Source organism: Amycolatopsis benzoatilytica AK 16/65 (genome assembly GCF_000383915.1).
GTDB classification, from domain to species: Bacteria; Actinomycetota; Actinomycetes; order Mycobacteriales; family Pseudonocardiaceae; genus Amycolatopsis; species Amycolatopsis benzoatilytica.
On record NZ_KB912942.1, the window covers coordinates 4,275,435 to 4,388,125 of the forward strand.

The 112,691-nt window shown below is 70.4% G+C and carries 104 protein-coding genes and 1 tRNA gene (2 of these 105 cut by a window edge); 59 read left to right on the forward strand and 46 right to left on the reverse strand.

Features of this window, described 5'->3' with window-relative positions; all coding sequences use genetic code 11:
- Positions 1-448, reverse strand: partial view of a pyrroloquinoline quinone biosynthesis protein PqqB gene (pqqB, locus tag AMYBE_RS0119635; protein WP_020661100.1) — the 5' portion only. It extends 455 nt beyond the left edge of the window; 448 of the gene's 903 nt are visible here — the first part of the coding sequence; it begins with the start codon at positions 446-448; its stop codon lies off the left edge, out of view.
- A 536-nt stretch (positions 449-984) separates the two neighbouring features.
- On the opposite strand from pqqB, the gene hxlA reads away from it, so the two are divergent.
- The 4 genes from hxlA to AMYBE_RS0119660 are packed head-to-tail and all read left to right on the forward strand — an operon-like array spanning position 985 to position 3,836.
- Positions 985-1,611, forward strand: a complete 627-nt coding sequence (gene hxlA / locus AMYBE_RS0119645; RefSeq protein WP_020661081.1) for a 3-hexulose-6-phosphate synthase — start codon at positions 985-987, stop codon at positions 1,609-1,611.
- Between the two features lie 36 nt (positions 1,612-1,647).
- Positions 1,648-1,917 carry a hypothetical protein gene (locus AMYBE_RS0119650; protein ID WP_020661102.1) on the forward strand — a complete coding sequence of 90 codons (270 nt, stop codon included), beginning with the start codon at positions 1,648-1,650 and terminating at the stop codon, positions 1,915-1,917.
- Between the two features lie 41 nt (positions 1,918-1,958).
- Entirely contained in the window at positions 1,959-2,573 is a 615-nt protein-coding gene (locus tag AMYBE_RS0119655) for a GPR1/FUN34/YaaH family transporter (RefSeq protein WP_020661103.1), read from the forward strand.
- Positions 2,574-2,633: 60 nt separating this feature from the next.
- Entirely contained in the window at positions 2,634-3,836 is a 1,203-nt protein-coding gene (locus tag AMYBE_RS0119660; protein ID WP_020661104.1) for an NAD(P)/FAD-dependent oxidoreductase, read from the forward strand.
- Positions 3,837-3,891: 55 nt separating this feature from the next.
- On the opposite strand, the gene AMYBE_RS0119665 is transcribed toward AMYBE_RS0119660, so the two are convergent.
- Together AMYBE_RS0119665 and AMYBE_RS0119670 are read right to left on the reverse strand one after the other, a co-directional pair.
- Positions 3,892-4,524: an MBL fold metallo-hydrolase gene (locus AMYBE_RS0119665; protein WP_154676576.1), complete on the reverse strand. Its 633-nt coding sequence runs from the start codon at positions 4,522-4,524 to the stop codon at positions 3,892-3,894.
- Positions 4,518-5,603: an S-(hydroxymethyl)mycothiol dehydrogenase gene (locus AMYBE_RS0119670; protein WP_020661106.1), complete on the reverse strand. Its 1,086-nt coding sequence runs from the start codon at positions 5,601-5,603 to the stop codon at positions 4,518-4,520. The genes AMYBE_RS0119665 and AMYBE_RS0119670 overlap by 7 nt, the downstream gene beginning before the upstream one ends.
- Positions 5,604-5,752: 149 nt before the next feature.
- On the opposite strand from AMYBE_RS0119670, the gene AMYBE_RS0119675 reads away from it, so the two are divergent.
- Positions 5,753-7,009, forward strand: a complete 1,257-nt coding sequence (locus AMYBE_RS0119675) for a LuxR C-terminal-related transcriptional regulator (protein WP_020661107.1) — start codon at positions 5,753-5,755, stop codon at positions 7,007-7,009.
- A gap of 445 nt (positions 7,010-7,454) precedes the next feature.
- Here AMYBE_RS0119675 and AMYBE_RS0119680 read toward each other — a convergent pair whose 3' ends face one another.
- Entirely contained in the window at positions 7,455-8,045 is a 591-nt protein-coding gene (locus AMYBE_RS0119680; RefSeq protein ID WP_020661108.1) for a TetR/AcrR family transcriptional regulator, read from the reverse strand.
- Positions 8,046-8,175: 130 nt separating this feature from the next.
- Between AMYBE_RS0119680 and AMYBE_RS0119685 the strand changes: the two genes are divergently transcribed.
- Positions 8,176-9,021, forward strand: a complete 846-nt coding sequence (locus AMYBE_RS0119685; RefSeq protein ID WP_020661109.1) for an SDR family NAD(P)-dependent oxidoreductase — start codon at positions 8,176-8,178, stop codon at positions 9,019-9,021.
- Positions 9,022-9,305: 284 nt separating this feature from the next.
- Here the strand turns inward: AMYBE_RS0119685 and AMYBE_RS0119690 are convergent, their stop codons facing one another.
- Positions 9,306-9,890, reverse strand: a complete 585-nt coding sequence (locus tag AMYBE_RS0119690; protein WP_154676250.1) for a TetR/AcrR family transcriptional regulator — start codon at positions 9,888-9,890, stop codon at positions 9,306-9,308.
- Between the two features lie 48 nt (positions 9,891-9,938).
- On the opposite strand from AMYBE_RS0119690, the gene AMYBE_RS0119695 reads away from it, so the two are divergent.
- Positions 9,939-10,916, forward strand: coding sequence for a zinc-binding dehydrogenase (locus AMYBE_RS0119695; protein WP_020661111.1), 978 nt, complete (start codon positions 9,939-9,941; stop codon positions 10,914-10,916).
- A 268-nt stretch (positions 10,917-11,184) separates the two neighbouring features.
- On the opposite strand, the gene AMYBE_RS0119700 is transcribed toward AMYBE_RS0119695, so the two are convergent.
- Together AMYBE_RS0119700 and AMYBE_RS0119705 are read right to left on the reverse strand one after the other, a co-directional pair.
- Entirely contained in the window at positions 11,185-12,777 is a 1,593-nt protein-coding gene (locus tag AMYBE_RS0119700; protein ID WP_154676251.1) for a hypothetical protein, read from the reverse strand.
- Between the two features lie 129 nt (positions 12,778-12,906).
- Positions 12,907-13,653 (reverse strand): DUF1345 domain-containing protein, encoded by a 747-nt coding sequence (locus AMYBE_RS0119705; protein WP_245573220.1) that lies wholly within the window; start codon positions 13,651-13,653, stop codon positions 12,907-12,909.
- Positions 13,654-14,047: 394 nt separating this feature from the next.
- Here AMYBE_RS0119705 and AMYBE_RS0119710 point away from each other — a divergent pair, with 394 nt between their 5' ends.
- Positions 14,048-14,872 carry a MarR family winged helix-turn-helix transcriptional regulator gene (locus AMYBE_RS0119710; protein WP_020661113.1) on the forward strand — a complete coding sequence of 275 codons (825 nt, stop codon included), beginning with the start codon at positions 14,048-14,050 and terminating at the stop codon, positions 14,870-14,872.
- Positions 14,873-15,025: 153 nt separating this feature from the next.
- Here the strand turns inward: AMYBE_RS0119710 and AMYBE_RS0119715 are convergent, their stop codons facing one another.
- The 3 genes from AMYBE_RS0119715 to AMYBE_RS0119725 form a co-directional block, all read right to left on the reverse strand.
- A complete protein-coding gene (locus AMYBE_RS0119715) occupies positions 15,026-16,057 on the reverse strand; it encodes a M48 family metallopeptidase (RefSeq protein WP_020661114.1) in 1,032 nt (343 codons plus the stop codon).
- A 159-nt stretch (positions 16,058-16,216) separates the two neighbouring features.
- Positions 16,217-16,606 carry a hypothetical protein gene (locus tag AMYBE_RS0119720; RefSeq protein WP_020661115.1) on the reverse strand — a complete coding sequence of 130 codons (390 nt, stop codon included), beginning with the start codon at positions 16,604-16,606 and terminating at the stop codon, positions 16,217-16,219.
- 144 nt (positions 16,607-16,750) lie between these two features.
- The gene (locus tag AMYBE_RS0119725) at positions 16,751-18,463 is read right to left on the reverse strand and encodes a DUF1003 domain-containing protein (RefSeq protein ID WP_027927821.1); all 1,713 of its coding nucleotides are present in this window, start codon (positions 18,461-18,463) and stop codon (positions 16,751-16,753) included.
- 263 nt (positions 18,464-18,726) lie between these two features.
- On the opposite strand from AMYBE_RS0119725, the gene AMYBE_RS0119730 reads away from it, so the two are divergent.
- The 11 genes from AMYBE_RS0119730 to AMYBE_RS41990 all read left to right on the forward strand — a co-directional run bounded on the left by AMYBE_RS0119730 (position 18,727) and on the right by AMYBE_RS41990 (position 28,877).
- On the forward strand, positions 18,727-19,215 hold the full coding sequence (locus tag AMYBE_RS0119730; RefSeq protein ID WP_020661116.1) for a DinB family protein: 489 nt from the start codon (positions 18,727-18,729) through the stop codon (positions 19,213-19,215).
- 219 nt (positions 19,216-19,434) lie between these two features.
- On the forward strand, positions 19,435-19,635 hold the full coding sequence (locus tag AMYBE_RS45815; RefSeq protein WP_020661117.1) for a hypothetical protein: 201 nt from the start codon (positions 19,435-19,437) through the stop codon (positions 19,633-19,635).
- A gap of 119 nt (positions 19,636-19,754) precedes the next feature.
- Complete coding sequence (locus tag AMYBE_RS0119740) at positions 19,755-20,348, forward strand: helix-turn-helix domain-containing protein (protein WP_034288879.1); 594 nt, start codon at positions 19,755-19,757, stop codon at positions 20,346-20,348.
- Between the two features lie 134 nt (positions 20,349-20,482).
- Positions 20,483-21,781 carry an MFS transporter gene (locus AMYBE_RS0119745; RefSeq protein ID WP_020661119.1) on the forward strand — a complete coding sequence of 433 codons (1,299 nt, stop codon included), beginning with the start codon at positions 20,483-20,485 and terminating at the stop codon, positions 21,779-21,781.
- 9 nt (positions 21,782-21,790) lie between these two features.
- Positions 21,791-23,137, forward strand: coding sequence for an FAD-dependent oxidoreductase (locus AMYBE_RS0119750; RefSeq protein ID WP_020661120.1), 1,347 nt, complete (start codon positions 21,791-21,793; stop codon positions 23,135-23,137).
- The gene (locus AMYBE_RS0119755) at positions 23,134-24,321 is read left to right on the forward strand and encodes a CaiB/BaiF CoA transferase family protein (RefSeq protein ID WP_020661121.1); all 1,188 of its coding nucleotides are present in this window, start codon (positions 23,134-23,136) and stop codon (positions 24,319-24,321) included. Before AMYBE_RS0119750 ends, AMYBE_RS0119755 begins: the two co-directional genes overlap by 4 nt.
- Positions 24,318-25,103 carry an enoyl-CoA hydratase-related protein gene (locus AMYBE_RS0119760; protein WP_020661122.1) on the forward strand — a complete coding sequence of 262 codons (786 nt, stop codon included), beginning with the start codon at positions 24,318-24,320 and terminating at the stop codon, positions 25,101-25,103. The genes AMYBE_RS0119755 and AMYBE_RS0119760 overlap by 4 nt, the downstream gene beginning before the upstream one ends.
- Before the next feature lie 5 nt (positions 25,104-25,108).
- Positions 25,109-25,999, forward strand: coding sequence for a dihydrodipicolinate synthase family protein (locus AMYBE_RS0119765; protein ID WP_034288882.1), 891 nt, complete (start codon positions 25,109-25,111; stop codon positions 25,997-25,999).
- Positions 25,999-26,772 carry an SDR family oxidoreductase gene (locus tag AMYBE_RS0119770; protein ID WP_020661124.1) on the forward strand — a complete coding sequence of 258 codons (774 nt, stop codon included), beginning with the start codon at positions 25,999-26,001 and terminating at the stop codon, positions 26,770-26,772. Before AMYBE_RS0119765 ends, AMYBE_RS0119770 begins: the two co-directional genes overlap by 1 nt.
- Positions 26,773-26,791: 19 nt before the next feature.
- Positions 26,792-28,225 carry an aldehyde dehydrogenase family protein gene (locus AMYBE_RS0119775; protein ID WP_020661125.1) on the forward strand — a complete coding sequence of 478 codons (1,434 nt, stop codon included), beginning with the start codon at positions 26,792-26,794 and terminating at the stop codon, positions 28,223-28,225.
- Positions 28,226-28,409: 184 nt separating this feature from the next.
- Positions 28,410-28,877 (forward strand): MarR family winged helix-turn-helix transcriptional regulator, encoded by a 468-nt coding sequence (locus tag AMYBE_RS41990; protein ID WP_020661126.1) that lies wholly within the window; start codon positions 28,410-28,412, stop codon positions 28,875-28,877.
- Between the two features lie 49 nt (positions 28,878-28,926).
- Here the strand turns inward: AMYBE_RS41990 and AMYBE_RS0119785 are convergent, their stop codons facing one another.
- Complete coding sequence (locus tag AMYBE_RS0119785) at positions 28,927-29,367, reverse strand: nuclear transport factor 2 family protein (RefSeq protein WP_020661127.1); 441 nt, start codon at positions 29,365-29,367, stop codon at positions 28,927-28,929.
- Between the two features lies 1 nt (position 29,368).
- Positions 29,369-30,244, reverse strand: coding sequence for a TIGR03619 family F420-dependent LLM class oxidoreductase (locus AMYBE_RS0119790; protein ID WP_020661128.1), 876 nt, complete (start codon positions 30,242-30,244; stop codon positions 29,369-29,371).
- A gap of 129 nt (positions 30,245-30,373) precedes the next feature.
- Here AMYBE_RS0119790 and AMYBE_RS0119795 point away from each other — a divergent pair, with 129 nt between their 5' ends.
- The gene (locus tag AMYBE_RS0119795; RefSeq protein ID WP_020661129.1) at positions 30,374-31,126 is read left to right on the forward strand and encodes a hypothetical protein; all 753 of its coding nucleotides are present in this window, start codon (positions 30,374-30,376) and stop codon (positions 31,124-31,126) included.
- A gap of 193 nt (positions 31,127-31,319) precedes the next feature.
- On the opposite strand, the gene AMYBE_RS0119800 is transcribed toward AMYBE_RS0119795, so the two are convergent.
- Complete coding sequence (locus AMYBE_RS0119800; protein WP_020661130.1) at positions 31,320-32,129, reverse strand: Fpg/Nei family DNA glycosylase; 810 nt, start codon at positions 32,127-32,129, stop codon at positions 31,320-31,322.
- Positions 32,129-32,602 carry a ribose-5-phosphate isomerase gene (locus AMYBE_RS0119805; protein ID WP_020661131.1) on the reverse strand — a complete coding sequence of 158 codons (474 nt, stop codon included), beginning with the start codon at positions 32,600-32,602 and terminating at the stop codon, positions 32,129-32,131. Before AMYBE_RS0119805 ends, AMYBE_RS0119800 begins: the two co-directional genes overlap by 1 nt.
- 45 nt (positions 32,603-32,647) lie before the next feature.
- Here AMYBE_RS0119805 and AMYBE_RS41995 point away from each other — a divergent pair, with 45 nt between their 5' ends.
- Together AMYBE_RS41995 and AMYBE_RS0119815 are read left to right on the forward strand one after the other, a co-directional pair.
- Positions 32,648-33,481: a 2-phosphosulfolactate phosphatase gene (locus AMYBE_RS41995; RefSeq protein WP_084470083.1), complete on the forward strand. Its 834-nt coding sequence runs from the start codon at positions 32,648-32,650 to the stop codon at positions 33,479-33,481.
- The gene (locus tag AMYBE_RS0119815; protein WP_020661133.1) at positions 33,382-34,173 is read left to right on the forward strand and encodes an MBL fold metallo-hydrolase; all 792 of its coding nucleotides are present in this window, start codon (positions 33,382-33,384) and stop codon (positions 34,171-34,173) included. Before AMYBE_RS41995 ends, AMYBE_RS0119815 begins: the two co-directional genes overlap by 100 nt.
- 40 nt (positions 34,174-34,213) lie before the next feature.
- Here the strand turns inward: AMYBE_RS0119815 and AMYBE_RS0119820 are convergent, their stop codons facing one another.
- Positions 34,214-34,834, reverse strand: a complete 621-nt coding sequence (locus AMYBE_RS0119820) for a mycothiol-dependent nitroreductase Rv2466c family protein (protein ID WP_020661134.1) — start codon at positions 34,832-34,834, stop codon at positions 34,214-34,216.
- A 177-nt stretch (positions 34,835-35,011) separates the two neighbouring features.
- Between AMYBE_RS0119820 and pepN the strand changes: the two genes are divergently transcribed.
- Complete coding sequence (gene pepN, locus AMYBE_RS0119825) at positions 35,012-37,582, forward strand: aminopeptidase N (protein WP_027927822.1); 2,571 nt, start codon at positions 35,012-35,014, stop codon at positions 37,580-37,582.
- 129 nt (positions 37,583-37,711) lie between these two features.
- Here the strand turns inward: pepN and AMYBE_RS0119830 are convergent, their stop codons facing one another.
- Together AMYBE_RS0119830 and ctaJ are read right to left on the reverse strand one after the other, a co-directional pair.
- On the reverse strand, positions 37,712-38,203 hold the full coding sequence (locus tag AMYBE_RS0119830; RefSeq protein WP_020661136.1) for a DUF5130 family protein: 492 nt from the start codon (positions 38,201-38,203) through the stop codon (positions 37,712-37,714).
- Entirely contained in the window at positions 38,190-38,444 is a 255-nt protein-coding gene (gene ctaJ, locus AMYBE_RS0119835; protein WP_020661137.1) for an aa3-type cytochrome oxidase subunit CtaJ, read from the reverse strand. The genes AMYBE_RS0119830 and ctaJ overlap by 14 nt, the downstream gene beginning before the upstream one ends.
- 284 nt (positions 38,445-38,728) lie before the next feature.
- Between ctaJ and AMYBE_RS0119840 the strand changes: the two genes are divergently transcribed.
- Positions 38,729-39,172 (forward strand): hypothetical protein, encoded by a 444-nt coding sequence (locus tag AMYBE_RS0119840; RefSeq protein ID WP_020661138.1) that lies wholly within the window; start codon positions 38,729-38,731, stop codon positions 39,170-39,172.
- 175 nt (positions 39,173-39,347) lie between these two features.
- On the opposite strand, the gene AMYBE_RS46790 is transcribed toward AMYBE_RS0119840, so the two are convergent.
- Positions 39,348-39,800: an HNH endonuclease gene (locus AMYBE_RS46790; RefSeq protein WP_020661139.1), complete on the reverse strand. Its 453-nt coding sequence runs from the start codon at positions 39,798-39,800 to the stop codon at positions 39,348-39,350.
- 411 nt (positions 39,801-40,211) lie between these two features.
- Between AMYBE_RS46790 and AMYBE_RS0119850 the strand changes: the two genes are divergently transcribed.
- Genes AMYBE_RS0119850 through AMYBE_RS0119860 form a run of 3 tightly spaced genes read left to right on the forward strand, consistent with a single transcriptional unit; the run spans position 40,212 to position 43,212 of the window.
- A complete protein-coding gene (locus AMYBE_RS0119850; protein WP_020661140.1) occupies positions 40,212-41,201 on the forward strand; it encodes a mechanosensitive ion channel family protein in 990 nt (329 codons plus the stop codon).
- Between the two features lie 32 nt (positions 41,202-41,233).
- The gene (locus AMYBE_RS0119855; RefSeq protein WP_020661141.1) at positions 41,234-41,623 is read left to right on the forward strand and encodes a globin; all 390 of its coding nucleotides are present in this window, start codon (positions 41,234-41,236) and stop codon (positions 41,621-41,623) included.
- Complete coding sequence (locus AMYBE_RS0119860; protein WP_051124746.1) at positions 41,623-43,212, forward strand: glycoside hydrolase family 13 protein; 1,590 nt, start codon at positions 41,623-41,625, stop codon at positions 43,210-43,212. Before AMYBE_RS0119855 ends, AMYBE_RS0119860 begins: the two co-directional genes overlap by 1 nt.
- A 7-nt stretch (positions 43,213-43,219) precedes the next feature.
- Here AMYBE_RS0119860 and AMYBE_RS0119865 read toward each other — a convergent pair whose 3' ends face one another.
- Positions 43,220-43,408, reverse strand: coding sequence for a hypothetical protein (locus tag AMYBE_RS0119865; protein ID WP_020661143.1), 189 nt, complete (start codon positions 43,406-43,408; stop codon positions 43,220-43,222).
- A 387-nt stretch (positions 43,409-43,795) separates the two neighbouring features.
- Between AMYBE_RS0119865 and AMYBE_RS0119870 the strand changes: the two genes are divergently transcribed.
- Positions 43,796-43,999, forward strand: coding sequence for a cold-shock protein (locus AMYBE_RS0119870; RefSeq protein ID WP_020661144.1), 204 nt, complete (start codon positions 43,796-43,798; stop codon positions 43,997-43,999).
- A gap of 394 nt (positions 44,000-44,393) precedes the next feature.
- Positions 44,394-45,290, forward strand: coding sequence for an acyl-CoA desaturase (locus tag AMYBE_RS0119875; protein WP_020661145.1), 897 nt, complete (start codon positions 44,394-44,396; stop codon positions 45,288-45,290).
- A gap of 65 nt (positions 45,291-45,355) precedes the next feature.
- Here AMYBE_RS0119875 and AMYBE_RS42000 read toward each other — a convergent pair whose 3' ends face one another.
- From AMYBE_RS42000 to AMYBE_RS0119915, 8 genes are all read right to left on the reverse strand, one after another.
- Positions 45,356-45,712 (reverse strand): DUF6292 family protein, encoded by a 357-nt coding sequence (locus tag AMYBE_RS42000; protein WP_020661146.1) that lies wholly within the window; start codon positions 45,710-45,712, stop codon positions 45,356-45,358.
- Between the two features lie 255 nt (positions 45,713-45,967).
- Positions 45,968-46,216, reverse strand: a complete 249-nt coding sequence (locus tag AMYBE_RS0119885; protein WP_020661147.1) for a hypothetical protein — start codon at positions 46,214-46,216, stop codon at positions 45,968-45,970.
- 45 nt (positions 46,217-46,261) lie between these two features.
- On the reverse strand, positions 46,262-46,897 hold the full coding sequence (locus tag AMYBE_RS0119890; RefSeq protein ID WP_020661148.1) for a DUF8010 domain-containing protein: 636 nt from the start codon (positions 46,895-46,897) through the stop codon (positions 46,262-46,264).
- Positions 46,890-47,312: an acyl-CoA thioesterase gene (locus AMYBE_RS0119895; RefSeq protein ID WP_020661149.1), complete on the reverse strand. Its 423-nt coding sequence runs from the start codon at positions 47,310-47,312 to the stop codon at positions 46,890-46,892. Before AMYBE_RS0119895 ends, AMYBE_RS0119890 begins: the two co-directional genes overlap by 8 nt.
- Entirely contained in the window at positions 47,309-52,276 is a 4,968-nt protein-coding gene (locus AMYBE_RS0119900) for an NAD-glutamate dehydrogenase (protein WP_020661150.1), read from the reverse strand. The genes AMYBE_RS0119895 and AMYBE_RS0119900 overlap by 4 nt, the downstream gene beginning before the upstream one ends.
- An 891-nt stretch (positions 52,277-53,167) precedes the next feature.
- A complete protein-coding gene (locus tag AMYBE_RS0119905) occupies positions 53,168-55,810 on the reverse strand; it encodes a hypothetical protein (protein ID WP_020661151.1) in 2,643 nt (880 codons plus the stop codon).
- Between the two features lie 19 nt (positions 55,811-55,829).
- Positions 55,830-57,506 (reverse strand): energy-dependent translational throttle protein EttA, encoded by a 1,677-nt coding sequence (ettA, locus tag AMYBE_RS0119910; protein WP_020661152.1) that lies wholly within the window; start codon positions 57,504-57,506, stop codon positions 55,830-55,832.
- Positions 57,507-57,608: 102 nt separating this feature from the next.
- Complete coding sequence (locus AMYBE_RS0119915; protein WP_027927826.1) at positions 57,609-59,618, reverse strand: bifunctional copper resistance protein CopD/cytochrome c oxidase assembly protein; 2,010 nt, start codon at positions 59,616-59,618, stop codon at positions 57,609-57,611.
- Between the two features lie 132 nt (positions 59,619-59,750).
- Here AMYBE_RS0119915 and AMYBE_RS0119920 point away from each other — a divergent pair, with 132 nt between their 5' ends.
- The 4 genes from AMYBE_RS0119920 (at position 59,751) to AMYBE_RS0119935 (ending at position 63,375) form a co-directional block, all read left to right on the forward strand.
- On the forward strand, positions 59,751-60,797 hold the full coding sequence (locus tag AMYBE_RS0119920) for a LacI family DNA-binding transcriptional regulator (protein WP_020661154.1): 1,047 nt from the start codon (positions 59,751-59,753) through the stop codon (positions 60,795-60,797).
- A gap of 268 nt (positions 60,798-61,065) precedes the next feature.
- Positions 61,066-61,524, forward strand: a complete 459-nt coding sequence (locus AMYBE_RS46230; protein WP_020661155.1) for a peptidase inhibitor family I36 protein — start codon at positions 61,066-61,068, stop codon at positions 61,522-61,524.
- A gap of 726 nt (positions 61,525-62,250) precedes the next feature.
- A tRNA-Arg gene (locus AMYBE_RS0119930) sits at positions 62,251-62,324 on the forward strand.
- 76 nt (positions 62,325-62,400) lie between these two features.
- Positions 62,401-63,375 (forward strand): tyrosine-type recombinase/integrase, encoded by a 975-nt coding sequence (locus AMYBE_RS0119935; protein ID WP_020661156.1) that lies wholly within the window; start codon positions 62,401-62,403, stop codon positions 63,373-63,375.
- 457 nt (positions 63,376-63,832) lie between these two features.
- Here the strand turns inward: AMYBE_RS0119935 and AMYBE_RS0119940 are convergent, their stop codons facing one another.
- From AMYBE_RS0119940 to AMYBE_RS0119960, 5 genes are all read right to left on the reverse strand, one after another.
- Positions 63,833-64,171, reverse strand: coding sequence for a hypothetical protein (locus tag AMYBE_RS0119940; RefSeq protein ID WP_020661157.1), 339 nt, complete (start codon positions 64,169-64,171; stop codon positions 63,833-63,835).
- On the reverse strand, positions 64,168-65,385 hold the full coding sequence (locus AMYBE_RS0119945; RefSeq protein WP_020661158.1) for a WXG100 family type VII secretion target: 1,218 nt from the start codon (positions 65,383-65,385) through the stop codon (positions 64,168-64,170). The genes AMYBE_RS0119940 and AMYBE_RS0119945 overlap by 4 nt, the downstream gene beginning before the upstream one ends.
- Entirely contained in the window at positions 65,385-65,723 is a 339-nt protein-coding gene (locus tag AMYBE_RS0119950; protein WP_020661159.1) for a hypothetical protein, read from the reverse strand. The genes AMYBE_RS0119945 and AMYBE_RS0119950 overlap by 1 nt, the downstream gene beginning before the upstream one ends.
- Before the next feature lie 48 nt (positions 65,724-65,771).
- Complete coding sequence (locus AMYBE_RS43425; RefSeq protein WP_154676254.1) at positions 65,772-66,170, reverse strand: SseB family protein; 399 nt, start codon at positions 66,168-66,170, stop codon at positions 65,772-65,774.
- 275 nt (positions 66,171-66,445) lie between these two features.
- On the reverse strand, positions 66,446-67,612 hold the full coding sequence (locus AMYBE_RS0119960) for a serine hydrolase domain-containing protein (RefSeq protein ID WP_020661161.1): 1,167 nt from the start codon (positions 67,610-67,612) through the stop codon (positions 66,446-66,448).
- A gap of 458 nt (positions 67,613-68,070) precedes the next feature.
- Here AMYBE_RS0119960 and AMYBE_RS0119965 point away from each other — a divergent pair, with 458 nt between their 5' ends.
- Both AMYBE_RS0119965 and AMYBE_RS42010 read left to right on the forward strand, forming a co-directional pair.
- Positions 68,071-69,057, forward strand: coding sequence for a serine hydrolase domain-containing protein (locus AMYBE_RS0119965; RefSeq protein ID WP_020661162.1), 987 nt, complete (start codon positions 68,071-68,073; stop codon positions 69,055-69,057).
- Positions 69,054-70,556, forward strand: coding sequence for an alpha/beta hydrolase (locus tag AMYBE_RS42010; RefSeq protein ID WP_034287131.1), 1,503 nt, complete (start codon positions 69,054-69,056; stop codon positions 70,554-70,556). The genes AMYBE_RS0119965 and AMYBE_RS42010 overlap by 4 nt, the downstream gene beginning before the upstream one ends.
- A gap of 1,059 nt (positions 70,557-71,615) precedes the next feature.
- Here AMYBE_RS42010 and AMYBE_RS0119975 read toward each other — a convergent pair.
- On the reverse strand, positions 71,616-72,293 hold the full coding sequence (locus AMYBE_RS0119975) for a TetR/AcrR family transcriptional regulator (RefSeq protein ID WP_020661164.1): 678 nt from the start codon (positions 72,291-72,293) through the stop codon (positions 71,616-71,618).
- A 111-nt stretch (positions 72,294-72,404) separates the two neighbouring features.
- Here AMYBE_RS0119975 and AMYBE_RS0119980 point away from each other — a divergent pair, with 111 nt between their 5' ends.
- Both AMYBE_RS0119980 and AMYBE_RS42015 read left to right on the forward strand, forming a co-directional pair.
- The gene (locus AMYBE_RS0119980) at positions 72,405-74,687 is read left to right on the forward strand and encodes a S9 family peptidase (protein ID WP_020661165.1); all 2,283 of its coding nucleotides are present in this window, start codon (positions 72,405-72,407) and stop codon (positions 74,685-74,687) included.
- Positions 74,688-74,707: 20 nt separating this feature from the next.
- A complete protein-coding gene (locus AMYBE_RS42015; protein ID WP_020661166.1) occupies positions 74,708-76,057 on the forward strand; it encodes a serine hydrolase in 1,350 nt (449 codons plus the stop codon).
- A 395-nt stretch (positions 76,058-76,452) separates the two neighbouring features.
- Here AMYBE_RS42015 and AMYBE_RS0119990 read toward each other — a convergent pair whose 3' ends face one another.
- From AMYBE_RS0119990 to AMYBE_RS0120015, 6 genes are read right to left on the reverse strand one after another with little or no spacing between them, the layout of a single operon-like run.
- Positions 76,453-77,205: an SDR family NAD(P)-dependent oxidoreductase gene (locus AMYBE_RS0119990; RefSeq protein WP_020661167.1), complete on the reverse strand. Its 753-nt coding sequence runs from the start codon at positions 77,203-77,205 to the stop codon at positions 76,453-76,455.
- On the reverse strand, positions 77,202-78,122 hold the full coding sequence (gene kce, locus AMYBE_RS0119995; protein WP_020661168.1) for a 3,5-dioxohexanoate:acetyl-CoA acetone transferase: 921 nt from the start codon (positions 78,120-78,122) through the stop codon (positions 77,202-77,204). The genes AMYBE_RS0119990 and kce overlap by 4 nt, the downstream gene beginning before the upstream one ends.
- The gene (locus AMYBE_RS0120000; RefSeq protein ID WP_051124748.1) at positions 78,122-78,961 is read right to left on the reverse strand and encodes an LLM class flavin-dependent oxidoreductase; all 840 of its coding nucleotides are present in this window, start codon (positions 78,959-78,961) and stop codon (positions 78,122-78,124) included. Before AMYBE_RS0120000 ends, kce begins: the two co-directional genes overlap by 1 nt.
- Positions 78,958-79,734, reverse strand: coding sequence for an HpcH/HpaI aldolase family protein (locus tag AMYBE_RS0120005; protein ID WP_020661169.1), 777 nt, complete (start codon positions 79,732-79,734; stop codon positions 78,958-78,960). The genes AMYBE_RS0120000 and AMYBE_RS0120005 overlap by 4 nt, the downstream gene beginning before the upstream one ends.
- Positions 79,731-80,597, reverse strand: coding sequence for a cupin domain-containing protein (locus AMYBE_RS0120010; protein WP_020661170.1), 867 nt, complete (start codon positions 80,595-80,597; stop codon positions 79,731-79,733). The genes AMYBE_RS0120005 and AMYBE_RS0120010 overlap by 4 nt, the downstream gene beginning before the upstream one ends.
- Before the next feature lie 26 nt (positions 80,598-80,623).
- On the reverse strand, positions 80,624-81,514 hold the full coding sequence (locus AMYBE_RS0120015; protein WP_020661171.1) for a DUF6282 family protein: 891 nt from the start codon (positions 81,512-81,514) through the stop codon (positions 80,624-80,626).
- A 115-nt stretch (positions 81,515-81,629) separates the two neighbouring features.
- Between AMYBE_RS0120015 and AMYBE_RS0120020 the strand changes: the two genes are divergently transcribed.
- Both AMYBE_RS0120020 and AMYBE_RS0120025 read left to right on the forward strand, forming a co-directional pair.
- The gene (locus tag AMYBE_RS0120020; protein ID WP_245573222.1) at positions 81,630-83,036 is read left to right on the forward strand and encodes an MFS transporter; all 1,407 of its coding nucleotides are present in this window, start codon (positions 81,630-81,632) and stop codon (positions 83,034-83,036) included.
- A complete protein-coding gene (locus tag AMYBE_RS0120025; protein WP_020661173.1) occupies positions 83,037-84,056 on the forward strand; it encodes a hypothetical protein in 1,020 nt (339 codons plus the stop codon). It abuts the gene before it with no gap.
- Here AMYBE_RS0120025 and AMYBE_RS0120030 read toward each other — a convergent pair.
- Positions 84,023-84,850 carry an IclR family transcriptional regulator gene (locus AMYBE_RS0120030; RefSeq protein WP_020661174.1) on the reverse strand — a complete coding sequence of 276 codons (828 nt, stop codon included), beginning with the start codon at positions 84,848-84,850 and terminating at the stop codon, positions 84,023-84,025. The genes AMYBE_RS0120025 and AMYBE_RS0120030 overlap by 34 nt on opposite strands.
- Positions 84,851-85,581: 731 nt before the next feature.
- Here AMYBE_RS0120030 and AMYBE_RS0120035 point away from each other — a divergent pair.
- The 14 genes from AMYBE_RS0120035 to AMYBE_RS0120105 all read left to right on the forward strand — a co-directional run bounded on the left by AMYBE_RS0120035 (position 85,582) and on the right by AMYBE_RS0120105 (position 98,608).
- Positions 85,582-85,875: an MSMEG_0570 family nitrogen starvation response protein gene (locus tag AMYBE_RS0120035; RefSeq protein WP_084470085.1), complete on the forward strand. Its 294-nt coding sequence runs from the start codon at positions 85,582-85,584 to the stop codon at positions 85,873-85,875.
- Positions 85,872-87,182 (forward strand): MSMEG_0569 family flavin-dependent oxidoreductase, encoded by a 1,311-nt coding sequence (locus AMYBE_RS0120040; RefSeq protein WP_020661176.1) that lies wholly within the window; start codon positions 85,872-85,874, stop codon positions 87,180-87,182. The genes AMYBE_RS0120035 and AMYBE_RS0120040 overlap by 4 nt, the downstream gene beginning before the upstream one ends.
- The gene (locus tag AMYBE_RS0120045) at positions 87,182-88,000 is read left to right on the forward strand and encodes an amidohydrolase family protein (RefSeq protein WP_020661177.1); all 819 of its coding nucleotides are present in this window, start codon (positions 87,182-87,184) and stop codon (positions 87,998-88,000) included. The genes AMYBE_RS0120040 and AMYBE_RS0120045 overlap by 1 nt, the downstream gene beginning before the upstream one ends.
- 37 nt (positions 88,001-88,037) lie before the next feature.
- Positions 88,038-88,550 (forward strand): MSMEG_0572/Sll0783 family nitrogen starvation response protein, encoded by a 513-nt coding sequence (locus AMYBE_RS0120050; RefSeq protein ID WP_020661178.1) that lies wholly within the window; start codon positions 88,038-88,040, stop codon positions 88,548-88,550.
- Positions 88,551-88,581: 31 nt separating this feature from the next.
- Positions 88,582-89,643: an MSMEG_0568 family radical SAM protein gene (locus AMYBE_RS0120055; RefSeq protein WP_245573223.1), complete on the forward strand. Its 1,062-nt coding sequence runs from the start codon at positions 88,582-88,584 to the stop codon at positions 89,641-89,643.
- 4 nt (positions 89,644-89,647) lie between these two features.
- Positions 89,648-91,015, forward strand: a complete 1,368-nt coding sequence (locus AMYBE_RS0120060) for an MSMEG_0567/sll0787 family protein (protein WP_034288908.1) — start codon at positions 89,648-89,650, stop codon at positions 91,013-91,015.
- Positions 91,012-91,872 carry a carbon-nitrogen hydrolase family protein gene (locus AMYBE_RS0120065; RefSeq protein WP_020661181.1) on the forward strand — a complete coding sequence of 287 codons (861 nt, stop codon included), beginning with the start codon at positions 91,012-91,014 and terminating at the stop codon, positions 91,870-91,872. Before AMYBE_RS0120060 ends, AMYBE_RS0120065 begins: the two co-directional genes overlap by 4 nt.
- A 4-nt stretch (positions 91,873-91,876) precedes the next feature.
- Positions 91,877-92,710, forward strand: a complete 834-nt coding sequence (locus AMYBE_RS0120070) for a carbon-nitrogen hydrolase family protein (RefSeq protein ID WP_020661182.1) — start codon at positions 91,877-91,879, stop codon at positions 92,708-92,710.
- Entirely contained in the window at positions 92,707-93,771 is a 1,065-nt protein-coding gene (locus AMYBE_RS0120075; protein WP_020661183.1) for an MSMEG_0565 family glycosyltransferase, read from the forward strand. Before AMYBE_RS0120070 ends, AMYBE_RS0120075 begins: the two co-directional genes overlap by 4 nt.
- A gap of 610 nt (positions 93,772-94,381) precedes the next feature.
- Complete coding sequence (locus tag AMYBE_RS0120085) at positions 94,382-95,566, forward strand: zinc-dependent alcohol dehydrogenase (protein WP_020661185.1); 1,185 nt, start codon at positions 94,382-94,384, stop codon at positions 95,564-95,566.
- A gap of 13 nt (positions 95,567-95,579) precedes the next feature.
- Positions 95,580-95,834 (forward strand): DUF4383 domain-containing protein, encoded by a 255-nt coding sequence (locus AMYBE_RS42020; RefSeq protein ID WP_020661186.1) that lies wholly within the window; start codon positions 95,580-95,582, stop codon positions 95,832-95,834.
- A 261-nt stretch (positions 95,835-96,095) separates the two neighbouring features.
- Complete coding sequence (locus AMYBE_RS0120095; RefSeq protein ID WP_020661187.1) at positions 96,096-96,590, forward strand: nitroreductase/quinone reductase family protein; 495 nt, start codon at positions 96,096-96,098, stop codon at positions 96,588-96,590.
- 88 nt (positions 96,591-96,678) lie between these two features.
- Entirely contained in the window at positions 96,679-97,128 is a 450-nt protein-coding gene (locus AMYBE_RS0120100) for an SRPBCC family protein (RefSeq protein ID WP_169515255.1), read from the forward strand.
- A 232-nt stretch (positions 97,129-97,360) separates the two neighbouring features.
- On the forward strand, positions 97,361-98,608 hold the full coding sequence (locus tag AMYBE_RS0120105; protein WP_020661189.1) for a flavin-dependent oxidoreductase: 1,248 nt from the start codon (positions 97,361-97,363) through the stop codon (positions 98,606-98,608).
- A 4-nt stretch (positions 98,609-98,612) separates the two neighbouring features.
- On the opposite strand, the gene AMYBE_RS0120110 is transcribed toward AMYBE_RS0120105, so the two are convergent.
- From AMYBE_RS0120110 to AMYBE_RS0120120, 3 genes are all read right to left on the reverse strand, one after another.
- Positions 98,613-99,089, reverse strand: coding sequence for a cupin domain-containing protein (locus AMYBE_RS0120110; RefSeq protein WP_020661190.1), 477 nt, complete (start codon positions 99,087-99,089; stop codon positions 98,613-98,615).
- Between the two features lie 87 nt (positions 99,090-99,176).
- Positions 99,177-100,106, reverse strand: coding sequence for a DUF3048 domain-containing protein (locus tag AMYBE_RS0120115; protein WP_245573224.1), 930 nt, complete (start codon positions 100,104-100,106; stop codon positions 99,177-99,179).
- Positions 100,107-100,322: 216 nt separating this feature from the next.
- Positions 100,323-101,303 carry a GlxA family transcriptional regulator gene (locus tag AMYBE_RS0120120; RefSeq protein ID WP_020661192.1) on the reverse strand — a complete coding sequence of 327 codons (981 nt, stop codon included), beginning with the start codon at positions 101,301-101,303 and terminating at the stop codon, positions 100,323-100,325.
- Between AMYBE_RS0120120 and AMYBE_RS0120125 the strand changes: the two genes are divergently transcribed.
- The 3 genes from AMYBE_RS0120125 to AMYBE_RS0120135 all read left to right on the forward strand — a co-directional run bounded on the left by AMYBE_RS0120125 (position 101,302) and on the right by AMYBE_RS0120135 (position 104,764).
- Entirely contained in the window at positions 101,302-102,210 is a 909-nt protein-coding gene (locus AMYBE_RS0120125; RefSeq protein WP_245573225.1) for a dienelactone hydrolase family protein, read from the forward strand. The genes AMYBE_RS0120120 and AMYBE_RS0120125 overlap by 2 nt on opposite strands.
- Before the next feature lie 88 nt (positions 102,211-102,298).
- On the forward strand, positions 102,299-103,906 hold the full coding sequence (locus AMYBE_RS42025; RefSeq protein WP_020661194.1) for a PAS domain-containing protein: 1,608 nt from the start codon (positions 102,299-102,301) through the stop codon (positions 103,904-103,906).
- Positions 103,907-104,290: 384 nt separating this feature from the next.
- The gene (locus AMYBE_RS0120135; RefSeq protein ID WP_020661195.1) at positions 104,291-104,764 is read left to right on the forward strand and encodes a hemerythrin domain-containing protein; all 474 of its coding nucleotides are present in this window, start codon (positions 104,291-104,293) and stop codon (positions 104,762-104,764) included.
- 25 nt (positions 104,765-104,789) lie between these two features.
- Here the strand turns inward: AMYBE_RS0120135 and AMYBE_RS0120140 are convergent, their stop codons facing one another.
- Positions 104,790-105,248 (reverse strand): DUF6098 family protein, encoded by a 459-nt coding sequence (locus AMYBE_RS0120140; RefSeq protein WP_020661196.1) that lies wholly within the window; start codon positions 105,246-105,248, stop codon positions 104,790-104,792.
- 70 nt (positions 105,249-105,318) lie between these two features.
- The gene (locus AMYBE_RS0120145; RefSeq protein WP_020661197.1) at positions 105,319-106,785 is read right to left on the reverse strand and encodes an aminotransferase class I/II-fold pyridoxal phosphate-dependent enzyme; all 1,467 of its coding nucleotides are present in this window, start codon (positions 106,783-106,785) and stop codon (positions 105,319-105,321) included.
- Positions 106,786-106,910: 125 nt separating this feature from the next.
- Between AMYBE_RS0120145 and AMYBE_RS42030 the strand changes: the two genes are divergently transcribed.
- The 3 genes from AMYBE_RS42030 to AMYBE_RS0120160 all read left to right on the forward strand — a co-directional run bounded on the left by AMYBE_RS42030 (position 106,911) and on the right by AMYBE_RS0120160 (position 112,275).
- Entirely contained in the window at positions 106,911-107,198 is a 288-nt protein-coding gene (locus tag AMYBE_RS42030) for a hypothetical protein (RefSeq protein WP_020661198.1), read from the forward strand.
- A 12-nt stretch (positions 107,199-107,210) separates the two neighbouring features.
- The gene (locus AMYBE_RS0120155) at positions 107,211-107,486 is read left to right on the forward strand and encodes a hypothetical protein (protein ID WP_020661199.1); all 276 of its coding nucleotides are present in this window, start codon (positions 107,211-107,213) and stop codon (positions 107,484-107,486) included.
- 214 nt (positions 107,487-107,700) lie between these two features.
- Positions 107,701-112,275, forward strand: a complete 4,575-nt coding sequence (locus AMYBE_RS0120160; RefSeq protein WP_084470086.1) for a cation-translocating P-type ATPase — start codon at positions 107,701-107,703, stop codon at positions 112,273-112,275.
- Between the two features lie 7 nt (positions 112,276-112,282).
- Here AMYBE_RS0120160 and AMYBE_RS0120165 read toward each other — a convergent pair whose 3' ends face one another.
- Positions 112,283-112,691, reverse strand: the 3' portion of a protein-coding gene (locus AMYBE_RS0120165; protein WP_020661201.1) for a dihydrofolate reductase family protein. The gene runs 197 nt beyond the window's last position; 409 of the gene's 606 nt are visible here — the last part of the coding sequence; its start codon lies beyond the right edge, outside the window; the stop codon is at positions 112,283-112,285.

Here is a 112,691-nt window from a genome sequence, read left to right on the forward strand (position 1 = left end):
GCACCCGGTCGTCCAGCTCGACCGGCTTGCCGACCTGGACTTCGGACCAGGAAAGGTCCGCGTAGTCGCTCAGCAGCTCCCGCACCGGGAACCAGAGGTGCAGCGCCTCCAGCACGGGATACGTCCCATACACCGTCAGCGACGATTCCTCGCGCAGCATCAGCAGGCCGATCGTGTGATCGAACTCCGCGTCGGTCAGCACGACTCCGGCGACCGGCGTCTGCCGGATTCCCGGGCCGGGATGCAGCACGGGATGTGCCGCGATCTGGTGGTGGACGTCCGGAGTCGCGTTGAACAGGAACCACTGGTCTCCGTCGCCGGACACCGCGATCCCCGCGTGCGCCGTCCCGGACTCCGGCTTCGCGCGGGCCTTGACGCACCCGGCGCAGGCGCAATTCCACTGCGGATAACCGCCGCCCGCCGCGGCTCCGAGGCAATGAATCAACATCCGTCAACGCCGGCCGCGGAGTACGGGAGGCACTTCGGCCACCGTGGAATCCGGCATTTTGCGCCTCATAACGTCCTCCCGCACTGTCGACCGGTGACAACGGCCGGACGAACAGGCGCCGTTGCCCGCCGAGGTTCAGCCGGCGCGATTATCCGGTATCGTCGCGGCTGAACTCGGCTATTCTTCGGAAAGCTTCTTCGCTCGTATCGGGGCGTGGCAACCGCTCGGGCACGACCGGAGCCGAATCACGGACGAACGGCGGCCGCGCCGCGACGAGCGGGAAACCGTGCACACCGGTGCCGGCGAGAGCCGGGAAGTGCGTGTGACCAGCGAATCCTCCACGCTCGCCGCACCCGCTGGCCGAGGTCTGTCCCGCCGCGGAGGCACCGAGCACCGCGCCGGGACGGCCCACGGTTATTGATTGTTCCTATCGGGGGATTGTTTTTTCTCATGCGGCGTGGTGTTGCCGGGTTCCGGCGGCCGGGCGATGGTTGGTGACCTGTCTCGTTTTCCCTTTCTACGGTGAGGAGTTTGTCGTGCGGTTGCAGGTTGCGTTGGATGTGCTGGATTTGGGTTCGGCGTTGGCGTTGGCGCGTCAGGTGGCGGGGGAGGTGGATATTTTGGAGCTGGGGACGCCGTTGGTGAAGTCGGCGGGGATTTCGGCGGTGACGGCGGTGAAGGCGGCGCATCCGGACAAGCTGGTGTTCGTGGATTTGAAGACGGCGGACGCGGGGGAGCTGGAGGCGACGCTGGCGTTCGAGGCGGGGGCGGATCTGGTGACGGTGATGGGGGCGGCGGACGACGACACGGTGCGGGGGGCGGTGGCGGCGGGGCGCAAGTACGGCAAGGAGGTGGTCGCGGACATGATCGCGGTGACCGAGGGCCGGGTGGCGCGGATTCGGGAGGTGGCGAAGCTGGGGGTGTCGTTCGTGGAGATCCATGCGGGTCTGGACGAGCAGGCGCGTCCGGGTTATTCGATCGACACGCTGCTGGCGGACGGGCGCGAGGCCGGGGTGGCGTTCTCGATCGCGGGCGGGGTGAAGGCGGCGACGATCGGGCTGGTCAAGGACGCGGGTGCGGCGGTGGCGGTGGTCGGGGGCGGGATCTACAACGCCGCCGATCCGGCAGCCGCCGCGCGTGAGCTGCGCCAGCTCGCCGCCTGACCCACCCGCCCGATCAACGAAGAGAAGGGAGTCGGCGTGGAAGTCCAGAACTCAGCCGCGAGCAGCAGCTACGGCTCGTTGATGCTCCAGGCCGCCGGAGTGCTGCGGCTGCGCTACGTGAAATGCCGGCTGGACACCAGCTTGTCTCCGGACGCGGCGGCCGAGCTGGCCTCCGTCTTCGAGGGGATCGCCCAGGGGGAGCCCGCGTTCGACCAGATCGATCCGAAGGAAGCGATCGCACTGGCCAACCGGCTCATCGACGACGACCATCCGGAGCTTTCCCACCTGTGGCCCAAGGCCCGGTAACCCCGTCCACGGATCATTCGCAACTCAACGAGGAGTACACGATGACGACTGCCGAAGCCACCGAAGCGCCCGCGCGCACCATTCCCGAGGGCGATCCCGCTCTGATCGGCGTGCCGACCTTCATCGTCGGCGCCACCGCGCTCGGCCTGGTGCTGACCGGTTATGTGCCGGCCAGCGCCGTAGGGGCCTCGATCGCGATCATCCTGCCCGCCACCGGACTCGGCCAGCTCGTCGCCGCGGTATGGGCCGCGGCGCTGGGCCAGAGCGCCGTCGCCTCCGTGTTCGGCATCTTCGCCGGGTTCTGGCTCAGCTACGCGGTACTGGTACTCGGCCTGACCCACAACTGGCTCGGCATCTCCGCCGACGCCGCGGTGTCCACCCAGGGGCTGTTCCTGACCGCCTGGCTGGTCATGATCGTCCTGCTGACCCTGGCCAGCCTGCGGCTGCCCGCCGCGTTCACCCTGCTCTTCGCGCTGATCGACCTCGCGCTCGCGCTCGTGCTGTTCGGCACCGTGAACGGCTCCGCGGGCCTGACCACCGTGGGCGGCTACGTCGTGTTCGCGTTCACCGCGGTCGGCGTGTACCTCTTCCTCGGTGCGATGTCCGCCGCGACCGGCGGGCGCCCGCTGCCGCTGGGCCGACCAGTACTGAGCTGACCGGGACGGGGCGGCCCTCCGGCCGCCCCGTCTTCGCGTGTACCGCAAAGGAGTTGATCTGTGACCTCGCCGACCTTCGTCATCATCGGGGCTGGACTGGCCGGGGCAAAAGGGGCGGAAGCGTTACGGGACAAGGGATTCGACGGGCGAATTGTCCTGGTCGGAGACGAGGAGCACCTGCCCTACGAACGGCCGCCGCTGTCGAAGGACTACCTGGCCGGCAACATCGCCCGCGACAGCCTGTATGTCCACGACGCGACCTGGTATGCCGAGCAGAACATCGAGCTGCGCACAGGAGTCCGCGCGACCGGCCTCGATCGGGCGGCGCACCAGGTGAAACTCTCCGACGGGACCAGCCTCGGCTACGCGAAGCTGCTTCTGGCCACCGGTGCCAGCCCACGCAGGCTGCCCGGCGCCAACGGGGTCCACTACCTGCGCCGCGTTGAAGATTCCGATTGGCTCAAGGGCCTGTTCACGACCGCCAGCAGCCTGGTCGTGATCGGTGCCGGCTGGATCGGGCTGGAGACCGCGGCCGCCGCCCGCCACGCCGGGCTCGACGTGACCGTGGTCGAGGCGCTCCCCCAGCCGCTGCTGCCCGCGCTCGGCCGCGAAGTCGCCGCTGTCTTCGCCGACCTGCACCTGCAGCACGGCGTCGATCTGCACCTCGGCGTCCAGGTCGACCAGGTCGAGCGAGGCAAGCGCGTGAAGCTCGCCGACGGCACTGTGCTCGAGGCCGACGCGGTCGTCGCCGGGATCGGCGCTCAGCCCAACACCGGCCTCGCGTGGGGGTGCGGGTTGCGAGCCGACAACGGGCTGCTGGTCGACGCGAGCCTGCGCACCAGCGACCCGGACATCTTCGCCGCCGGGGACGTGGCCAACGCCTACCACCCGCTACTGGGCCGCCACCTGCGAGTGGAGCACTGGGCGAACGCGCTCAACCAGCCCGAGGTCGCCGCCGCCGGCATGCTCGGCAAGAACGATGTCTACGACGAGCTGCCGTACTTCTACACCGACCAGTACGACCTGGGCATGGAGTTTCTCGGCACGGTCGAGGGCTACGACCGCGTCGTGTTCCGCGGCGACGTGCCCGGCCGCGAGTTCATCGCCTTCTGGCTCAAGGACAATCGCGTCCTCGCCGGGATGAACGTCAACGTCTGGGAAGTCACTGAGCCGGTCAAGGCGCTCATCCACTCCCGCCGCCCGATCGATCCGGCTCGCCTCGCCGACCCGGAGGTGCCGCTCGACCGCATCGCGACTCACTGAGAGCGCGCGAGCCGGGCACCGTCCGCTTCGGACAGTGCCCGGCCTGCTGCTGTCCTCAGTGCCCGCGGGCGATCCATTCCGACAGGTGCGGCGCCTCGTCGCCGATCGTCGTGGCATCGCCGTGTCCGGTGTGGACTTTCGTGTCGCCGGGCAGGGCGAGCAGCCGGTCCCGGATCGAGGAGATGATCGTCGGGAAGTCCGAAAAGGACCGTCCGGTCGCGCCGGGACCGCCGGAGAACAGCGTGTCGCCGGAGAACAGGGCACCGGCTTCGGGCAGGTGCAAGCAGATCGAGCCGGGCGAATGGCCCGGGGTGTGCACGACCCGCAGCTCCGTGCCCGCGACCGCGATCCGCTCGCCGTCCTGCATGGACCAGAACTTCTGCTCGGGGTGGGTGAGCTCCCACAGCGCCTGGTCGCCGGGGTGCAGCAGCACCGGGGCGTGCAGGCTCGCGCCGAGCGCGGGCGCGACCGTGACGTGGTCGTTGTGCCCGTGCGTGCAGACGACCGCCACCACGTTGCGACCGTTGACGGCCTCGGTGATCGGCTTCTCGTCGTGGGCGGCGTCCACGATCACGACTTCTTCGTCATCGCCGATCAGCCAGATGTTGTTGTCCACCTCCCAGCTGCCGCCGTCGAGTGCGAAAACACCCGAGGTGACGACACGCTCGATGCGCAGGCTGCTCACCAGACCACCACCGACCGCAGCACGTCGCCGGCGTGCATCGCGTGAAACGCCTTCTCCACGTCGGCGAGACCGATGCGTTCGGAGACGAACTTCTCGAGCGGCAGCCGGCCCTGCTGGTGCAGGTCGATCAGCATCGGGAAGTCCCGCTCCGGCAGGCAGTCGCCGTACCAGGACGATTTCAGCGCCCCGCCGCGGGAGAAGAAGTCGATCAGCGGCATCTCCAGGCGCAGGTCCGGCGTGGGCACGCCGACCAGGACGACCGTGCCGGCGAGGTCGCGGGCGTAAAACGCTTGCTTCCACGTCTCCGGACGGCCGACCGCGTCGATGACGACGTCCGCGCCGAATCCGCCGGTCAGTTCCCGCACCGCCGCGACCGAGTCGGTCTCCGACGCGTTGACGGTGTGCGTGGCGCCGAGGTCACGCGCCCATTCGAGCTTCCGCTCGTCCCGGTCCACCGCGATGATCGTGGTCGCTCCCGCGAGCCGGGCGCCCGCGATCGCCGCGTCCCCGACTCCCCCGCAGCCGATCACCGCGACCGAGTCGCCGCGGCCGACCGCGCCGGTGTTCACCGCGGCGCCGAGGCCCGCCATCACCCCGCAGCCCAGCAGACCCGCCACCGCCGGGTCCACCGACGGGTCGACCTTGGTGCACTGTCCCGCGTGCACGAGCGTCTTGTCCGCGAACGCGCCGATGCCCAGCGCCGGGGTCAGCTCGGTGCCGTCGGCGAGCGTCATCCGCTGGGTCGCGTTGAACGTGTCGAAGCAATACTGCGGGCGCCCGCGCTTGCAGGCCCGGCACTGGCCGCAGACCGCGCGCCAGTTCAGGATGACGAAATCGCCCGGCCGCACGGAGTCGACCCCGGCGCCGACGCTTTCCACCGTGCCCGCCGCCTCGTGCCCGAGCAGGAACGGGAACTGGTCGTTGATTCCGCCCTCGCGGTAGGTCAGGTCGGTATGGCAGACCCCGCAGGCCGCCACGGCGACGACGACCTCGCCCGGCCCCGGATCGGGGATCACGATGTCCGTCAGCTCCACCGGACTTCCCTGCGAACGGGCGATCACCCCGCGTACCTGCTGTGGCATTGTTTCTTCCTTCGTGCCGAGCGACAAGCCATGCGCCAGAGCGCATACCGCTCCCGACGCTAGTGCCGCGCCGATCGGCCGCGACCCGGTCGTCCGGCGAGGAATTCCTGGTCTTCCGGCTAGGCGCCCGCCGAGCTATCCTGAGCCGGATGCCTGCCGACTCCCGCGCCGCCGTCGACCTGCCCGGACTGCGCGACGTCGTCGACGGCCCGCTGCACGACATCGCCGGCCGGTTCTCCCGTTTTCTCGCCGAGACCTGGCCGCACCGAGCCCTCGTCATCTTCACCCGGGAGTGCACCGGCCGGCCTCGCAAAGTCGCCGGCGATGCGGAGGCGACGGGCAAGATCACCATCGCCGAGCTCGAAGAGCTGAAGGCAGCCGTGCCGCCCGGCTCCGCGACGACCACGACCGCGCAGCTCGGCGGCGTGGCCCGGCCGGTGTGGTCCGTGCGCGACCCCATCGGCACCCTGCTGGTACTGATCCCCCGGACGGCGCGGAAGCAGGTCCCGCGTCCGGTGCTGCTAGCCGAACTGTTCGGCATCGTCGCGACGTCCATCCGGCAGCAAGTCACGCAAGCGAGCCCGGACTACCTCACCGAGTCCCGGGCGGCGTCGAGCGAACGCGCTCGCACGATCGTCGAAATGGCCGCAACGCAGGAAAGGACTCTGGTCACTGTCCTGACTGCGTTGCGCTCGACCAAACTGGACGCCGAGGGCGCCCGAGCCGCCGCCACCGATGCCGCGTCTGCGGCGCTGGTTGCACTGCGGTCAGCCCACAAGACCGATCTGGCGCTGTCCGAAGAGCTAGTGCACACCGCCTTCGCCCGGCTGCGCCGAGAGGTACGGCAGGTTCTGCGCCACCACGACGCCGAGCTTGAGTTCGTGGAGCCGCAGACCGACGCGCGTCCGTTGTGCGGAGAACTCGCGCCCGCCGCGCGAGCCATGACCTGCACAGCGGTCCTGGCGTTCACTGCTCAGCCGACGTTGACCCGGCTGCGCGTCGCGTGGTCCTGCGACGATTCTTCGCTGCGGCTGGACATCCGCGACCACGAGTCCGGACGTCTCGACGTCGACGCGCTGCACCTGCAACTCGACGGACGCGCGAAGGCACTCGGCGGCACCGTCGAGGTCGACGCGGTATCGGGCTGGGGAAGCCGGGTCTCGATCGTCCTCCCCCGCTCCGCCGCTCGGGACAGCACGGACACCACCGACCTCTCGCAACTCAACCGCCGCGAACTGGAAGTACTGCGCCACCTCGCACAAGGACTGCGCAACAAGGCGATCGCCGAGCGGCTCGACATCACGGAGAGCACCGTGAAGTTCCACGTCGCGAATGTGTTGAAGAAGCTGAAGATCGGCTCTCGAGGAGAGGCTGCGGTCCTGGCGTTGAACGCCGGGATCGCGTGACTGCGTCGTCGTTTGCCGCAAGACCGTCAGCTTCGCGGGACAGATCTACGCCCCCGCCGGTCGCTTGGTCAACGCAGCCAGCGCCGCGCCGGAGACGCCGACCGAAGAAACCGTGTTCAGGACCGCGACCCGATCGCACGCGTGGCTCGCGCCTCGCCGGAGCGAAAGCCGGGAGTCAGCTCGCCCGGTGGCCGGGCACTCACGGCTGCGGCTTCGGCGGCGGCGACCTCTTCGGCGTCGTCAAGCCGCGGGGCCAGATTGGCGCGCGCCTTCCCTCCCGGACGAGCGACTCCTGCTGCTCGGTCGCAGTGATGATCAAGCGCTCATTGACGCCTGGCCATCAATCGACACTTCAGCTGCAGCAAAATTTGCGTCACTTCGAACCGGCCCGGTCGACGCACCGGACTGCCTGATCGCTTCCGCGTCGGGATTCAGTTGTTCCGGGTCACGAGCTTGACACTGGTCCGGCTGTTCCGTGGCGGAGGCCGTCGAGGAGCAGGTCGAGCAGGCGGCCGGCCCGTTCGCGCTGGTCGGGGGCGCTGGTGACCAGCGCGATGCCGGCGAGGCTGAAGCCGACGTCGAGGGGGTCCACGTCCGGGCGCAGGAGACCGGCTTCGGCACCGGCGCGCAGCAGGGCATCGAGCGCGGCGCCGAGCTTGTCGAGGGTCTCGGCAAAGGGGTCCGCACCGGAGGCGACCGCGGCGCGCAGGGCGTCTGCCATGCCGTGCTTAGTGGCTAGGTAGTCGATGAACCGGTCCATCCACTGGCGCAGTGCCCGGTCGGGCGGGTTGCCGGCCAGCAGCTCGACCGCGCTGTCGCAGACCCGGGCCAGCTCGTTGCGGTAGGCCGCCTCGACCAGCGCCTCACGGGTCGGGAAGTGGCGGTAGAGCGTGGCCGAGCCGACGCCCGCGGCCTTGGCAATCGCGTCGATCGCAACGTCCGCGCCCTTCTCGGAGAAGGCGCGCACGGCCGCTTCGAGGATGCGCTCCCGATTGCGGCGGGCATCGGCACGCAACACGCTCGGCTGGGTGGTCAAGGCCGCTCCCTTCGTCGGGAACCAGTCTAGCTGGACAAACGGGGAACTCCCCGATTATCGTGGACGAGAAACGGGGAACCCCCCGGTTACGGGTGTGCCCCGTTGCGCTTCACAGCCAGGAAGGCCCTCAATGACCCCCAACAAGACGGTTGTGATCACCGGCACGTCCTCCGGCCTCGGACTGGCCACCGCTGTCGGTGCCGCGCGGGCGGGCTGGACGACCGTCGCGACCATGCGCGACACCGGCAAGGCCGACGCGCTGCTCAAGTCCGCCGCCGAGGCTGGCGTGGCCGACCGCATCCAGGTCATGCGGCTGGACGTGGTCGACCCCGCGAGCATCGCCGCCTGCCTGGACGAGGTGATCGCTGAGCACGGCCGCCTCGACGCGCTGGTCAACAACGCAGGCGCCGCCCAGGTCGGCACCATCGAACAGAGCAGCCTCGACGAGGTGCGTGCCGCGATGGAGGTCAACTTCTTCGGCGTGGTGGCCACGACCCGTGCCGCCCTGCCGCACCTGCGCGCCTCCCAGGGAAAGGTGGTCACCGTCAGCAGCGTCGGCGGCGTGGTCGGCCAGCCCTTCAACGAGGCGTACTGCGCGGCCAAGTTCGCCGTCGAGGGCTTCATGCAGTCGCTCGCCCCGGTCGCCGCCACCGCCGGTGTCGACATCACCGTGGTCGAACCGGGCGCGGTCGCCAGCGAATTCGTCGCGAACCTCGGCTTGGACGTGCCCGCCCTGCTCGCCGCCGCCGGCCCCTACGCCTCGGCCCTCCAGGCCTACCTCGCCCGCACGCAGCAGTCGTTCGGCAACGCCCAGACCCCGGCCGAAGCCGCCGCTCCGATCATCGACGCCCTCACCAGCGACCACCCGCCCTTCCGCATCCAGACCTCGCAATGGGCCCGCGACTTCGTCGCCACCACACTCGCCGACCTCGACGGCTCCGCCGTCCAAAACCTCACCGGAGGCTGGGTTCGCTGAACCACCCCGCTCACCGGCCGTAAGTTCCGGGCCGGGCAGCGCCGCACAGCGCCGCGGAAGCGGGAAACTGAGCCGTCGCACCCCGGAATACCCAGAGTCCAGCGAGGTGCATGCGAAGCGATCGTCAGCGCCGCGCGTACGCCCATCCACCCCATTGGCCCGCTTTTCAACCCGTGCCCGGTTCCATTCGCGAAAGCAGTTTTCGCGCGACGAAAACTGAACCATCGCCCGACGGTCAGGAGAAATCAAGCGGTGTATCCGGTGATCTTCCCCGAGACCAACCGCTACCGGTGCCCGGTGTCCGGCCGCATTCCCTTGAGCGCGATCTCGGCGAAGCGGCGCGACGCGGCGACGGCCGCCTCGGCGGACCGGCTTTGGATGCCGTTATTGGCCATCAGGACGAGAATCACGTCGTCCAGCACGACGCTCGGATGCACTTCCCCGGCCGCCTGGGCGCGGCGGACCAGCTCGGCGATCGATTCCAAGGCCCGCGCACGGTCGGCAGCGAAATCCAGCGCGTGCGGGTAGGCCGATACGAACGCTGCGGCGAAACCGCGGTTTCGGGCGTGCAGTTCGCAGAGCCGCTCGACGACCGAGGTGAAGCCGTGCCCGGGGTCCGGGTCGGCTAGACCCTCGTCGACGACGGCATAGCAGGCGCGCATCTGCTCGGCGAAAGCCTCGACAACCAGCATTTCCTTCGTGGGGAACCGGCGGTAGAGCGTCGCCGGGCCGACTCCCGCCCTGCGGGCGATCTCCCGCATCGGCACATCGAGGCCGTTGGCTCCGAACAGCGCGCGAGCCGCCTCGAGAATGCGCTCGCGGTTGTCCAGGGCATCCGAACGCAGCAAGTGAGGCAATTGATCGGGCACGATCTCACATTACCCAAGCGGACGGTGGCGTCCGTTACCGTCGATCGAGTGAAAGCAATCGCGGTACAGAATTTCGGCGGTCCCGAAGGACTCGCGATCCTCGACCTCCCCGTTCCGGCGCCAGCCGCCGGGCAGGTCCTGATCGGCACCGAGGCGATCGGCGTCGGCGGAGTCGACACCCTCATTCGGAGCGGCGCGCTGGCCGAGTACGGATTCGCGGAAGGGCACATCCCCGGCGGCGAGGTCGCGGGCATCGTGACGGCAGCCGGCGCGGGCGTCGACCCGTCTTGGGTCGGACGGCGCGTGTGGGGGTTCACCGGCGTCGGCGGCGGCTACGCGGAGCACGCCGTCGTGCCGGAAGCGACGCTCGTCGCCCTTCCGGAGACCCTCTCGGCGATCGACGCCGTCACCCTCGGCAGTTCGGGCGTAGTTGCCCACTTCGGTCTCCGCCACGCCCATTTCGCTCCTGGCGAGTCGGTTCTGATCCGCGGAGCGGCCGGCGGCATCGGCATCATGACGGTCCAGCTCGCCGCACGGGCCGGTGCCGGGGCGATCGCAGTCACGACGTCGTCGGCCGAACGGGGCGATCGGTTGCGCGAGCTCGGCGCGACTCGCGTGCTGGACCGCGCCGGCGAAGGTGCCGAGGACACCTACGATGTCATCATCGACGTCGTCGGCGGAGCGGGCCTGCCCGGGTTTTTCGCCAAGCTGAATCCGAACGGGCGCATGGTGGCCGTCGGTGCGATCGCCGGCGACCCGCCTGCGGATTTCGGCATGAAACTGGTCAAGGCTTTCCAGAAGTCGATGTCGTTCGCGACCTTCAGTGCGAACACAGTGCCCCAGCCGGACCGGCGCGCGATGACCGCGGACCTGTTCGCCGCCGCGACCCGCGGTGAGCTGACGTCCGTCGTGCACACGGTCCTGCCGCTGGACGAGGCCGTGGCGGCGCACCGCGCGATGCAGGCTGGCGAGGTGTTCGGCCGGATCGTGCTCACCCCCGCCGAACACCTCGGCCGAAGCTTGTGACAGATCTGGTTGCGACGTGGCCGCGCCGTACGGTGAGCTCGAACCGGCGCTCCGGGGAACTGTTCTCCGGCTCCGGTTCCTCCAGCATTGATCTGTCGCGGCCGGAACGGACCGAAGCACCGAACCCCATTCGAACGCGATCCCGGCAGCGGACTCGAAATGGCCGCGAACGGGAGTCGATCGTGGAGGAACGCGAGTCACGCGGCGGGCTATCCGGATGCGGGCGGGCGGCCCGGCTGCGCACGGCTCGTTCCGGTCGCCGGTTCCGTCATGGCGTGGTCGCCTCCCAGGCTCCCTTCAGCAGCGCCTTGGTGACGGGTTCGCAGGAATCCTGCGGGTACGTAGGCCCTTTGGCGAAGGCCATGATCACGACATTGCCGTCCCGCACGTACAGCGCGCAGTTCTCGCCACCGGGTTCCCCCTGCGGGAGAAGCCAGTGGCCTTCCTCGGCGTATCCAAGGTTCGGTTCTCGCTTGCTCCTGCCGTCCAGGTAGTACTCCTCGAAGCTGCGTTTCGCTTGCTCGGTGCCGGTTCCCTCGCCCTGGCCGGTGCGGAACAGTTTCCAGTAGACGTCGATGCTGCCGCCGGATCTGTCTTCCCAAAGGCAACGGGTCTGCGGCTCCGACGGGGACTCGGTTCCCGTCGCGAGCGTCGCGCCCGGCGGCAGCGACATCTTCGCGGCGACATTCGTGCAGGAAGGCAGGCCGTGGGTGTACTTGTCGGGCACCGCGCTGAGATTCGCGGTCGACGGTTCCCCAGAAGGCCACGCGAAGTACCCGACGGCCACCGCCGCGACCAGCGTGACGCCGGCCCCGAGCGCCGCAAAGGGGATCCAGCGTTTCGGCCGGGAGGGCGGCGCAGTCCAGGCGCCGCCGGGCGGGAACGGGCCGGCCACCGCCATGCCGCCTGGAGACGGAGGCCCGACATGTGATGCGGGCCAAGCGCCTGGGGCAGGCAAAGGCTGCGCCGCGGCGGAATAGCCGGGCAGCAGCTGATATGCGGCGGGCAGCGGCTGATGTCCGGTGGGCAGCGCCGGCATCCGAGGCTGAGTAGGCGGGTCTGCCCACTCTGCCGGGGCCGGAACACCGGGCACCGACACCCCACCCGACGACGCCACCACCGGACTCGCAACACCAGACACCGACGACCCGGCCGGCGGCGCGAAAGCATCCGGCCGGAGGGGAACGACCTGCACGTCCGGGGAGTATTGCCGGACCATCGCGGTCAGCCGGGCGACGTCGAGCTTGACCCTGGGCACCAGCACCCAGATCGGCGCGAGCGTGCTCGCATCTCCCTGCGGCACAACGTTTCCGCCGAGGTGGATCCGATCCTGGCGCAGCCGCGCGCTGACCTGGACCGCGTGGCCCTGGTCGTCGACCACCAACTCGGCGAGGTCGCCCCAACCGAGCGCCGAGCCGCCGACGTTCACCCCGGACTGGTCGACCTGGAGCGCCGTGGTGCGCCGCTGCTGCCAGACCATCAGCGCCGGCCAGGCAGCGAGCACGGCCACGGCGACACGGCTGTGCAGAAGAAACCCGACCAGATAGGTCAGCACGAGGAGACCGATCAGCCCGCCCCACACGGTCAGCGCCGCCAGCGGGTCGAACGGCTTGGCCACCCGGTACCGGACCTGGCGGACAGCGGTGTTGCGCAGCATGGTGCCCCCGGCGGTCAGCCCCGCACCGATCAGGAGCGCGATCGCCACGACGGGCAGCGGAACGTCGTTGGCGGAGCGGTGGGACGCCCCGAGCGCGCCCATGACGCCGCCGACGCCGACGAGGAGCGCGAGGCCGCCGATCCCGAACATAATGTTGCCGGCCCTGAGCAGTCCTTGGCTGGGGCCCGGCTGTGGCTGGTGCACTCGTCTCCTTCTCCGTACGGCCGTCGCGAACGGCTTACGAAGCGAGGACGGTAGCGGGCGGTGATGAAATCCCCATGACACCAAGCACGCAGGACCACAGCGCCTCGCCAGGCGACGGGTCGGCCCGGGCTACTTGAAAAGCCCGATGGCGCGGGCGATGACGAGCGTCACAGTGATCAACGACACGACGGACTGGATCATCATGACGAACTTGGCCCGGGGCGTGAACGGCAGCACATCGGTCGGGCTGAAGGCGGTGGCGTTCGTATAGGACAGGTAGAGGTAGTCCATGAACACCGGTTCCCAGTCCGCGGCAGCCTCGTCGGGACTTTGCCGCTGAGGAAAGGAAAAGTCCGGGAACGGCTGCCCGCCGGAAAGCCGGGAGAGCGGGCTGCCGCGATCGAATTGCCAGTACCACAGGCCGAAAACGATGACGTTGGTGCCCCAGATCGCCGCGCCGGAGGTCAGCAGCGGCAACGCGTCGTCCTGTTTGCCCTCGATGATCTGCTGGACCAGCCGGACCGCCGACCAGGCGTTGGTGGCGGTGATGATCGCGGTGAACACGACGAGCGCGTGCCGCGCCCACCGCGCCCGTCGGCGCTTGCCGAGCGGATTGGTCGCCACCAAAGCGATCAGGAGCACCAATTCCAGGACAGGCACCGCGCGGTGCCCGGGCGTGAATCGCGCCGGCAGTGCCAGCTGCAGCCCGATCGCGACGACCACCGCGAGGATCACCGGCCAGCGCGACCGGCCGCCGAGAACGCTGTGGGACACCTGGCCGAGCTGGTTGGTCCGGGCCAGCAATCGTTCTACCTGGTCCAGCCGCGCCGCCAAAGCGGCACGCGGGGATTCGTCGGGTCCGTCGTTCGATGTCACGGTTTTCGCGCCTTTGTCAGTAACGGGACTAGCCAGCCGTGAAGACATTGCCACGAAACATCGTCAACGCTCAACCAGTGCACCGAATGTCCATTCTGAGCGAACGCTGAGAATGTGTTGAGAAAGCACTGAGCAAACCTCGGAAACCCGAATTCGGCATTTCGCGATCCGGACAGAATTTCGCTTCGCGGTTCCGGCGGAAGCGACGCTCGCCCGGGTGCCGAGGCGGCGCTCGACGCGCCGCAGCCGAGCCTCCGGCCAGCGCGAACACCAGCCGCGTACGCTTCCGCCCAGAAAAATCCGCCGGGCTTGTCGAATCCAGGTCCCGCTGTTCGTAGCCAGAGTGAGCGGCCGCCCGCGAGGGAGCGGTCCCGACCAGAGGAGATGCTCGCCGATGTCGCACTCGCCGGCCAAGACCCACCGCATGTTCGAGCTCATCGAGCCGATCGCCACCGTCACTTACTCCGAGGTGCCGAACGAGGCGTTCCTGGCCGTGGGCATGCGCAACTACTGGGACGGATACTTCGCGGGCCGCGCCGCGCCGCTCGGGCTGGCATCGGCCGAAGTGGTGCACGCGGTCTTCTACAACTTCGCCGACGGTGAGGTGGCGCGGCACATTCCGTGGGTATGGGGGAAGATCACCCCGCAGGAAGCGATCGCCCTACGCCAGCGCGGCAGCGCCGCCGCGTTGCGGCAGATGATCGGGGACCTCGCCGGCTCCCCAGGCCTGAGGCGGGCCGCCGACCTCGCTACTCGGGCCGCCGTCAGCGCGCCGACCGAAGGCCGAGCCCTGTACGCGGGGCTGCGGGCACTCGACATTCCCGAGGAGCCCGTCGCCAAGCTCTGGCACGCGGCGACGCTGCTGCGAGAGCACCGCGGGGACGGTCACAACGCCGTCCTGGTCGCACACGGCATCGGCGGCACCGAAGCGCACGTGCTCATGGCCCTCGCGCTCGGCATGCGAGCGGAGGAATTCGGCCGGATTCACCACCTGCCCAAGGCGCGGCTGGCCGCCGTCGTCGACGGGCTGCGGGATCGTGGGCTGGTCGACGCTGTCGGCAAGTTCACCGATGCCGGCCGGGAAATCAAGGAGCGGATCGAAGCCCGGACGGACGAATTGGCGGCGCCGGCGTATGACGTGCTCGCCCCGGAGGAACTCGACGAGCTGATCGCGGGACTTGAGCCGATCGCCGCCGCGATACCGGTCGACGATCACTGAGCGGGGCGCTTCACGCCACCGCCGCCGACCTTGCTGCCCGGGACCGGGCGGTGGTGCGCGTCGAGTCCGACCGGGTGTCCGGCGAGGAGCCGGATCTGGACCCGGTCGGCGAGTTTGACCCGGCCGAGATGAGCGTCGAGCTGCCCCGGACGGTCAGGAGTTGTCGCCGTTGCCGCCGAACTTGCTCCAGACCTTGCTCGCTGTGTCGGCGACCGACTCGCCGACTTCGCTGAAGACCTTGGTCAGCGGGTCGGTGGAAGCCGTCCAGGAGTCCTTGTAGGACTTCGCCGCCGACTTCAGGTCGTCCTTCCAGTCCGTGGTCGGCGCGTCCTGCTCGCGGCGCGGGTAATCGCCCGCCAGGATCGCGCGGTATTCCTCGGACGCGGCCCACCGCTGCAGCTGCGTCGCGCGGACCACGGCGAACGGATGGGTCTCGGTCTCGACGTACTTCAGCTTCAGGATGCTGTCCCGGATGTCGTCGACCGACTCGTATTCCGCGCCCTGCTTGAGGAACGACGGGATGTCGATGCGGGACGGGTCCAGCCCGCCGGCGATCTGGATCTGCGCGCGCAGCGCCGCGGCCGGGTCCTGGCTGGAGAGCAGGCCGGCGCGGTCGCACGACAGCTCCGCCTTGCGGTACCACTCGCTCAGCGCCGCGATGATCGCCCGGATGCCGAGTGCGCTGACCGGCGTCCAGGACATCGACATCTGCAGATTGATCAGGCGCACCATGATCGTGCGGTAGACCGCGTGCCCGGACAGCACGTGTCCCATCTCGTGCCCGATCACGAATCGCAGCGATTCGTGGCTCATCTGGTCGACGAGAGCGGTGCTGATCCGGATGAACGGCTCGTCCATGCCGAGCGCGGACGCCTGCAGGTTCGGGTCCTGGTAGACGAACAGGTTCGGCACCGCGGGCAGGTCGAGCGTCTCCGCGCACTCGTGGCGCAGCCGGTCGAGTTCCGGGTACTGGCGCGGGCCGACGCGGATCGACGACGCCAGCGCCATCAGCCGTTCGCCGCGCTCGTTGTAGAAGCCGGAGATCGCCTTGATCACCTGGGCGAATCCCGGCACCGCGCGCAGCGTGGCGAGCGCGCCGCGGTCCACCGGATGCTCGTAGGCGCGAGGGCTGATCCCCGGGAACCGGACGGCATCCCGGCGCGCAGGCTCGATTTCCTCAGTCATGACTCCCCCTGTGGTCGCTCAACGCACCCTACTCGAAACCGATCATCGGCGGCGGCGCGGCGCGAACCGCCCATCGCAGTCCGGACCGGCCCGGACCAGCGGAAAACGCGTCACCGGACCGGGCTGGACGCGGTGAATTCACGACCCGTGCCGTGGGGTTCACGCCTTGCGGCGCAAGGACTCCACCAGGTGCCGCTCCCGGTCGTGGACGAGATAGACGTCGACCCGGGCGATGCCGCCGGCCGGTCCGGGCTGGGCCCAGCCGAACTTCCGGTAGTCGTCCGAGACGGTCCGCGTCTGCGCGTCGTACAGCTCGCCGTTCGGCCCGCGGAACTGGAAGAGGACCGCAGTGCTCCCAGGCGCGGGTTCGTCCATGACGAACCCGCTGACCCCGACGGCGCGGTTGTACCAGGTGATAGTGCCGCCGGTGTGCCCGTGCGCGAACTTCCCCTGGAAGTCCGACTTCGGATACTCGGCCGCGGCCGCGACCCCGGTGGCGGCGACCGCGGCGGCCGCGGACAGGACGAAACTGACGGCAACGCGTTTCATGGCTTTCCCCCCGTAACTGGTCGATTCCGGGCGAATCGTAGCCGGTCGGGGCGATCTTCGAGGCGTTTTCGGCGCATCCCGGGAGCATCGGCCCGGTACTGGCGGCACGAACAACGGCTGAGCCCGGGAGTCCGGGGCGGACCGTCAGCCGTCGTGCCGGGCCGCCGCCCGGACCGCGTCCATCGCCGCGACTTCCTTCGGCGTCCGCCGCTGAGCGCCGACCCCGAGGAATCCGCCTTCCTGGTTCACTTCGGCGACGACGGTGGCGATTTCGACCAGGAACTCCCGGAAATCCGGCAGCTCGGCCGGCGCGGTCCGGGCCACGATCGCGGTCGCCTCCCGGATCGTCTTCTCCGCGAACGGCAGGTAGCCGGCGTACTTGACGCCCGGCCGCAGCCCGGTGTCGAACGCCGACGTCGCGGCCGCTTCCCGGATGAACCGCCGGGGATGCGCGACGCTCGCCTCCCGCAAGGTCTTGATCAGCGCGAACATCTCGTCCGAGTCGAGCCCGCCCACCGCGAGCCCGACGAGGACGCCCGAGGCCATCATCGCCCGCTGCAGGACCTCCCACTCGGCGGCGGTGAAGTCGTCCTCCCCCGCTCCGTCGCGCGCCCGCCCGTCTCGGATCACCTGCATGCCGACGCTCGCCACCAGGCCCGGAATGCTGCGCGCGACGTGCAGCTTCCGCGCCTGCGCCGGTTCCGGCAGCGCTTCCCAGCCGACCAGGTCCGGATGCTCGGCGCCCGGCTGCTCGGCCCGCCACCGGTCGTGCTCCCGCTGGGCCAGCAGCAGCACCTCGGAATCGTCGAACGCCACGGTGAGCGTGGGATCGAAGGCCGGCACCATCACGCAGCCGACCGCCGCCAGGGTCTCGCCGAGCTGCCGCGCCTGCGCGCGGGCGCCGGTCTTGTGCTCCTCCGGCGACTGATCCCACCGGCGGCGGCCGCGGACCCAGTTGCCTGCCTGCCGGACGACACCGTTGCCAGCCTGGCCCTCGGCATCGTGCAGAGCCCGCGCGAGGTCCTCGATGAGCTCGCCGCGGGTGTAGCGGCTGAGGTCCTCGATCAGCCGGTCCTGCGCGACGAGGCGCGCCTTCATCCGGCGGCACTCGTGCAGGATCGCCTCGCCGTTGAGGTAGGTCTGCTCGGACCGCCGGTCGCCGGCCTGGCCCAGCACCCCCTGCCCGACCATGATGACGATCATGAAGATGAGCTGGACCAGCGTGGACAGGAAGGTCATGAACGCGAACGGGTAGGGGTCCAGCGTCTGCACGCCGAGCGCGGCCAGGCCGATCCACGCCACCTGGGTGCCAGCCGCCAGGTAGAACGCCCACATGCTGCCGAGCCGCTCGGTCAGCCACGCCGCGATCCGGCCGTTGACGCTCACCGCGTGGTCGAGCGCCTGCGGCGGGCGCTGCACCCGGTGCTGCTCGATCCACGGGTGCTGGCTCGTCTCCAGCAGGCTGACGCCGCGGCTGAGCGCCCGGTCGTGCTCGTCGAGGTGCCGCTGCAGGTCCGCGATCTGCTCGAAGACCGCCTCGGCGTTCTCGTAGGTCTGCACCGACCGTTTGTCCGCCGCGCCGCCCAGCACCCGCTGGCCGACCAGGATCACCAGGCACAGCACCAGCTGCACCACGTTGTCCAGGAACAGCAGGAACGCGAACGGGTACGGGTCGGCCGCGCGCAGCGGGCCCCAGGTCGCCAGCGCCATCCACCCGGCGACGATCACCAGGACCGCGTACAGCGCGGGCATCGACCCGATCGCGCGGGTCAGCGCCGCCGCGAACGCGCCGTTGAAGCCGATCTGCTCGTCCTCGGTCGTGGCCGGCCGCCGGGGCAGCCGGGGCAACCGGGGCATTCGGCGGCGGTTCACCCGTTCCGTCCGGAATCGGGCGCCGCACCGGGTTTCCGCCGCGTCCGCCTCCGCACAGTGGATCCGCTCCTCGGCACGCTCGAGCCCCTTCCGCCGCCAGCCGGTCTCCGGGGCCAGTATCCCGGCGGACGGAGCGGGGCAGCCGGGCAGCCCGGCGAGCGACCATCCATTGAGGACTCCGCGGCACCGCTTCGCGGCGAAGAAGAACCCCGCGGATCCGCCCGGCCGCCGTGCGGCAAGCTGGCCGCATGTCCACGGAATCCGTGATCGGCAGCCCCCTGCGGGACCAGATCGAAACGTTCGCCGACGAGCACCGCGAAGCGCTTCAGCGGTGTCTCGACGGGCTCACCGAAGAGCAGGCCCGCCGGTCGCTCGTGCCGTCCCGGACCACCCTGCTCGGGCTGGTCAAACACGCCACGTTCGTGGAGAAGGTCTGGTTCGACGAGGCGGTGACCGGCCGCTCCCGCGCCGAACTGGGGCTGCCGGACGACGCGGGCGACTCGTTCCTCCTCGCCGACGAGGACACCGTCGAGTCCGTTCAGCGTGCGCACCGGGAGGCGTGCGAGGCGTCCCGGCGGGCCGCCGCGGCGCTGGACCTCGACGACCTGCTCACCGGCAACCGGCGCGGGCCATTGCCGCTGCGGTGGGTCTACCTGCACCTGCTGCGCGAACTGGCCCAGCACTGCGGGCACGCGGACATCCTCCGTGAGCAGATCCTCGCCCACGACGCGAAATAGCGGCACAGCCGCCAGCGAGGCAGCTGCTTGCGCGCACCTCGGTCGGCAACAGCTCGGTCGGGCAGAGCCATTCCACAATGGACGATCTACCCGGTGAGACCGCGAAGACCAGCGGTGGAGATCGCGAAGAGCGGGACGACAGCGCGCGGATCGTCGCGGTGGCCGAGGCGCATCCGCTGGCGGGCCAGGAAACCGTCGCGGTCGCCGGGTTGCCGTTTCTTGCCTTACCGGCCCACCTGGGTGCCCCGGCTGGACGACCACATCGCACCGCTGTGCCTGCGCGCCGGGTTCCGGGTGCGCGTGATCCAGGAAGCCGTCCAGTTCCCGACGATGCTCGGCCTCGCGCTCTCCGATCCGGGCGCGTTCTCCGCCGCTTCGGCGATCTCGCGCGCCGTCTGTTCCTCAGCGTCGCACCGCTGAGCTTCGGATGATCACCGACGGCCGCAGATTTCAGGAAAATGAAGACGACCCTTGACTCACTGAAAACCAACACTATGCTGAACAACACCAGCGATTCAGTGAAGATCGGGAGCGAGGCCATGACGGCAGCGAGCGAGGCGGACGGCACCCCCGGCGCTTCCATGCTGCACGTCATCGGCGGAAAAATCCGGGCTCTGCGCAAGGAACGCGGGCTCACCGTCGAACGGCTCGGCGAGGTGTCGGGCGTGTCCACCGGAATCGTGAGCCAGGTCGAACGCGGCAAGGCGAATCCGTCCTTCTCCACGCTGGTGCAGATCGCACACGGGCTGGGCATCTCCATCGCCCAGCTGATCGAGGAGGACGGGCATCGCGCCCCGGTCGTGCGCAAGCACGAGCGGCGCCGGATCGACGGGCACGGGCTCGCCGACGGGGGCAGCTACGAACTGCTCACTCCCGACCTCAACGGAGCGCTCGAGGCCACCTGGGTGGAAACCCCGCCCGGCTACGACAGCAGCGAAACCCCCTACCGGCACAACGGCGAGGAATTCGGTCTCATCCTCTCCGGAGCCAAAGACGTGTACCTCGACGGCGTCCGGCACCACCTGGAAGCCGGCGATTCGATCCGGTACGCGTCGACCATCCCGCATTGGTACGTGAACTCCGGCGACGAAACGTGCGTCGCCGTCTGGGTGATCACCCCGCCTACCTGGTGACCACCGCACTCTGAGCACGCGACGGGCCGTCCTGCCCGCCGCGCGGTCGTCCGGCCTGTCCGCCCGGCGGCTTCCCTTGTCCTGCCCTCGGGGCAGACCCTCTGCGCAGACCGCTTTCCCCTAAGGCGGAAACCATGGCCTCCACCTCCACCGAACCCCACCGGCAAACCCGTTCCCTCGCCGCCCGGCGCCCGCTGGTCGCACTGGGCCTCGGCGGCACCCTCGAGTGGTACGACTGGCAGATCTTCGGCCTGCTCTCGGCCTTCGTCGGACCGCAGTTCTTCCCCAACCACGATCCGGTCGCGGCGACGCTCAGCGCGCTCGCGGTGTTCGCCGTCGGTTTCCTGTTCCGTCCGCTCGGCGGCGTGGTGCTCGGCCTCGTCGCCGACCGCTTCGGCCGCCGCCGGGTGATGCTCGGCTCGGTCGCCGCGATGGCGCTCGCGACGCTCGTGATCGCCGCCGTCCCCGGCTACGCCAGCCTCGGCGTGTGGTCGGGAGTGATCCTCCTGCTCTGCCGCGTCGTGCAAGGAATCTCCACCGGCGTCGAAGGTCCGCTCGCGACCGCGTACGCCGTCGAACTCACCGCGAAAGGACGGGAAGGCCGGGCCGCCGGGATCATGAGCCTCTTCGTGAACCTCGGCATCCTCGGCGCCTCGCTGATCAGTTTTCTCACCAGCGCCGTGGTCGGCAGCGCCGCGATGCAGTCGTGGGGCTGGCGGGTGCCGATGGCTTTCGGCGCCGTGCTGGGGATCGTGATCGTCTACATGCGACGCCAGCTGCCGGAAAGCCTGCACCCGTCCGCCGCCGGGCAACGGCCGGCGGAGAGCAGCCGCGAGGTGTGGCGCGGGATCGGCAAGCACTGGCTGGCGCTGCTCGCGATGATCTTCGTCGTCGGCGCGGCGCAAGCCTACAACTACGCCTGGAACGTCGGCCTGCCGACGCTCGCCCGCAGTACCTACAAGGAAAACGCGACCTCCGTTTTCGCCATCACCACGCTGCTCGGAGTAGTCCTGGTGGTCGGCTCGCTCCTGACCGGCGCGCTGGCCGACCGCAGGAAACTGTCCCGTACCTTCGTCGCGACCCGGCTGCTCGCCGTCCCGGCGGTGTTCCTGATGCTGCTGTACGCGGGGCCCGGACTCGGCGGTTTCAGCGCGGTGCTGCTCGGCGGCGGCCTGGTGCTGGTGCTGAACATGACGCTCTACAACGTCGTCAGCACGTCGCTGCTGCCCGCTCCGTGCCGGGCGACCGGCGTCGGGCTCGGGTACGGCATCGGGGTCGCGCTGTTCGGCGGGACGGCGTCGTACCTGCTCGTGTGGCTCGGCCGCTACGGCTCGGCCTGGATGTTCCCCGCCTACACCGCCGCGCTGTGCCTGATCAGCGTGGCCCTTTATCTCGCGGCCCGGCGCCGCACCGGAATCTACGCAGGCGAGTGAGGAGTGCTGATGGACCTCGCAGTGTCCCTATCGAATCTCGACGCACCCGTTGTGCGGCGCAGCGACGTAGTGGTGGTCGGCGGCGGACCGGCCGGCGTCAGCGCCGCGGTGTCCGCGGCCCGCGCCGGGGCCTCGGTGACCCTGCTCGAGCGCTACGCGGCGCTGGGCGGGCTGGCGTCCGGCGGCATGGTGCTGGTGCTGGACGACATGTGCAACGGCAGCGAGGTGTCGGTCCGAGGCATCGTCGCCGAGTACGTCGACCGGTTGCAGCGGATCGGGCTCGCGGTGTACCCGCCCGAGCCGGACCGGATCTCGTCCCCGGAGATGTGGCGGCGGTGGGGACGGTGGGGCGCGTTCGACTTCCACTCGCACGCCAGCCCCAAGCCGATCTGCTACGCCGTCGCCTTCGATCCGGACGGCTGGAAGCGGGTGTCGAACGACCTGGTCCGCGAGGCGGGCGTGCATCTGCGGCTGCACAGCTGGTTCTCCCGTCCGGTGGTCGAGGACGGCCGGATGCGCGGCGTCGTATGCGAAACGAAATCCGGGCCGCAGGCGGTGCTCGGCGACATCGTGATCGACACGACCGGCGACATCGACGTCGCGTCCCGGGCCGGCGCGTCCTACGCCCACGACAGTTATCTGGTCACGCTCGTATTCCGGCTCGGCGGGGTGGACACCGAGGCAGCGCAGCAGTTCGAACAGGACAACCCCCGCGCCGCCAGGGCGATCAACCGCAAGGTGAAGCGGATGCTCGGCGGCGCGTGGGAACTGTGGTGGCTCAAGACCCCGGTGCCCGGGGTGGTGTGGTGCAACTGCCCGCACCTGACCGGCTACGACGGCGCGGACCCGGAATCGCTCACCGCGGCCGAATTCGACGCCCGGGAAAGGATCTCCGCGGCGATCGAGTACGTGCGCGCCGAGCTGCCCGGGTTCGGCGGCTGCTACCTGCTCGACGTGGCCGAACAGATCGGAGTGCGCCAGACCCGGTTGCTGCGCGGCGAATACGTGGTGACGAAGGACGACATCACGCAGCGGCGGCACTTCGCCGATTCGGTCGCCCGCGGCCGCGACTACTACACCCCCTACCGGGCGCTGCTCCCCCGCGACGTCGACCAGCTGCTGGTCGCCGGGCGGCACTATTCGGCCACGCCGGAGGCGCAGCGGATCTCGCGCGAGATCCCGCCGTGCATGGCGATGGGCCAAGCCGCCGGCGTCGCCGCCGGAATCGCCGCCGACCGCGGGCAGACCGTGCGCGAGGTCGATCCCGCGCTGATCCAGGCCGGGATGCGCGCCCAGGGCGCCGATCCGGGCGACGTGCCCGCCCCGAACGCCACCGTGGAACTGGAGGTCGCATGAACGCCGCGCTGCCGCTCGACGGGATCACCGTCGTCGATTTCACCCAGGTCTACCTGGGGCCGAGCTGCACGCAGCTGCTCGGCGACTACGGCGCCGACGTCGTCAAGATCGAGCGTCCCGGCGCGGGCGACCTGTCGCGGTCGTCCATTCCGGACCCGGACGGGCCGGACAACCCGATTTTCCTGTCCATCAACCGGAACAAGCGCAGCGTGTCGATCGACACCCGCACCGAGGAGGGCAGGCGGATCGTCGGCGACCTGATCGCCGGGGCGGACGTGGTGGTGAGCAACTTCCGCTCCGGAGTGATGGAACGGATCGGATTCGGCTACGAGGCATGCCGCCGCCGCAACCCGGGGCTGATCTGGGCGTCCGGCACCGGGTTCGGCGAAGAGGGCCCGTACCGGCACAAGGGCGGGCAGGATGTGATCGCGCAGGCGTACTCCGGCGTGATGTGGCGGCGCGCGTCCGAGGACGTGCCGCTCTCGGTGTACCCGACCACGTTGTGCGACTACACCACCGGGATGCACTTGCTGCAGGGCGTGCTGCTGGCGCTGGTGAGCCGGGCTCGCACCGGCGAGGGGCAGAAGGTCGAGGTGACGATGTACGACTCGATGCTCCACATGCAGATGCAGGAAGCCTGCATGCAGCTCAACCGCGGCCGCGAGGTGAACTGGGCGGCGATGCCGCTGTCCGGCGTGTTCCCGACGGCCGACGGAGCGGTGTGCATGGTCGGCGCGTTCAAGGAGAATCCGTTGCGCGACATCAGCACCGCGCTCGAACTTCCCGAGGACCTGTCGGCTCGGCCGGAGTACTCGACGCTGGAGCTGCAGTTCGAGCACAAACCGGAACTGCAGCGGATCTTCCGCGAGCGGTTCGCCGGGAATACCACCGAATACTGGGTGAAACGGCTGGAGGAACAGGACATCCTGTGCGCCCCGGTGCGCAGCCTCGCCGAGGCGCTCGAGGACGAACAGACCGCGGTGAACCGGATGGTGCTGGAAATGGAGCATCCGACCGCGGGCAGGGTGCGAGCGCTGGCCGCGCCGATCCGGCTGTCCGAGACTCCCGCGCAAGTCCGGCGGGTGCCGCCGCGGCTGGGCGAGCACAACGAGGAAGTGCTGGCCGAGCACGGCTACGACGCCGAACGCATCGCCGCGCTCAAGGCCGCGGGGGTGCTTCGGTGAGCGAAGAGGTGCGGTTCGAGGTCGACAAGCACGTCGCCCGAGTGACGATCGACCGGCCCCAGGTGCTCAACGCCGTCGCACCGGAGACGCAGCGGCGGTTGTGCGAGATCTGGGAAGCGATCGAGCGTGACCCGCAGGTGCGCGTCGTCGTCCTGACCGGAGCCGGGGAACGCGCGTTCTGCGTCGGCGCCGACATGTCGGCGAACGCGATCGAGAAGACCGGGCTGCAGTTCTGGGCGGACGAACCGGAAACCGGGTTCGGCGGCCTGTGCCTGCGCACGACGCTCGACGTGCCGGTGATCGCACGGGTCAACGGCTACGCGCTCGGCGGCGGGATGGAAATGGTGCTGGGCTGCGACATCGTGATCGCGGCCGAGCACGCGCAGTTCGGGCTGACCGAGCCGCGGGTCGGGCGGCTCCCGCTCGGCGGCGGGATCGCGCAGCTGGTGCGCCGGCTCCCGCACACCCAGGCGATGGGGCTGCTGCTGACCGGCCGCCGGGCCGGTGCCGCCGAACTGCACGGGATGGGGCTGGTCAACGAGGTGGCTCCGGCCGGCGAACTGGACTCGGTGGTGGACCGGTGGGTCGCGGACGTCTTGGCGTGCGCGCCGACGTCGCTGCGCGCGATCAAGCAGATCGTGCAGCGGACCGGACAGCTGAGCGCCCGGGAAGCCTGGGCGGCACGGCTTCCGGCGCTGATGTCCGCGCTCGACAGCGAGGACAGTGCCGAGGGCGTCCGGGCGTTCCAGGAGAAGCGACCGCCCGTGTGGCCGGGGCGGTGACGCCGATGCTGGCACCCGGAGTGTGGGGCGTCGTAGCGACCCCGTTCACCGGTTCCGCCCTGGACGTCGACGAACCGAGCTTGGCGCGGCTCGTGGAGCACTACGCCTCGCTCGGGGTCGCCGGGCTGACCGTGCTCGGCGTGTTCGGAGAAGCGGCTCGACTCGACACCGCCGATCGGCGCGCGGTTTTGGAGACCGTGCTCGACAGCGTCGATCTCCCGGTGGTCGTCGGCGCGACCGGGCTCTCCACGGCGCCGGTGATCGAGGAGGTCGCGCTCGCCGCGGAACTCGCCGGGTCGCGGCTGGCCGGGGCGATGGTGCAGGTCAATTCCGGCGATCCGCACGTGCTGTCCCGGCATCTCGCCGACGTGCACGAGGCGACCGGGGCCGGGCTCGTCGTGCAGGACTACCCGCTCGTCTCCGGGGTCCGGATCGCGCCCGCCGCGCTGGCCGCCGCGCTGGCCGCGACGCCCGGCGTGGTCGCGGTGAAAGCCGAAGCCCCGCCGACGACCACCGCGATCGCGACCCTCACCGAAAGTCTCGACGTCCCAGTGTTCGGTGGGCTCGGCGGGCTCGGGCTGTTGGACGAACTCGCCGCGGGCGCGGCCGGCGCCATGACCGGGTTCTCGTTTCCCGAGGGACTGCTCGCGTGCGTCGAAGCATGGCAGGCGGGCGGGTATGCCGCGGCCAGGGAAGCGTTCCTGCCGTACCTGCCGCTGGTGAACTTCGAGCAGCAAGCGACCGTGGCGCTGGCCGTCCGCAAAGAGTGCCTTCGCCGGCGCGGCCTCATCCTGGACGCGGGCGTGCGCCCGCCCGCGGCGTCGTTGCCCGAAGCGCTGCGCGAGCAGCTGCACCGGCACGTCACCGCGGTCTCGACGATGACGGAGGTTGCGTAATGGATCTGGGACTGGCCGGCCGTACCGCGGTGGTCTGCGCGTCGACCGGCGGGCTCGGCGAGGCGGTTGCTCGTGCCCTGGCTGCCGAGGGCGTCCGGGTCGCGGTCAGCGGGCGGCGCGGCGAACGAGCCCGCGCCGTCGCGGCGGAGCTGCCCGGCGCGATCGCGGTCGAGGTCGACCTGACCGCCGAGGAAGGGCCGCAACAGCTCGTCGACGCGGCCCTCGCCGAATTCGGCTCGGTCGACGTGCTGGTGCTCAACGGGCCGGGACCGAAGCCAGGCACCGCGGCCGACACCACGGTCGCCGACGCGGACCTCGCCCTCGCGTCGCTGGTCCGGCCGCACGTGCGCCTGGTGTCGGCGCTGCTGCCGGGCATGCGCGAGCGGGGCTGGGGCCGGATCCTCGCGGTCGGTTCGAGCGGGATCGAAGCGCCGATCCCGAACCTCGCCCTGTCCAACCTGGGCCGGGCCGCGCTGGCCGGGTACCTGAAGACCCTCGCGAGCGAGGTCGCCGCCGACGGCGTAACCGTCAACTTGCTGCTGCCCGGGCGGATCGCGACCGATCGGGTCGCGGCGCTCGACCGGGCCAACGCCGAACGGAGCGGCCGGAGCTCCGAAAGCGTCCGCCAAGCCGCGCTCGCGACCATCCCGGCGGGCCGCTACGGCGACCCGGCGGAGTTCGGCTCGACGGCTGCGTTCCTGTGCGGCGCGCCTGCGTCCTACCTCACCGGCACCGCGATCCGCTGTGACGGCGGCCTGGTGCCGACCCTGTGACTGTCCGCGAAGGAGCCTCATGACCACCACGGTGCAGCACCTCGTCGGCGGCGAGTGGACCGGCGACCCGGTCCGGGAACGGCACAATCCGGCACGCCCCGGCGAAGTCGCCGTCCGCGCGCCCGCCGGCGACAAGTCCACTGTGGACGCCGCACTGTCCGCGGCGGAGCACGCGCGGCGTGCCTGGGCGGCCACTCCGGCCCCGGCTCGCGGCGCGATTCTCCTCGACGCCGCCGACCTGCTGCGTTCGCGGCACGAGACGGTCGCCGCCGACCTGGTGCGGGAGGAGGGAAAGACGCTGGCCGAGGCACGCGGCGAGGTGCGCCGGGCCATCGACGTCCTGCGGTACTTCGGTTCGCACGGCTGGCAGCGCACCGGTGGCGTGTTCCCCAGCGGTACGCCGGGCACCAGCGTGTTCACCCGGCCCGAGCCGCTCGGCGTGGTCGGGCTGATCACGCCGTGGAACTTCCCGATCGCCATCCCGGCGTGGAAGCTCGCCCCGGCGCTGGTCAGCGGCAACACCGTGGTGCTCAAGCCAGCCGAGCTGACCCCCGCGTCGGCCACCCACTTGGCGGCCGCGCTGGTGGAGTCCGGGCTGCCGGCCGGAGTGCTGAACGTCGTGCACGGCAAGGGTTCCGTGCTCGGCGCCGCGCTCGCCGCCGACGAACGAGTCCGTGCGGTGTCCTTCACCGGGTCGACCGAGGTCGGGTTGCGGCTGCACCGGACGCTGTCCGCCCGGCGGGCGCGCGTCCAGCTCGAAATGGGCGGGAAGAACGCGTACCTGGTACTCGACGACGCCGATCCGGCTGTCGCGGCCCGGACGGTCGCGGCGGGCGCGTTCGGGCTCACCGGCCAGGCGTGCACGGCGACTTCGCGGGTCTACTGCACCCCGGGCATCCGCGACGAATTCGTCGCGGCGCTGGTCAAGGAAGCAGAACGGTTCTCTCCCGGCGACGGGCTCGAAGACGACGCCGTGATGGGGCCGGTGGTCAGCTCGGACCAGCTGTCCGCGGACCTGGCCGCGATCGGCCGGGCACGGGAACAAGGCGCCACGATCGCCACCGGCGGCACAGCCGACGGCCCGTTCCTGCCCGCGACGGTGCTCACCGACGTGGACCACGAGCACGACGTCGCGCGCCACGAGGTGTTCGGACCGGTCGTCGCGGTCATCCCGGCCGACGGCTACGACGAGGGATTGGCACTGGTCAACGACTCCAGCTACGGCCTCACCGCCGGCCTGTGCACGCGGGATCTGGCCCTGGCGCACCACTTCGCCGAGCACGCCGAAGCCGGCGTGGTGAAGGTCAACCGCCCGACCACCGGACTCGACCTGAACGTTCCGTTCGGCGGTGTCAAGGACTCTTCGTCGAACACGTTCCGCGAACAGGGCCCGGCCGCAGCCGACTTCTACACCTGGTCCAAAACCATCTATTTAGGACACGATCGCGGTTAGCACCCGGCCTGCGCCCGCTTTGGCGAGCTTCGCATCCGCCGCCGCGCCTTCGCTGCGGCCCGCTCGGTCCGTGAAGGGGTCCTTGAGGGAATCAGATTCCCTCAAGGGGCCCTTCACGGACCAGCCGCCGCTGCTAGAAGTGTTCGGACCAGCGGCAGCGGTCGCCGGGCTACCATGCATCCCGATGGACAAGGACGCCCTGGCCGAGCTTTTCGCCTCCGCCGCGCTCGGCGCGCCGGAGAACGCGGTCGGCTTCGTGATGTGGCGAGTCGTGCACCGCTACGTCCGCGAGATCGACCAGGCGCTCGCCCCGCTGGACCTGACCCACCTGCAGTTCCAGACGCTCGCGCTGGCCGGCTGGCTGAACCGCACCGGCGGCCCGGTCACCCAGTCCGGACTGGCCGCGGCGGGCGACGTCCACCCGATACAGGTGTCGCAGCTGCTCAAAACGCTCGAAGGCAAGGGTTTCGTGGCGCGCGCCCGCCGCACCGAAGGCGACCGGGCCAACCGCGTCGAGGTCACCAACGCCGGCGCGGCTGTCTTGCGCGCCGCGATGCCGCTCGCCGTCGAGGTGCAGCACCGGATCTTCGGCGACGAAGGACTGCCCGGCAGCACCCTGCTGAACACGTTGCTGCGTCTGGACAACGCCTGAACGCGTTGCCTTTCCAACCCCGGCCGCCCGCGCCGGTGCGAGCTGACCGCTAAACCTGCCGGGCCGTCGCCATCGCCCGTTCGGTTTCCCAGAACGCCCGCATCGACACGATCAGCCCCGCGTCGTTCACCCGGTAGACGAACACTCCGTCGGTGTCGACGCGGTACCCGCCGGGCAGGAACGTGGTGATGGTGCCTACGTTCGCCACCTCGGAACCGGCCGCGTGCGAGTCCCGGATCACGAACTCGAACTTCTCGACGTTCCCGATCGTCTTGTCCCAGAACGCGGAGATGCCGTCCGGGCCGTGGTGCCCGGCACCGGTCTCGTCGAACATCGACGGCCCGACCGGGTCCTCGACCACCGCGTCCGGCGCGAACAGCGCGAGCCAGCCGTCCTTGTCGCCGGCGGTCACCGCCGTCATCGACCTGTACGCGGCCTGGCGCGCCGGGGGCTGCTCCTCCGCCGGATCCCAGCTGACCTCGACTCCCATGTCACTCCTCGATTTTCGCGATGACCTCGTCGCCGAACTTGCGGATCGCGTCGATCTTCGGGCCGAGCTCCGCCCCGAACCCGAGCCCTTCGAACACCCACGGCATGGTGATCGCGTCCGTGACGCCCGCCTCGGCCTGCTCGCGGAACCCGTCAAGCCCGAACCGGTCGACGCACACCGCCTGGTATTCGAACGGATCGCCGGCCCGGCCCTGCTCGGCGAGCAGCGTCTTGAGCCTGCCGATGGTTTCGCGGAGCTGGTCCAGCGTCATCATCGCCGACGACCAGCCGTCCGCCACCCGCGCCGCCCGGCGCAGCGCGACCTCGGTGTGGCCGCCGATGTAGAACGGCACGCGCGACGGCGGCGTCGGGCTCATCCGCAGCTTGTCGAAGTCGAAGAATTCGCCGTGGTACTCGACCATGCCGCCGTCGAGGATCAGCCGCAGCACCTCGATCGCCTCGTCGAAGCGTTTGCCGCGCCGCTCATACGGCGCGCCGCACCACTCGAATTCCTCCGGCGACCAGCCGATCCCGAGCCCGAGCCCGAACCGCCCGCCGGTGAGCGCGGCGACCGAATTGACCTGGCGGGCGAGCAGGACGGGGTTGCGCGAGCCGAGTTTCAGCACCGAGGTGTAGAACCGGATCCGCTCGGTCACCGCGCCCATCGACGCGGTCGCGACCAGCGGGTCCACCCAGGGCGTCTCCTCGTCCCAGAAGCGGCTGCCGTCCGGGGTGTAGGGATAGTCGGCGGACACTTTTTCCGAGTAGAAGAGCGAGTCCGGCAGCACGACCGAGGAGAATCCGGCCTCCTCGGCGGCCTGGGCGAGCCCGGCCAGCTGGCCGAGCGGGTTCATCGCGATCGACAGGGAGAACCTCATGCGCCGGACTATAACGTGTTCTAGTTTTGTCGGCCACCGGCCGATCGGGGAACTCTTGGCAGGGCGCCCGCGTTGTCCGTTTCAGAGACGGCAGCACGCCGTCGCCCCAGATCGACAGACGGAGTATCCATGGGCACCGCGATCCTGCTGATCGTGCTGGTCGTCGTGATCGTCGGAGGCGGGCTGTTCCTGGTGCGGTCGCAGGCCGCCGCCAAACAGCGCCAGCTCGACGACGCCAAAGCCGACGCGCGCCGCCTGGTCGAGCGCCTCGGCGGCCAGGTCCTGAACATCACCGGCAACGACACTGCGTCGCAACAGGCGATGGCGGACGCGAGCGAGCGCTACAACGCCGCCGGTTCGCAGCTGGAGCAGGCCAAGACGGTCGAGCAGGCGCGGCTGGTGAAGGAAACCGCTGTCGAGGGCCTGTACTACGTGCGCGCCGCGCGTGTCGCGATGGGCATGGACCCCGGCCCGGCGCTGCCGGACGACGCCGAGCGCGAACGCGCCGGAAAGGTCACCGAACACCGGGAGGTGGACGTCGAGGGCCAGCGCTACGCCGCTTCGCCCGACCCGGGCCAGGAAACGCCGTACTACTACCCCGGTGGTCGCGTCGCGGGCCGTCCGGTGCCGCAGGGCTGGTACAGCGAGCCGTGGTGGAAGCCGGCGCTCGTGGCCGGTGCGTGGGGCCTCGGGTCGATGGTCCTGTTCAGCGCGATGTTCTCCGGCATGGGCGGCATCGCCAGCGCGTCGGCGTGGGAATCCGGGTACGACGCGGGCCAGGCGGACGCCCTGGACGCGGGCGGAATGGACGGCTCGGGCGATTCCGCCGACGCCGGCGGGTTCGATGGCGGCGGCTTCGATGGCGGCGGCTTCGACTTCTGACCGGACACGAGCACGGGCCCGCAGCATCCGCCGCGGGCCCGTGCTCGTGTCCGGCGGTGCGGTGCGGCACCCCGGCTGGCCAAGCGCCTGCCCGGCCGGATGAGTCCGTGAAGGGAACCATCACGGACTCAGAGTCCCTCAAGGTTCCCTTCACCGACCGCCGGAGGCGCGCTCCGCTCCGGCGGGCTCGGCGTCACGCCGGCTGGCACCCCGGACACCAGTACAGGTTCCGCGACACCAGCTCCCGGTGCGCCACCGGCGTCCCGCAGATCAAACACGGCATCCCGGCCCGCCGGTAGACGTAAACCTCGCCCCCGTGCCGGTCCTCTCGCGGCGCCCGCCCCATCGCCTCGGGCAGGTGCTCCGGCGCGACCGTGTCGATCCGGCCGGCCCGCACGCCGTCGCGCATCAGCCGGACCAGGTCCGCCCAGATGTCATCCCATACCGCGCGGTCCAGGTCCCGGCCCGGCACCATCGGCGAAATCCCGTGCCGGAAAAGCACTTCCGCCCGGTAGACGTTCCCTACCCCGGCCAGCACCGTCTGGTCCATCAGCAACGCCGCGATCGTGGTCCGCGACCGCGAGATCCGCTCCCACGCCCGTTCCGGCTTCGCGTCCCGGCGCAGCGGATCCGGGCCCAGCCTGGCCTTGATCGCGTCCACCTCGGCCGGGTCGAGCAGCTCGCACCGGGTCGGGCCGCGGAGGTCGGTCCAGTGCGTCTTGCCGGACAGGCGCATCCGGACCTGGCCCACCGGCTCGGATTCGGGCAGCGGCGCTTCCGCGAAGGTGCCGTACAGGCCCAAGTGGACGTGCACCGTCCCCAATGGACCGTAGTCGTGGAACAGGTGCTTGCCGTACGCTTCCGCGGACTTCAGCACCTGCCCGTCGAGTTTGCCCGCCTCGGCGGCGAACCGGCCTTGCGGACTGCTGACCGCGACCGGTCCGCCGGCATATCGGCGCTGGTGGAGACGGGCCAGCCGATGGAGCGTGTGCCCCTCGGGCATCAGGCCCCCGGCAGGGCCGGCGGGACGCCGGTGCTCTCGAAGTCGAGCAGCTGCTGGACGCGCCGCACGTGCCGCTCGGCCGGATCCGGCTCGGCGGCCAGGAACGCGTCGACGATCTCCGCCGCCTGCGCCTCGGTGTGCATCCGGGCGCCGACACCGAGCACCTGGGCGTGGTTGTGCTGGCGGGTCAGCTCCGCGGTCTCGACGCTCCAGCCGAGCCCGGCGCGGATGCCCGGCACCTTGTTCGCGGCGATCTGCTCGCCGTTGCCCGAACCGCCGATCACGATGCCGAGGCTGCCTTCGTCGGCGGCCACCCGGCGCGCGGTCTCGACGCAGAACGCCGGGTAGTCGTCGGCCGCGTCGTAGACGAACGGCCCGATGTCGGTCACCTCGTGGCCCTGTTCGCCGAGGTGGCGCACAAGGTGGTTCTTCAGCTCGAAACCGGCATGGTCGGATCCCAAGTAGACACGCACAGCGGGAGTGTGCCACTCCGCCGCGGACGCGGCATTCTCTGGGGGGTGGACGTCGGAACGCAAAGCGGGACGGACGTAAGGCTCGAATGGGGCGGCGAAGGAGTCTCGGTCCTCGGCCGGGAGTGCGCCGTGCTGATCGTCGTCGACGTGCTTTCTTTCAGCACCACAACGGATCTCGTCATCGGGCGCGGCGGCCGGGTGCGGCCGCTGCGCTGGCGGGACGAACGCGGCGCGGCCGAAGCCCGCGCCGCCGGAGCCGCGCTCGCCGGTGAAGGCGCCTGGACGCTTCGGCCGTCTTCTGTGACGGAGATCCCGTCCGGCACCCTGCTCGCGCTCCCCTCCCCCAACGGCGCGACGCTCTGCGCGGCCGCGGCCGAAACGAATGCGCAGGTACTGGTCGGTTGCCTGCGGAATGCAGCCGCGACCGCGGCGAAAGCACTGGAAATCGCCGCCGGACGGCCGATCGGCCTCATTCCGGCGGGAGAACGCTGGGGCGTCGACCTGATCACCGACGGCCCGACCTTCGGCCCGCTACGGCCGTGCGCAGAGGATCAGCTCGGCGCGGGCGCGATCGTCAGCGCGCTCCGCGGCGTGCGGTCGGCCGAGGCGGAACTGGCCGCCGCCGCCTACGCGGCCACCGACGTCCCGTCCGCACTCCACGCCTGCACCTCTGGGCGCGAGCTGGCCGCGGCCGGGCACCGGAACGACGTGATCTTGGCTGCCCAGCAGGACGTCAGCGATACCGTGGCCAGGCTGGCGGACGGGATCCTGGAGGCGGCATGCGCTGGACCGAAGTGGCCGACGGCGTTTTCGCGCGCCGCTACGAGGAACTCGACCTCACCACCGGCCTGGTGCTCGGCCAAGAGCGCTGCCTGGTGATCGACACGCGCGGCGACGTCGACCAGGGCGCCGAGCTCGCCGGTGCGGTGCGGGAGCTCACCGGCCTGCCGTGGTCGGTCGTCTACACGCACGCGCACTTCGACCACGCCTTCGGCACCATGCCGTTCCTGCCCTGCGACGTCTGGGCGCAGGCCGGCTGCCTGCCGGAGATGCTGCGCAACGGCGAGGCGGACAAGCGGAAATGGGCCGTCCACTACCGGAATGCCGGCAAACCGGAGATCGCCGACGCGCTGGAACGCACCGGTCTCATGCCACCGGACCGGCTGGTGACCGACCGCGCCGAGCTCGACCTCGGCGGCCGGACCGTCGCGTTCGTGCATCCCGGTCCGGCGCACACCGACCACGACCTGCTCGTGCACGTGCCCGACGCGGCCGTGGTCTTCGCCGGTGACGTCGTGGAGCACGGCCCGGACGGATTCACCGCCTACTCGTTCACCGCCGAAACCGCGCTGGACGCCTGGGCGCTGGCGATGGACGCGCTGCTCGCGCTCGAACCGCGCATCATCGTGCCCGGCCACGGCGACCCGGTGGACCAGGCGTTCGTCCGCAAGCACCGCGACGGTCTGCTGCGCCTGCACCAACTCAAGACAGCGAAGACCGCGCTGGCGGAGGCACTGGACGCGGCACCGTATCCAGCGGAGGTCACCAAAGCGGCGCTGGGCTTCTCGTGATGTTCAGGCCGAGGGGAACCGGCCTGAACATCACGATGCGTCAGTCGAAGTTCAGGTCGCCGGTCCGGGTGCGCTTCAGCTCGAAGAAGTCCGGGTAGCTGGCCATCGCGACCGCGCCGTCGAACAGCTTGAGCGCGTCCTCGCCGCGCGGGATCGAGCTGAGCACCGGGCCGAAGAAGGCGACTCCGTTGACGTGGATCGTCGGCGTGCCGACATCCTCGCCGACCGGGTCCATGCCCTCGTGGTGGCTCTTGTTCAGTGCGTCGTCGTACTCGGTGGACGAGCCCGCCTCGGCCAGCTCGGCCGGCGCGCCGATCGCAGCGAGCGCCTCCTTGATCACCAGGTCGCGGTCCTTGTTGCCCTGCTTGTGGTAGCGGGTGCCGAACTCGGTGTAGTAGTTCCGGACCGCTTCCTGGCCCAGCGCCTGCTCGAGCGCGATCGCCACCCGCACCGGCGCCCAGCCGGAGTCGAGCAGTTCCTTGTACCGCTCGGGCAGGTCCTCGCGGCCCTGGTTCAGCACGGACAGGCTCATCACCCGGAAGTTCAGGTCCAGCTCGCGGTGCTGCTCGACCTCGAGGATCCACCGCGACGCGATCCACGCGAACGGGCAGATCGGGTCGAAGTAGAAGTCCACCTTCGTGGGCTGGGACGCGTCAGTCATCTGCCGGTGCTCCTAGGCGAAGTTCTCCTCCCCGGCGCGCGCCGGGGGACGGGGCCGTCCCCCGCACAGCGGGCAACGTCGCGGACCCGTCGCATTGTTCCCTGGTCGCCGCATGCGGGCGAACCATGATTGGATGCTGGACAACGTCCCAACCGGAACCGAAGACCAGAGGTGCCCGTGCCCGCCCCCAACCTGACGCGTGAAGAAGCCAAGCAGCGCTCCGGCCTGCTGGACGTGTCGTCCTACGACATCGAGCTGGACCTCACCGACGGCAACGGCCGTCCGAGCGAGAAGACCTTCCGCTCCGCCACCACGGTGCGGTTCACCAGCAACCGTCCCGGCGAAGCGTCGTGGATCGACTTGGTCGCCGAAGGCGTCCGCTCCGCCGTGCTGAACGGCGTCGAGCTCGACGTCAGCGGCTATGCCGAGGACAAGGGCATCGCGCTGCCCGGACTGGCCGCGGAGAACGAGCTGGTCGTCACCGCGGACTGCCGCTACATGAACACCGGTGAGGGACTGCACCGCTTCGTCGACCCGGTCGACGACAGCGTGTACCTCTACACCCAGTTCGAGACCGCCGACGCGAAGCGGATGTTCGCCTGCTTCGACCAGCCGGACCTGAAGTCGGTCTACCGCTTGGCCGTGCACGCGCCGCGCGACTGGAAGGTCATTTCCAACGCGATCGCCGACACCGCCGAGGACACCGAGGACGGCGCGCGCCACACCCGGTTCCTCGAGTCCGAGCGCCTCTCCACCTACTTGGTCGCGCTGATCGCCGGCCCGTACGCGGAGTGGCGCGACGAGTTCCGCGACGAGCACCGCACCATCCCGCTCGGCATCTACTGCCGCGCCTCGCTCGCCGAGCACATGGACGCCGAGCGGCTGTTCACCGAGACCAAGCAGGGCTTCGGCTTCTACCACGAGAAGTTCGGCACCCCGTACCCGTTCTCCAAGTACGACCAGCTGTTCGTGCCGGAGTTCAACGCGGGCGCGATGGAGAACGCCGGCGCGGTCACCTTCCTGGAGGACTACGTCTTCCGGAGCCGGGTCACCCGCTACGCCTACGAGCGGCGCGCCGAGACGGTGCTGCACGAGATGGCGCACATGTGGTTCGGCGACCTGGTCACCATGCGCTGGTGGGACGACCTGTGGCTGAACGAGTCGTTCGCGACGTTCGCCAGCGTGCTCGCCCAAGCGGAGGCGACCGAGTACAAGAACGCCTGGACCAGCTTCGCGAACATCGAGAAGTCCTGGGCCTACCGCCAGGACCAGCTGCCCTCGACGCACCCGATCGCGGCCGACATCGTCGACCTGCACGCGGTCGAGGTGAACTTCGACGGCATCACCTACGCGAAGGGCGCGAGCGTCCTGAAGCAGCTGGTGTCCTATGTGGGCATCGAGCACTTCCTGAGCGGCCTGCGGGTGTACTTCGGCAAGCACGCCTGGGGCAACGCGACGCTGGCGGATCTGCTGGCCGCGCTGGAGGAAGCGTCCGGCCGCGACCTGTCGTGGTGGAGCGCGCAGTGGCTGGAGACCACCGGCCTGAACTCGCTGAGCCCGCGCTACGAGGTCGCCAAGGACGGCACCTTCGCCTCCTTCGCGGTCGTGCAGAGCGGCGCGAAGCCAGGCGCCGGCGAATTGCGCACGCACCGCGTGGCGATCGGCGTGTACGACGAGGACGCGGACGGCAAGATCGCCCGCATCCGCCGCGTCGAGCTGGACGTGGACGGCGAGCGCACCGAGGTGCCGGACCTGGTCGGCCAGCCGGCCGGCAAGCTGGTGCTGGTCAACGACGACGACCTGACCTACTGCAAGATGCGGCTGGACCCGGCGTCGCTGACCACGCTGGTCGACCGGATCGGCGACATCACCGATCCGCTGCCGCGCACGCTGTGCTGGTCGGCCGCGTGGGAGATGACCCGCGAGGCCGAGCTGAAGGCCCGTGACTTCGTCACCCTGGTCTCCCGCGGCGTCCACGCGGAAAGCGAGGTCGGCGTGGTGCAGCGGCTGCTGCTGCAGGCCCAGACCGCGCTGAACTCCTACGCCGACCAGAAGTGGGCAGTCGCCGAAGGCTGGCCGGCGCTGAGCGGCCGGCTGCTGGAGCTGGCTCAGGCCGCCGAACCGGGTTCGGACCACCAGTTGGCGTTCGTGAACTCGCTGGCCGGCGGTGTCCTGGACGACGAGCAGCTGACCGTGCTCGCCGGCTGGCTGGACGGCTCGGCGCCGCTCGAGGGCCTCACGGTGGACACCGACCTGCGCTGGGCTCTGCTGCGCGCCCTGGTCGCGCACGGCAAGGCGGGCACGGCGGAGATCGACGCGGAACTGTCCCGCGACGACACCGCCGCCGGCCGCCGCCACGCGGAGCGTTCGCGAGCCCTGCAGCCGACCGCCGAGGCCAAGGCCGAAACCTGGCAGCGCGCGATCTACGACGACGAGATTCCGAACGCCGTCAGCGACGCGCTCATCTCGGGCTTCTCCCACCCTGGGCAGAAGCACCTGCTTGGCGACTACGTGAACCGCTACTTCGAGGTCATCGACGAGGTGTGGGCCCGCCGGTCGAGCGAGCGGGCCCAGCCGACCGCCATCGGCCTGTACCCCTCGTGGGCGGTCGAACCGGCGACCGTGATGGCCTCGGACGAATGGCTGGAGCGAGACGACCACCCCGCCGCCCTGCGCCGGCTGGTGTCCGAAGGCCGCGCCGGCATCGTCCGCGCGCTGGCTGCTCGCGACTTCGACAGCCAAGCCTGACCCGCACGCCAGTCCGTGAAGGGCCCCTTGAGGGACTTAGATTCCCTGAAGGGGCCCTTCACGGCTTCTTACCGGAACTAAAAGGGGCCGGTGCGCATCCAGCGCACCGGCCCCAAAAAACCGCGATTCTCAATGCCGAGGCGAAGCCCCGGCCTGGTCGCTCAACATCCGCAACGCGTTGACCAGCCCGCCGGTGAGATCGCCTTCCTTGAAGGAGGCGACCATGCTGGCGACCGCCAGGTTCGCGCCGCGGTCCGGCAGCCGCGAATGCGCCCGCTCCCCGGTCACGATCTCGATCGCCCGCTGCGCCGGCGAAACCGCCAGCAGCACCGCGTTGGACGGGTCGTCGGTGGAAGCGTGCAGCTTCTCCGCGCCGGCACGAGTGTCCTCGCCCAGGTCTCCGAGGTAGATGCTGAAGCCCAGCCCGGTCTCCCGGGACGCGAACGTCAGCGCCTCGTCCAACCGGGCCAGCTGCTGCACGGTGAACGGCATGGCAGGAACCGACGGCTCGTACATCTTCGCCGCCGAAACCCGCCCGCTGTTGGTCACGACCGTGCCGAAAGGCAGGTCCGCGACCGCGACCGCGCCGGCGTCCGAATGGGTCAGCTCACCACTTGCCACGAGCGCCTCCTGCGGCCGTCGAAGCGCCCTCGGGCGCCGCATTCACCTCGGCGACCGGCCCGTGGCCGGCGCCGACGCCGTCCGGGTTGGCGGTCCACCACATCGCGGGGTACTCCCACGGCTGTCCAGGCCGGTACCGCGGCGTCCCCGAGAACTTCTTCCGCAGGGTGATCGCACCGACCACCAAGTAGATGGCCAGGGGGATGACCGCGTAGACCAGGATCGTGTCGACAACGTTCACGCCGGTGAGCGTATCGGATGCGTTCCGCGGACACCGCACGACACCACGGCCACGGCGACCGCTCGTCGCGGCGGAGGCGCCGTCCGCCGCTTGGCCCGTCGCCGCTGGCACGTTGGGGCGAAGGGCACCGGGCCGAAAGATGGCAACTCGCCGTACAGGCGGCCGCAACGGCCGATGTCGGCTTGTCCAGGCTCTGAAATCCTCGTAGCTTTTTCACCTGTACGGGCCTTGCGCCTCGTTCTCCCGCCCCAGCACGTTACGCACCGGTCCCAGGAGGACACCTCATGCAGAGCGTCCAGACCCCCGCTCAGGCGAACGCCGAGACCATTCCGTCACTCAGCGAGACCGAATTCGTGCCCGGAACGCGGGTCACGTCCGGCACCAGGGTTACGCGCGGCACACGAGTGACCCGCGGAACCCGGGTCACGGCAGGCACTCGCGTCACGATGGGTACCCGGGTCACCCGCGGCACCCGCGTCACCATGGGCACTCGCGTCACCCGCGGCACCCGCGTCACGATGGGAACCCGCGTCACCCGCGGAACTCGCGTCACCATGGGCACCCGCGTCACCCGCGGAACTCGCGTCACCCGCGGAACTCGCGTCACCATGGGCACCCGCGTCACCATGGGCACCCGCGTCACCTGCGGCACCCGCGTCACCATGGGCACCCGCGTCACCATGGGAACCCGCGTCACCTGCCAGGCCGACTACAGCCTCGCCGCCTGACCGCACCGCGCCCGGCCCGGCCATCCGCGGGCCCCGTGGATGCTCCGCACACCGCTCAGGCTCTCCAGACACCGCTCAGGACTCGACGAGCAGCGACAACGTCGCGCAGCTCCCCCGGCTCGCCCCGGCCGCCGCTCAGGCAGCCGGGGCGCCGACGTTCAGCGGCCTCCGGCCGCTAAGCTGCCGATCCGAGGTACGGCCGCCACAACGGGTCCGCTTCCTTCGAATGCGCCAGCAGCCGCCAGTGCGGGCCGTGCGGCGCCCGCGGCACCACCCGCAGCCGCCAGCCGATCTCCGACAGGAGCCGGTCGGCCTTGCGATGGTTGCATTTGGCGCAGCAGGCGACGCAGTTGGTCCACGCGTGCGGACCGCCCTTGCTGCGCGGGACCACGTGGTCGATGGTCTCGGCCCGTCCGCCGCAGTACGCGCAGCGGTAACGGTCCCGGTGCATCAGCCCGGCCCGCGTCAGCGGCACCTGGGCTCGGTAAGGCACCCGCACGTACGTGCTGAGCCGGATCACCGAGGGGACGGGCAGCGAAACCTTCGCGGCGTGCAGTTCCACGCCGCCCGGATCGCCGTGGACGACCTCCGCCTTGCCGCACATCACGAGCACTACCGCGCGCCGCATGGGCACCGCGGTCAGCGGCTCGAAAGTGGCGTTGAGCAGGAGGACCCGGCGGCGGCCCCACGCCGGGGAGACCGGATCGCGGGCTCTACGCTGTCCGGGCGGACGGGATGCTCCCCCTGGACGGGTCCCCGGCCCGGACGGGACGGAGCCGCCGGATGCGGACCCTCCCGGGCAGGCGCGCAGGATCGCCTCCGGCGGCAGCTCGGCCATGGCTTGGACGGTGCCGCCGAGGGGGATGGGTTGTCGGTCTGGCACTCGACCACCTCCACCGGTGCAGGCATAGTCGACCACACATCAGGGCCCCGGCGCACGTGTGTTCTGTGACGTGTCACATACCCGCGACCCGGCGGCCACCCGCCGGCCTCCTGCGCGCCGCCGGGACAGCACGAAACGAAGGGACTTGCTCAGCCAGTGAATGCCGTGCTCAGCGCACCGCCCGCCTGCATCTCCGAGACCGGGACATGGTGCGCCCAGGTGTATTCGGTCACGCACAACGAGTGGCTCGCCGCGTCGGCGGGCTGGCTCGTGACGAAGCCGCTGCGGATCGTCCTGATCCTCGTCATCGCGTTCTTCGTGCGGTATCTCACTCGCCGGATGATCGACCGGGTCACGACGCTGCCGACCTCCTCCAACGGGGAAAGGGGCAAACTGCCCGCGCTGCTGCGGCCGCTGCGCGAGCGCGCGCCGGACATGCTCGGCTCCGCGGTCACCGAACGCCGCCGGCAACGGGCCAAGACGATCGGCTCGGTGCTGAAGTCGATGGCGACGTTCCTGATCTACGGCCTGGCGTTCATCCTCGTGCTGGGCGAGCTGGGCATCGACCTGGCCCCGATCATCGCGTCCGCCGGGATCGTCGGCGTCGCGCTCGGGTTCGGCGCACAGAACCTGGTCAAGGACTTCCTTTCCGGGATGTTCATGATGATCGAGGACCAGTACGGCGTCGGCGACGTGGTGGACATCGGACCGGCCACCGGCACCGTCGAGGCGGTCGGCCTGCGCATCACCACGCTGCGCGACCTGAAGGGCACTGTCTGGTATGTCCGCAACGGCGAGGTGCTGCGGGTCGGCAACTCCAGCCAGGGCTTCGCGGTCGCCGTGGTGGACGTCCCGCTCGGCTATTCGGCCGACGTCGACCGGGCGACCGGAGTGCTCTCCAGCGCCGCCACCCGCGCGGTGGAGAGCGAGGCGCTGTCCGCGAACGTGCTGGAGCCGCCGGAGATGCTCGGTGTCGAACAGGTGACGCCTGAGGGAATCGTGTTGCGGCTGACGGTGAAGGTGCGACCTGGCAAGCAGTGGGCGGTGCAGCGCAAGCTGCGCGGCGAACTGCTCGGCGCGCTCGAAGAGGCCGGTTTCGAGCCGCCGCTCGGCCGGTTCCTGTCCGGCCAGCACGCGGACAAATAGCCAGGGAAGGGCAAGATGGAAGGGTGTCGACTGTGAGCGAGCCGGAACCGGCGAACCTGTACGAGGCGGTGGGCGGCGAACCGACGTTCCGCCGCATCATCAAGCGGTTCTACGAGGAAGTGGCCCGCGACGAGGTGCTGCGCCCGCTGTACCCGGAGGAGGACCTCGGCCCGGCGGAGGAGCGGTTCCGGCTGTTCCTCATCCAGTACTGGGGCGGCCCGCACACCTACTCCGACCGGCGCGGGCACCCGCGGCTGCGGATGCGGCACGCACCGTTCAAGATCGGCCCGATCGAACGGGACGCCTGGCTGCGCTGCATCCGGATCGCGATCGACGAGGAGAACCTGCCAGAGCCGTACCTGGGACAGCTGTGGGCCTACCTGGAAATGGCGGCGAACAGCATGATGAACAGCTTCGTCTGATGAGAAGACGGGTCGCCGGACGGCGGCCGGACCGGCGGCCGGCGCCGTCATGGTGGTCGGCCGCGGTGTTCTACGAGGTCTACGTCCGTTCGTTCGCCGATTCCGGCGAAGACGGGATCGGCGACCTCGAAGGCATCCGCAGCAAGCTCGGCTATCTGGAGCTGCTGGGCGTCGACGCACTGTGGCTGACGCCGTTCTACCCCTCGCCGATGGCCGACCACGGCTATGACGTCACCGACCCGCGCGGCGTCGACCCGATGTTCGGCACCCTCGGCGATTTCGACGTGCTGCTCACCGAGGCGCACCGGCGCGGCATCCGGGTCACCGTGGACGTGGTGCCGAACCACACCAGCAACCGGCACGCCTGGTTCAAGTCCGCGCTGGCGGCCGGGCCGGGGAGTCCGGAACGAGAGCGCTACCACTTCCGCGACGGGCGCGGTCCGGGCGGCGCGGAGCCGCCGAACAACTGGGTCAGCGTGTTCGGCGGCCCGGCCTGGACCCGGGTCCCGGACGGCCAGTGGTACCTGCACCTGTTCGCGCCGCAGCAGCCGGACCTGAACTTCGCGAACGCGGACGTGCGCGCCGACCTGGAGCGCACGCTGCGGTTCTGGCTCGACCGCGGCGTGGACGGTTTCCGCGTCGACGTCGCGCACGGCATGGCGAAGCCGGCCGGGCTGCCGGACATGGACCTGTCCGCGCCGCCGGCCGGCCTCGGCGAACCGGGCGACCCGCGTTTCGACGAAGACAGCGTGCACGACGTCCACCAGCTGATCCGCAAGGTGCTGGACGAATACCCGGACGCGATGGCGGTCGGCGAGGTCTGGGTGCAGGACGAGCAGCGGCTGGCGCGCTACCTGCGCCCGGACGAACTGCATCTGGCGTTCAACTTCCGCCTGGTGCTCACCGATTTCGACGCGGACGCGATGCGCACGTCGATCGAGCGGTCGCTTGCGGTGCCGCGCGCGGCGGGCGCTCCGGCGACCTGGACGCTGTCCAACCACGACGTGTGGCGTACGGCGAGCCGCTACGGCGGGGGCGCGGCCGGGACTCGCCGGGCGCGCGCGATGGCGCTGGTGGAGCTGGCCCTGCCCGGCGCGGTGTACCTGTACCAGGGCGAGGAGCTGGGCCTGCCGAACGCGGACGTGCCGCCCGCGGCGATGGCCGACCCGCGCGCCCGCACCCTGGGTCCGGAGTTCAGCCGCGACGGGGAGCGCGTGCCGCTGCCGTGGGAGGGGACGCTGCCGCCATACGGGTTTTCCCGCACCGCGCGGACCTGGCTGCCGATGCCCGCCGGATGGGCTTCGCTGACGGTCGAACGGCAGATCGAGGACCCGGAATCGACGTTCTCGCTGTACCGCCGCGCGGTCGAGTTGCGCAAGACGCACGCGGCGTTCCAGGCCGGCGACGACTTGGAGTGGTACGGCGCACCAGCGGGTTGTTTCGCCTTCCGGCGAGGCCGCGGCGGGGTGATCTGCGCGCTCAACACGTCGGCGAGTTCGATCCCCCTGCCGCCTGGTGAAGTCCTCCTGACCAGCAGCCCGCTGGAAGGCGGACGGCTGGCCCCGGATTCGGCGGCATGGCTCGTCTGACCCGAGGTCAGACGCTGGTTCCGGCCTCCAGCCCGAGCATCGCGAGCAGGCCGCGCAAGTCGTCCACGTCGTGCGCGTGCACGGCGACTGTCCGGGCGGCGTGCGCCTGTTGGGTGCGCAAGCCCTCCTCGGCGGACACCCGGGCACGGGCGAACTCGCTGGTTTCGGCGGATAGCGGGCGTCGTTCCGAGCGCATATCGCTCCTCGTCGAGATGGAAGGGGCCGACGGCGGGGCCAGACGAACGGCACCGCCGAAGACGACGCCGGCAGCGGGCCGGCGTGCGGTGAGCTTCTCGACTGCGTCCACGCTACTTCCCGCGTCAACTGCCCGTTCACCCGCCCCGAACGGGCGATCAGGGGGTCCACAATGGACTTTTCACCGGCTCGGCCTGGTGCGATCGTCGCCGGCGTGCTTTACTGACGATGGTCGTGTTTTGTGTTCGTGCTGCGGGTGTGCCCGCGGCCACGCTCGCAAGATGTAGCGGGCGTGGTGGCTTTTCCGCCAGCGGAAGGACGCTCCGTCGGTTGCTGACCCGAGATGCCGAGGTGGCATTTCGTTGCTCGCTCGATGGAGATCGTTTTTATGACGCAAGGCACCGTGAAGTGGTTCAACGCCGAAAAGGGCTTCGGATTCATCAGCCCGGACGACGGCAGCGCCGACGTCTTCGCGCACTACTCTGAGATCCAGGGCAACGGCTTCCGCAGCCTGGAAGAGAACGCTCGCGTGGAGTTCGAGATCGGCCAGGGCCAGAAGGGCCCGCAGGCCACTGGTATCCGCACGATCTGAGGATCTTGCCGCAAACCTGAGCAATATCCGGGAGAATCCGGCTGCATGCCCGATTCTCCTTTTCCGGAGAACACTTCCCGGAATCCGGGTGCCCCTGCCGCGGGACCGCGTCCCGCGGCAGGGTGCCCCGGCCCTTCCTCCGCCCTTCGCGAATTCCCTTGCCGAGCCCCGTTTTCCGGGCCCAGGGAACCAGGGCGCGAGACGATCCGTTGACCAGAGCAGGTCGCGACCGGACTCCCCCGCCGGTCGCACGCACGGCACTCTCCACCCGGGCCCTCCCCCGCCCTGGCCGCTGCCCTGCCCGGCCTCGGTCCCGCACCGCGCGGCGACCGGACCAGCTCGACAGGAGCATTCCGTCATCGACACCGCCACCCGCACCCGTACCCCCGAACCCATGCTGGCCGGCCGCAAGACCGGCACCGAGTCCTTCCTGGTGAAACTGTTCGCCGTCGTCCCGCTCGCGGCGGTCGCCGTCGCGGTTCCGCTGGCCTGGGGCTGGGGCCTCAGCTGGCTGGACATCGGACTCGCTGTCGGCTTCTACTGCCTCAGCGGCCTCGGCATCACCGTCGGCTTCCACCGTTACTTCACGCACGGCTCGTTCCGCGCCCGCCGCGGCCTGCGGATCGCACTCGCCGTCGCGGGCAGCATGGCCATGCAGGGCCCCGTCATCGACTGGGTCGCCGACCACCGCCGCCACCACGCCTACTCCGACCGCGACGGCGACCCGCATTCGCCGTGGCGCTTCGGGACCACCCCCGCCGCACTGGCGAAGGGCTTCTGGCACGCCCACATGGGCTGGCTGTTCGGCCGCGACAAGACCAACCCGCGCCGCTTCGCCCCGGACCTGCTGGACGATCCGGACCTGCGCCGCGTCGACCGGCTGTTCCCCGTCCTGACCGCCGCGACCCTGCTGCTGCCCGCGGTGCTCGGCGGGCTGATCACGATGAGCTGGTGGGGCGCGCTGACCGCGTTCTTCTGGGCCGGCCTGGTCCGGGTCGCCGCCCTGCACCACGTGACGTGGTCGGTGAACTCGCTGTGTCACCTGATCGGCGAGCGCCCGTTCGAAGCACGCGACCGCTCCGCCAACTTCTGGCCGTTGGCGATCCTGTCCTTCGGCGAGTCCTGGCACAACTCCCACCACGCCGACCCGACCGGCGCGAGACACGGTGTCGGCCGCAACCAACTGGACATCTCGGCCCGCCTGATCTGGCTGTTCGAGAAGTTCCGCTGGGCCACCCACGTCCGCTGGCCGCGTCCGGACCGGCTGGCCCGCAAGCTCAAGGCCGCCTGAGCTCACTCCGGTCCGTGAAGGGCCCCTTGAGGGAATCAGATTCCCTCAAGGGGCCTTTCACGGCTTCAAGCCGGAACCACCTCGACCACGAACCGCCGCACCCGCTCCGCGTCCGGCGTCACCTCTCCGCCCAACCGCCCCACGACCTGCGCAGCCTCGCCCGGTGCGGTCTCCACCGCTACCGTCCATCCTTGCCGCGCGCTCCACAGCAGCATCAGATCCCGCCCCGGAAACCGCTCCGACCGCCTGTTCAACGCGACATACGCGGTAACAGTGTCGGTGACCTCGCAGGAGGTTCCCCCCGCGGAAACCCCCACCGCGGCAGCGACCTCGCTCACATAAGCCGCCAGCTCCTGCCGCAGCGCTTGCGGATCGTCAGCAGCAGGCAAGGACATCGGGCGTTCAGAACCGGACAGGAGCATGGGTCTCCTTTTCCGCCGCCGCGCACAGGGACCTACGCCACACCTTCGGGACGCGAGAGCTGGCGGTCGCGATGATCGGGGTCGCGCCGGATCGGGCATCCAGCGGCTGGACCGCCCCCGACTCTACCGGTCGCGACAACCCCCTGACCGGATTCGGCTCGCCCAGCCCGCGCGAGAGTGATCCGAAAAGCCGCCAAGCGCTGGTCCGAATGGCGTATCCAGGACCGGCTGTTCAGCGCAGGGAGGCTCGGCTGATCAGCCGCCGTCGACCGATTCCGCGATCGCCGTCGCTACCCACGCCGCGAGCAGCCCGGCCTGCACATAAGGCGCGGCCTCGCCGACTGCCCGCACTGCCTTGCGCGCCCGGCCCGGCTCCCGCGTCTCCGCCGGAACGTCAGGAGCGGCGGGGACAGCATCAGCCGGCCGCTCGGTGCGCCACGGCGTCTCTTCGGTTCGCACTTCGGCGAGGAAGTCCGCCGTCGGGTCGCCGTCCGGGTCGCTCATCCCTTCACGATGGCACCGCCCGCGCGCCGACGCCAGCAGAACCGGTCAGAAGAGCAGCGGCAACAGCGCTTGGCGCCGCTTCAGCACCGCGCCGTACCGGGCGTCCAGCCGCAGCCACGAGTCGGTCGCCGTCACCCGGATGACGTCGCCGTCGATCGACGAGTCGAACAGTCCCATCCCGGACAACGCGAACAGGCAGCGCATCTGCACCTTGACTTCGAGGTCCGCCCCGGTCACGGTCAGCACCGCCTGGTCCATCAGCGACGACGGCGGCGTGCCGTGCGGCCCGGCGTTGTCCCTGGCCAGTGTGACGCCCCGGTCCGCCAGGTCCGACACGACCTGCACTGGCAGCTCGTCGACCAGCTGCCACCGGTCCGACGCCGGCAGCTCCGCGTGCCACAGCAGGTCGCGCACCGGTCCCGGGTCCATCACCTCGCCGCCCGCGACCACCAGGGCCGCGAGCAGTTCGTTGCCGGACACCGTGACGTCCGCCGGCGTCACCGTGCCTTCCACCGCGCGGGTGGCCAGGACTTCGAACGGCGTCGCCGTCCACGCCTCCACCACCTCTTCGCCGCGGCGGCGCAGCCGGACGGCGGTATTGCCGTCCAGCCGCACCGCGCGAGCTACGAACGCGCTGAGCGTCTCGCGATCGCCCGGATCAGGGATCCGCAGCTCAGGCATCGGCGAACACCCGCTTGAGGAACTCCGATTCCGCGTCCGCGAACCGGCGCGGCCGGAGCTTCCCGGTGTCGTAGGGAGCCAGCACCGTTTCCGCGGTCACCGCCACCGCGTCGGACTCGTCCGGGCCGGTGCGCACCACGTAGCCGAGCGTCACAGTGGACGCTTTCAGCTCGGTGAGCTCGATCTCCACCCGCACCGTCAGGCCGGGTGCCGCGACGATCGGCGCGCGGTAGTGCACGCCGAGCTTCACCACCACGACGCCCTTCGGCAGCTCGGCGAGCCCCGCGCGCTCGGCTTCGCCGAACAGCACGGGGACCCGGGCCTCTTCGAGCAGCGTCACCACGTTCGCGTGGTTGACGTGCCCGTAGATGTCCATGTCCGACCAGCGCGGCTGGACGTGGGAAACGAATGTCACCGAACCGTGCTCCGGATCTGCCGGGCGGCCACGGACAGCGTCGCGAGGTCGAGCCGCCCGGAGCGGGTGATCTCGTCCAGCGCCACGCGCGCCCGCGAAAGCCGCGACGCGTTGGCCTTCTCCCATTGCGCGATCTGCTCGTCCACGGACAGGTCCTGGTCGCTGTGCCGCAAGGCGTCGAGCGAGATCGCGCGCAGCGAACCGTACACGTCGTCCCGCAGCGAGAGCCGCGCGAGGGCGTGCCAGCGGTTGCCGCGCTCCAGCGCGCTGATCTCGGTGAGCATCTTGTCGATGTCCAGGTGCGCCGACAACGCGTAGTACAGCTCCGCGGTGTCCGCCGGAGTGTGCGTCGCGTCCAGCCCGACCTGCTGCTCGGCCAGCTCCGCCACCTCGACCACGTCGAGCAGGCCGTAGCTGTGCAGCAGCAGCGCCACCTGGCGGGCGAGTTCGGCCGGGACGCCTTCGGAGACCAGCTCGGCCGCTTCCTGCTCGGCGGCCTCCAGCTGACGGCCGCGCAGCAGTTCGCTCAGCTTCGGGCCGAGTTCCGCGACCACCGGGCCGAACCGGTTGATCTCGGCCAGCGGCGCGAGCGGTTGCGGGCGGTTGGTGAGGAACCAGCGCGCCGCCCGGTCGAGCAGCCGCCGCGTCTCCAGCACCATCCGGTCCGCGACCGCGGTCGGCACGACGTTGTCCAGCGCGTCGATCTCGGCCCACAGCTTCGGCAGGTCGTAGACGTGCGTGACCACCGCGTACGCGCGCACCGCGTCGGTGGCGGTCGCGTTCATCTCCTCCATGAGGCGGTAGACGAACGAGATGCCGCCGCCGTCGACCAGCTCGTTGGTGATCAGCGTGGTGATGATCTGCCGGCGCAGCGGGTGCTGGCTGATCGCCTCGGCGAAGCGCTCCCGCAGCGGGACCGGGAAGTACTCCGGCAGCCGGCGCGTGAACACCTCGGACTCGGGCAGGTCGGAGGCCAGCAGCTCGTCCTTGAGGTCGAGCTTCACGTGCGCGAGCAGCGTCGCCAGCTCCGGCGAGGTGAGGCCCTCGCCTGCCTTCTCCAGCGCGCGGAACTGCGACGGGCTGGGCAGCGCCTCCAGCTTGCGGTCGAACGCGCCCTTCGCGACCAGCGCGGACACCTGCCGCGCGTGCACCGACACCATCGGCCCGGCGTGCGCCCGGCTGACGCCGAGCACCGCGTTCTGCCGGTAGTTGTCCGCCAGCACCAGGGAGCCGACCTCGTCGGTCATCTCCTCGAGCAGCTCGTTGCGCCGCGGGCGCTCCAGAGCGCCGCCGGACACCAGGTGGTCGAGCAGGATCTTGATGTTGACCTCGTGGTCGGAGCAGTCGACGCCGGCCGAGTTGTCCAGCGCGTCGGTGTTGATCTTGCCGCCGGAGCGGGCGAACTCGATCCGGCCGAGCTGGGTCAGGCCCAGGTTGCCGCCCTCGCCGACCACCCGCACGCGCAGCTGGTTGCCGTTGACGCGGATGGCGTCGTTGGCCTTGTCGCCCGCGGCGGCCTGGCTCTCGGTCTCCGCCTTCACGTAGGTGCCGATGCCGCCGTTCCACAGCAGCTCGACCGGAGCCAGCAGAATCGCCTGGATCAGGTCCATCGGCGCGAGCTTGGTGACGCCCTCTTCAAGGCCGAGCGCCTCGCGCACCTGCGGGGTGATCGGGACGGTCTTGGCCGAGCGCGGATAGATCCCGCCGCCCTCGCTGATCAGCGAACGGTCGTAGTCGTCCCAGGAGCTGCGCGGCAGGTCGAACAACCGGCGGCGCTCGGCGAAGGAACTCGCCGCGTCCGGGTTCGGGTCCAGGAACACGTGCATGTGGTTGAACGCGGCCACCAGCCGGATGTGCTCGGACAGCAGCATCCCGTTGCCGAAGACGTCGCCCATCATGTCGCCGATGCCGACGACGGTGAAGTCCTCGGTCTGGGTGTCCTTGCCCAGCTCGCGGAAGTGCCGCTTCACGCTTTCCCACGCGCCCTTGGCGGTGATGCCCATCGCCTTGTGGTCGTAGCCGACCGAACCGCCGGAGGCGAACGCGTCGCCGAGCCAGAAGCCGTACTGCGCGGAGACTTCGTTGGCGATGTCGGAGAACTTCGCGGTGCCCTTGTCCGCGGCGACGACGAGATAGCTGTCGTCGGCGTCGTGGCGCACCACGTCCGGCGCGGGCACGGTCTGGCCCTCGACCCGGTTGTCGGTGAGGTCCAGCAGGCCGGAGATGAACATCCGGTAGCAGGCAATGCCTTCGGAGAGCTGCGCGTCGCGGTCCACGCCGGCGTCGCCGGTGCGGGCCGGCGGCCGCTTCACCACGAAGCCGCCCTTGGCGCCGACCGGCACGATCACCGCGTTCTTCACCGCCTGCGCCTTGACCAGGCCCAGGATCTCGGTGCGGAAGTCCTCGCGCCGGTCCGACCAGCGCAGGCCGCCGCGAGCGACCTCGCCGAACCGCAGGTGCACGCCCTCCACGCGCGGCGAGTACACGAAGATCTCGAACTTCGGGTGCGGCTCGGGCAGCTCCGGCACGCCGCTCGGGTCGAGCTTGAACGCCAGGTACGGCCGCGGGGTCCCCTCCGCGTCGCGCACGTGGTAGTTCGTGCGCAGGGTCGCGTTGATGACCGCGAGCAGCCGGCGCAGGATCCGGTCCTCGTCCAGGCTGGTGACCTCGTCGATCATCGCGGAGATCTCCGCGGTCAGCGATTCCGCGTGCGTCTTGCGGTCCACATCGGACAGTTGCGGGTCGCAGCGGGTTTCGAAGAGCCGCACCAGCTTCGTCGCGACCTCGGTGTGCTTGACAACCGTGTTCTGGATGTATGCCTGGGAGAACGGGCTGCGCGCCTGCTGCAGGTAGCGCGAGTAGGCCCGCAGCACCGCGGCCTGGCGCCAGGCCAGCCCGGCGCGCAGAACCAGCGCGTTGAAGCCGTCGACCTCCGCTTCGCCGTGCCACGCGGCGTGGAACGCGTCCTGGAACCGTTCGCGCAGCTCGACCGCGTCGGCCTCTTCCAGGCCCTTCGTCGCGACGCGCAGTCCGAAGTCGTAGATCCAGCTGGCCCCGCCGTCCTCGCGGAACAGCTCATACGGCCGCTCGTCCACCACCTCGACGCCCATCGCCTGCAGCACCGGCAGCACCTTCGACAGGGTGACGCCCTCGCCGCGCAGGTAGAGCTTGAACCGCCGCTCGCCCGGTTCGGCGTCGGCGGGCAGGTAGAACGACAGCGCCAGATCGCCTTCATCCGCCAGGGTTTCCAGCTTGCCGAGGTCGGCGAGCGCTTCCTCGGCGGTGAAATCTTCCTTGTACGCCTCGGGGAACACCGCGCCGAACCGCTGCCCGCGGTCCACCACGGACTCCTCGCCCATCAGGCCGAGCGGTCCGCCGTCGCCGACGCGTTCGCGGCGCTCGGCGATGATCGCCTCCACCAGCCGGTCGTCCCAGCTGCGCACGACGGTGTTGAGCCGCTCCTGGATCCGCAGCGTGTCCGGTTCGATCGCGTTCGCCGGGTCGGTGTGCACCACGAAATGCACCTGCGCCAGCAGGGTTTCGCCGACCCGCGCGCTGTATTCCAGCTGCGTGCCTTCGAGTTCTTCGAGCAGTACTTCCTGCATCGCCAGCCGCGAACGCGTGGTGTAGCGGTCGCGCGGCAGGTAGACCAGGCAGGAGTAGAAGCGGCCGTACGGGTCCCGGCGCAGGAACAGCCGCAGCCGGCGGCGGTCCGACAGCGTGATCGCGCCGGTGGTGGTGGCGTACAGCGAATCGGTGTCCGCGGAGAACAGGTCGGCGCGCGGCCAGTTCTGCAGGACTTCCAGCATCCGCTGGCCGGAGAAGGACTCCATCGGGAAGCCGGCGCGGTGGATCACCTCGCGCACCCGCTGGCTGACCACCGGGATGTCGAGCACGTTCTCGTGCAGCGCGGTGGTGGTGAACATGCCGAGGAACCGGTGCTCGCCGCTGACCTTGCCGTTGGCGTCGAACGTCTTCACGCCGACGTAGTACGGGTAGACCGGGCGGTGCACCGTGCTCGGGGCGCTGGCCTGGGTGAGCACGAGCAGCGACGGCGCGAGCGCGTCGACCGAGCTGTCCGGCCCGGCCGTGAGGCTGCGGGCGGCGAAGCTGTCCTGGCGCAGCACGCCGAGACCGGACGCGAGAACCGCGCGCAGAGCGGGCTCGTCGCCGCCGGTCTCGGTGCTGCCGACGAGTTCGTATTTGCGGTAGCCGAGGAACGTGAAGTGGCCGTCGGCGAGCCAGCGCAGCAGCCGGGCGCCCTCGGCGACCTGGTCGCCGGACAGCTTCGGCGGGTGCTGTTCGAGGGTTTCGGCGAGCGAGCAGGCGGTCTGCGCCATCTTGTCGGCGTCCTCGACCACCTCGCGCACGTCGCCGAGGACCGAGGAGAGCCGGTTGTCCAGCTCGCGCGCCCGGTTCGGGTCGGTGACCAGGTCGATCTCGACCAGCATCCAGGACTCGGCGGACGCGCCGGCCGGCGGCTCCGCCGGGTCGGCGTCCGGGTGCAGGCCCTCCAGCTCGCCGGTCAGCCCGCGGCTGACCACCACGATCGGGTGCACGATGCGCTGCACCTGCACGCCGTCGCGGGCGAACTCCGCGGTGACGCTGTCTACCAGGTAGGGCATGTCGTCGGTGACCACCTGCACGACGGTCGCGTCGCGCGTCCAGCCGTCCTCGGCGGTGGTCGGGTTCAGCAGCCGGACCGCCGGACGGCCGGGCATCCGCTGCGCGGCGAGCTGCAGGTGCGAACGCACCGCGCCGACGAGTGCCGCCGGATCGTCGCCGACGATCTCGTCGGCCGGAATGTGCCGGTAGTACAGGCGGATCAGGTCCGCGATCTCCGGCGCCTGCGCCGCCGCGGTGGCGATCAGCTCGTCGCGGATCTGCTCCGGGCTGGCCGAACGGCGGGCGGAGCCGGCTTCGGTGCCGACATCGGGCGGGGACGAGACTCCCGTCGAGCTCATTGAGCAACTCTCCAGTGTGCGAGACCGAGACGCGTCCGTCACCACAACGTGCCGGACGACCCCACCCTAATCCGCCCGGGAACTGCGCTGTGCGGGGTAGGGAAAGACTTAAGGTTCGGTTTCGGGGCCGTCGCGGGGGCGGGCGCGCGGGATCGGTTCAGTTACCGACGGGTTCGATTCGAGCGGGCAGCGGCAAAAGGCTTGGCACGAGCGCGGCGGCCGGGTTTCAGTGGGATTTCGGCCGGGTCGGGATCGGTTCAGTGTGCGTATCGCCGGCGGCGGGACAGGCAGAAGGTTGCCTCGGAAGCTGGGAGATTTGCCACCCGGACGGGCTAATTCTTCCGTCGGCGGACGGGCGTCGGAGCGGCGGGCGGGGAATAGGCGCGGAACGCGCTGCGGCTGGTGTCTGACGCGTAACTTCGGTTATGCATCAACGGTCCCGGGACTGCTGCCTTCCGCGGAGCAATCGTTCGGGGAACGATCCCGGGGCGCGTCGGGTTCGCCGGTTCAGCCCTCCACCGCGCAGAACCGGGCCGGGCGATGGTTTCGGCTGCCCTCGCCCGATGCGAGAACGGGCAATCTGCCGCTGCCGCTCGCTTTACGCACAACGGCGCTGGACAGCCTCGGCCGCGGAGCCGGTTCCCGACCTGGCGAGAGAGAAGGAAAAGCTGGCGTCGCAACGAAACTCGGGCGACCGCAGCCGCCGGGACATCGACCGGACCCGGGCAATCCCGTGTTGTTCCTTCGCGAGGCCGCCGAAAACCGCTCGCCCGGCAGCCTGCGACGCACCGGCCGCGAAGTCTCCAATCACCCCGAGCGCATCTCTGCACTGTCGTCGCCGGCGGCCGAACCGCGGCTGATCCCCTCGCGCCGGGCAGCGGCCGACCGGGGTCAGTCGCCGTTGTTGCGGCGGCGGTCCGTCCTGGCCCGTCCGTTGATCGGCTTCGGCTCGTCCGCCGGGCCGAGCCGTTTCACCAGCGCGGCCGCGCTCGCGGTGCCCGCCTGGTGCTCGGCGAGCGCGCGGGCCAGCAGTTCGGCGAGTCCGGCGTCCGGCGGCGGCTCGTCTTCCGCGATGGCTCGCGCGTAGCTCTCCGGGAACGGCTGGTCCGACGGCGTCCACGCGTCGATGTCCGACAGCGGGTCCAGCGCAGGCGGCATCCGCAACCGGGGCAGCCAGGTCTCCTCCACCGGCGACGGCTCCTCCGGGCGCGGCGCAGGGGCCAGTTCCGGCTTCTCCGCCCGCTCGGGTTCCGCCACCACGGGTTCCGACGGCGCACCGGCGTCCGCGTCGTGCGCCGAACGGTCGGCGTCGTCGGCCCGGCGACGGCCCCCGCCGCCTCCGGACGCGGTGATGCCCAAGCGGTCCAGCACCGACTTCGCGGCTACCGAACCGTGCTCGGCGTCGTGCCGGGTCTTGCGGCCGCGCGCGTCCCGGCGGGCCGCTTCTTCCTGGGCCCACTCCGCGCTTTCCCACAGCGGCGCGGCCGGTTCGTCCGCCGGCGCGGGGGCCAGCGGCAGTTCCGGCAGGATGTCCGACAGATCCGGCATCCGCAGCGAGAACCTCGGCGACGAAGCCTCTTCGAGCGGCTCCTCTTCCCGGACGGCGACCTCGTCGACGGCCTGGGCGACCGGCGGCTCCTCGGTCCGGCGCGCGGAAGCTTCCGCCCGGCGAGCCGCCGCCCCCGCCGCGGCCTGCGCCCGGCGGTCCGACACGACCTCGACCGGCGTTTCTTCGGCGGCCCGGTGACCGGAGCCGGCTGGCAGGTCGTGCACGACCTGAGCCGGCGCCTCCTCGCCTGTCCGGGCGCTGGCCGCGTCCGATGCCGCCCAGCGCTCGGACGCGGACTCCATCGCCCGCGTCAGCACCTGCTCCGCGGCCCGGTCCCGATGGCCGCTCACGTCCGTCCGCACGCCAGCACCGGCAGCGCCCTCAGCCCGGCGACCGGAACCGGCCGCCGCCTGGTCCGGGACTTCGACCGCCGTCGAGCCGGCCCGCTTCCGCGGCGCGGGCGGTTCCTCGGCGACCGGACGTCCCCAGCCCGGCACCACCGGCGGCTCGCGGTCTTCCGCACGCCGCCGTCCGCCCGAATGCGGGCGCTCCGCCTCGGCGGGCTCGTCCCGCACGGCCGGGATCACGGACGTCTGTTCCACTGCCGTCTCCGCCGCAGCCCGGCGGAACGACCACGCTGGCTTCTTCTCCGCCGCTGGAGCCGCGGCAGGAGCCGGTTCAGCCACCCGCGCCGGCGCGACCTCGGCAGGAGCCACCGCGACCGGCTCCGGGGCAGCCGGCTCCGCGTCGATCCGGATCACCGGCATCACCGAGGTCACCTCGGCCGCGACGCGCGGCTCGACCTCCATCGACACCGCCCGCCCGGCCCGCGACGCCGACGCCGCCAGCACGTCGTCCAAGTCCATCGAGGCCACCGAATCCGCCCCGAGCTCGCCCGCGATCAGGCCGCACGCCTGCCGCCGCGCCCGAGCGTGGACGTGCTCGGCCGCGCGCGCCCGGTGCAAGCACCCGATGGCTTCCTCCGCGCTGCCGAACCGCTCCTCGATCTGCGCCAGCTCGAGCCACAACCGAGCCGTGACGGACGCCAGCCCGTGCCGGTCGGTGGCCGCGACGGCCTCCCCGACCAGCTCCGCGGCCGCGTCGCCGGCACCGGCCGGCAGGTGAATCCGGGTCGCGACCGCCAGCCGCAGCCACGCCGCCGGCGCGATCCCGGCCGCCCGGACCGGTTCGCGCAGCACCGGCTCGGCGATGTCGTAGGCCATGTCCGCGTCGCCGCGGTCGAGCAGCGTGCTGACCAGCTGCAACACCAGCCGGATCCGGACCAGACCGCCGTCGTCGCCGGGGCGGTCCAGCTTTTCCAGAAACCCGAGACCGGTCCGCGCGGCGTCGGCCGCGGCGGTGAGGTCGCCGTGGCGGCGGCGGTGCGCCGCCGTTCCGTTGCGCAGCAACGCCCGCATGAGCAGGCGGTCGTCCGCGTCCAGCGAGTCGTCGGCTACCAGCAGCCGGTCCGCCTCGACGAGCACCCGGTCCAGCTCCGCCTTCCGGCCGAACTGGGCGAGGCACCCGACGAGGTGGCACAGCGCTTCCGCGCGCAGCGACGGCGGCACGTCCTCGGACAGCACCGGCCGCAGCGCGGCCAGCCCTATCAGCGGGACGCCGAGACTCCGCGCGCACACCGCGAGATCCACGCGCAGCCGTGCCGCCGTGGTCGCGTACCCGGCGTGCTCGGCCGCGCGCAACGCGGCGACCGCACGGCCGACCGTCGAAGTGCGAGCGCCGGTCCGCACGCGGGCGGACACGACGAGCGCTTCCGCCCGGATCCAGTGCCCGTCCGCGCCGGCGGCTTCGGCGAGCGCCGCCGCGCGTTCGCCGAGGACCAGGGACAGCTCGGGCGCCCGAAAGCGCAGCGAGTCCGCCCGGTCGATCAGCCTGCCGAGATCGGCGAGGGTCCCGCCACCGGCAACGGCGGGCCGCCCGTCCGCGGTCGCGGACGGGCTGGGCCGGTTGTGCCTGCTGGTTTCCACTCGGGACCCCCGCCGCCGGTCAGTCGCGCTTCAGCTTGCGGTGGGTGACCCGGTGCGGACGAGCCGCTTCGGCGCCGAGGCGCTCGACCTTGTTCTTCTCGTAGCCCTCGAAGTTGCCTTCGAACCAGAACCACTTCGCCGGATCCTCGTCGGTGCCTTCCCAGGCGAGGATGTGCGTCGCGACCCGGTCGAGGAACCACCGGTCGTGGGAGATCACGACCGCGCAGCCGGGGAACTGCTCGAGCGCGTTTTCCAGCGAGCCCAGAGTCTCGACGTCCAGGTCGTTCGTCGGCTCGTCCAGCAGGATCAGGTTCCCGCCCTCTTTCAGGGTGAGCGCCAGGTTGAGCCGGTTGCGCTCGCCGCCGGACAGCACGCCGGCCGGCTTCTGCTGGTCCGGGCCCTTGAAGCCGAACGCGCTCACGTAAGCGCGGGAAGGCATTTCGACCTGCCCGACGTGGATGTAGTCGAGCTTGTCCGAGACGACCTCCCAGACGGTCTTCTTCGGGTCGATCCCGCCCCGGCTCTGGTCCACATAGGACAGTTTGACCGTCTCGCCGATCTTGACCGTGCCGCCGTCCGGCTCCTCCAGCCCGACGATGGTCTTGAACAGCGTGGTCTTGCCGACGCCGTTCGGGCCGATCACGCCGACGATGCCGTTGCGCGGCAGATCGAAGGAGAGCCCGTCGATCAGGAGGCGGTCGTCGAAGCCCTTGCGCAGCTTCTCGACCTCGACCACGACGCTGCCCAGGCGCGGGCCCGGCGGGATCTGGATCTCTTCGAAGTCGAGCTTGCGGTGCTTGTCCGCCTCCGCGGCCATCTCCTCGTAGCGGTCGAGCCGCGAGCGGGACTTGGTCTGGCGGGCCTTGGCGTTGGACCGCACCCACTCCAGCTCGGTCTTGAGCCGTTTGGCCAGCTTGGCGTCCTTCTTGCCCTGGACCTCGAGCCGCTCGCGCTTCTTCTCCAGGTAGGTGGAGTAGTTGCCCTCGTAGCCGACGACGCGGCCGCGGTCGAGCTCCATGATCCACTGCGCGACGTTGTCCAGGAAGTACCGGTCGTGGGTCACGGCCAGCACGGCGCCCTTGTAGTTGGACAGGAACTGCTCCAGCCACAGCACGCTCTCCGCGTCCAGGTGGTTGGTGGGCTCGTCGAGCAGCAGCAGGTCGGGGGCCGACAGCAGCAGCTTGCACAGCGCGACCCGGCGCCGCTCGCCTCCGGAGAGGTGGGTGACCGGCTCGTCCGCGGGCGGGCAGCGCAGCGCGTCCATGGCCTGCTCGACAGTCGCGTCGAGCTCCCAGGCGTCCGCGTGGTCGAGCTCCTCCTGGAGCTGGCCCATCTCCTCCATCAGCGCGTCGCTGTAGTCGGTCGCCATCTGCTCGGCGATCTCGTTGTAGCGGTCGAGCTTCCGCTTGGTCTCGCCGAGACCGTCCTCGACGTTCTGCCGGACCGTCTTGCTCTCGTCCAGCTCCGGCTCCTGCATGAGGATGCCGACCGTCGCGCCCGGCTGCAGGAACGCCTCGCCGTTGCTGGCCTGCTCGATCCCCGCCATGATCTTGAGAACGGTCGACTTGCCGGCGCCGTTCGGGCCCACGACGCCGATCTTGGCGCCCGGGTAGAACGCGGTGCTCACGTCGTCGAGGATCACCTTGTCCCCGACGGTCTTGCGCACCTTCTTCATGGTGTAGATGAACTCGGCCATGACAGCGATCGTAGAGTGGCTCCTCCGGCGGCCTGACGGCGGTCACCACGGTGCTACCGAGGGTCAGGCCGAGATCACGCGGACGACATCAAATCCGGCGGGTCACTCGGCCCGTTTGCCCTCGGCGAGGTTCTTCAGCATGGCGTTGTAAGCAGCCAGTTCCTCGCCGCCGGTGTTCTCCTCGCGCCGGTCTCGCCGCTTCGCCTCGCGCTCGTCCTGGCGCGCCCACTGCACCAGCAGCGCGATCAGCACGAGCAGCACCGGCACCTCGCCGGACGCCCAGGCGATGCCGCCGCCGAGCCGCTGGTCGGTGAGCAGGTCGCCGACCCACGGCAGCTTCAGCGACGTGTAGAACTCGCGGCCGATCACCGTCTGCATGTTCATCAGGATCACGCCGAAGAACGCGTGGAACGGCATCGCGCCGAACATCATCGCGAGCTTGCCGATCGGCGGCAGCCGCCGCGGCGCGGGGTCGACGCCGATCACCGGCCAGTAGAAGACGTAGCCGACGAGCAGGAAGTGCGCGTTCATCGCCAGGTGCGCCCAGTGGTAGTTGAGCGCGTTGTCGAACAGCCCGGAGAAGTACAGCGCGTAGAACGAGCCGACGAACAGCAGCAGCGCGACGATCGGATTGGTCAGGAACCGCGACACCGGCGAGTGCACGGCGGCCAGCAGCCACTCGCGCGGTCCGGGAGGCGCGTCGCGACCGGCCACCGGCAGCGCGCGCAGGGCGAGCGTGACCGGGCCGCCGAGCACCAGCAGCACCGGCGCGACCATGGACAGGAGCATGTGATTGCCCATGTGCACGCTGAACATCGCGGGCGCGTACCGTCCGATGCCCGAGGACGTGGCCAGCAGGATCACCACGCAGCCGGCCAGCCACGACACGAGCCGGCCGACCGGCCAGGAGTCGCCGCGCTTGCGCAGCCGCCGCACGCCGAGCAGGTACAGCCCGGCGAGGACGATCGCGAGGGTCCCGTAGACGAGGTCGAAGCGCCAGTCGGTGAGCAGCCGCCAGAACGTGGGCGGGCCCTGCAGGTCGTAGCCGATGAGGAGTTCGACCGTGCCGGGCTGGGTGGCCGCGTCCGCCGGCGGCGGCGTGCGGGCCAGGCCGGACGCGATGCCGATGGTGACGAACATGATCAGCACTTCGACCGCGGCGAGCCGGAGCAGCTGGCCGCCGCCCTTGCCCTCGACCAGGCCGGTGACGCCGCGGCTGCGCTGCTGCTGACCGAAGACTCCGAGCAGCAGCAGCGCGACGATCTTGGCGACGACGAGCAGGCCGTAGTCGGTGGTGAACAGGTCGCCGAGGTTGATCCGCACCAGTGCGTTGACGATGCCGGAGATCGCCATCACGACCCAGCAGACCAGCGCGAGCTTGGAGAACCGCTGCGCGGCGAGGCGGAGGTTCTTGCCGCGCCGCCAGCCGAGGGCGAGCAGGGCGAACAGCCCGCCGACCCACAGCGCGGCGGCGACCAGGTGGAACAGCAGGCTGTTGGTGGCGAGGTCGTGCGAACCGCCGCTGGCCGAGTGGCCGGTGACCGCGACCGGGATCAGGCCGGCCACGGATACGAAGAACAGCACCGCGGTCCAGCCCCAGCTGAGCACCAGGCGGCAGCCGAGGGCGAGCAGGATCGCGATCAGCGCGGTCCACAGCCACGCCTTGGGCTGCTCGATCGCGTCGATGAGGCTGAGCAGCGCGTCCGGGGACAGCACCTCGCCGAACGGCTTGCCCGCACTGTCCGCGGCGGTGAAGGCGACCGACAGGATCGCGGCGCCGAACCACACCCACGCGGCGATCCCAGCGGTCCGGACGGCCGCGTAGCCGTCGGGGGCCAGCGTGCCGGATTTCTGCGGCGGGACGAGGAAAGCAGCCAGCAGCAAGGAGCCGACGCAGACCACCGACGCGGCTTCGGCGAGTACGCGGACGACCGTGACGCCGTAGCGCGTGACGAGCCCGGGGTCGGGCAGACCGGCGATGACGTAACCCGCGCCGCCAGTAAGTGCGACGAGCCCGACCGCGACCACCGCGGCGAGCACGACGCCGACCGACAGCAGCGGAAGCACACTCGTGCGGCGTCCGGCGGGTTTCGTCACAGGTTCCGAGCTCACGCTACGAGACTAGGCCGGTCCGGTCCGGCCTAGCACGGGGGTGCGGCTATCGCCTCGCCACGTTCGCACTGGTCGAGCCTGGTTTCCAGAGCGAATCCGGTACCCGGCAAGGCATTCCTCTATGCTCCGCCGGTGACCAGCAGCCGGCGGCGCCGCCCGACGCTCGACGACGTCGCGCGCGCGGTCGGAGTGTCGCGCGCCACTGTGTCCAACGCGTACAACCGCCCCGACCAGCTGTCGGCGCAGCTGCGAGAGCAAATTCTGCGCGTGGCGGGTGAACTCGGTTACCCCGGGCCGAACCCGACCGCCCGCAGCCTCGCCACGAGCCGTACCGGAGCGATCGCGTTCCTGCTCGATTCGTCGCTGTCGGCGGCGTTCTCCGACCCCGCCCTGTCGATCACTCTGGACGCGCTGGCGAAGACCGTCGAACCGACCGGAAACGCACTGCTGTTGCTGCCCGGCCGCGAGGGCCAGGACGGCCCGCCGGCCGCGCAAGTCCTGGCGGCGCAGGCGGATGTCGCGGTCGCGTACTCGCTGTCGGACGGCACTCCCGCGCTGGAAGCCGTGCAGGCACGGGGATTGCCGCTGGTGGTCATCGACCAGCCGGCGCTGCCGGACGTGGCGAGAGTCGGCTGCGACGACCGCGGGGGCGCCGCCGCGGCCGCACGGCACCTGGTCGAACTGGGACACCGGCGGTTCGGGATCCTGGCCGCGCCGCGACTTTCCGGCACCGAGCCGACCAGCGCCTTCCATGGCACCCGGGAACGCTTGGCCGGCTACCTGTCGACGCTGTCCGCGGCCGGGGTCACCGACATCACGATCACCGCGGCGCCGTGGCTGTCGGCTTCGACCGCACGGGCGAGTGCCGCGGAACTGCTCGCCGCCGTTCCGCGTCCGACTGCCTTGCTGTGCATGTCCGACCAACTGGCGTTCGCGGCCATCGCCGCAGCTCACCGGCTTGGGCTGCGGGTTCCGCAGGACGTTTCGATCGTCGGTTTCGACGACACCCCACAGGCCGCGTGGTCTGAACCACCGCTCACGACGGTGCGGCAGGACCTGGCGGGCAAGGGCCGGGCCGCCGGATCGCTGATCCTCTCGGCACTGGCCGGGGAGGTCCCCGGCGGCCCGCTGTCGCTGCCGGTTTCGCTGATAGTCCGGGAAAGCGCGAGCGCGATTTAGCAAGACCGTTCGCCGATCTGTGGACAACCGAGCCCCATTCGAGTGACGGGGAACTACTTGTCCACAGACGTAGTAATGCGGGCAGACAAATCCGCCGAAACCCGCCATCGTTGGACACCTGCCCGGTTTCCGGCGCCCCGCCGCCGGTTCCCGGTTTCCGTCGCATCGAGGAGGGGAACCCCGAATGTTTCACCGTCTGACTGCCCGCCGTCCGCTCCCTGCTTTGCCGAGGTCCGGCCGTCGTTCGCCGCTGCGGACACCCGCCCGGGTGGCCGGTGCGCTGACACTGGCCGCCGCCGGGTTGCTCGGCGGTTCCGGCCTGGCACAAGCAACTCCGACTGCCGACGACGACGCTGCTGTTTCTGCCGCCGGCGCGCCTGCCCCCGCGCCAGCCTCTTCGGCTGGCGCGGTGCCCGCGGCCGCCGTCCGGGCAGCTCCCGCAACCGAAGATCCGGTGTGCACCGCGGGAGAGTTCTGCCTGTGGGACGGAGAAACGTATTCCGGCACCGCCCAGAGCTACGATCTCCGCACCGTCAATCCGGGTGATTGCATTCCCCTGCCCGAGGGATTCCAGGCGCATTCCTTCGTCAACCGGATGACCCGCGACGTCACGATCTACCAGGGAACGGACTGTTCCACCGAGGGAGATTTCATCACCTACCCAGGCGGTGGCACGTACGTTCCGCAGTCCCCGTTCGCAGTCCGAGCCCTGAAAGTGTGGGAGTAACCCGAGACCGGGCCCGGCGAACCCCCGGCTAGCTCCAGGCCGAGTCGACTCGCAGCCGACCGTGCGCCGGTCCAGGGGGGCCGCACCCCGAGCGGCCCCAGGCCCGTGGACGCGCGACCCCCACGTCCACGGGTCCCCATCCCCTCGCCTCCCGGCACCGGCCCCGACCCGGCACCGGGAGGCGAGGCCCGGGAACAGACCCTTTCCGGCCGGGCGGTCGCGCCGCTTCTTCCGGATCGCACCGTCCGCTGCCTGGCGACCGCGACCGAACGAACCCGAACGGTCACGCCTCGTCTCCACCCGCCTTCCCTGGCCGACACTCCGCCCGATCGCCCCGTCCGCCCGAGCCCGCGCCCCCAGCACGCCGGCCCCGGCACCGCAACCGCCGAACCGCCCAACCAGCCCAGGCACCGGCTCACGACAACATCACAAGATCGGCACAGTCCCCCCGTCCCGCACCGCCCGCCGACCCCCTCCGACCAGCGCTTCAGGAGTCCCCCATGTCCGCCCCGCCCGCCCGGCCGGTCTTCCGCGCGACAAGGCCACTGCCCCGGTGCCGCGTCCGACCAGCACAAACGCGCACCTTCGCGTGCCGTGGCGATCCGCACCCGAACAAACGCAAATCCGGCGAAGCGAACCTGAAACGATTCGACGGTGTCGAACGATCGAGAGATTGGCGATGACTAAGCTGCCCTTGCTGGAGGTCAGCAGCGGTCGACCGCCCGAGCCCTCGTAGCTCAGCCGGATAGAGCAAGAGCCTTCTAATCTCTAGGTCGCAGGTTCGAGTCCTGCCGGGGGCACTACCAGGGGAAACGCTGTGCGCGTCACGAGCACAGCGTTTCCCCAGCAAGAGATTTCACGGTTGACGTCGGCGGCATGGAACCCCTCGCCGAGGTCCATGAACCGGACACCGACCTCTCCACGCTGCCCGCGCTCCTGGACGACTGGAAGCGGTCTCTGCTCGCCCGGAAGATCGCCTCCAGCACCGTAGCCCTCTACCTGCGACATGCCCGTTACCTCGTCCAGTGGCTTGTCGAGCGCGACCTGTCGCTCCAACCGGAGGAGATCGGGACGGCGGACCTCGAGACCTACTTCGCCGAGCTGCTGAACCGCAAGACACGGCGCAACGGCCGAGAAGGCGAGACGGTCAAGCCCGCCTATGCGGCCGCGCAGTACCGGTCCATGCAGCAGCTGTGGACCTGGCTGGAGGACGAGGGCGAGGTCACCGTCAACCCGTTCCGCAAGATGAGGCCGCCGCGCTTCGAGACGCCGACGCCGCCGGTCCCGCCGGACGACGCGATCGCCGCGCTCCTCGCGACATGCAAAGGACGCACGTTCGAGAACCTGCGCGACGAAGCGATCATCCGGCTGTTCGCGGACACCGGCGTCCGCGTCGGCGGACTTGCCGGCGTCACCCTCGGCGACCTCAACTTCGACACTGACACCGTCGAAGTCACCCTCAAGGGCGGGCGCCGCCTCGTACTGCCGTTCGGGGCCCGGACATCCGATGCGCTGCGCCGGTACCGGAGAGCGCGGGCCAAGGAGAAGCACGCTGAACGCTATCGCGCGTTCTGGCTCGCCACCCGCGCCCGCGGCCCCCTCAAACCCGGCGGCATCCGACAAATGCTCGAGCGACGCGCCGCACGAGCCGAGGCCGACACCGGCATCCACCCCCACTCGTTCCGACACTTCTTCGCGCACAACTGGCTCGCCAACGGCGGCGAGGAACAGGACCTCATGCGACTGATGGGGTGGAAGTCCCGTTCGATGGTCGCCCGCTACGGCGCCTCGAACGCCGACGAACGCGCCCGCGATGCACACCGACGCCTGGGCCTTGGAGACCGGCTGTAGAGCGGTGTTGCCAAGAAAGCAGCCTCGGCGGGATCTTGCGCTCACGCCCCAGAGCCCTGAACAGGACAACGGACCTTTGTCTAGCAAACCTCTTCAGTGCAGTACATTCGAGTGCCAAGGGGGTCTTCAGCGTCGACGACTTGCCCGCCGACCCGGAACCGCCAGAACCGGCGAGGCCGATCGAACCCGATGACTATCGCGATGTGCTCGCTACGGCGTTGTTCGACCCAGCTCCGGACGGAACGCTGATCTTCCGGCATCACCAGTACATCGAGGCTTCAATCGGCCTGCCGCCAGGGCAGGGAGCTCACTGCCGGCCTCGATGGCTCCCGCGCCGAGTCTGCTGTAGATGGTGGCGTAGGCGACGGCTCCGGCGGTGTCGAGGACTGCGTCGATCAACGCCTCGGCGCAGGCGCCTTTGAAGGTGGAGCACCATGACGTTCACCGCTCAGCGGTGTCAGGCTTCACCGATCACGTGCAGCCACGTCACTTCGCCGGAATCCGGCAGCTCGCCGAGCGCGCGCGTCTCACGCGCGATCCGCTGCAGGACCTCGTCCCTCGTCCCGCTCCACGCGACGAAGTCGGGATCGCCTTCGACGAGATCCCCGGGAACCGCGCCCCGGTCCATGAGGTCCCCGATCAACGTCAGCAGCGCCGAGATCTGCTGTTCCAGGGTCGCGCCCTTGCCCGCCATCGCAGACGCCACCGCGGTCACCGGCGACATCCCGACCCAGTCGTCCTGGGCATACTCGACCAGATACTCGACGTCATCCGCGAACTCGACTGGCGTCTTCACTGCTTTCCCTCGCTCTCGATGTGATACCGCTTGACATTGTTCAGACCCTCCACGCGGTTGATGTCAAGGGTGTCGCCGCCCGAACCGCTGTACGTCCGGTAGGTCACCGATGCGCGCGGATCGTCGCTGATCCTCCACGTCTCCACCGTGCCCTTCGGCGTGTGCGCCACCTTGTCCGGCGGCCCCAGCCTCGCGCGCGCATCGTCGACCATCTTGCCGAGCTCGACCGTATCGACGACCTTGACGCCCCTGCTCTTCCCCTGGGTACCCCGGATCGAGCCGTTGTCGTCCGTGACGATGTCGTGTACGGCGGCGATTCGCTCCTCGCGCGTTTTCGCGACCTTGGCCTCGGGCACATGCTCCCCGCCGGCGCGCTCCCCTTTGCCGAGCAGGTCCTTCGCCGCCTTGCCCGCTCCGAACAGCAGCAGACCGCCGACCATCTTCCCGAGAGCGCGATCCCCGTGCCCGCTCGCCCAGTCATCCCAGGCGACTACGTTCTTGAACGTCTCCACCGGATGCGTGACGTTGTGCGCCATCGCCACAACCGTCTCGCCGGGGTCGGAAACCAGGTTCCACAGTCCTTCGCCAGCACCCGAAATCGTGTCCCAGATCCCGCCGAAGAAGTTGCCGTCCGATTGCTTCTGAGAGTCCTGCGGAGCCAGGGACGCCTCGAGACGAAGCGCGTCCGCACAGGCGTTTCCGGCCTCCTGCAGCTGCTGCCGCGCCCGCCCCAGCATCTCCCGCGCTTCCTGCCGCTGCGCCTCGCCGGGGTCTGCGAATGGCGGCGGCTGAACAACCGTCGGGTCGCCCTTCTGCTGGTGTTCCCGCGTCTTGGCCTCTGCGTCGGCGACCGCTCGATCATGGGCGGCCTTCGCCTGCGCTGTCGCGCCGTCTCCTTGCTGCCATTTGGCCACGGCTTCCGCGGCTTGGCTTTGCGCCCACTGCAAGGTGTTGGCGAAATCCTCGAGCGCCTGGGCACCATTCTGCAGCGAATCGGAACCCTGCAGCCAACGCGGCACCTCGGTCTGGTGGTCCTCGTGGAACTTGTCCGAAGCCTGGCCGGTCCAGCTGCCCGTATCGATGCGCTTCAATGCGTCCCCGACCGACGTGACGGTGTTCGCGCGCGCCTTCATCACCCGCACGTTCTCGAAGACCGCGGGCGGATCGCCGGGAACCAACGCTTTCGGATCCGACGTCTCGCCGAGTTCGCCCATCAGTAGCCACTCATCGGCTGATCAGGCGTGACCGCGTCCGTGCCAGGATCCACCTTCAGCGCTCCCGTATTGCTGTGCTCGACGGCCCGGTATGCCTGCGCAGCCTTGCCCAGCATGTCGCCAAGGTCATTTGCGCGGTCGCACAGAGCATCCAGCCCCACGCTCCATTGCCCGCAGAAGTCAGCGAGGGCATCGTGCACTCCGCTGTGGCCGTACAATTCCGGCTCGCCGCACAACCCGCGCAGCTCGAAATCGTCCTGGCTGCGCCACAGATCCTGCATGTTCTTCGACGCAGCTTCCAGCACGCCGACGTCGACATGGAATCCTGGACCGTCCATAGATCTCCCCTCTCCATCCCCGCGGACCCACCCAGGCCGCCAAACCCCTCACCCGTTCTGCGGACGCCGCGTCCCGGCAAGCTCAGCCCAGGCACTCGCCACACCGTCCGGCGGAGCCATCCGTGCCAGTATCGGAAACCGGTGCTCGTCGGCCGGATCGAGCATCAACCCGACCCCAGGCGGCACCAGACTCAACAGTTCGGCACCCGTACAAGAAATGAAGAAGCCGTCGCCTGCGTATGCGACCAACCGCTCGGGAGTCGAGAAGACCGGCATCCACCGGCCCCGCGAACCCGTGTCGGTCACGAGCAACCCCGGCTGCTCGGTCCGCAGCGTCCACACCACCGCGCTGGCGAAACCGTCCATGAAATCGCCCGGACCCCGGTACCCCTGCCATACCTCCCGGGCGAGAACCGCCAGCGGCGCATCTGCCTCTTGCCAGCCCACGGCCGACACTATACGTGACCACGCGGGTGCGTGGAGCCATCTCCGGGAAGAACGCCGTTGGTACCCGGACACGACCCGGACCAGCCATGAGTCAGCGACCCGGGCATGCCGACGTCAGACCCGCAGCCAACCACGCGAGAAACACAGCCTCCCCCGAACGGGGTACGAGCTGCAGGACGACCGCCTGAACCTGAACGGCATCCGGCTCCTGCTCGTGAAGCAAGCCACTCCCGGCAACAGGTCCTGGCACAGAACGATTCGGAGACGGCGGGGCACTACCGCTCGCAGAGGGCGTGCTCGATGACCGTGGCCAGCGGGTCCGTCTCGCCGATGTTGTCCAGCGTGAACGTGTTCACGCTGATCATCACGCTGCGCGTGCCGTCCTCGGTCACGCCGTTGCCGGTCAGGAAACCGTGGACGCCGCCATCGTGTCCCCAGTACCCGCCGCACGACGTCGGGGTCCAGGACAAGCCGAGCCCGTAGCCGTCGTCGCCGGTTTCGCCGACGCGCACGATCTTCTTCATCTCGGCCAGCTGGGCGGGACGAAGCACTTCGCCGGCCATCAGCGCTTTGAGGAACTTGTTGCCGTCCTCGGTGGTGCTGATCAGTTCGCCGTCCGCGCCGCCGCCCATCGCCTGGTTCATCGAAGTGGCGTCCACTCGCTCGCCGGGCTTGTCCGTGCCCGGGACCGGGAATCGGTGGTAACCGCGGGCGTGCGGGCCGGGAATGCGCGGCGACGTGCCGGGGGCGGAGGTCCCGTGCAGGCCCAGCGGCCGGATGATGCGGTCGCGCACCTCGTGCCGCCACGACTGGCCGGTCACTTTCTCGATCACCATCCCGGCGAGGACGTAGTTGGTGTTCGAGTAACCCCAGCTCGTTCCTGGCTGGAAATCCGGCCTGCGGGACACCGCCTTCTTCACCGCGTCGGGCGCGCTGAGCCGGTCGTAACGATGCTCGAAGAAACCCTTCTCGTCCCCCAGTTCGGACAGATCGCCGAAGTAGTCGCGCAAACCGCTGGTGTGCTGCAGCAACTGCCGGACGGTGATGGCGCGGCCGTCGTTGCCGTTGCCCGCCACCAGCCCCGGAAGCCACCTGTCCACGGTGTCCTCGAGCGAGAGCCGTGCTTCGCCCACGAGCTGCAAGACGGTGGCGGACACGAACGTCTTGGTGAAGCTGGCGATCCGGAAATGCGCGTCCCAGGGCACCGGCGTCTTCTTCTCCAGGTCGCCGTACCCGCTGCGGACTCTGACCCGGTTCCCCGAGGAGGTGGTCGATTCGATCAGCACGCCGGGCGCGCCGTTGGCCACGAGCTCGTCCGCGTCGCGTTGAAGGGCGCTCTCCGAGGACGCGGCAGCGACATCGGCAGGCACCGGAATCCGCTTCGCACCGGGGGAAAACGGGCGGCCGCGGCGGTCACTGCCGTCGTCATTCGCGAGTGGCACAGAGTTTCCCTTCCCGACGGATTGCGACACAGATTGCCGTTTGGCGCGGCAGAGCTGGGCGTTCAGGTGCAGTATAGCCGGAATCTTCTTCCAGCTCCAGGAAGTTCCACCGGAAGAACTGGTGGAAGTTTTCCGTCTTGCGGTTGATTTCCCGTTCTTTTTCAGTCTGACCTGTTAGGTTTCGCTACATGGACAAGCGGGAGGAGTGTTTAGCATGGAGAAGAAAAGCGGTGCGCGAACCGGAGAAAAGGAATGAGCGCGAGGATCGGGCGATCGTGTGCCGCGGCGCTGCCTGCCACCTTGCTCGCCGGCCTCGCCACGCCGGCTCTCGCGGCCGGCGCCGAGCCGCCTCACCGTCAGGCGCTCCGGACGGTGATGGACGAACTGACCGCCGACCGGGCCGCCGGTGTGCAGGTCCGGGTGCGCGACGAGCTCGGCGACGGAGCGGCAGCGCCGGGTTGCGCAAGCTCGGCGAACCCGGTTCGCCGTCGGCCAAGGGGCGATTCAGGATCGGGAGCATCACGAAAACCTTCGTGGCCGCCACGGTTCTGCAGCTGGTGGGCGAGGGCAAGCTCGGACTGGACGATCCGGCGGACAAGTACCTGCCGGAGTTCGCGCTGGGCAAGAGGATCACTGTTCGCATGCTGCTGCAGCACACCAGCGGCTTGTTCAATTACACCGGCGAAGAGAAGCCCGACGGAACCATCGAGCCCGGCATTCCCATATCCGGCAAAGAGTGGCTGGACAAGAGATTCCACAACTATCACCCGGAAGAACTGGTCCGGCTCGCTTTGTCGAAGCCCGCCAACTTCCAGCCGGGTGCGAAATACTCCTATTCGAACACGAATTACGTACTGGCCGGCTTGCTTGTCGAGAAGGTGACCGGAACCCCGTACGGTGTTCAAGTCGCTCGTCGCATCATCAAGCCGCTGGGGCTGGATTCCACCGTCGTCCCGGGCACGAACCGGGCCATCCCCGGCCCGCATGCGCACAATTACCTGACCTGCCGCCAGGGTCCTGCGCTCACGACGGTCGACGTCACCGAACTGGACCCGTCGCAGGCGTTCTCCGCCGGGGAAATGGTCTCTACCACGCAAGACCTCGACACGTTCTTGTCTTCGCTGCTCGGTGGCAAGCTGCTTAAGCCGGGCTTGCTCGCCGAAATGCTCAAGACCGTGCCCGCCAGCAATCGCACGGGGTACGGCCTGGGTATTTCCGTGACCGAGTACGCGCCCGGCTGCATCGGCATCGGTCACGGCGGCGACATCCAAGGAACCTCAGCCGACATGATCAGCACGGCCGACGGCAGGCGGCACGTTGAATTCTCGGTGAACGCGGGCATCCTCGAGCCGGGCTCGAAGACGGAGGAAAGGACGGCGGCCGCGGAGTCGAAGCTCGTTGTGCATGCGCTGTGCGGGTCACGCGCGGAAGGAGGGCACCGATGAAGTCCCTGGTCCGTAGGGCTGTGGTGCTGTTCCTGAGTTCGGCTTCGCTGCTGAGCGGGACCGCAGCAGTCGCGAACGCCGCAGGGCCGCCGCTCGAGTGGCGGCCCTGCGCGGAGAAGCCCGAGGTCGAGTGCGCCACGTTGGCGGTACCGATCGACTACGCGAAGCCGGACGGGGAGACGCTCGGCCTGGCCGTCTCCCGGCGCAAGGCGACCGATCCGGCGAAACGGATCGGAGTGATGCTCATCAACCCCGGCGGACCAGGCGGCTCCGGCGTGGATATGTCGTTCGACGCGCCCAAGGACTTCAGCCCGGAACTCCTCCGGCGTTTCGACGTCATCGGGTTCGACCCGCGTGGTGTCGCGCGCAGCCGGGCGATCGTGTGCTCGCGGGAAATGCTCGGCAAAGAACCGACGCGGCACCCGGCGAACGCCGCGGAGTTCGACCGCTACGTCGCCTACAACAAGGACCTCCGCGAGGACTGCCGCCGCCGCACCGGCCCGGTGTTCGACCACGCGTCGACAGCCGAGGTCGCGCGCGACATCGAGGAGATCCGGCGGGCTCTCGGCGAGAAAAAGATCAGCTACTACGGTGTTTCGTACGGCACGATCATCGGCCAGCACTACGCGGAACGCTACGGCGACCGGATCCGCGCCATGGTCATCGATTCGAACATGGACCACAGCGCCGGCACCCGCCAGTTCGTCGAATCCTCGGCGCGGACCGCTCAGGATTCGCTGATGGAGTGGGTGAAGTGGAACGACCGCACGCCGTCGTCGCCGCTGCACGGGCAGGATGCTGGAAAGGTCTGGGAGGACCTGCTCGCGAAAGCCGCTCGGGGCGAACTGCCCGACCCGGCCGCGCCGTCGGGCAACCTGAGCAAGGACAAACTGGCCGAGAAGGCGGTGAGCATGGCCTACGGCCCGGATTGGAAAAAATTCACCGCCGAAGTGATCTGGCTGCGGGACGGTGCACCGACGGCGGCACGGACGGCCGGCACGACCGAGAATGCGTTCGCCGGGATCTTCTGCAACGACTACGACCTGCGGGTCCGTTCGTACCGGGAGTACAACACGCTCGTCGATCTCGAGACCCGCGTCGCTCCCCGCGTCCCCGGGTCCGTCCTCGGACACGGTGCCATGATGACGTGCCTAGGCTTTCCCCCGGCAAGCAACCCGCAACGGGACCTGAAGATCCGCAACGCGCCGAAGATCCTGCTCACCAACGCCGTCCACGACCCGGCCACGCCGTACAGCTGGGCAGAAAACGCGCACCGACAGTCTCGGGACAGTACCGTCTTCGTCGCCTACGAAGGCTGGGGCCACGGGGTCTACTCGGCCAGTCCGTGCGGGCGCGCGATCACCGACCGCTACCTGCTCGAGCTGAGCCTGCCCGCCGACGGCACCAGGTGCCCGGCCTTCGAAAGCCCGGACACCGCGAGCGGCAAAGCACAGGCAGGCCCTTGGGCCGTCCGCGGCTGGGGACGCGTCAGTATCTGATTCCGCAGCCAATTCTCGTCGTCCGTGAGGGGGTCCCTGAGGGAATCTGATTCCCTCAGGGAGGCCCTCACGGACCTGCACACCGGGCCAGATGGGGATCACTCGCGGCACCCGGGCCGCCGTGGCACAAGCGCACAACCTCGCGATCGGCATGACGCGCTCGCCGATCTGGGCATGCTCCGCAGGCGCGCACCGGGGAGTTCAGGACGGCATTAGCACGAAGAGAGTGGCAACCATCTTGAAGCTGGCCGCGGCGCTCCGCAGCTCTTATCCGCATGCGCGATGCCTGTCTCCGAGGAGGACTGGATACAGGCACTCTGGCGTTGGCGTAGATCTTCGAGACGGGGAGCAGCCCCGGACTCCGGCGGGCCGTGGAGTCCGGGGCTGTGCGCGCCGGAGCGGGGGGTCCTCCCGCGCGCGGAGGGCGGTTCGGGCTCAGGGCCCGCGAACCACCAGGATCAAAGACAGGGCGAGAGTCAGCCTCCCGATCCCCTGTTTGCGGCCGGCCAAGAGAAAACTACGTCATCGGATGTGGTCACAACAGGAAGAACTACCGGAAATTTCACCGGGAGGGTTGCTGAAAGTGGGCCCGGAAACGTCGACGACCTCTGCGACGTCAAGGTTGCGACGACTGCTCGGCAGGATCGAGATTCCCTTGTGCATCCAGGCAAGTTTGGCCCGCCTGCCGCCATCGGGTTTGGCGGTGTTGGATTCATCCAGCCGAGAGCAGTCGATCGAACCGTGGCCGACCGCCGTCCGCACCGAGCATGGCGACCCGGAATCGGTCCGTTGTGGACAGTTGGCCACCCGCTCGCCGACTCTCGGCAGAACGCGGACCTCGTCCAAACCGTGCATGTGCTCACCGATGCCGCCGCAGGCAAGCCCGGGCAGCTCAGAGAATCGCCGGAGAGCACGTTGCGCCAGACCTGCAAACCCACGCCGCAGGATCAAAACTCGGCGCAGGCGGCCATCAGGTGCGGCGGCACCCGCTCGCCGCGTGACCCGGAATGGCACTGATCGAGGCCGATAGCTGTCGCGATGCGTCTTCGCGAGGCGCCGTCAGGCCCGGTCTGAGCGACGGTCGGCGAGCGGCGCGAGAATCGTGTCCAGGCCGAATTCAAAGACGTCCCACTGGGTGAAGGCGGGGAAATCGTCGGTGAGCGCGTGCATGGACGGGTACGCCTCGGCGGGCAGATGCGCCCACTGCTGCCGCACCCGTTCCCAGTGCTGCGGATCCTCGTCCCAGGTGCGCCGGACGGGGTAGACGGTCGCGCAGCCGAGCACGAACCGGATCAGCGTGGCCAGCAGGCCGACGGCGGTGCGGTGATCGACGTTCAGCCGCGCCAGCCGGGCATACAGCTGTTCGGCGATCTTGGCTTCGACGTCGTCGACCTGCCGGGTCGACTGAACGTCCAGCTGCAACAGCGCGGGATACGCGGTGTAAAGCCGGAAGTAGGCACGCATCACCTGGCGGAGCCATTCGACGTCCTCGGTGCCGGGATCGGGCCACTCGAACCGGCCCAGCAGTTCCGTCGTCACCGCGGCCAGGATGGCGTCCTTGTCGCGGAAGTGCGTGTAGAGCGCCATCGGGCGCACGTCCAGTTCCCCGGCGAGCCGGCGGGTGCTCAGCGCGGCGAGCCCGTCGCGGTCGATCAGGTCGATCGCCGTGTTCACGATGCGTTCCGGGCTGAGCGTGCCGCGCGGCGCCCGCGCGTGCGGTGTGTTCTGCGACGACATCCGGCTTCCAGTCTCGTTCGGGCAGGAACGTTCGGCCAAAGTGTATTGACACCCGTACCGTACAGTGTACTTTACACTGTATCATCGGTAGTCGATGCGAGGGAGACCCGCATGTCCGTCGAAGAACTCCCCGCCGAGGTCTACGCCCGCGCGGAACGGTTGCTGCTGCACCACCGGCCCCGGCTGGCCCTGCGCGCGAAGGTCAGGCCCCGCTGGATCGGCGAGACCGATGCGTTCTGGTACCGGGTGGAGACCGAGCGCGGCGGGGAGTTCGTGCTGGTCGACGTCGCGGCCCGCACGCGCCGGCCGGCGTTCGACCACGAGCGGCTGGCCGCCGCCCTGGCGGCGGCGAGCGCGCAGCCGGTCGAGCCGTACGCGTTGCCGTTCCGGGGGATCGAATTCGTTGACGGCGCCGTGGCTTTCGACGCGTTCGGGGCGCACTGGACGTGCCGGCTCGATACCTACACCTGCGCGCAGGACACGGATCACCGCAGTCCGTCGCCGCTGGAACTGGCCTCGCCGGACAAGAAGTGGGTGGCGTTCCGCCGCGCGCACGACGTGTGGGTGCGATCGGCCGAAACCGGCGAGGAATTCGCGCTCACCGCCGACGGCACCCCGGACCGGAGTTACGCCGCGAGCCCGGACTCGGCGAGCAACCGGCACCTGCTGGGCAAGCTCGGGCTGTCGGAGCCGCCGCCGGCGCTGGCGTGGTCGCCGGATTCGACGCGCCTCCTCACCCACCGCCTCGACCAGAGCGACGTGACCTGGATGCACCTGGTCGAGGCCGCACCGCCGGACGGGAGCCGGCCCCGGTTGCACGCCTACCGCTACGCGGTTCCCGGCGAAACCCTCCCGCGCGGCGAATGGTTCGTGCTCGATATCGCCACGCGGACGACCACCCGGGCCGGCGCCGAGCCCTTCCTGCTCCCCTACCTCAGCCCGATCGCCCTCGGCAAGGCGTGGTGGGCGCGCGACGGCAAGACGGTGTACTACCTGGATCAACCACGCGACCTGCGCACCCTGCGCCTGCACGCCCTCGACGCCGCGACCGGCGAGGTGCGCACGATGCTCGAGGAGCACGGCGACACTCGCGTCGAGGCCGCACAGAGCATCCTGCAGAAACCGATCGTGCACGTGCTCGCGGGCGGCCGGGAAGTGCTGTGGTACTCGCAGCGCGACGGCTGGGGACACCTGTACCGCTACGAAGACGGCGTACTGGTCGAGCAGCTCACCAAGGGTTCCTTCGCCGTACAGGAAATCGTGCACGTGGACGAGTCCGAGCGCGTCGCGCATCTCGTCGTCTCCGGCCTGGTGGCGGCGGATCCGTATCGCCGGTCGCTGGTGAAAGTCGAACTGGACGGCGGCGCACTGACCCGACTCGCCGACGACGACCTGGACCACGCGCTCACCACGCCGGACCACGGCCGGTGGTTCGTCGACTCAGCATCCACTGTGGACACTCCGCCGGTCACGACCGTGCGCGGACGGGACGGCGCGGTGCTCGTGGAGCTGGAACAGGCCGACATCGGGCCGCTGCTCGCCGCCGGGTGGACACCGCCGGAGCGGATCCGCACCATCGCGGCCGACGGCGTGACCCCGGTCTACGGCCTGCTGTACAAGCCTTGCGGCTTCGACGAAACGCAGCGCTACCCGGTGCTCGATCACCCCTACCCGGGTCCGCAGAGGCATCGCGTCCAGCCCTGCTTCGAGCAGGGCTTCTACGGGGTCGAAGCCGAAGCCGCGGCCGGACTGGGTTTCGCGGTGCTCGCGATCGACGGCCGCGGAACTCCCGGCCGGGACAAGGCTTTCCACGACTACTCGTACGGAAACCTGGCCACCGCCGGCGCGCTGGACGACCACGTCGCGGCCCTGCGCCAACTGGCCGAGACCCGCCCGTGGCTGGACCTGGACCGGGTCGGCATCTTCGGGCTTTCCGGCGGCGGGTTCACGACAGTCCGGGCGATGGGCCTGTTCCCCGAGTTCTACAAGGTCGGCGTGGCCGAGGCGGGCAACCACGACAACCGCTGCTACCACGCGATGTGGGGCGAAAGCTACGAAGGACCGCTGGATCCCGAGATCTACGCGCGCACCGCCAACGTCGGCCTCGCCGGACGGATCGACGGCAAGCTCCTGCTGATCCACGGCGAGATGGACGACAACGTCACCCCGCACCTGACGATGCGACTGGTCGACGCGTTGATCGAGGCGAACAAGGACTTCGATCTCCTGATCGTCCCCGGCGTCGAGCACACCTTTTTCGGCCGCAACAGCTACGTCACCCGCCGCCGCTGGGATCACCTGGTCCGGCATCTCATGGGCCGACGGCCCCCGGCCGGCTACCAGCTCGCCGACATCCCGATCACGCCCGAGCTGCTCGAAATGCTCGGCGGCTGAACCGACAAGGAGCACGACCCATGCCCACCTTCTCCGCCGACGCGCTGCGGCAACTCTGCGACGACGCCCGCGAACGACTCTCCGTCACCGGAGCCCAGGTCGCGATCGCCAGCGGCGACACGGTGCTGCAGGCCGTTTCCGGCACCGCGAACGCTGAACTCGGAACCCCGGTCACCGACGACACGGTCTTCCAGATCGGCTCGACCACCAAGGTCTACACCGCCGCCCTCGTCCTGCAACTGGCCGACGCCGGCCTAGTCGACCTCGACACCCCGGTGACCCGCTACCTGCCCGGCGTACGCCTGGCCGAAGGGGAACACTGGCGGGACATCACCCCGCGGCACCTGATGTCGATGACCAGCGGCCTGGACAACGGGCCGTACACCGACACCGGCAACGACGACGACTGCATCAGCCGCTATCTCGACCTGCTCGCCGAAATCCCGCTGGCCTTCGCACCAGGCACGTCGTACGGATACAGCAACGCATCCACCAACGTGTCCGGCCGCTTGATCGAAAAGCTCACCGGAACCAGCTGGGACGTCGCTCTGCGCGACCGCCTGCTGCGCCCCGCCGGGCTCGCCGAGTCGGTCAGCCTCTTCGCGGACCTGCCCTACCACCCGACCGCAGTCGGCCACCTGCCCGGAGCAGACGACGTCGTCCGCCCGTGGTGCTTCTCCCGCGGCTGCGGCCCGGCCGGTTCGTCGCTGGCCACCACAGCACGCGACCTGGCCCGCTTCGGCCGGCTCCTCCTGCGCCGCGGCAAGGCAGACGACGGGACCCGCGTGCTGACGGAGAACGCCGTCGAAACCATGCAGACAGTGCAGGCGGACGTGCCCGCCCGCGTGTTCGCCGACTCCTGGTGCGTCGGCCCTTACCGCAAAACCTGGGACGGCGTCGAGGTTTTCGGCCACAGCGGCACCACTCCCAACGGATCCTCCTGCTTGCTCTGGGCGCCCTCGCTCGACGTCGCCGTGGCCACCGTCGTCAACACCCCGTCCCGGGGGTACCCGTTCGCCGACGCGATCTCCGACGTGGTCTTCCGCGACTGGCTCGGCATCGCCAAACCACCCCGGCCCACCCCCGATCCCCGACTCGAACTCGACCCGTCCGCCTACTCCGGCCGGTACCACGCCCACGGCGTGCGGTACACGATCAGCACCGACAACGGCACCCTGCTGCTTGACGCGGAGCAAAGCGACGGCGAGCGGCTCCAAACCGAACTGCTGCCGATCGCCGCGCACCGATTCCTGCCCGCCGACGACGCCGTCACCAGCAACCACACCTGGGACATCGCCTTCACCGTCGGCCCCGACGGCGCAGCCAGCCACCTGCACAACGGCGCTTTCACCGCCCGTCGAGTCCCCTGATTCCACGCCTTGTTCCGCCCGGAGGCACAAAGGCCCTGGTCACAGAGGTGACCAGGGCCTTTATCGCGTGCCGACCACCGTTCGGCAACGGCATCACCCGGGCTGCGGCGAGCGCCGCGTCTCCGGCCGGTTCAGGTCTGCTCCCGCAGTGACGACGATCATTGACGACCACGCCATCGCGAGCGGTTGACCGCGGCTAGCCACTCGCCCTCCCGCGGAAGGCGAGTGGCTAGCTCGTCTCTCGGACGCACCCGCCAGAGCTGGTTCGTCGGACCAGCTGTTTCGCCGGTGTCACCATTCGGACATCGGTATGGCGGACCGTGGCCGGAAGGTGGCGCACAACGTCAGCCACAAGTCGAGCTGCCGCCGCACCGGCTGAGACCGGTGCCGCTGGGTCACGCGGTGAAGCCGCCGTCCACCGGAAGCACCACGCCGCTGAGGTGACTCGCCCGGTCGCTCAGCAGAAACGCCGCCGCCGAACCGACCTCGGCGCCCGTGCCGGCCTTCCGCAGCGGGGTGGCCGCGATCCTCGCCGCCACTCCGTCGGGCAGCGTCCGACGGAGTTCGTCCAGCATCGGCGTTTCCGTCGGGCCGGGAGCGATCGCGTTGACCCGGATGCCGAGCGGACCGAAATCGTGCGCCGCGGTGCGGGTCAATCCGATCACCGCGTGCTTCGTCGCCTGGTACGCGCCCATGCCCGAGCTGCCGCGCACCCCGCCGATGCTGCTCACGTTCACGATCGAACCGGATGCTAGCGGTGCCATCGCCCGGACCTCCTCGCGCAGGCACAGCCACGTTCCCTTGACGTTCACGGTCATAATCCGGTCGAAGTCCTCTTCGGACACTTCGTCCAGCCTGCCCGCCTGGCCCATCGCGGCGTTGTTGAAGGCACCGTCCAGCCTGCCGAACCGCGCGACCGTCGCGGCGACAAACTCGGCCACGCTGTCCGCGGACGAGACGTCGCCGATCGTCCAGTCGACGTCGTGGCCGTCGGCGGCGAGGTCTTTCGCCAGTGCGGCAAGGGGTTCCGCGGTGCGCGCCACGAGCATTACCGAGGCGCCGTCGGCAGCGAACCCGCGCGCGGCGTCCGCGCCGATGCCCGAGCTGGCCCCGACGACCAGCACCGCTTTCCCGGTCAGCAGTCTCATGCCTGGCCTCCGCGCAGTCCCAGGAGCGCCCGGGTGTCGGCCGGGCTCGCGATCGGCTTGCCGAGATCCTCGACGACCGCCCGGATCTTGCGCACCTGCTCGGCGTTGCTCCGCGCCAGTTTTCCCTTGCCGATCCACAGGCTGTCCTCCAGGCCGACCCGCACGTGTCCGCCGAGCCACGCGCTGTGCGTGCCGAACGCCAGCTGGTCCCGTCCGGCCGCGAACGCGGAGAAACAGTAGTCGTCGCCGAAGAGCTTGTCGGCGATGCGCACCATGTGCTCCAGGTTCGCGTGGTCCGCGCCGATGCCGCCGAGCACTCCGAACACGCCCTGGATCAGCAACGGCGGCTTCGCCAGCCCGAGATCGGCGAAGTACGCCAGCGAGTAAAGGTGCCCGATGTCGTAGCACTCGTACTCGAAGCGGGTGCCGGCGGCGCCGAGGGTGCGCAGTGCGTCCTCGATCCGGTCGAACGTGTTCACGAACGGATGCGAATAGGTATTGCGCACATACGGTTCTTCCCACTCGTGGCGCCACTCGGTCACTTTGTCGGCGATGCCCGAGTAGACGAAGTTCATCGATCCCATGTTCATCGACGCCAGCTCGGGTTTCAACCGGCGCGCGGCGGCCAGCCGCTCGTCCATCGTCATCGACGACGCGCCGCCGGTGGTGACGTTGACGACGGCGTCGGTCTGCTCGGCGATGCGCCCGACGATCTTCTCGAACACCTCCGGGTCCGAAGTGGGCCGCCCGTCGGGTTCGCGCGCGTGCAGGTGCACGACTGCGGACCCGGCCTCAACGGCCTCGATCGCCGCATCGGCCACTTCGTCGGCCGACAACGGCAAGTGCGGGCTTTGGGACGGCACGTTCACCGAGCCGGTGATCGCCGTGGTGATGATGACTTTCTCGGCCGTGCGCATCAATTCTCCTCTGCGAGTGCGCGGTAAGCGGCGAGTTTCGCGTCGTCGAGCGGGCCGACGAGGGTGAGCGCGACCTGCGTCGCGCCCGCGTCGTACTGGGCTCGAACGGATTCCCTTATCTGCTCGGGAGTTCCGCATGCGACGAGCGCGTCGACCAGCCGGTCGGATCCGGGCGGGGCGAGGTCGGCGCTGGTGAAGCCCAGCCTGGTCAGCTTCGCGAGCTGGTGCGGCAGTGTCAGGTAGTACGCGAGCCGTTCCCGGGCGACCTCGCGCGCCGCGGCCCGGTCGCGCCCCGCGACCGCCCACTGGACGACGGAGAGGAACAGGTCCGGGCCGACCGTTTCCCGTGCCCATCGCGTGTGCTCCGGCGGGACGAGGAAAGTGATCAGCCCGTCGGCGCGGTCCGCCGCCAGCTTCGTCATCCCCTGCGAGTAAGCGCCCAGCACCCGCGGCACATCGGCCGCGACCTCGTCGATCCCGTCGAGGTAACCACGCAGGAACGGCAACGGCCCGACGCCGCGCTCGCGGACCGCGCCGCTGACGCCGAGACCGAGCACATATCGCCCGGGGTACCCGGCAGCGAGGTCGCGTGCCGCGGAACCGGCCGATTTGGGCACGCGCTCCAACGCCCGCGCGACGCCGTTCCCGACGATCAGCCGTTCCGTCGACGCCAGCACCAGCGCCGCGGTGGTGAACGCCTCCCGCCCGGCGACCTCGGGAAGCCAGACCATGCGGTGGCCGCAGTCCTCGAGAGCACGCACGAAGCGCACGACCCCGTGGTGGTCCAGTTTATCCGGTTCCGAGATCGACAGTGCGGTGCGCGGCAGGACGAGGCTCACCCGTCCGCCTTCCGGAATCCGGCAACCAGCCCCCGGGCAGCCTCCGCCAGCATCGTCGTGTCGTTGCTCAGCAGGACGAAATCGCAGCCGTCCCGCACCGCACGCGCGGCCCGTTCCGGGACCCCGCCGAACGCCAGGCCGCACCGCTTCCCCGCGCTGTGCGCGGCCTCGATCGCGGACGCGACCAGTTCCAGCACTTCGGGCGAGGACGGCGTCGTGCCCATCGACATCGACAGATCCGCCGCACCGACGAACACCGCGTCCACTGTGTCCAGTGCGAGCATCTCGGGCGCCGCCTTGATCGCCTCCACGCTTTCCAGTTGCGGAATGCACAACACGTCGTCGTTTCCGGACGCGAGATACTCCGCGTTCGGGCGCAACCCCCACCCGCCGGCCCGGCTGGTGCCGCCCGCGCCGCGAACGCCGTGCGGCGGGAACCGACACGCGCGGCCGACCGCCGCCGCATCTTCGACCGTGTCGACGTGCGGGACGAGGATGCCCATCGCACCCGCGTCCAGGATCTTCTGGATCGTCGACGGCGTCTTGTCCGGAACCCGCACCAGCGGCGTCATGCCCAGCGCGGCGGCCGAGTTGATCAGCCGGTACGCGGTCTGCAGGTCGAGCGGCGCATGTTCCAGGTCTACGACGACGAAATCGAACCCGGCGAACGCCATGATCTCGACCGGCTCGCCGGACGCGATCTTCAGCCAGGTGCCCACCGGAGTCGACGGCCGGTCGAACAGGCCGCCGCCGGTGCGTCGCGCGCCGCTCACGGCATCGGGTAGTCGTCGGCGTTCAGGACCCAGCCCGGTTTCTCCGAGAAGTCCTGCCGCGGCGGGCTGAAGATGTCGATCAGCTGGTTCACGCCCGGGTCGACGGCCTCGGACGTGTGCACGGTCGGCGGCGGGATGATCGTCACCGACGGGCTGCCGATCCGCACGTGCTCGTCCTCGCGCCAGCCGGTGCGGTCAGGCAGCCAGGGCGTGCGGATGTGGTGCAGGTACTCCCCTTGCACAGCAAGGGAAAGCTGCTCGAAGTCGTCGTGGTGGTGCGGCGAGAGCCGGCGCGGGTCGCGCGGGCCGTCCTGCCGCGGCAGGAAGTTCACCATGAACGAGCGCGTGCGGAAGATACGGCCGAACCGTTTCGGGTCGTCCGGCACCTCCGACAGCGGGTACACCCGGACGCGCGGCTCGCCCGCGGGTTCCGGCCACCGCCGAAGCAGCGCGACGCGAGCGTGGTCCTCCGTGTAGGCGCCGGCATTGGCCGCCCGGTCGCGCCAGGCGGGCTCGGTCGCTTCGACGAGGCGGACGAGCGGGCCGTCGCCGTGCACGCTGATCCGGGACGCGCCGGGCGGCACGACAACCAGTCCCGGAGTGTCCACTGTGGTCGCGCCGGCGTCGGTGAACACGGTGAACGAGGGCGAGGCGTCGGTCACGACAACGGCGAGTTCGCCTTCGAGCGCACCGTTGTCGAGGTCGTCACCCTCGCGGGCCTCGGTGTGGATCAGCACGACGTTCTGCGCCCGCACGATCGGCGTGGCGGTCAGGTCGAGGTATTGGGCTGCGGCGATGTCGGCGCCGGCGTCGGGCCGGTCCGCGGTCGCGAGGGCAGAGCGGGGATCGTCCTTGTCGTACACGGAATCGTCCTTCCGGCCAAGAGGAATCAGTCGTCAAGGTTCAGCAGGTAGGCAGGGTTGTCGCGCACCACGCGGCGCAGGTCCTTCTCCGGCAGACCGAGGTCGAGCAGCGCTTCGCTCACCCGCAGCCATGCGTCGACCGGCTTCGGGTTGGACTTCTGCCCGAAGTCCGAGGCAAGCACGACGTGCTCGGGGCCGAGCGTCTCGATCCAGGTCAGCAGCTGCTTCGGATCCCATTTCTGGGTGCCTTCGGGGTCGTACATGCCGACCTCGTGCTCGATGAACGCGCCGAGCCCGATCAGTTCCCGGCAGAGGTCCAGGTCGGCGCCGATGACGAAGTCGGGGTGGCTCACGACCATGCGCTTGAGGCCGCGCTCGTGCGCTTCCTGGAACAACGTGCGGATGTACTCCGGGTACATGTGGCCGCCGTTGAGCACCGCCTGCTGGTCCTTGATCTCGTCGAGGATCTCCAGCGCCGCGGGCTTGAGCCGGCCGTCGCCGTCGACGATGTCGATCCGCTCCAGCGTCAGCGGCACCGTGGTGGTCGGGAAGGCGCCGTCCTCGGGGTGGCAGTCGATGTGCCGGCCGGACGAGATGGTCGGGAACCAGACGACCTTGCCTCCCATGCGCAGGCACATGCGCACGGCGTGCACGTTGAGCCCGCCGACCGTGCTGTTGAGCGCGATCCCGCCGAAAACCTGCGCCTGGACGCCTTCGAGCCTGCCCTTCATCGCCAGGACATCCATCTGCGTGTTGTGGTGGTGGGATTTGGCGACCATCGCGCGCATCCCGATCCGGGCGCCGTCGGCGGCGGCTTCGACGTGGTCGAACCGCCGGGGGAACGGGCTGGGGCCGGAGTGGACGTGCAGGTCGACCAGTCCGTCGAGGACGGCGGCAAGAGCGGGGCGCGGGCTCATGAGTCACCTTTCGTTCGCATTATGAAGTCGAATTTCACTATAAGACCGCCTGTCAACCCTTCGACCACCCTTGTGCTCGGCATCGGCGCGACTTAGAGTGTTTTGAGTTCACTTCGTGAACATCAAGTTCGAACTTGTCGAGCCCGCCCGGAGGACGCCGATGTCCACACCGCCCAGCTCCGCGGAAACCGCCGTGCCCGCCGGCGCGTCGCACAGCCCCGACCTCGCCAAGGTGCGCGCCGCTGTCCGCGGCGGGACGCTCGCCTACTTTGTCGACCAGTTCGACATCTACCTGCCGATCGTCGTGCTGGCGCCGGCGACGGCGTACTTCCAGTCAGCGAATCTGAGCGCGAGCACGACGGCGCTGCTGGCATCGCTGGTTTTCGCCTCGACGCTGATCGGCCGCCCGCTCGGGGCGGTGATCTTCGGCCACTTCGCGGACACCGTCGGGCGCAGGAAGACGACGCTGGTCGCGGTCGGCGGATTCGGCGTCATCACCCTGCTGACCGCCTGCCTGCCCGGGCACGAACAGATCGGGATGTGGTCAGTCGGCCTGCTCATCGCGCTGCGGTTCGTCGACGGGATCTTCCTCGGCGGCGAATACACCACCGCGGTGCCGCTGGCGATGGAGTGGAGCCCGAAACACAAACGAGGCCTCTACGCCTCGGTGATCACCTCGACCTCGCCCGCGGCCTACGCGGTGATCGCCGCGATCACCCTGCTCATGCTGGAAATGCTGCCGGCCGCCGGGCTGCACAGTGCTTACGTGCAGTGGGGCTGGCGGGTGCCGTTCGTGGTGGGCGCGCTGCTGGCGGTCGTGCTGTTCCGCTACTACCTCAAGCAGGTGCATGAGCCGCCGGTCCAGCTGACCGGCGAGAAGCACAGACTGCCGCTCGTGCGGCTGCTGGTGAAGTACCCGCGCGCGCTGGGCCAGGTGTTCGTGCTGATGACCGGTACCTGGCTGGCGACCAACATGGAAGCCGCGGTGACACCGGCGCAACTGAAGGCGCACCTCCTGCTGTCCAGCAAGGAGGTCACGCTCACGATGCTCGTGATCAACGCGTCCGCCGCGATCTCCTACCCGTTGTTCGGCCTGCTGTCGCAACGCATCGGGCGGCGGCCGTTCTACATCGGCTACGGCTTGGCGGTGGTCGTGATCGGTTCGGGGGCCTACACCCTGCTGATGGTGTCGCACGGCGGTTTCGGCACCGCACTCGGGTTCGGCGTCGTGATCGGGGTGTTCACCGTCGGCACGTTCGGGCCGATCGCCGCTTATCTGACCGAGCGGTTCCCGGCGAGCATCCGCTCGACCGGGTACGGCGTCGGCTACAGCCTCGCGCTCATCGCGCCCGCGTTCTACCAGTTCTACCTCCAGCGGTTCGACGGCGTCCTGCCCGCGCACCTGGCCCCGGCGGTGCTGCTGGTCGTCGCGGGCGCGCTGATCAGCCTGGGAGGATTCCTCGGTCCGGAAACCAAGGACGTGGACATGGCCGACGACCGCACGATCCCGGCGCTGTCCTGAATGGACGTCGGAGGACTCGCCTCGGCGAACCCGGTGTGGGTCGGCTCGTCCGAGCTCACCATGACCCTCGACGGGTTGATCGCCTGCATCGACGCCGGCGCCGGGGCGGTCGTGGCGAAGTCGGTGAACGAAAGCGCCGCGGCACGGCGGCAGCTGGACATCGCGGACTACGCGTTCGTCTCCCCCGAAGGGGAGGTGCGGGCGGGCCCGCCCGAGCGGCGGGACGGCCTGCTGAATCGTTCCGGACTCGCGCAGGTCGAGCTTGCCGGCTGGCTCGAAACACTGGGCGCCGCCGTTGCCCACGGCGCACCTCGCGGATGTCCGGTGATCGGCAGCATCACCCTGGGCGATCCGGCCGAAGCAGCGCTGATCGGACGGGCGATGACAGCCGTGGTGCCCGCGGTGGAACTCAACATCGGCGCACCGCACGGACGTGAGGCGCGCGCGGTGCGTCAACTGACCGAAGCGGACGCGGTGCGCGACGCGGTGCGGATCGTCCGCGCCGCCGTCGGCGTGCCGCTATTCGTGAAGCTGCCCGGGCAAGCCTCTGACGTGGTCGCGCTGGCCAGCGCCGCGCGCTCCGCCGGTGCGGACGCGGTCGGGCTCGTCGGCCGGTACCCCGGTTTTCTGCCCACTGTGGACGGTGACGTGGCACTCGGCTCGTGGGGAGCGTGGGGGTCGCCCGGCTGCCTCCCGATGAGCTTGTACTGGGTCAGCAAAACCTTCCAGGCCTTGGACGTGCCGTTGATCGGCACCAACGGCGCCCGGACCGGCGCCGACGTGCTGCGGTTCCTGGCCTCGGGGGCACGTGCCGTCGAGGTCGTCACAGCGCTGTGGATCGGCGGGCCCGCGGCGCTTCGCGAGCTGGTCGCGAGCGTCGGCGAATGCCTCGACGGAAAGGGCTTCGACGAGTTCGTCGGCAGCGCGGTGGCCGGGGCACGCGAGTACGCCGACCTCGCGCCGCTGCCCTCGCCCGCCTGGCTTCCTTACACCGCGCGCTGGCGGTCGTCCGGACGGTAGTGCCCGCCCAGCTCGTGTGTGAGCTCCCGGGCCGTGTCGACGACGACGCGCAGTTCGGGCGCGTCGTCCGACATCGACAGCGTGTTGTCCGGACCGACGATGGCCAGGGTCGCACAAATCCCGTACTCGTCGAAAACCGGCGCGGCCACCGCGACGATGCCGGGAGTGCTCATCGCCGAGCAATGGCCTGCTTCCCGAACCCGGTCAATCTCGGCGCGGAGTTCGTCGCGCGCGGTGCCGGAAAGGTTGCCGATCAGGCGTTCCACCGACAGCTGGTCGGCGTGGTAGGCAAGGAACACCTTGCTCTGCGCGGTGTCGAGCGGCAAGTGGCTGCCGACCCGCACGGACACGACGACGATCGTGGACACCGTTTCCTCGACCCGCGACACCACCGGCCCAGTCAGCCCCCAGAGGCTCAGTACCGCACTGGTTTGCGTGGCGCGCGAGAGCGCCTGCATGTGCCGCGGCGCGAGGTTCACCACGCGCCGGTGGCCGATCGCGAACGCGCCGAGCTGCAACAGCAGGCCGCCGGGCGCGTAGCCGCCGTCGGCGCTGCGCTCCAGCAGGCCCGCCGCGACCAGGGAGGTGCAGTAGCGGTAGGCCGTGGTGCGGTTGAGCCCGAGCCGCTCGGCGACCTGGACCGCGGTGACCTCGGGCGTGGCCGCGTCGAACAGCGACAGGATCTGGCTGACCCGGCTCACCGCCTGGATGTCCGCCTGGTCGGCGCGAGTTTCGCGGGACCGCGTCGGTTTGGTCACGAAGCCTCCGCCGATGAGCTTGATCTGGGTGTTCACTTCGTGAACAGCACTCGTCAGGCTACCGGACGCCCGGTTTCTCTGCTGCCGCGGCGACCGTCAGCGGGTCCGCCGACCGGCAGGGCCGGGCGCTGCTCGCGATCAGGAACGGCGCGAGGGATTCTCGCGGGCCTTAAGGTCTCCAGTGGGGCAACCGCCTCGTCAATCCGTGTCAGCCGGGCCCGGAGGTCCGCGAAGTGCTCGGTCATCGCGGGCAGGGCGTGTCGCGCGTGAACTGGGCGGTCCCTGCCTAGGGTCAGGGTCTCCGACTCCGCGCACAGTCGCGTCGGTCGGAGCGCGCGGACCTGAAGATCGGCACCGCCGTCCTAACACCTGGCCGAGCGTGCTCAGTTCAGGGAATTCGCGGCGAGGTCGCGAATCAACTCTCGCGCCTCTCCCCCGCACAGCTCGCTCCAGCGGGCGAGGTTGCGGGCAGCGCGCCGCCGGATGTGCAGCGGAACCGATCAGTCGCCGGCCACCGCTCTTGCTCGGGCACCAGCTCAATCTCGATACCCCGACAAACCCATCCAGACCATCGGCGCGACCCCGAGGCCTGCCGAGATCACCGTCCACTCGTCCACGCGTCACGGATCGCATGCGCCGCGCCGAACCGCCCGGAAAGCGGGTCGGCGTAACACCGTTGCAACACAACAGGTTCGGCTTTACGAGCCGGTGTTCCGGAGGAAACGATCCGGACATCGCGGGCCGGTGAACTGGTCTCATCGCCGCAGATGGGGAGGAAACCCGTGCCGGAGATACACTTTCGCATTCGGTGGCCCGATGCCTCCGTTCAGCGATGCTACTCGCCCTCCACGGTGGCGGAGGAGTTCTTCGCCGCCGGGGACAGCTACCCGGTCCCCGATTTCGTCGACCGCAGCCGCGAGGCGCTGGCCGAGGCCTCGGAGCGGGTGCGCCGCATCCGCGGGTTCGGCTGTGTCCGGGCCGCGGCCCAGTTCGCCGACATCCAGGCCCGCGCCCGGTCGTTCGACGACGGTCAGGTCACCGTCGAAGGGTTCGAGCGATGACCGGCCGCCACACCGTCGTCGTGGTCGGCGGCGGGCAGGCCGGACTGTCGATGAGCCATTGCCTGTCCGCCCAGGGCATCGACCACGTGGTGCTCGAGCGCGACACCGTCGGCCACGAGTGGGCCGACCGCCGCTGGGACTCGTTCTGCCTGGTCACTCCGAATTGGCAGTGCCGCCTGCCCGGTTTCCCCTATCCGGGCGACGATCCCGACGGGTTCATGGTCCGCGACGAGATCGTCGCCTACCTTCGCGCCTACCGGGAGGCCTTCGACTTCCCCCTCGCCGAGGGAGTCGAAGCGACCCGCCTGCGCCGCACCGGGGACGGATTCCGGCTGTCCACTTCGGACGGCGAGCTGGCCGCGGACAACGTCGTGCTGGCCACCGGTCCCTATCAGACGCCGCTGATTCCCCGGATAGCCGAGCGGCTGCCCGAGGACGTGGTCCAGCTGCACTCCGCCGACTACCGCAACCCGGACCAGCTGCCGCCAGGCGAGGTGCTCGTCGTGGGCACCGGCCAGTCCGGCTGCCAGATCGCCGAGGACCTGCACCTGGCCGGCCGTCGCGTGCACCTCGCGGTCGGCAGCGCGCCGCGCGTGGCCCGCCGGTACCGCGGCCGGGACGTCGTGGCGTGGCTGGACGAAATGGGCTACTACCGCCGCGGCATCGACGAGTTCGCTGACGCGGAGGCAGTGCGGTTGCGCGCCAACCACTACGTCACCGGCCGCGACGGCGGACACGACATCGACCTGCGCGCCTTCGCCCGGGACGGCATGCGCCTGCACGGCCGCCTCGCCGGCATCAGCAAGGGACGGCTGAGCTTCGCCGGCGATCTGCGGAAGAACCTGAACGCTGCGGACGCGGTGTCAGAGAGCATCAAGGACTCCATCGACGCCTGGATCGCCGCCAAGGCGATCGCCGCCCCGGACGAAAGCCGGTACGTGCCCGTGTGGGAGCCGCCGGACGGACCGTCCGAACTGGACATCGCGCTAGCCGGCATCGCCTCGGTGGTATGGAGCACCGGCTTCGGCCGGGACCACCGGTGGATCGACGTGCCGGTCTTCGACGGCCGCGGCTACCCGGCGCACGAGCGCGGAGTGACCAGCTGCCCCGGCCTCTACTTCATCGGCCTGCCCTGGCAGCACACCTGGGGTTCGGGCCGGTTCTGCGGGGTCGCCGACGACGCGGAGCACCTGGCCGCGCACATCGCCGCCGCGAACCGCCCGGCCGACGGCCTGCACTGGATCGCCGGCACCCCGGGACGCACCTTCCCCTCACTGCCCTCCGGCAAGTCCAGGACGGTGGCCTGATGCCGGTCAACGACGCACACCGCCACCTCGGCGTGCTGCCCGCGTACCCGTTCTACGGCGGACCGGCGGTCCGCCCGGACCTCGGCGCCCGCGCCACCATCGGCGACCTGATCGCCGACCTCGACGCCGAAGGCACCGAACGCGCGCTGGTCATCCCGAACTACGGCGTGCCGGATCCGGCGATCGCCTTCTCCTTCAACGAACTCTGCGTCGAAGCGGCGCAGCGCGACGACCGGATCCGTGCCGGGCTGTGGGTTTCGCCGCTGGAACGCGACGCGGAGCGCACCGCGCACGCGCTGGGCTTGGCCGCGGAGCCGGGCGTGCGGGCGCTGAAACTGAGCTTCCTGCTCGGAGGCCGTCCCACCGACCCCGCGTGCCAGCCTGGCCTCGACCGGATCTTCGCCGCCGCACGGGAACACGACCTCGTCGTCCACGTGCACACCTCCCCCGGCGCGGCCTCGGACATCGACGAGGTCGGAACGCTGGTCGAGAAATACGGCGACGACGCCAAGGTGCACCTGGTGCACTTCGGCGGCGGCATGAGCGGTCACCTCAAGCTGGTGGGCAGCCGGTTCTTCGACTGGATCGCGGCCGGCAAACAGGTCTACACCGACCTGTCCTGGGCGATCGGCTTCGCGCCCCGCTGGCTGGCCGCAGAGGTGGACCGCCGCGGCATCGGCGGCGACCGCATCCTCTTCGCCAGCGACGAGCCGTGGGGCGACCAGGCCGGCGAGCACGCCCGGCTGGCCGCCGCGGCCGGCGACGGCGAGCTCGCGGACGCGGTGTTCCGCGGCACCTTCGAAAAGCTCTACGGGTGAGAAAACCCGTGGTATCCCGACAATCAAGGAGATTCCCGTGTCCGAGCTGACCGAGACCGAACAGCAGAGCCTCGAAGAGATCCCGCACCCGTCCCTGCCCGAGGGCGCCAGCATTTACGGCGGGACCAAGGTGTTCCCGGACTACCAAGCCGAGCCCGGCCAGTCGTACTTCACGCTGGTGCACGGCATCGCGCACGAATCGTCGGTGAGCTTCGTGGCGATCCTGCAGGCGACCCGCGCCCAGCGCAAGGGCTTCGAGTCCGCCATCTACTTCTACGGCCCCGGCTCGATGAACGCCATGGCCACCCGCGGATTCCCGACCACCGGCAACTCCGCGTTCCCCGGCGAGCACAACATCAACGACCAGCTCAAGACGTTCATCAAGGAGGGCGGCAAGGTCTACTGCTGCCGCTTCGGCCTTTCTCTGCACGGTCTGCGGGAGGAAGACCTGATCGAGGGCGTGATCCCGACGCACCCGCTGGACGTGCAGGACGCGCTCATCCACTACGCGCGCAAGGGGGCGATCATCAACTCCACCTACATGTGGTGAACCCGGGCTCAAGGAGAAGGAGGCAGTGCGCGTGAAAACCGACAACCTGGACGCCCGGACCGACCTCGCGGTGCACGGGGTGCGCTGGGACGCTCCTGTGCGGCGGCACAAGGGCGCCGGCCCGAGCGACGACGGCCATCTCGTCGTCGACGGCGCGAACGCGGCGCTGCCGCTGAATCCGCGGAGCCCGTACACGCTCAGGGACGGCCGCGTCTACAACGGACGGATCGACCTGGGACTGACCGTCGAACCGGTATCCCGGCCGAAGTTCTACGACCTGTCCACGGCCGAGGGCGTGCCGTACCGGAAGATCGCGCTGCTGCACGGGCGGGACGTGCTCGCCACGACCGTCGTGCAGACGTGCATCCGCTACGCCGAGGACCAGCGCTGCCGGTTCTGCACCATCGAGGAGTCGCTGAAAGCCGGGGACACCGTCGCGGCGAAGACCCCGGCGCAGCTGGCTGAGGTCGCCGAGGCGGCCGTCCGGCTCGACGGGGTGCGGCAGATGGTGATGACCACCGGCACTACGGCGGGCGCGGACCGCGGCGCCCGCCACCTCGTCCGCTGTGTGCGGGCGGTGCTCGAGGCGGTGCCGGGGCTGCCGGTCCAGGTGCAGATCGAGCCGCCGGGCGACCTGTCGGCGATCGCGGAGCTGCGCGCGGCGGGCGCGACGTCGATCGGCATCCACGCGGAGTCGCTGGACGACGAGGTCCGGCGGCGGTGGATGCCCGGCAAAGGTTCGGTGCCGCTGGCCGAATACGAGGCCGCGTGGGACGAGGCGGTGCGGGTGTTCGGCCGCAACAGGGTCTCCACGTATCTGCTCATCGGCCTCGGCGAGAACCCGGACGAGCTGGTCGCGGGCGCGGCGAGGCTGATCGAGCGGGGCGTGTACCCGTTCGTCGTGCCGATGCGGCCGATGGCCGGCACGCTCGCCCGGCGGGACGGAGTGCCGGGCCCGCCCGCGTCGCTGGTGCGCGACGTGACCGAGCGGGTCGCGAAGTTGTTGCGGGAAGCGGACATGCGCGGCGCGGACCAGGAGGCCGGCTGCGCGGCCTGCGGGGCGTGCGGGGTGCTCAGCGCGGCGGGGGCCTGAGATGATGCCCGACGTGCTGGCCCTGCTGGGCGACTCGGCGACGCTGGCCCACCGGCCGGCCTTCCGCGTCGAACCTGCCGACTCGGCCGCGATCCGCGCCTACCACGCCCTGCGCACCGAGGTCTTCGTGCACGAGCAGGGCCTGTTCGACGCCCACGACCTCGACGAACGCGACGCCGACCCGCGCACCGTCGTCCTGGTCGCCCGTGATCGCGAAGGCACGGTGATCGGCGGTGTCCGGCTGGGCCCGGCCACCGCCGAGGACGTGGGCTGGTGGCTGGGCGGGCGGCTGGTGGTGCATCCAGCGTGCCGGGGCCGGGTCGGCCCGGCATTGGTGCGCGCCGCGTGCGCGTACGCGGAAAACGCCGGTGTGCTGCGGTTCGAGGCGACCGTGCAGGCCCGCAACGAGCGCCTGTTCACGCGCCTGGCATGGGACCGGGTCCGCCCGGTCACCGTGGCCGGGACGCCGCACGTGCTGATGCGCTACCGGATCGACCGCATCGCCGCGCTGGCCCACGCCGCCAAGAGCGATCTCGGCCCGCTCCTGTCCGGGATGACCGGCGTACCCGGGTTCGTCGGCGACGACGGCGTTCCGATTCCGGGCAGTGACATCGTGGCCGCCTGCGACGCGATCCTGCCGTCCATGGTGGAGCGGGACCCGGACTGGGCCGGCTGGTGCGCGGTCCTGGTCAATGTCAACGACCTGGCCGCGATGGGCGCCGGTCCGGTCGGGCTGCTGGACGCGCTCGGCGCGCGCGACGCGTCGTTCGCCAGCCGAGTGCTCGGCGGGTTGCGCCGGGCGAGCCAGGCCTACGACGTACCCGTGCTGGGCGGGCACACGCAACTCGGCGTGCCCGCGGCGCTCGCGGTGACCGCGTTGGGGCGCACGGAATTCCCGGTGCCCGGCGGCGGTGGACGACCTGGGCAGCGGGTGCGCCTGACCGCGGACCTGGGCGGGCGGTGGCGGCCGGGCTACGCAGGGCGGCAATGGGATTCCACGACGTCGCGGCGCACCCCGGAACTGCGCGCGATGCTGACCGCCGTCGCGCGAGCGCGGCCGGCGGCGGCGAAGGATGTGTCGATGGCGGGCATCGCCGGAACGCTCGGCATGCTGGCCGAGGCCAGCGGCTGCGGCGCTGTGCTGGACGTCGCCGCCGTGCCGCGGCCGCGCGGCGCGAGTGTCGGAGACTGGCTCACCTGCTTTCCGGGCTACGCGATGCTCACCGCCGGGCCGGACGAGCTGGACGCCGGACCGGCGACGAGTGCCGAATGCGGCGAACTGGTAGCCGGCCGCGGTGTGGTGCTGCGCTGGCCGGACGGAGAACAGACCCCGGTCATCGCAGCCGGGGTGACCGGATTGGGGATTTCATGAGCACGCTGCGGATGGGCGCGGCAGCAGCGCCGTTCGGCCGGGACCTGGAGGCCGATTTCGACCGCGTCGCGTCGCTGATCGCCGACGCCCGCGCGGACGGGGTCGGGCTGCTCGCTCTGCCCGAAGCCTGCCTCGGCGGCTACTTGGCCAATCTCGACGGCGATGCCGACGGGCCCCCGCCGCTCGAGGTGGACGGACCGGAGATCAAACGCCTGGCCGCCCTCGCCGGAGACATGGTCGTCACCGCGGGCTACTGCGAGCACTCCGACGGACAGCTCTACAACAGCGTGGTCTGCGTGACCGGCGACGGCGTGCTGGGCAACCACCGCAAGGTGCACCAGCCGCTGTCGGAGGACACGACCTACCGTGCGGGCACGGGGTTCTCCGCGTTCGACACGCCGGTCGGGCGACTGGGCATGCTCATCTGCTACGACAAGGCGTTCCCCGAAGCCGCGCGCAGCCTCGCGCTCGACGGGGCCGAGATCGGCGTCTGTGTGTCCGCGTGGCCGGGCAGCCGCACCAACCCGGCCGCGGACCTCGCACAGGACCGGTGGAAGCGGCGCTTCGACCTGTTCGACCGCGCGCGGGCGCTGGAGAACCAGATCGTGTGGCTGTCCGCCAACCAGTCCGGATCGTTCGGCGATCTGCGGTTCGTCGCCAGCGCCAAAGTGGTCGACCCGGGCGGCGAGGTCCTGGCCGCCACCGGCGTCGCCGACGGCGTCGCGGTCGCCGAACTCGACGTCCGGCTGGCGCTCGAAACGGCTCGCCGCTCGATGGGCCATCTGCGCGACCGGCGCCCGGATGCCTACCCGGCGCTGGCCTCCAGCGCGAAGAAACCCGCGACGACGCGATACTGACACGATGGGGACCATCCGCATCGGAGCCGTGGCCGCGCACTTCGGCCGCGACCTCGAGTTCGACCTGCAGCGCATCGCCACGCTCATCGAGCACGCCCGTTCCTCGGGGACCGCGCTGCTGGTGCTGCCGGACGCCGCCCTCGGCGGATACCTCGCCGACCTGCGCTGCCCCGACCCCGAGGCGCTGCCGCCCGCGCTCGCCCCGGACGACCCGTACCTGCGCAAGATCGCCGAGCTGGCCGCCGAAATGGTCGTGTGCGTCGGGTACTGCGAGGCCGACGGCGACGCGCGGTACAACGCGGCGGTGTGCGTCACCGGCGACGGCGTGCTCGGCCGGCACCGCAAGGTCCACCAGCCGCCGGGCGAAGCGGCCGCCTACTCGGCGGGCTCGTCGTTCGCCGCGTTCGACTCGCCCGTCGGGCGGCTGGGCATGCTCATCGACTACGACAAGACGTTCCCCGAATCCGCGCGCAGCCTCGCGCTGGACGGCGCCGAGATCCTGGCCTGTCTGTCCGCGTGGCCGACCAGCATCACCAACCGCGCGCCGCGCATGTCCCAGGACCGCCAGGCACGGCTGTTCGACCTCTACGACCAAGCGCGCGCCGCGGAGAACCAGGTGGTGCTCGCGTCGTCCAACCAGACCGGCGCGATGGGCGGGATGCGCTTCCTCGGCCAGGCCAAGGTGGTCGGGCCGGGCGGCGACATCCTGGCTCGCACCTGGAGCAAAGCCGGCATCGCGATCGCGGAGGTCGACGTCGAAGCCGAAGTGTCCACCGCCCGGCGGGTGCTGCACCACCTCGCCGAACGCAAACCCGACTCGTACCGGAGCCGCCCGTGAGGATCGCCCTGCTCAGCTACTCGACGAAACCGCGCGGCGGGGTCGTGCACACTCTGGCCCTCGCCGAGGCGCTCGCCGCGGAGGGCGCCGACGTCACTGTGTGGTCGCTGGGCCGAGGAGGCGACAGCGGCTTCTTCCGCCCGGTCGACCCCGCGGTGGCCGTGCGGATCGTGCCGTTCCCCGATGTCGCGGGCGAAGACGTAGGGGCCCGGATCCTGCGCTCCATCGACACGTTGCGCACCGCGTTCGACCCCGGCGGCTACGACATCGTCCACGCCCAGGACTGCATCAGCGCCAACGCGGCCGAACGGGTCGTGCGGACCGTCCACCATCTCGACAGCTTCACGACCCGCGAACTGGCCGACTGCCACGAGCGCGCGATCCGCCGCCCGTACGCGCACGTCTGTGTATCTACCGCGGTGGCGCGCGAACTGCGCGCGGGCTGGGGCATCGAGGCGACGGTGATCCCGAACGGCGTCGACTACGAACGGTTCTCCGCCGCGGAACCCGATCCCGCATGGCCGCGGCGGTTCGTGCTGTCGGTCGGCGGAATCGAACCGCGCAAGGGTTCGCTCGACCTGCTCGAGGCCTACGCCCGGCTGCGGCAGACCGATCCGGACGTCCAGCTGGTGATCGCGGGCGGCGAGACCCTGTTCGACTACCGCGATTACCGGGCGGCGTGGGACAAGCGGGCCGCCGAACTGGGCGTGACGCCCGTCGTGCTGGGCCCGGTGAGCCACGACGCACTGCCGTCTCTCGTCGCGGCGGCGGACGTGTTCGCCTTTCCGTCGACCAAGGAGGGCTTCGGGCTGGCAGCGATGGAGGCACTGGCCGCCGGGGTCCCGGTCGTCACCCGCGACCTGCCGGTGCTGCGCGAAGTCTTCGGCGGTGCCGCCCGTTTCGCGAGCGATCCGGCGGGCCTGGCCGAACAGATGCGCGCCGCGCTCGCCGAGCCCGGTGCCCTGTGCCAGAGCGGGCGCACCTTGGCTGCCTCCTACGACTGGAATACCGCGGCCCGCGCCCACCTATCGCTCTATTCGACCCTTCTGAGCCGTCCCTAGCGGGAGCCCTCCCCGCGCACTACTGGCGGCGGGAGGCGAATATCGCGGCGGCCGTCTCCGCATCGGAGATCAGCACACCGGCGTCCACGCCGTCTCCTGTCGATTCTCCATCGGGTTCCCGGAAAACCCTCCACGCGGGACGGTTCGGTTCACCGAACCGTGCCGGGAGGCGCCGCGACTGAATCCGAATACGGCACCGGCCCGGCCGAGCGCCGGAAGCGTTCGATCCACCGGGAATTGGTCGAGCTGGCCACGTTGTCCGTCACCACTGGAATCGGTGCGCATGCGTCCGTCGGCAAGCGAGGTGGGAGCGACCGCGCGCGGATTCGTTTCGCGGCGCTTCTGCCGGGTAGCCGAGAAGGAATGCGTCGCGTACCGAAGGGATCAGCAATGGCCGACCGCGAACTGTCCGAGGGATTCGACCAGGACCGCCCGTCCGCCGACCCGCGTGACGACGGCGTCCGCCCGGAGGGGCGCCGGGGCGACGGTGTCTCGCCGACAGGTCCGGAGCGTCTCGCAGAAGTTGAGGCAGAGCGGGCGGTCGCTCCGGCGGAGGATCTTTCCCCGCCCCGCGACCTTCGCCAGAAGTAGCCACCACGGAAGGACGGTCATGAAAGCAGTGACCTGGCAGGGCAAGCGCGACGTCCGCGTCGACACGGTGCCGGATCCCCGGATCCAGGAGCCCACGGACGCGATCGTCCGGATCACCTCCACTGGGATCTGCGGTTCCGACCTGCACCTGTACGAGGTTCTCGGCCCGTTCCTCGACCAGGGCGACATCCTCGGCCACGAGCCGATGGGGATCGTCGAGGAAGTCGGCCCGGAGGTGACGTCGATCGGGCCGGGGGACCGTGTCGTGGTCCCGTTCACAGTCGCCTGTGGACATTGCTTCATGTGCGCCCGTGGGCTGCAGTCGCAATGCGAGACGACCCAAGTAAAAGAACAGGGCAAGGGTGCCGCCCTGTTCGGCTACACCCGGCTGTACGGCCAGCTTCCCGGTGGTCAGGCCGAGTACCTCCGCGTGCCGCAAGCGCACTACGGCCCGGTGAAGGTGCCGCACGGACCGCCGGACGAGCGTTTCGTCTACCTATCCGACGTCGTGCCCACTGCGTGGCAGGCGATCGAGTACGCGGACATCCCCGACGGCGGCACCGTCGCGGTCTTCGGACTCGGCCCGATCGGCCAGATGGCGGCCCGGATCGCGCTGCGGCGGGGGGCGGGCAAGGTCATCGGCGTCGACCTGGTGCCGGAGCGGCTCGCCCGGGCCCGCGCGCACGGAGCGACCATTGTGGACACTCGAGACCATCGGCGGATCGGCGACGCGGTCCGTGACCTGACCGACGGCCGTGGCGCGGACTCGGTCGTCGACGCGGTTGGCATGGAGGCGCACGGCGCACCGGTCGGCAAGCTGGCCCACACACTCGTCGGAATGCTGCCGGACGCGGTTGGCGCGAAGATCACCGAAAAGGCCGGGATCGACCGGCTGAGCGTGCTGTACGCGGCGATCGACTCGGTCCGGCGCGGCGGCACGATTTCGCTCTCCGGCGTGTACGGCGGGATGGTCGATCCGTTGCCGCTGCTGACGATGTTCGACAAGCAGATCCAGTTGCGGATGGGCCAGGCGAACGTCCGGCACTGGGTCGACGACGTGCTGCCGCTGCTGACCGCGGACGACGATCCGCTCGGCGTCGAGGGCTTCGCGACGCACCAGCTGCCGTTGGCCGAGGCGCCGCACGCATACGAGATCTTCCAGAAGAAGCTCGACGGGGCACAGAAAATCCTCCTGAAACCCTGAGGGAAGGAGAACCATGCCGACGACAGCCACCCGCGCGTGGGCCCGGCCGGTCGTCGCGGTGCTGGGGCTGATCTACCTGGTGCTCGGCGGCGCCGGGTTCTTCGTGCCGCAAACGGCTTACTCGGCGGGCCACGACACGTCACGGGCGGTGTGGCTGTTCAGTTCCAGCACCGTGCTCAAGATCGTGCACCTCGCGCTGGGCCTGCTGGGACTGCTGGCCGCACTGATCGTCGCGCTGGCCGGCAGCCGGGCCGAACCCGCCGGGTGACCGAATCGGCCCGCTCTTGCTCATCGAGTCCGTGAAGGGACCCTTGAGAGAATCCAAGTCCCGCAAGGGGCCCTTCACGGACGCCCGGGCGACTGCCGACGGCAATCCGCCAAGCTGACGAACGTCTTCGCCGATGTGGACGTTCCGCACTGGTTGCGAGGCGCAGCTTTCTGCTGGGCTAGGCGGCAGAACACGCGGTGCGCGGTCCTCGAGGCGTCGGTCGGACTAGCCCGCGGCCGACGAACACGCGGGAGGACCCTCATGAGCTTCGACACCCACGCGGGACATCGCGGAAGCCGCCTGTCCTCCGGACCGGTCATGCGGTGGCTGGACAACCGGATGACCAGCCGGGTGGTCCGCAAGGCGTTCAGCACGTTCTTTTCCTTCGACGCGCTCGTCCTGACCACCGTAGGCGCCAAGAGCGGGATCGAGCGGAAGACGGTGGTCTGCTGGTTTCCCGGCAAGGACGACAGCTACCTGATTGTCGCGGCAGCGGGCGGCACGGCCGGGAATCCGGCGTGGTACTACAACGTTGCCGCGCACCCGGACCGGGTCGAGATCGAGATCGACGGCACCACGATCCCGGTCACCGCCGAGCAACTCCACGGAGCCGAACGTGCGGACGCGTGGCGGCAGATCACCGCCGCCGCGCACCGGTTCGCCCGCTTCCAGCAGCACACCGACCGCGAACTTCCCGTCCTCCGCCTGACCCGCCGAAGCGGGCCGCGTCCGGAGCCGAGCGACACCGCCGGCTAGGCACTGTGGGTCCTTCGCCTCTAGCTGGCCGTTGCCGGCGGCGGGACGGTGAGACTTTGCCGGCCAGCGATTCAGGGAGATGAGCAGCGTGAAGCGCACTATTCATGTCGAGGCTCCGGTGCAGACAGTGTTCGACCGCCTGAAGGACCCGAGGTACGTCCCGGACGGGACGACGATGCACTTCGAGGTCACCGACGTCAAAGAGACCGATCAGGGCGTAGGCACCTCCTACAACTGGGTTTCCAAGACGCCGGTCGTGCAATGGGAGGGCTTCGACGTGTACACCGAGTTCGTCCCCAACCAGCGGATCACCGACCGGTCGTCGTCGTCCATGGCCGGCGACATCACGATGTCCTTCGAGGCAGAAGGCTCCGGGACGAAGCTGACGATGGAGTCCCATTCGCGTTCGCTGTGGCGGTTCCCGCCTTTGCGGCAGCTGGCCGACCTGGCCAAGGGAATGACCGCCGACAAGTTCCTGGCCGCGGTAAAGGCCGAGGTCGAGCCCTCGGCGCCAGCAGAAACCAGCAAAAAACGCTGAGTGGTCTCCAGCGTCCCGTCCGCGGCCGGCGCGGCATCAGCCCTTCCGCAGCGCCCGCGCCGTCCCGACCCGCTGTGTTTCGCCCGCACCCGCGGAGGTCTGGGCGGCCCACGGAACCCGGAGGCATCGTCGTCGGGTCCGGGGCCGTCCCCGCGACTGTCGCCGGTCGGCGGTAGCGTCCCCCGCCCGTCTCCGCCACGCTGGGCGGCGAGAACGGGGACAGGAGGCCGCGATGAAGGTGGTCATCGCCGGAGCCGGGATCGGCGGGCTGACCGCGGCCCTGCGGCTGCACCGCGAAGGCATCGCCTGCACGGTGTACGAGCAGAGCGCGCGGATCGGCGAACTCGGCGTCGGGATCAACGCGTTGCCGCACGCGGTCAAGGAACTCGCGGCGCTCGGTCTCCTCGACGCGCTGGACGAGGTCGGGATCCGCACCCGCGAGCTGTTCTACACGCACCGGCTCGGGCAGGTGATCCTGCGCAAACCGTGCGGGCTGGACGCCGGGTTCACGCTCCCCCAGTTCTGCCTGCACCGCGGCAAACTGCAGAACGTGCTGCTGCGGGCGGTCCAGTCCCGGCTCGGTCCCGACGCGGTGCGGACCGGCCACCTGCTGACCGGGTTCGAACAGGACGCGAGAGGCGTGCGAGCTCGCTTCGCGGAGCGGGCCGGCGGCACCGAGGTCACCGCCGACGCCGACGCGCTGGTGGCGGCGGACGGCATCCACTCGACCGCGCGGTCCCTGCTCTTCCCTGGAGAGGGGCCTCCCCGCTGGAACGGGGTCCTGATGTGGCGCGGTGCCACCGACTGGCCCGAATTCGGCGGCGGCCGTTCCATGATCGTCGCCGGCGGCACCGCGGCCAAGCTGGTGGTCTATCCGATCGGGCCGGGACGCGCCGCGGGCACCCGGCTCACGAACTGGGCGATCTGCATCCGCACCGGCCGGCCAGGCGCCCCGCCGCCGGACCGGCAGGACTGGGCGAAGCCCGCGGACCGGGCGGAGCTGGCCCGGCACGTCGGACGGTTCCGGTCGGCGGCGGTCGACCACGCCGGGCTGGTCGAAGCCACCGAGGAGATCTTCGAGTTCCCGATGTGCGACCGGGACCCGCTGCCGGCGTGGTCCCACGGGCGCGTGACGCTGCTGGGCGACGCCGCCCATCCGATGTACCCGATGGGCTCCAACGGCGCCGGCCAAGCGATTCTCGACGCGACCAGCCTCGCCGAGTGCCTGGTACGGCATTCCGGTCCGGTCGAGGCGTTGCGGGCGTATGAAACCGAACGGCTGGCTGCCACCAGCGAGATCGTGCTCCGCAACCGCAGAGGCGGACCGGAAAACGTCATCGACGAAGTCGAACGCCTTGCCCCGGAAGGCTTTTCCCGCCTCGAAGACGTGATCGACGCGGCCGCTCTCGACGCGATCGTCGCCGGTTACGCGCAGGCTTCCGGAGCGTCCCAGCGGCAGGTGAACGGCCCCGGCCGGTAACCGTTCAGGCCCCTTCCACCGACCCCGGCGGCAGGAAATCGACGTCGTGCAGTGCCGACAGCCGGACCACCTCGGCCGGGTCCTCCAGGTTGTGCAGCTTGTCGAACAGCGCGGCGAGCTTCCCGGCGGGGCTCACCCAGAACAGCGCCCGGGTCAGGTCCTCGCTGCGGTTGTAATAGGCGTGCGGGAGGCCCTTCGGCATCCGCACGGTGTCGCCGGGACCGGCGGTTTCCCACTGGCCGTCGAGGTAGACGGTGAACACGCCCTCCAGGATGTAGATGTGCTCGTCCTGCGTCGGATGGACGTGCGGCGGCACGCCGGTGCCGGGCGGGTCGAGAGTCTCGAACGCGAAGCTCGACTCACTGGCCGCCTTCATCGAGTACGTGTGTCCGAGCACGTTCCACACCTTGTTCCGCATGCCCTCTCGGGCCGGCGTGATCCCCTTCGGCAGGGGACCGAGCACGATTTCCTCGCCGGTCATCACACCTCCTGGCCTCGTGTCGTCCTCCGCCGAGGACTCTGCGCCATCCCGCCGCCGGTGTACAGCCGCCAGTCCGGCGCATCTCGGTCAGCCGCCGGCCGGAACGAGGAAAACCCACACCGGCCCGCTGGCGAGCGGCAGGGCCTGACCGGTGCTCGTGGCGAAGGCGGTCGGCGCGGCGAGTGCCGGGCGGGACCAGGTCGCCGGGTACGACCGGCCGTCGCGGAACACTACCGCCGAGCCGGCGCCCACCGTGTGCGCGACGGGCGCGCGGGCGCCGGTCGCGTCCTCGGCGAACGGTTCGTAGGTGATGCCGACTTTTTGCTCGATCACGGTGGCGGCGCGCAGCTGGCCGGCCTCGGTGGAGAGGAACGGGGTGCCGTCCATCGAGATCAGCCAGGAGCCGCTGGACCAGCTGAGCGCATAAGACGCGCTGGAGTAGCCGATGGTCGTGCCGGTGCTCGGCTCTCCTCCGGCCGGCGCGGGGCCGAACGCCAGCACGGCCGGCGGGGCCGGTCCGCGGCCGGCCGGCAGGCTGGCGGTGCGCACGTACAGATTGTGCGGGGCCGGGTGCCCCGGCTGCCGGAAGTAAGCGCCGGGCACATCCGATTGGGCTGCGTTGACCAGCGACGCGCCGCGCAGCGCGGGCAAAATCTGCGGTGCCGCACCGGAGTAGGCGAAGGCCAGCCGGCCGTACTGGGCGAGCACGGCGATGTCGGTCTCCCGGGCGCTGCGCACCGGCCCGACCACGTCCGGGATCTTCGCCGAGAACACCGCGATGATCCGGGTCAGGCCGCCCTCCACCGGCGCGACGTAGACGACGTCCGCACTGCCCAGCCCGGTCGCCGGCCGGGCCGCGGCCACGTTGTCGATCTTCACCGCGAGCACCTGGGCTTGCCCTGCGGGTGGGCTGGCCGGGCTGGCCGGGCTCTCGCCGGGGGAAGGGTTCGAACCGCGGCAACCCGCCGCCAGGAGGGCCGCCGCGAGCAGCGCCGGGCCGATCCGCCGGAGACGCATGTCGACCACCACCACTGTGCGCTGGCGTTCCCGGCAGTTTATCGCGCGGCGCACCGGAAAAGCGAGGGCCGGGCAGCCGAGGCACGGTGCTTCCGCTGGTCTGGACGGCAGGACCGGTCCGGCGGTGCTCCCGGTCTCGAAGTCCGTGAAGGGCCCGTTGCCGGAATCTGATTCCGGCAACGGGCCCTTCACGGACAATCGGGAGGGAGCCGTCGCTCAGGCCCCGACGCCGGGCCGGTTCGCGTTCCGGCCGAAGGCCGCCCGGTAGTCGCGCGGCCGGTGCCCGGCGAGCCGGGCGAACACAGCACCGAACGTTCCGGGATCCAGGTAGCCGACCTCGGCCGCGATGCTCGCGATCGTCCGATCGGTGGTTTCCAGCAGGTGCTTCGCCTTGCGCACTCGCGCCGCCTGCAGGTATTCCAGCGGAGTCTGGCCGGACTGCTCGCGGAACCGCCGCAGCAGCGTCCGGGTGCTGACGTGGAACGCCGCCGACAGCTGCCCCAGGTCGTAGCGTTCGCCCATGGTCCGGTCCAGGCGGCGCTTCACGCTCTGGGCGAAGTCCGATCCGGCGGCGGGCAGCAATGCCGCGTCGACGTACGGGGTTTGACTCGGCCGCGCGTCGTCGACGAGCGCGACACGGGCGGTGGCGCGGGCGACCCGGCTGCCGCTGTGTTCCCGGATGAGGTCGAGCGCGAAGTCGTACATCGCGCTGAACGCGCCGGTCGTGGTGATTCCGCGGTCGGTCGCGACCAGCTTCTCCGGCCGGACGGTCGTACCGGGACACCGGCGCGCCAGCTTGCCGGCGAACAGCCACGCGGTCGTCGACTCCCTCCCGTCCAGGAGCCCGGCCTCAGCGAGCAGGAACGCGCCGACGCAGATCGACACCACCGCGCTGCCCGATCGCGCGGCCGCCGAGATGGCCTCGATCTCCGGCCGGAGCCCGGCGAGCTCCGCGTCGAGATCCAGTCCGGGGCGCAGCTCGAAACCCGGCACCACCAGCACGTCCACCGGCCGGACCGGGGCGACGGCGATCGGCACGCCGCCCGAGCCGGTCACCCGCCGCCTCGGCGACAGGACCGACACGTCGTAGCAGGACTCGCCGGCGAGATGCCCGGCCATCGTGAGGAGATCGGGGACGCCGTAGACCTCCGACGCGAAACAGCCCGGATAGGCGAGCACCCCGACGCGAAGAGCCATGCTGGCGAGATTACCTGGATATCTGGCGATCTCGCCGCTGGCCGCCGGCCGCTCCCGCGGCGACGATGCGGGCATGGCGATCACCGAGCCGCAGCCTGGCGGCGTCCTCGCGGACTTCTCGAAGCGACTGGTCGAGGTCGACGGAGTCGGCAAAACCGTGTACACCGGCGGTTCCGGACCGGCCGTCGTGCTGATGCCGGAGATGCCCGGCATCAGTCCCGACGTCGTCCGCTTCGCGCGGTGGATCCGCGACGCGGGATTCACCGTCTACCTGCCGTCGCTCTTCGGCGTGGACGGGGCGTTCCCGACCGTGGCCGACGGGGAGCAGGTCGTCCGCCGCGCCTGCGTCAGCGCCGAGTTCCGGGCCTTCGCGGGCAGCGGCACCAGCCCGGTTGTCTCGTGGCTGCGCGGGCTGGCCAGGACGGCGCTGCGCGAATGCGGCGGGCCGGGCGTCGGCGCGATCGGGCTTTGTTTCACCGGCAACTTCGCCCTGTCGATGGCGCTCGAACCAGCGGTCCTCGCGCCCGTCGTGAACCACCCGTCGCTGCCGCTGGACGATCCCGGCGGCCTGGAGATCAGCGACGAGGACGCCGCCGCGGTCCGGGAGCGGATCGACCGCGACGGGCTGAAAGTGCTCAGCTATCGCTTCGACAACGACCGCTGGTGCACCGGTCAGCGTTTCGCCGCCTACCAAGCCCTCCTCGGCGACGCGTTCGACGGGCGCGTCCTCCCCGGTGAGAGCGCCAACCCCGAACCGCCGCCGTTCTTCCGCGACGTCGTCGGCACGCCGCACAGCGTCGTCACCGCGCACCTCGTGGACCGCGAAGGCCACCCCACTCTGCGCGCGCGGGACGAGATCCTCGCTTTCCTCGCTGAAAGACTCTCTCCCCCAACCACAACCGGCTGACGGGCCCGGTGCCGCGCCTCGACAGAGCCGTCTTCCGGGAGTTAACTGACCCGGTTGCCAGACTGCGGGCAAAGAGGACAGTGGTGCGATGTCGGAGCCAGTCGATTTCGAGGCGGTCTTCCTGGCCGGGCCGTCGGCCACCGCGGTGCTGTCTCGCGAATTCGTCATCCTCGCGGTCAACCACGCCTACGAAGCCGTGTCCGGCCATTCCCGGGAGGACCTGATCGGACGGAACGTTTTCCAGGCGTTCCCGGACGATCCGCGGGATCCGGGTGGCGCCCGGGCGTTGCGCGCTTCCCTTGATCGGGTGCTGGCCACCCGGCAGCGGCACGCCATGGCACTGCAGCGGTACGACGTCGCGGTCCCGGACCGCCCGGGGGTGGTGGAGCAGCGCTACTGGAGTCCGGTCAACGCGCCGGTGCTCGACGCCGACGGCTCGGTCCGGTTCGTCGTGCACCGGGTCGAGGAGGTGACGGATTTCCTGCACGAGCTGTCGGCGACCGCTCCCGAAGCGGCGACCGGGGAAGTGCAGGCGATGCAGGCCGAGGTCTTCGCACGAAGCCGTGAACTGCAGCAAGCCAACCAGCAGTTGTCCGCCGCGGCGGACATCACCACCGCATTGCTGGCGGACATCCCGCCAGCCGAGGTCCTGGAACTGATCGCGTCACGGGCACGCGAGATCGCGCAGGTCGACCAGGCGCTCCTGCTGGCCCCCGACGACGACGGCGAGCAACTGATCGTCGCGGCCGCGGCGGGGGCGAAGTCGCAGGCGTACCGGGCCGTGCGGCTGCCGCTGGACGAAAGCACCGCCGCGCGTTCGCTGGCCGTACGGGTCTACCGGACCGGCCGGTCCGCGGTCGACGAGAACGCCGCGCAGGCAGGCCGCGAGGCCGGGCTGAGCCCGGACGTCGCGGTCGGCTCCGCGCTCGGCGTGCCGCTGGGATCGCCCGGTGCCGTGCGCGGCGTCCTCTCCGTGGTGAACGAACCCGGGCATCCGGTCGTCGCCGGACGGGTGGTGCGGTCACTGGAGCTGTTCGCCGCGCAGGCAGCCATCGCGCTGGAGCTGGCCGAGCGGAAGTCGGACGCGGAGCGATTGTCCTTGCTCGACGACCGGGAGCGGATCGCCCAGGAGCTCAACACGTCGGTCGTCGCGCGGCTGTCGGGCATCGGCCTGGATCTCTCCGCGGCGCTGAGAATCATCCAGCGCCCCGATGCCGCGCACCGCGTCCGGGACGCGGTGCGCACACTGGACGACGTCATCCGGCGGCTGAATTCCGCCGTCTTCGCCTCCCGGCCCGAGCACGGCCGGGAACAACGCCTGCACCGGCGCATCTACGACCTGGTCGACGCCGCCGCCGCGAGCCTCGGAGTCGCGACCACGACCCGGGTGGACAGCCGGCTCGACACCGCGCTCGACAGGCCTGCCGCCGGAGCGCTGATCGAAGTGCTCGACACGGCGTTGTCCGAAGTCGCCCACCGCCCGACCGCCCGCCACGTCCTCGTGATCGCCGAACTGCACACCGCGCCGACCCGCGTCTACGTGCGGGTCGAAGACGACGGAACCCCCGCGGCGCCTGCCGTCCACAGCACCCGATCGGGCGGAGACTTCGCGACCGCCGCCCGCGCGGGCGGCGGCACGACGGTCACCTGGCAACTGCCGATCGAGAAAACGGACCTCGCGGGCTTCGCCGGCTGACCAGCGGGGCCACCGATCCGGGTCGGGCGCCGCGGCGGTGAAGTCGGCTAGCTCGGCGGTCGGCGGCGCGGACTCCCCCGCCGCGGCGCCGACGGCCTTCCGCTGCGAACCGCTGTCGGCTGCCTCCAACGAGGCCGGGCCGTTTTCCGCTGTCGCCGTCCGTTCTCCCCCTTTGAAGTCCGAAGTAGACAGTGAGGACCTTCGTCCTCGAGCGGAGGGAGTTCGGCTCTGCTCCCGGCACCGCCCGCGGACGGACGCTGGACCGGTGCCCGCCGGCCGGCGGGCGACCGCACGAGACGAATGAGGCATTGGTGACTTCGACACTGGACCGCTCGACCACCGAGCCGCGGCGAACGCTCACCCTGAGCCGGGCGGCTGAGTCCGGTGTGTGAATACTGCGGATGCCAGGCGCTGGCCGCGGTCGAGGAGCTGACCCGCGAACACGACGAAGCCGTCGCGCTGATCAGCCGCGTCCGCGGCGCGCACGCCCGCGGCGACGGCGCGGAAATGGCCGTTCTGGCCAACCGGATCGCCCAGCTGCTCCGCCCGCACACGACAGTCGAGGAAGAGGGCCTCTTCCCGGCATTGGCAGACGAGTTCCCGGACCACATCGCAGATCTGGCCACGCAGCACCGGCACATCGAGAGCGTTCTCGGCGAGGCCGCGCACGGAACCCCTGCCGACCCGGAGTGGCCCGCGCGTCTGATGGCCGCGCTGCACCTGTTGCGCGAGCACATCCTCGCCGAGCAGGACGGCGTCTTCCCCGCCGCGCTGAGCCGTCTCGAACCGGCGCAGTGGGAAGCCGTCGAGCGCGTGCGCCAGCGAGCCGGCACCGGGTTGTCCGAACAAGTCCGCTGACTGCCCCGGCCGCCGCGCCCGAGAGTCAGGAACTCCGGTCCATCGAACCCCAATCGGCTGTCTCTCGCCGAACCAGCCGACGAGCCTCCAGCATCACCTCGTCAGCGATCCAGGCCAGCGGCTGAGCGTCGACCACGAGCGGCTCGTTGTCCGGGCCGCGCGCGATTTCGCGGCCCCGCAGCAGCCAAGCGCGCACTCCGGGGCCGCCGCGTTCGCGCAGGTGCTCGTAGTCGTGCAGCCGCCGCGCCAGCCACAGGCGCAGCGGCCGGTCGCGCCACCACGGCTGCCGGGCGAGCGAGTTCGCCGACAGTCCGGGCAGCGCGATCCCGGTGAGCCCGTCCCGGCTTTGCTCGCCGGAGCGCAAGTCCACGCCCGGGCCGCGCGACCACCGCACGTACAAATCCTGCTCGCCTGCCCGCCGGAACGCGGAAACCAGCCCGTCGAGGCAGCCGAGGACGGGCAACGAGCTGTCCGGGTTCGCCATGCTCGCCGGATTACCCTGGTGCGCCGCGAACAATCGGCGGGAAGCAGAACTCGTTGCCGGCCGGGTCGCTTCAGCGGCCCACGACCCGGACGGTGCGCAGCAGCGGATCCACTGGGTCGGGCAGGAACATGCCCGCGGCGACCCCGCTGCGCAGATAGTCCAGAACCGGCTGGGTCAGCACCTCCCCCGGCAGCACCGCCGGCACGCCCGGCGGGTACGGGCTGATCGTTTCGGCTGCGATCCGGCCCGCCGCGGCCGTCGCCGGAATCTGTTCGGCGGGGCCGAAGAACGCGTCGCGCGGCAGCATCGCCTGCTCTGGTTCGAGGTCCTCGGGCGCGGGCAGTTCGACCGCGGGGCAGCGGGGCAGCTCGTCGGCGTGCTCGCACAGCGCACGCAGCGCGTCGACCAGCCGGGCGGCGGTGCCCTCGTCGTCGCCGACGGTCAGTTGCGCGGCGATCCGGCGATGATCCGACAGCCCCACGTCAACGCGGTGGTGTTCGCGCAGCCAGTGGTTTGCCGTGTAGCCGGAACACCCCAGCCCGGACACGTCGATCAGCAGTTTCAGCGGATCCCGGTCGTCCGCCCGTCCCGGGCCGACCAGATCGGTCTCGCCCAGCACCTGAATGCCCGCGAGCGCGGCCAGGCGTTCGCGCGTCGACTCGGCGAGGCGGAGCACGTCGTCGAGCAAGCTGTCGCCGTGCTCGACCATCTGCCGGCGCCAGCCGTCCAGCCCGGCGTAGATCAGCGACGACGGGCTGGTCGTGTCGAGCAGGTCGGCGCGCATCGCGAGCACGTCGGCGTCCACCAGATCGCCGCGCAGGTGATACACCGAGCCCTGCTCCAGGCCGGCCCCCATCTTGTGCACGCTCGTCACGCACAGATCGGCGCCCGCGTCCATCGCCCAGGCCGGCAGCTCCGGATGGAACGGGAAGTGCGCACCCCATGCTTCGTCGACGATCAGCGGCACGCCTTGGTCGTGGCAACGCCGCGCGACGCCCCGGATGTCCGCGCAGGAACCGTAATCGGTCGGCGTGATCAGCAGCATCCCTTGCGCGTCCGGATGTTTCGCCAGTGCCGCGGCGGCTTCCGCGGCGCCCGGAGGATGGGCGAAGGCGCGGTCCCGGTCCCAGCGCGGCGGCACCCACACCGGGCGGATGCCGCTCAGGATGAGCCCGGCCACCACCGACTTGTGCGCATTGCGCGAGAGCAGCAGTTCTTCGCCGGGGCCGGCGACGGAAAGCATCGCCGATTTGACCGAAAGCGAACTGCCGCACGTCGAGAAGAACGCGCGGTCCGCGTGCACCGCGTCCGCCATCAGATCTTCGGCCGAGGAGAGGACGCCCCGGTTGAGCGCCCGGTCGTCCAGGCCGTTCATCAGGATGATGTCCGAGGCGAACACGTCGGATCCGACGACCTGCACCAGCCGAGGGTCGGCGCCTCGGCCTTGTTTGTGCCCGGGCGGCAGGAACGGCAGGTGGCCGTCCGCGCGGAACCGCTGGATCGCCTCGAGTACCGGAGCACGGGAATGATCAGCCACGGCCTCCGGTTTTCCCGCGGCGGCGCGGCCTCAAACCATCCGCCCCCGTTTGTGCGCCCCGAACAGCGAGGCGTTTACCGGACTCGCGACCGGGTATGCGGAGTGCCAGTACAAGGAGGCCAGCAATGCCGTCGCGCCCGCAGAGCACTGCAGCACCATCGAAGCGCGACTCGGGAAAGCCCGAGCCGCGCGGAAAACCGGACTCCCCAGCGCCGCCGCCGGATGCCGGAGAAGCGCAGACCCCGGCGGCGCTGGCGGGTACGAAACGCGTGCTGTGGTGGGGCGGGCTGGCGGCACTGGCCACGGTCGGGATCCTCGAATGGCCCGTCGCCGCCGCGGTGGGCGCGGGCAGTTATGTCGCCGAAAAGCTGGCCGCCGCTGACGCGCGCGCCGACCGGGCAGCTGAGAACTAGCCGGAGGAAACCATGTCTGCCAACACTCGCCGGCCCGCGCATCGGGGACAAGGCGCCGCGGCCCGAGCCACCGGCAAGAACTCGGTCCGAGTGGCGTTGCCTCTGGTCGGGACGATTTCCCTGCCGCCGCCTCAGCAGCTTGCCTACCTTGGCGGTATCGCCGCGCTGACCGCGCTGCAGGTGCTCGAGTGGCCGGTCAGCATGACGCTGGCGGCCGGTCACCTAGTGGCGACCGCAAGCAACAACAAAGTGGTGCAGGACTTCGGCGAAGCGCTCGAGGACGCTTGACGCCCCGGTCGCATCAGCGAGGTCGCGGCAAGCAACAGCATCCGGTCGAGTCCGCTCGCACCGCAGGCACCGGCCGCCGCGCTCAGCACCGGCTCGGCATACCGCTGCAGCAGGCTCAGCAGCGGCCGGAGGTCCACTTGGTACTCGCGGCGCTTTTCCACGCCTTCAGCGTCCGGCCGATGCCAGCGAGGGTCAAGGAAACCGTGAATGAACGATGTCCGCGCAAGGAGTGGCGAAACTGTTTCCCGGGAATGGCGAACGATTGAACGACACTCGGCCTTCGGTGATCTCGCTCGCGGCCCGGCTGCCGCTCGCGGGGTTCGGCCTGGCCATGACCGCACCCACGCGGATGGCACGAAGTGCCGGCAAAGTCCTGGACGTAGCCGCTGAAGCAGCTTCTCTCGGCGCGGACGCGCTGACTGCCGGTGCAGGCGCCGGGCTCGGCGCCGCGGCGAGCGCCGCGCGTGTTCTGCGCAAGGCGGTTCGCAGCGGCGCGGAGGACCTCGGAGCCGGCTGGCGCAACGGCCGCGCGCTCCACCTCCGCCTTCGTCCGGCCGAGCCAGGCGACAAAAGCCGCTTCGATCAGCTCGTGCACAAGGTGATCCGGGAGGCGCTGGCTCATCCCGACGTGGTCGCCGCATACTGGGACGCCGGTTTGTCACGCATGGTCGTGACGATGGCCGAGGGCGCGGCCGGCGACCGGATCGTGGCGGCAGTCTCGGCACGCGCGGAGCGACACGGGCTTTCCCTTGCGCCGCAAGACGACACGGCCACCCATCCCGGCGACCTCCGCGCGGTAAAGACCCAGGCCGCCGCGCTCGCGATCAGCGGTGCCGGGCTGGCGACGGCAGTGCTCAGCGCACCTCTTCGACTGCGCCGCCCGCCGCAAGCGGTGCTGGCGGCGCTGACCGCGGTGCGGGAACACCCGCTCGCGCGGGACTTCCTGCGGGCGCACCTGGGCAGGTCGACCGCCGAGCTGGCGGTGGCGACCGCCAACGCCGCGCTGCACGGTTTCGGGAATTCGCCGGCCGACCTCGCCCTCGACGCGGTGCTGCGCACTGGACAGCTGGCGGACGCGGTCGCACAGGTCGTCGCTTTCGAGCGGACCTGCGATCGCCTGTGCACTCCCGGCCGCGAGAGCCCGGCGGCACGGCCCGCACGCCGGCCCGCTCCGGGGGATCCGGTCACCGACTACGCCAAGACGGCTTTGACCGGCGGACTGCTCGGCGCCGCCGGCACCGCGCTGTTCAGCCGGGGTGCCGGGCAGGCCAGCTCGGCGGTGCTGGCGAGTTCCCCCAAACCCGCTCGGTATGCCTGGACCGCCTACGCCTCCGGGCTCGGCCTCTCCCTGGCGCGCGAACGGGTGCTGGTCCGCTCTCCGGACCGGCTCCGGCTCCTTCCCGCGGCGAATACCTTGGTGGTGCACGGAAACGCGCTCCGCGGCGAGCGACGCACGGTGGTCGAGGCGCATCCCTCCGACGACGAGTGGGAGGAAGGCAGGCTCTGGCAGGCCGCGGTCCGGTCGCTGGACGGCGCGGACAGTCCGGTCCGGCTGCGTCCGGTGCCCGACAACCCGGCCGGCACGACCGGTCTGATGATTGCCTCGGCCGGGGGCGCCGAGGTGGGAACGGTTCTCGTCGGCTATGCGCCGGACCCGCTGGCGGAGAGCGTGCTGGACGCGGCCGGGCGAGCCGGTCTGCGGATCGTGGTGGTCCAGGAGGACGTCCCCGGCGTCGATGCCGCCCTCGCCGACGAGGTCGCCACCGGGCAGGCGATGGCCGATGTGGTGACCGCCTGCCAGGAGGACGGCAACGTCGTGGTGACCGTGGCCCGCGTCCCGGCGAGCTCGGACGAGGACGCGCGAGACGAAGTGCTGACCGGGCTGCTGCGCGGCGACCTCTCGGTGGCGGTGGCGAACGACTGCGACGCCGTGGTGTGGGCCGCGGACCTGTTGTCGGTCAACGGACTGGCGGGAGTGTGGCGGTTGGTGCACGCCGTCGGCGGCGCGCGCACCGCCGGAGACCGCGCGACGACTTGCGCGGAGGCCGCCGCCGCCCTGTCCGGCCTGGTGGTCGCCACCGGCGGGCAACGGCAGTGGCGACGCCTGCTTTCGCCGCTGGCGCGGTTGAGCCCGGTCAATCTCGCCACCGCGGTGGCACTGGCCGCCGGGTGGCAAGCGGTCGCCGCGATGGCGGCGGAACCGGTGCCGCCGCCGCGTCCGAGAGTCGCCTGGCACGCCCTGCCGCCAGACGAAGTGCGGCGTCAGCTGAGTGCGTCGCCGCAACGAGACCAAGCGCGCCGCAACGGCTTGCCCCAGCGCGCCCAGCGCCTGGCCTCGGCGGCCGGGCAGCTGCCCGGGAGTGCGCCGCTGAGGACCGGGATGCGCCTGGCCGGCGCGATGCGAACAGAGCTGGGCGATCCGCTGACGCCCGTCCTCGCGGTCGGCGCCGCCGCGTCGGCGATTCTCGGCTCCGCGGTGGACGCGCTGCTGGTGCTGGCCGCGATGGGGATCAACGCCTTGGTCGGCGGGGTGCAGGGGCTTCGGGCCGAGCAGGCGCTGGCCGGTCTGACGGCGACGCAGGCTCCTCGCGCCCGCCGGGTACCGGAGCGGGACGAAGCACCGGAAGTGGTGGACGCCGCCGGGCTGGCCCCTGGCGACCTCGTGGACCTCCAGGTGGGCGACGTCGTGCCGGCTGATGCCCGGCTGCTGTGCCTGACCGGCCTCGAAGTCGACGAATCCGTGCTGACCGGCGAATCCCTGCCGGTGGCGAAACGTGTCGCGGCGACGCCGGCGGCGGACCTCGCGGACCGACTCTGCATGGTTTTCGAAGGCACCACAGTGGTCGCCGGTTCGGCCCGCGCGATCGTCGCGGACACCGGCGACCGCACCGAGGCGGGCCGCGCGGTCGCTTTGGCGTCCCGCACCGCGCCGGCGGCCGGCGTCCAGGCGCGGCTGCGGGAACTGACTCGCAAAGCGCTGCCGCTGACCCTGGCCGGCGGTGCCGCGGTCACCGGGTTGTCGTTACTGCGCGGGCGGACGGTGCGGGAGGCGATCAGCGGCGGCGTCGCGGTGGCGGTCGCCGCGGTACCGGAAGGACTGCCGTTGGTCGCCACGGTCGCGCAGACGGCCGCGGCCCGCCGGCTCAGCCGCCGCGGGGTGCTGGTCCGATCCGCCCGCACGCTGGAAGCGCTGGGCCGCATCGACACCGTGTGCTTCGACAAGACCGGCACGCTGACCCGGAACGAACTGCGGGTGATCGAGGTCGCGACGGCGAACGGCGAAACCCATCCGGTCCGGCGAGCGAACCGGTCCGCCGCCGCGGCCGAGACGTTGCGGGCCGGTGCCCGGGCCTGCCCGGCCGAAGAAGACAACGGCCGGACCGGGCACGCGCACGCGACCGACGCCGCGGTGCTCGCCGCGGCCCCGCCCGACCCGGAGTGGCGGCAAGTCGCCAGCCTCCCGTTCGAAGCCAGCCGCGGCTATGCGGCCGCGGCCGGTCTCGACGGCGAAACCGGGCTGCTGGAAGTCAAGGGAGCACTGGAAGTCGTGCTCCCGTGCTGCCCGAAGCTCCCCGCCGGAATTCCCGCACTGGCCGAATCGCTGACCGGCACCGGCCTGCGGGTGCTCGCCGTCGCCCGCCGCCGCGTGTCTCCGGAACGGCTGCCGGAAGCCGCCGACGAGCCGCTCGGCGACCTCGAATTCGTCGGCCTGCTCGCGCTGGCGGACAGCCCGCGCCCGCACGCCTCGGAGATGGTGTCCGGGCTGCGCGAGGCCGGCGTGACGCCGGTCGTGCTGACCGGCGACCATCCGCGCACCGCGCTGGCGATCGCGACCGAACTGGGCTGGCCGGACGACACCACCGTGGTCACCGGACAGGAACTGGCCGCGCTGGACCGGGCCGGCCGCGCGAATCTCCTGCGCGGGGCCGGGATCGTGGCGCGGGTGGCCCCGGAGCAGAAGCTGCAGGTGGTCGAAGCCCTGCGCGCCGCGGGCCGAGTCGTAGCGATGGTCGGCGACGGCGCGAACGACGCCGCCGCGATCCGGGCCGCCGACGCGGGCATCGCGCTGGCCGCCCGCGGCTCGGCCGCCGCGCGCAACGCCGCGGACATCGTGCTGACCGACGGCGATCTGCGCGTGCTGGTCGACGCCGTCGACGAAGGGCGAGCGCTCTGGCGCAGCGTCGCCGACGCGATCAGCATCCTGATCGGCGGCAACGCCGGCGAGGTCGGCTTCACCGTGCTGGGCACGCTGCTGTCCGGGACTTCTCCGCTGTCCACCCGGCAACTGCTGCTCGTCAACCTGCTCACCGACATGTTCCCGGCAATGGCGATCGCGGTGACTCCCAGCGCCGAGGAGGGAAACGCCGCCGGCACTGGTTCCCTCGGCAGCGCGCTGACCCGGCAGATCCGCAACCGGGGCATCGTCACCGGGCTGGGAGCGACCACTTCCTGGCTCGCCGGCGCTCTGACCCCGGGCTCCGCGCGGCGCACGAGCACGATGTCGCTGTGCGGGCTGGTCGGCGCCCAGCTGGTGCAGACGCTCGTCGGGCGCTCGCACAGCCCGCTGGTGCTCGCGACCGGCCTCGGCTCGGCGGCGGCGTTGTTCGCGGTCGTGCAAACCCCAGGGGTCAGCCACTTCTTCGGGTGCACGCCGCTGGGCCCGGTGGCGTGGGCGGGAGTCGGCGGCGCGATCGCGGTGGCCGCGGTGACGCCGCCGCTGCTGCCCGCGCTGGAGCGCGTCGCGGGCCGGTTCACGGATCGGCTGCCGGCCGTGCGCCTGACCCGGTGAGGCCGGGTCAGCTGGCGCGGCGGTACCGGATGTGCGTGGCCAGCGGCGAAGGCAACACCTCGACCGGTTCGAAGCCGAACGTGTCGAGCCCGTCGAATATCCGCTCGCCGGAGCCGAGCAGGACCGGCGCGATGTCGAGCGTCAGCTCGTCGATCACCCCGGCGGCCAGTGCCTGCCGGACGGTCGAGGCGCCGCCGGCGATGTCCACGCCCTTGTCTCCGGCGACCTCGCACGCCGCCGAGTAGGCCGCGTCGAAGCCCTCGGTGACGAAGTGGAATGTCGTGCCGCCTTCCATCTCGATCGGGGCGTGCCGGTGATGGGTCAGCACGAACACCGGCGCGTGATACGGCGGTTCGGCGCCCCACCAGCCCGACCAGTCCTCGTCCCATTCTCCGCGGATCGGCCCGAACATGTTC

What these genes read in the sequence shown, in the direction of transcription:
- AMYBE_RS0119655 (WP_020661103.1), top strand. Translation starts at nt 1,959, where the DNA reads ATGACGACTGCCGAAGCCACCGAAGCGCCCGCGCGCACCATTCCCGAG.
- AMYBE_RS0119670 (WP_020661106.1), bottom strand. Translation starts at nt 5,603, where the DNA reads ATGCCACAGCAGGTACGCGGGGTGATCGCCCGTTCGCAGGGAAGTCCG.
- AMYBE_RS0119675 (WP_020661107.1), top strand. Translation starts at nt 5,753, where the DNA reads ATGCCTGCCGACTCCCGCGCCGCCGTCGACCTGCCCGGACTGCGCGAC.
- AMYBE_RS0119685 (WP_020661109.1), top strand. Translation starts at nt 8,176, where the DNA reads ATGACCCCCAACAAGACGGTTGTGATCACCGGCACGTCCTCCGGCCTC.
- AMYBE_RS0119710 (WP_020661113.1), top strand. Translation starts at nt 14,048, where the DNA reads ATGTCGCACTCGCCGGCCAAGACCCACCGCATGTTCGAGCTCATCGAG.
- AMYBE_RS0119715 (WP_020661114.1), bottom strand. Translation starts at nt 16,057, where the DNA reads ATGACTGAGGAAATCGAGCCTGCGCGCCGGGATGCCGTCCGGTTCCCG.
- AMYBE_RS0119720 (WP_020661115.1), bottom strand. Translation starts at nt 16,606, where the DNA reads ATGAAACGCGTTGCCGTCAGTTTCGTCCTGTCCGCGGCCGCCGCGGTC.
- AMYBE_RS0119725 (WP_027927821.1), bottom strand. Translation starts at nt 18,463, where the DNA reads ATGCCCCGGTTGCCCCGGCTGCCCCGGCGGCCGGCCACGACCGAGGAC.
- AMYBE_RS0119730 (WP_020661116.1), top strand. Translation starts at nt 18,727, where the DNA reads ATGTCCACGGAATCCGTGATCGGCAGCCCCCTGCGGGACCAGATCGAA.
- AMYBE_RS0119740 (WP_034288879.1), top strand. Translation starts at nt 19,755, where the DNA reads ATGACGGCAGCGAGCGAGGCGGACGGCACCCCCGGCGCTTCCATGCTG.
- AMYBE_RS0119745 (WP_020661119.1), top strand. Translation starts at nt 20,483, where the DNA reads ATGGCCTCCACCTCCACCGAACCCCACCGGCAAACCCGTTCCCTCGCC.
- AMYBE_RS0119750 (WP_020661120.1), top strand. Translation starts at nt 21,791, where the DNA reads ATGGACCTCGCAGTGTCCCTATCGAATCTCGACGCACCCGTTGTGCGG.
- AMYBE_RS0119755 (WP_020661121.1), top strand. Translation starts at nt 23,134, where the DNA reads ATGAACGCCGCGCTGCCGCTCGACGGGATCACCGTCGTCGATTTCACC.
- AMYBE_RS0119765 (WP_034288882.1), top strand. Translation starts at nt 25,109, where the DNA reads ATGCTGGCACCCGGAGTGTGGGGCGTCGTAGCGACCCCGTTCACCGGT.
- AMYBE_RS0119770 (WP_020661124.1), top strand. Translation starts at nt 25,999, where the DNA reads ATGGATCTGGGACTGGCCGGCCGTACCGCGGTGGTCTGCGCGTCGACC.
- AMYBE_RS0119775 (WP_020661125.1), top strand. Translation starts at nt 26,792, where the DNA reads ATGACCACCACGGTGCAGCACCTCGTCGGCGGCGAGTGGACCGGCGAC.
- AMYBE_RS41990 (WP_020661126.1), top strand. Translation starts at nt 28,410, where the DNA reads ATGGACAAGGACGCCCTGGCCGAGCTTTTCGCCTCCGCCGCGCTCGGC.
- AMYBE_RS0119785 (WP_020661127.1), bottom strand. Translation starts at nt 29,367, where the DNA reads ATGGGAGTCGAGGTCAGCTGGGATCCGGCGGAGGAGCAGCCCCCGGCG.
- AMYBE_RS0119790 (WP_020661128.1), bottom strand. Translation starts at nt 30,244, where the DNA reads ATGAGGTTCTCCCTGTCGATCGCGATGAACCCGCTCGGCCAGCTGGCC.
- AMYBE_RS0119795 (WP_020661129.1), top strand. Translation starts at nt 30,374, where the DNA reads ATGGGCACCGCGATCCTGCTGATCGTGCTGGTCGTCGTGATCGTCGGA.
- AMYBE_RS0119800 (WP_020661130.1), bottom strand. Translation starts at nt 32,129, where the DNA reads ATGCCCGAGGGGCACACGCTCCATCGGCTGGCCCGTCTCCACCAGCGC.
- AMYBE_RS0119815 (WP_020661133.1), top strand. Translation starts at nt 33,382, where the DNA reads ATGCGCTGGACCGAAGTGGCCGACGGCGTTTTCGCGCGCCGCTACGAG.
- AMYBE_RS0119820 (WP_020661134.1), bottom strand. Translation starts at nt 34,834, where the DNA reads ATGACTGACGCGTCCCAGCCCACGAAGGTGGACTTCTACTTCGACCCG.
- AMYBE_RS0119840 (WP_020661138.1), top strand. Translation starts at nt 38,729, where the DNA reads ATGCAGAGCGTCCAGACCCCCGCTCAGGCGAACGCCGAGACCATTCCG.
- AMYBE_RS46790 (WP_020661139.1), bottom strand. Translation starts at nt 39,800, where the DNA reads ATGCGGCGCGCGGTAGTGCTCGTGATGTGCGGCAAGGCGGAGGTCGTC.
- AMYBE_RS0119860 (WP_051124746.1), top strand. Translation starts at nt 41,623, where the DNA reads ATGAGAAGACGGGTCGCCGGACGGCGGCCGGACCGGCGGCCGGCGCCG.
- AMYBE_RS0119865 (WP_020661143.1), bottom strand. Translation starts at nt 43,408, where the DNA reads ATGCGCTCGGAACGACGCCCGCTATCCGCCGAAACCAGCGAGTTCGCC.
- AMYBE_RS0119870 (WP_020661144.1), top strand. Translation starts at nt 43,796, where the DNA reads ATGACGCAAGGCACCGTGAAGTGGTTCAACGCCGAAAAGGGCTTCGGA.
- AMYBE_RS0119875 (WP_020661145.1), top strand. Translation starts at nt 44,394, where the DNA reads ATGCTGGCCGGCCGCAAGACCGGCACCGAGTCCTTCCTGGTGAAACTG.
- AMYBE_RS42000 (WP_020661146.1), bottom strand. Translation starts at nt 45,712, where the DNA reads ATGCTCCTGTCCGGTTCTGAACGCCCGATGTCCTTGCCTGCTGCTGAC.
- AMYBE_RS0119885 (WP_020661147.1), bottom strand. Translation starts at nt 46,216, where the DNA reads ATGAGCGACCCGGACGGCGACCCGACGGCGGACTTCCTCGCCGAAGTG.
- AMYBE_RS0119890 (WP_020661148.1), bottom strand. Translation starts at nt 46,897, where the DNA reads ATGCCTGAGCTGCGGATCCCTGATCCGGGCGATCGCGAGACGCTCAGC.
- AMYBE_RS0119900 (WP_020661150.1), bottom strand. Translation starts at nt 52,276, where the DNA reads ATGAGCTCGACGGGAGTCTCGTCCCCGCCCGATGTCGGCACCGAAGCC.
- ettA (WP_020661152.1), bottom strand. Translation starts at nt 57,506, where the DNA reads ATGGCCGAGTTCATCTACACCATGAAGAAGGTGCGCAAGACCGTCGGG.
- AMYBE_RS0119935 (WP_020661156.1), top strand. Translation starts at nt 62,401, where the DNA reads ATGGAACCCCTCGCCGAGGTCCATGAACCGGACACCGACCTCTCCACG.
- AMYBE_RS0119945 (WP_020661158.1), bottom strand. Translation starts at nt 65,385, where the DNA reads ATGGGCGAACTCGGCGAGACGTCGGATCCGAAAGCGTTGGTTCCCGGC.
- AMYBE_RS0119950 (WP_020661159.1), bottom strand. Translation starts at nt 65,723, where the DNA reads ATGGACGGTCCAGGATTCCATGTCGACGTCGGCGTGCTGGAAGCTGCG.
- AMYBE_RS42010 (WP_034287131.1), top strand. Translation starts at nt 69,054, where the DNA reads ATGAAGTCCCTGGTCCGTAGGGCTGTGGTGCTGTTCCTGAGTTCGGCT.
- AMYBE_RS0119975 (WP_020661164.1), bottom strand. Translation starts at nt 72,293, where the DNA reads ATGTCGTCGCAGAACACACCGCACGCGCGGGCGCCGCGCGGCACGCTC.
- AMYBE_RS0119980 (WP_020661165.1), top strand. Translation starts at nt 72,405, where the DNA reads ATGTCCGTCGAAGAACTCCCCGCCGAGGTCTACGCCCGCGCGGAACGG.
- AMYBE_RS42015 (WP_020661166.1), top strand. Translation starts at nt 74,708, where the DNA reads ATGCCCACCTTCTCCGCCGACGCGCTGCGGCAACTCTGCGACGACGCC.
- AMYBE_RS0119990 (WP_020661167.1), bottom strand. Translation starts at nt 77,205, where the DNA reads ATGAGACTGCTGACCGGGAAAGCGGTGCTGGTCGTCGGGGCCAGCTCG.
- kce (WP_020661168.1), bottom strand. Translation starts at nt 78,122, where the DNA reads ATGCGCACGGCCGAGAAAGTCATCATCACCACGGCGATCACCGGCTCG.
- AMYBE_RS0120015 (WP_020661171.1), bottom strand. Translation starts at nt 81,514, where the DNA reads ATGAGCCCGCGCCCCGCTCTTGCCGCCGTCCTCGACGGACTGGTCGAC.
- AMYBE_RS0120025 (WP_020661173.1), top strand. Translation starts at nt 83,037, where the DNA reads ATGGACGTCGGAGGACTCGCCTCGGCGAACCCGGTGTGGGTCGGCTCG.
- AMYBE_RS0120035 (WP_084470085.1), top strand. Translation starts at nt 85,582, where the DNA reads ATGGGGAGGAAACCCGTGCCGGAGATACACTTTCGCATTCGGTGGCCC.
- AMYBE_RS0120040 (WP_020661176.1), top strand. Translation starts at nt 85,872, where the DNA reads ATGACCGGCCGCCACACCGTCGTCGTGGTCGGCGGCGGGCAGGCCGGA.
- AMYBE_RS0120045 (WP_020661177.1), top strand. Translation starts at nt 87,182, where the DNA reads ATGCCGGTCAACGACGCACACCGCCACCTCGGCGTGCTGCCCGCGTAC.
- AMYBE_RS0120060 (WP_034288908.1), top strand. Translation starts at nt 89,648, where the DNA reads ATGCCCGACGTGCTGGCCCTGCTGGGCGACTCGGCGACGCTGGCCCAC.
- AMYBE_RS0120065 (WP_020661181.1), top strand. Translation starts at nt 91,012, where the DNA reads ATGAGCACGCTGCGGATGGGCGCGGCAGCAGCGCCGTTCGGCCGGGAC.
- AMYBE_RS0120070 (WP_020661182.1), top strand. Translation starts at nt 91,877, where the DNA reads ATGGGGACCATCCGCATCGGAGCCGTGGCCGCGCACTTCGGCCGCGAC.
- AMYBE_RS0120085 (WP_020661185.1), top strand. Translation starts at nt 94,382, where the DNA reads ATGAAAGCAGTGACCTGGCAGGGCAAGCGCGACGTCCGCGTCGACACG.
- AMYBE_RS42020 (WP_020661186.1), top strand. Translation starts at nt 95,580, where the DNA reads ATGCCGACGACAGCCACCCGCGCGTGGGCCCGGCCGGTCGTCGCGGTG.
- AMYBE_RS0120095 (WP_020661187.1), top strand. Translation starts at nt 96,096, where the DNA reads ATGAGCTTCGACACCCACGCGGGACATCGCGGAAGCCGCCTGTCCTCC.
- AMYBE_RS0120105 (WP_020661189.1), top strand. Translation starts at nt 97,361, where the DNA reads ATGAAGGTGGTCATCGCCGGAGCCGGGATCGGCGGGCTGACCGCGGCC.
- AMYBE_RS0120110 (WP_020661190.1), bottom strand. Translation starts at nt 99,089, where the DNA reads ATGACCGGCGAGGAAATCGTGCTCGGTCCCCTGCCGAAGGGGATCACG.
- AMYBE_RS0120115 (WP_245573224.1), bottom strand. Translation starts at nt 100,106, where the DNA reads ATGCGTCTCCGGCGGATCGGCCCGGCGCTGCTCGCGGCGGCCCTCCTG.
- AMYBE_RS0120125 (WP_245573225.1), top strand. Translation starts at nt 101,302, where the DNA reads ATGCTGGCGAGATTACCTGGATATCTGGCGATCTCGCCGCTGGCCGCC.
- AMYBE_RS0120120 (WP_020661192.1), bottom strand. Translation starts at nt 101,303, where the DNA reads ATGGCTCTTCGCGTCGGGGTGCTCGCCTATCCGGGCTGTTTCGCGTCG.
- AMYBE_RS42025 (WP_020661194.1), top strand. Translation starts at nt 102,299, where the DNA reads ATGTCGGAGCCAGTCGATTTCGAGGCGGTCTTCCTGGCCGGGCCGTCG.
- AMYBE_RS0120140 (WP_020661196.1), bottom strand. Translation starts at nt 105,248, where the DNA reads ATGGCGAACCCGGACAGCTCGTTGCCCGTCCTCGGCTGCCTCGACGGG.
- AMYBE_RS42030 (WP_020661198.1), top strand. Translation starts at nt 106,911, where the DNA reads ATGCCGTCGCGCCCGCAGAGCACTGCAGCACCATCGAAGCGCGACTCG.
- AMYBE_RS0120155 (WP_020661199.1), top strand. Translation starts at nt 107,211, where the DNA reads ATGTCTGCCAACACTCGCCGGCCCGCGCATCGGGGACAAGGCGCCGCG.
- AMYBE_RS0120160 (WP_084470086.1), top strand. Translation starts at nt 107,701, where the DNA reads ATGTCCGCGCAAGGAGTGGCGAAACTGTTTCCCGGGAATGGCGAACGA.